The 115,343-nt window shown below is 44.1% G+C and carries 98 protein-coding genes, 2 tRNA genes and 6 pseudogenes (2 of these 106 running past the window's edge); 53 read left to right on the top strand and 53 right to left on the bottom strand.

The annotated features are described in order from the left end of the window. The 4 genes in view from AC3CH3_RS23700 to AC3CH3_RS23685 are tightly spaced (at most 15 nt apart) and all read right to left on the bottom strand, a layout consistent with a single transcriptional unit that may run on beyond the window. A protein-coding gene (locus tag AC3CH3_RS23700; RefSeq protein WP_488538600.1) for an extracellular solute-binding protein crosses the window boundary here: on the bottom strand, positions 1-208 show its 5' portion. The gene continues 890 nt to the left of window position 1, outside the view; the window shows 208 of its 1,098 coding nt (coding positions 1-208); the start codon lies at positions 206-208; its stop codon lies off the left edge, out of view. Between the two features lie 15 nt (positions 209-223). Beyond that, the gene (locus AC3CH3_RS23695; RefSeq protein WP_488538599.1) at positions 224-1,069 is read right to left on the bottom strand and encodes an ABC transporter permease; all 846 of its coding nucleotides are present in this window, start codon (positions 1,067-1,069) and stop codon (positions 224-226) included. Continuing rightward, on the bottom strand, positions 1,069-1,935 hold the full coding sequence (locus tag AC3CH3_RS23690; RefSeq protein ID WP_171307891.1) for an ABC transporter permease: 867 nt from the start codon (positions 1,933-1,935) through the stop codon (positions 1,069-1,071). Before AC3CH3_RS23690 ends, AC3CH3_RS23695 begins: the two co-directional genes overlap by 1 nt. After that, a complete protein-coding gene (locus AC3CH3_RS23685) occupies positions 1,932-3,002 on the bottom strand; it encodes an ABC transporter ATP-binding protein (protein WP_065205983.1) in 1,071 nt (356 codons plus the stop codon). The genes AC3CH3_RS23690 and AC3CH3_RS23685 overlap by 4 nt, the downstream gene beginning before the upstream one ends. A 240-nt stretch (positions 3,003-3,242) precedes the next feature. Between AC3CH3_RS23685 and AC3CH3_RS23680 the strand changes: the two genes are divergently transcribed. The 4 genes from AC3CH3_RS23680 (at position 3,243) to AC3CH3_RS23665 (ending at position 6,733) form a co-directional block, all read left to right on the top strand. Then, positions 3,243-4,070, top strand: a complete 828-nt coding sequence (locus tag AC3CH3_RS23680; protein ID WP_065205984.1) for a glycerophosphodiester phosphodiesterase — start codon at positions 3,243-3,245, stop codon at positions 4,068-4,070. A gap of 80 nt (positions 4,071-4,150) precedes the next feature. Then, positions 4,151-5,275: an ROK family transcriptional regulator gene (locus tag AC3CH3_RS23675; protein ID WP_065205985.1), complete on the top strand. Its 1,125-nt coding sequence runs from the start codon at positions 4,151-4,153 to the stop codon at positions 5,273-5,275. A 21-nt stretch (positions 5,276-5,296) separates the two neighbouring features. Then, positions 5,297-5,971 (top strand): DUF1868 domain-containing protein, encoded by a 675-nt coding sequence (locus tag AC3CH3_RS23670; protein ID WP_488538598.1) that lies wholly within the window; start codon positions 5,297-5,299, stop codon positions 5,969-5,971. A 213-nt stretch (positions 5,972-6,184) separates the two neighbouring features. Further along, the gene (locus tag AC3CH3_RS23665; RefSeq protein WP_488538597.1) at positions 6,185-6,733 is read left to right on the top strand and encodes an RNA-binding S4 domain-containing protein; all 549 of its coding nucleotides are present in this window, start codon (positions 6,185-6,187) and stop codon (positions 6,731-6,733) included. Between the two features lie 111 nt (positions 6,734-6,844). On the opposite strand, the pseudogene AC3CH3_RS23660 reads toward AC3CH3_RS23665, so the two are convergent. After that, a pseudogene (locus AC3CH3_RS23660) lies at positions 6,845-7,738 on the bottom strand (LysR family transcriptional regulator). Between the two features lie 106 nt (positions 7,739-7,844). Here AC3CH3_RS23660 and AC3CH3_RS23655 point away from each other — a divergent pair. Beyond that, positions 7,845-8,807: a nitrilase family protein gene (locus AC3CH3_RS23655; RefSeq protein WP_019820613.1), complete on the top strand. Its 963-nt coding sequence runs from the start codon at positions 7,845-7,847 to the stop codon at positions 8,805-8,807. Positions 8,808-8,972: 165 nt separating this feature from the next. On the opposite strand, the gene AC3CH3_RS23650 is transcribed toward AC3CH3_RS23655, so the two are convergent. From AC3CH3_RS23650 to AC3CH3_RS23610, 9 genes are read right to left on the bottom strand one after another with little or no spacing between them, the layout of a single operon-like run. Next, positions 8,973-9,416, bottom strand: a complete 444-nt coding sequence (locus AC3CH3_RS23650; RefSeq protein WP_017074015.1) for a F0F1 ATP synthase subunit epsilon — start codon at positions 9,414-9,416, stop codon at positions 8,973-8,975. 15 nt (positions 9,417-9,431) lie between these two features. Beyond that, complete coding sequence (gene atpD / locus AC3CH3_RS23645; RefSeq protein WP_004730394.1) at positions 9,432-10,817, bottom strand: F0F1 ATP synthase subunit beta; 1,386 nt, start codon at positions 10,815-10,817, stop codon at positions 9,432-9,434. A gap of 42 nt (positions 10,818-10,859) precedes the next feature. Next, positions 10,860-11,729: a F0F1 ATP synthase subunit gamma gene (gene atpG, locus AC3CH3_RS23640; RefSeq protein ID WP_010429139.1), complete on the bottom strand. Its 870-nt coding sequence runs from the start codon at positions 11,727-11,729 to the stop codon at positions 10,860-10,862. Between the two features lie 47 nt (positions 11,730-11,776). Then, on the bottom strand, positions 11,777-13,318 hold the full coding sequence (gene atpA, locus AC3CH3_RS23635; protein ID WP_010429141.1) for a F0F1 ATP synthase subunit alpha: 1,542 nt from the start codon (positions 13,316-13,318) through the stop codon (positions 11,777-11,779). A gap of 9 nt (positions 13,319-13,327) precedes the next feature. Then, positions 13,328-13,879: a F0F1 ATP synthase subunit delta gene (locus AC3CH3_RS23630; protein WP_010429143.1), complete on the bottom strand. Its 552-nt coding sequence runs from the start codon at positions 13,877-13,879 to the stop codon at positions 13,328-13,330. A gap of 11 nt (positions 13,880-13,890) precedes the next feature. Next, entirely contained in the window at positions 13,891-14,361 is a 471-nt protein-coding gene (locus AC3CH3_RS23625) for a F0F1 ATP synthase subunit B (RefSeq protein WP_004730401.1), read from the bottom strand. A gap of 54 nt (positions 14,362-14,415) precedes the next feature. Continuing rightward, complete coding sequence (gene atpE / locus AC3CH3_RS23620; protein ID WP_004730405.1) at positions 14,416-14,652, bottom strand: F0F1 ATP synthase subunit C; 237 nt, start codon at positions 14,650-14,652, stop codon at positions 14,416-14,418. A 46-nt stretch (positions 14,653-14,698) separates the two neighbouring features. Then, complete coding sequence (atpB, locus tag AC3CH3_RS23615) at positions 14,699-15,469, bottom strand: F0F1 ATP synthase subunit A (protein WP_371965911.1); 771 nt, start codon at positions 15,467-15,469, stop codon at positions 14,699-14,701. 1 nt (position 15,470) lies between these two features. Further along, complete coding sequence (locus tag AC3CH3_RS23610; protein ID WP_488538596.1) at positions 15,471-15,872, bottom strand: ATP synthase subunit I; 402 nt, start codon at positions 15,870-15,872, stop codon at positions 15,471-15,473. Between the two features lie 425 nt (positions 15,873-16,297). Here AC3CH3_RS23610 and AC3CH3_RS23605 point away from each other — a divergent pair, with 425 nt between their 5' ends. The 5 genes and pseudogenes from AC3CH3_RS23605 (at position 16,298) to AC3CH3_RS23585 (ending at position 22,666) form a co-directional block, all read left to right on the top strand. After that, positions 16,298-17,218, top strand: a complete 921-nt coding sequence (locus AC3CH3_RS23605) for an IS5 family transposase (protein WP_488538008.1) — start codon at positions 16,298-16,300, stop codon at positions 17,216-17,218. Between the two features lie 52 nt (positions 17,219-17,270). Next, positions 17,271-17,396 (top strand): annotated as a pseudogene (locus AC3CH3_RS23600) (CatB-related O-acetyltransferase); the annotation flags it as partial. A 152-nt stretch (positions 17,397-17,548) separates the two neighbouring features. Further along, positions 17,549-19,195, top strand: a complete 1,647-nt coding sequence (locus AC3CH3_RS23595; RefSeq protein ID WP_488538595.1) for an ABC transporter transmembrane domain-containing protein — start codon at positions 17,549-17,551, stop codon at positions 19,193-19,195. Beyond that, the gene (locus AC3CH3_RS23590; protein ID WP_488538594.1) at positions 19,192-21,360 is read left to right on the top strand and encodes a peptidase domain-containing ABC transporter; all 2,169 of its coding nucleotides are present in this window, start codon (positions 19,192-19,194) and stop codon (positions 21,358-21,360) included. The genes AC3CH3_RS23595 and AC3CH3_RS23590 overlap by 4 nt, the downstream gene beginning before the upstream one ends. Continuing rightward, complete coding sequence (locus tag AC3CH3_RS23585) at positions 21,353-22,666, top strand: HlyD family type I secretion periplasmic adaptor subunit (RefSeq protein WP_050633022.1); 1,314 nt, start codon at positions 21,353-21,355, stop codon at positions 22,664-22,666. Before AC3CH3_RS23590 ends, AC3CH3_RS23585 begins: the two co-directional genes overlap by 8 nt. A 96-nt stretch (positions 22,667-22,762) precedes the next feature. Here the strand turns inward: AC3CH3_RS23585 and AC3CH3_RS23580 are convergent, their stop codons facing one another. Beyond that, positions 22,763-32,263, bottom strand: a complete 9,501-nt coding sequence (locus AC3CH3_RS23580) for a VCBS domain-containing protein (protein ID WP_488538593.1) — start codon at positions 32,261-32,263, stop codon at positions 22,763-22,765. A gap of 253 nt (positions 32,264-32,516) precedes the next feature. Here AC3CH3_RS23580 and AC3CH3_RS23575 point away from each other — a divergent pair, with 253 nt between their 5' ends. From AC3CH3_RS23575 to AC3CH3_RS23550, 6 genes are all read left to right on the top strand, one after another. Then, positions 32,517-32,981: a hypothetical protein gene (locus AC3CH3_RS23575; RefSeq protein ID WP_019825877.1), complete on the top strand. Its 465-nt coding sequence runs from the start codon at positions 32,517-32,519 to the stop codon at positions 32,979-32,981. A gap of 99 nt (positions 32,982-33,080) precedes the next feature. After that, positions 33,081-34,520 (top strand): TolC family protein, encoded by a 1,440-nt coding sequence (locus tag AC3CH3_RS23570; RefSeq protein WP_488539095.1) that lies wholly within the window; start codon positions 33,081-33,083, stop codon positions 34,518-34,520. A gap of 11 nt (positions 34,521-34,531) precedes the next feature. Next, positions 34,532-36,271, top strand: coding sequence for an efflux RND transporter periplasmic adaptor subunit (locus tag AC3CH3_RS23565; RefSeq protein ID WP_488538592.1), 1,740 nt, complete (start codon positions 34,532-34,534; stop codon positions 36,269-36,271). Next, positions 36,268-39,411 (top strand): efflux RND transporter permease subunit, encoded by a 3,144-nt coding sequence (locus AC3CH3_RS23560; protein WP_488538591.1) that lies wholly within the window; start codon positions 36,268-36,270, stop codon positions 39,409-39,411. The genes AC3CH3_RS23565 and AC3CH3_RS23560 overlap by 4 nt, the downstream gene beginning before the upstream one ends. A 106-nt stretch (positions 39,412-39,517) precedes the next feature. Beyond that, a complete protein-coding gene (copI, locus tag AC3CH3_RS23555; RefSeq protein ID WP_019825869.1) occupies positions 39,518-40,087 on the top strand; it encodes a copper-resistant cuproprotein CopI in 570 nt (189 codons plus the stop codon). Between the two features lie 135 nt (positions 40,088-40,222). Beyond that, positions 40,223-40,708 (top strand): hypothetical protein, encoded by a 486-nt coding sequence (locus AC3CH3_RS23550; protein ID WP_019825867.1) that lies wholly within the window; start codon positions 40,223-40,225, stop codon positions 40,706-40,708. 161 nt (positions 40,709-40,869) lie between these two features. Here AC3CH3_RS23550 and AC3CH3_RS23545 read toward each other — a convergent pair whose 3' ends face one another. Further along, positions 40,870-41,127, bottom strand: coding sequence for a hypothetical protein (locus AC3CH3_RS23545; RefSeq protein ID WP_019825866.1), 258 nt, complete (start codon positions 41,125-41,127; stop codon positions 40,870-40,872). Between the two features lie 299 nt (positions 41,128-41,426). Here AC3CH3_RS23545 and AC3CH3_RS23540 point away from each other — a divergent pair, with 299 nt between their 5' ends. Continuing rightward, entirely contained in the window at positions 41,427-43,712 is a 2,286-nt protein-coding gene (locus AC3CH3_RS23540; protein WP_488539094.1) for a glycoside hydrolase family 9 protein, read from the top strand. Positions 43,713-43,891: 179 nt separating this feature from the next. On the opposite strand, the gene AC3CH3_RS23535 is transcribed toward AC3CH3_RS23540, so the two are convergent. Together AC3CH3_RS23535 and AC3CH3_RS23530 are read right to left on the bottom strand one after the other, a co-directional pair. Continuing rightward, positions 43,892-43,966: transfer RNA gene (locus AC3CH3_RS23535), tRNA-Gly, on the bottom strand. A gap of 38 nt (positions 43,967-44,004) precedes the next feature. Further along, positions 44,005-44,079: transfer RNA gene (locus AC3CH3_RS23530), tRNA-Gly, on the bottom strand. 525 nt (positions 44,080-44,604) lie between these two features. Here AC3CH3_RS23530 and AC3CH3_RS23525 point away from each other — a divergent pair. The 4 genes and pseudogenes from AC3CH3_RS23525 (at position 44,605) to AC3CH3_RS23510 (ending at position 47,385) form a co-directional block, all read left to right on the top strand. Beyond that, positions 44,605-45,767: pseudogene (locus AC3CH3_RS23525) on the top strand (threonine/serine exporter family protein). 175 nt (positions 45,768-45,942) lie between these two features. Then, positions 45,943-46,281, top strand: coding sequence for a zinc ribbon domain-containing protein YjdM (locus tag AC3CH3_RS23520; RefSeq protein ID WP_004731484.1), 339 nt, complete (start codon positions 45,943-45,945; stop codon positions 46,279-46,281). A gap of 72 nt (positions 46,282-46,353) precedes the next feature. Beyond that, a pseudogene (locus AC3CH3_RS23515) lies at positions 46,354-46,847 on the top strand (GNAT family N-acetyltransferase). A 106-nt stretch (positions 46,848-46,953) separates the two neighbouring features. After that, entirely contained in the window at positions 46,954-47,385 is a 432-nt protein-coding gene (locus AC3CH3_RS23510) for a GNAT family N-acetyltransferase (protein WP_019825312.1), read from the top strand. Positions 47,386-47,439: 54 nt separating this feature from the next. Here the strand turns inward: AC3CH3_RS23510 and AC3CH3_RS23505 are convergent, their stop codons facing one another. The 6 genes from AC3CH3_RS23505 to AC3CH3_RS23480 form a co-directional block, all read right to left on the bottom strand. Next, positions 47,440-48,384 carry an ADP-ribosylglycohydrolase family protein gene (locus tag AC3CH3_RS23505; RefSeq protein ID WP_019825310.1) on the bottom strand — a complete coding sequence of 315 codons (945 nt, stop codon included), beginning with the start codon at positions 48,382-48,384 and terminating at the stop codon, positions 47,440-47,442. A 192-nt stretch (positions 48,385-48,576) separates the two neighbouring features. Further along, complete coding sequence (locus tag AC3CH3_RS23500) at positions 48,577-49,503, bottom strand: amino acid ABC transporter permease (protein ID WP_019825309.1); 927 nt, start codon at positions 49,501-49,503, stop codon at positions 48,577-48,579. A 132-nt stretch (positions 49,504-49,635) separates the two neighbouring features. After that, entirely contained in the window at positions 49,636-50,445 is an 810-nt protein-coding gene (locus AC3CH3_RS23495; protein ID WP_012600468.1) for a transporter substrate-binding domain-containing protein, read from the bottom strand. Positions 50,446-50,457: 12 nt separating this feature from the next. Continuing rightward, positions 50,458-51,255: an amino acid ABC transporter permease gene (locus AC3CH3_RS23490; RefSeq protein ID WP_488538590.1), complete on the bottom strand. Its 798-nt coding sequence runs from the start codon at positions 51,253-51,255 to the stop codon at positions 50,458-50,460. Next, positions 51,255-52,001 (bottom strand): amino acid ABC transporter ATP-binding protein, encoded by a 747-nt coding sequence (locus AC3CH3_RS23485; RefSeq protein ID WP_017108097.1) that lies wholly within the window; start codon positions 51,999-52,001, stop codon positions 51,255-51,257. Before AC3CH3_RS23485 ends, AC3CH3_RS23490 begins: the two co-directional genes overlap by 1 nt. 235 nt (positions 52,002-52,236) lie before the next feature. Continuing rightward, complete coding sequence (locus tag AC3CH3_RS23480) at positions 52,237-53,385, bottom strand: iron-containing alcohol dehydrogenase (protein WP_017109485.1); 1,149 nt, start codon at positions 53,383-53,385, stop codon at positions 52,237-52,239. Between the two features lie 193 nt (positions 53,386-53,578). On the opposite strand from AC3CH3_RS23480, the gene AC3CH3_RS23475 reads away from it, so the two are divergent. The 7 genes from AC3CH3_RS23475 (at position 53,579) to AC3CH3_RS23445 (ending at position 59,134) form a co-directional block, all read left to right on the top strand. Beyond that, positions 53,579-54,463, top strand: a complete 885-nt coding sequence (locus AC3CH3_RS23475) for an AraC family transcriptional regulator (protein WP_488538589.1) — start codon at positions 53,579-53,581, stop codon at positions 54,461-54,463. 205 nt (positions 54,464-54,668) lie between these two features. Next, a complete protein-coding gene (locus AC3CH3_RS23470) occupies positions 54,669-55,277 on the top strand; it encodes a hypothetical protein (RefSeq protein ID WP_488538588.1) in 609 nt (202 codons plus the stop codon). 607 nt (positions 55,278-55,884) lie between these two features. Then, positions 55,885-57,123: a RidA family protein gene (locus AC3CH3_RS23465; protein ID WP_488538587.1), complete on the top strand. Its 1,239-nt coding sequence runs from the start codon at positions 55,885-55,887 to the stop codon at positions 57,121-57,123. Between the two features lie 244 nt (positions 57,124-57,367). Next, positions 57,368-57,724 carry a hypothetical protein gene (locus AC3CH3_RS23460; RefSeq protein ID WP_488538586.1) on the top strand — a complete coding sequence of 119 codons (357 nt, stop codon included), beginning with the start codon at positions 57,368-57,370 and terminating at the stop codon, positions 57,722-57,724. A 93-nt stretch (positions 57,725-57,817) separates the two neighbouring features. Beyond that, on the top strand, positions 57,818-57,967 hold the full coding sequence (locus tag AC3CH3_RS23455) for a hypothetical protein (protein ID WP_162929982.1): 150 nt from the start codon (positions 57,818-57,820) through the stop codon (positions 57,965-57,967). Between the two features lie 113 nt (positions 57,968-58,080). Continuing rightward, positions 58,081-58,545 carry an acyltransferase gene (locus AC3CH3_RS23450; protein WP_102291305.1) on the top strand — a complete coding sequence of 155 codons (465 nt, stop codon included), beginning with the start codon at positions 58,081-58,083 and terminating at the stop codon, positions 58,543-58,545. A 70-nt stretch (positions 58,546-58,615) separates the two neighbouring features. Next, entirely contained in the window at positions 58,616-59,134 is a 519-nt protein-coding gene (locus AC3CH3_RS23445) for a GNAT family N-acetyltransferase (protein ID WP_488538585.1), read from the top strand. Between the two features lie 116 nt (positions 59,135-59,250). On the opposite strand, the gene AC3CH3_RS23440 is transcribed toward AC3CH3_RS23445, so the two are convergent. Beyond that, entirely contained in the window at positions 59,251-59,697 is a 447-nt protein-coding gene (locus tag AC3CH3_RS23440) for a DUF417 family protein (protein WP_019821991.1), read from the bottom strand. Between the two features lie 281 nt (positions 59,698-59,978). Between AC3CH3_RS23440 and AC3CH3_RS23435 the strand changes: the two genes are divergently transcribed. Next, positions 59,979-60,341 (top strand): RidA family protein, encoded by a 363-nt coding sequence (locus tag AC3CH3_RS23435; protein WP_017062654.1) that lies wholly within the window; start codon positions 59,979-59,981, stop codon positions 60,339-60,341. Positions 60,342-60,469: 128 nt separating this feature from the next. Here the strand turns inward: AC3CH3_RS23435 and AC3CH3_RS23430 are convergent, their stop codons facing one another. Further along, positions 60,470-62,056 (bottom strand): BCCT family transporter, encoded by a 1,587-nt coding sequence (locus AC3CH3_RS23430; RefSeq protein WP_488538584.1) that lies wholly within the window; start codon positions 62,054-62,056, stop codon positions 60,470-60,472. Between the two features lie 451 nt (positions 62,057-62,507). On the opposite strand from AC3CH3_RS23430, the gene AC3CH3_RS23425 reads away from it, so the two are divergent. Together AC3CH3_RS23425 and AC3CH3_RS23420 are read left to right on the top strand one after the other, a co-directional pair. Beyond that, entirely contained in the window at positions 62,508-65,675 is a 3,168-nt protein-coding gene (locus tag AC3CH3_RS23425; RefSeq protein ID WP_488538583.1) for a chitinase C-terminal domain-containing protein, read from the top strand. Between the two features lie 295 nt (positions 65,676-65,970). After that, positions 65,971-67,434, top strand: coding sequence for a sensor domain-containing diguanylate cyclase (locus tag AC3CH3_RS23420; RefSeq protein ID WP_488538582.1), 1,464 nt, complete (start codon positions 65,971-65,973; stop codon positions 67,432-67,434). Positions 67,435-67,569: 135 nt separating this feature from the next. Here AC3CH3_RS23420 and AC3CH3_RS23415 read toward each other — a convergent pair whose 3' ends face one another. Then, positions 67,570-67,824, bottom strand: coding sequence for a YgjV family protein (locus AC3CH3_RS23415; protein WP_019821983.1), 255 nt, complete (start codon positions 67,822-67,824; stop codon positions 67,570-67,572). Between the two features lie 268 nt (positions 67,825-68,092). Here AC3CH3_RS23415 and AC3CH3_RS23410 point away from each other — a divergent pair, with 268 nt between their 5' ends. The 3 genes from AC3CH3_RS23410 to AC3CH3_RS23400 all read left to right on the top strand — a co-directional run bounded on the left by AC3CH3_RS23410 (position 68,093) and on the right by AC3CH3_RS23400 (position 70,512). Continuing rightward, positions 68,093-68,680, top strand: coding sequence for a DUF4136 domain-containing protein (locus AC3CH3_RS23410; RefSeq protein ID WP_019821982.1), 588 nt, complete (start codon positions 68,093-68,095; stop codon positions 68,678-68,680). Between the two features lie 178 nt (positions 68,681-68,858). Further along, positions 68,859-70,043 carry a serine hydrolase gene (locus AC3CH3_RS23405; RefSeq protein WP_488538581.1) on the top strand — a complete coding sequence of 395 codons (1,185 nt, stop codon included), beginning with the start codon at positions 68,859-68,861 and terminating at the stop codon, positions 70,041-70,043. A gap of 175 nt (positions 70,044-70,218) precedes the next feature. Next, positions 70,219-70,512, top strand: a complete 294-nt coding sequence (locus tag AC3CH3_RS23400; RefSeq protein WP_076651137.1) for a YkgJ family cysteine cluster protein — start codon at positions 70,219-70,221, stop codon at positions 70,510-70,512. A gap of 133 nt (positions 70,513-70,645) precedes the next feature. Here AC3CH3_RS23400 and AC3CH3_RS23395 read toward each other — a convergent pair whose 3' ends face one another. The 6 genes from AC3CH3_RS23395 to AC3CH3_RS23370 form a co-directional block, all read right to left on the bottom strand. Continuing rightward, positions 70,646-72,328: an RluA family pseudouridine synthase gene (locus AC3CH3_RS23395; RefSeq protein ID WP_488538580.1), complete on the bottom strand. Its 1,683-nt coding sequence runs from the start codon at positions 72,326-72,328 to the stop codon at positions 70,646-70,648. A 151-nt stretch (positions 72,329-72,479) separates the two neighbouring features. Beyond that, positions 72,480-73,100 carry a glutathione S-transferase family protein gene (locus tag AC3CH3_RS23390; protein ID WP_488538579.1) on the bottom strand — a complete coding sequence of 207 codons (621 nt, stop codon included), beginning with the start codon at positions 73,098-73,100 and terminating at the stop codon, positions 72,480-72,482. Positions 73,101-73,124: 24 nt separating this feature from the next. Next, on the bottom strand, positions 73,125-74,156 hold the full coding sequence (locus AC3CH3_RS23385; protein WP_488538578.1) for an NADP-dependent oxidoreductase: 1,032 nt from the start codon (positions 74,154-74,156) through the stop codon (positions 73,125-73,127). 171 nt (positions 74,157-74,327) lie between these two features. After that, the gene (locus AC3CH3_RS23380) at positions 74,328-74,921 is read right to left on the bottom strand and encodes a TetR/AcrR family transcriptional regulator (protein ID WP_488538577.1); all 594 of its coding nucleotides are present in this window, start codon (positions 74,919-74,921) and stop codon (positions 74,328-74,330) included. Between the two features lie 172 nt (positions 74,922-75,093). Beyond that, the gene (bamJ, locus tag AC3CH3_RS23375; protein ID WP_488538576.1) at positions 75,094-75,567 is read right to left on the bottom strand and encodes a BamJ family beta-barrel-assembly machinery protein; all 474 of its coding nucleotides are present in this window, start codon (positions 75,565-75,567) and stop codon (positions 75,094-75,096) included. Between the two features lie 75 nt (positions 75,568-75,642). Next, entirely contained in the window at positions 75,643-76,269 is a 627-nt protein-coding gene (locus tag AC3CH3_RS23370; RefSeq protein WP_488538575.1) for a thioredoxin domain-containing protein, read from the bottom strand. 269 nt (positions 76,270-76,538) lie between these two features. Here AC3CH3_RS23370 and AC3CH3_RS23365 point away from each other — a divergent pair, with 269 nt between their 5' ends. Beyond that, positions 76,539-77,174, top strand: coding sequence for an OmpA family protein (locus tag AC3CH3_RS23365; protein ID WP_488538574.1), 636 nt, complete (start codon positions 76,539-76,541; stop codon positions 77,172-77,174). Positions 77,175-77,283: 109 nt separating this feature from the next. Here the strand turns inward: AC3CH3_RS23365 and AC3CH3_RS23360 are convergent, their stop codons facing one another. Together AC3CH3_RS23360 and norR are read right to left on the bottom strand one after the other, a co-directional pair. Then, a complete protein-coding gene (locus tag AC3CH3_RS23360; RefSeq protein WP_029405427.1) occupies positions 77,284-77,643 on the bottom strand; it encodes a glutaredoxin family protein in 360 nt (119 codons plus the stop codon). A gap of 89 nt (positions 77,644-77,732) precedes the next feature. Further along, a complete protein-coding gene (gene norR, locus AC3CH3_RS23355; RefSeq protein ID WP_488538573.1) occupies positions 77,733-79,325 on the bottom strand; it encodes a nitric oxide reductase transcriptional regulator NorR in 1,593 nt (530 codons plus the stop codon). A gap of 368 nt (positions 79,326-79,693) precedes the next feature. Here norR and hmpA point away from each other — a divergent pair, with 368 nt between their 5' ends. Further along, complete coding sequence (hmpA, locus tag AC3CH3_RS23350; RefSeq protein ID WP_488538572.1) at positions 79,694-80,890, top strand: NO-inducible flavohemoprotein; 1,197 nt, start codon at positions 79,694-79,696, stop codon at positions 80,888-80,890. A gap of 160 nt (positions 80,891-81,050) precedes the next feature. Here the strand turns inward: hmpA and AC3CH3_RS23345 are convergent, their stop codons facing one another. Both AC3CH3_RS23345 and clcA read right to left on the bottom strand, forming a co-directional pair. Further along, positions 81,051-82,031 (bottom strand): TDT family transporter, encoded by a 981-nt coding sequence (locus AC3CH3_RS23345; RefSeq protein WP_181949899.1) that lies wholly within the window; start codon positions 82,029-82,031, stop codon positions 81,051-81,053. 206 nt (positions 82,032-82,237) lie between these two features. Further along, positions 82,238-83,644, bottom strand: coding sequence for a H(+)/Cl(-) exchange transporter ClcA (gene clcA / locus AC3CH3_RS23340; protein ID WP_488538571.1), 1,407 nt, complete (start codon positions 83,642-83,644; stop codon positions 82,238-82,240). A gap of 610 nt (positions 83,645-84,254) precedes the next feature. On the opposite strand from clcA, the gene AC3CH3_RS23335 reads away from it, so the two are divergent. The 3 genes from AC3CH3_RS23335 to AC3CH3_RS23325 all read left to right on the top strand — a co-directional run bounded on the left by AC3CH3_RS23335 (position 84,255) and on the right by AC3CH3_RS23325 (position 87,464). Then, positions 84,255-85,238 carry a CobW family GTP-binding protein gene (locus tag AC3CH3_RS23335; protein ID WP_488538570.1) on the top strand — a complete coding sequence of 328 codons (984 nt, stop codon included), beginning with the start codon at positions 84,255-84,257 and terminating at the stop codon, positions 85,236-85,238. A gap of 182 nt (positions 85,239-85,420) precedes the next feature. After that, complete coding sequence (locus AC3CH3_RS23330; protein ID WP_019821956.1) at positions 85,421-86,707, top strand: DEAD/DEAH box helicase; 1,287 nt, start codon at positions 85,421-85,423, stop codon at positions 86,705-86,707. 136 nt (positions 86,708-86,843) lie between these two features. Next, the gene (locus tag AC3CH3_RS23325; RefSeq protein WP_019821954.1) at positions 86,844-87,464 is read left to right on the top strand and encodes a LysE family translocator; all 621 of its coding nucleotides are present in this window, start codon (positions 86,844-86,846) and stop codon (positions 87,462-87,464) included. A 271-nt stretch (positions 87,465-87,735) separates the two neighbouring features. Here AC3CH3_RS23325 and AC3CH3_RS23320 read toward each other — a convergent pair whose 3' ends face one another. Continuing rightward, positions 87,736-89,772 carry a PhoX family protein gene (locus AC3CH3_RS23320; RefSeq protein ID WP_488538569.1) on the bottom strand — a complete coding sequence of 679 codons (2,037 nt, stop codon included), beginning with the start codon at positions 89,770-89,772 and terminating at the stop codon, positions 87,736-87,738. Positions 89,773-90,026: 254 nt separating this feature from the next. Between AC3CH3_RS23320 and AC3CH3_RS23315 the strand changes: the two genes are divergently transcribed. The 6 genes from AC3CH3_RS23315 (at position 90,027) to AC3CH3_RS23290 (ending at position 94,394) form a co-directional block, all read left to right on the top strand. Then, positions 90,027-90,368: a YggL 50S ribosome-binding family protein gene (locus AC3CH3_RS23315; RefSeq protein WP_048606344.1), complete on the top strand. Its 342-nt coding sequence runs from the start codon at positions 90,027-90,029 to the stop codon at positions 90,366-90,368. 266 nt (positions 90,369-90,634) lie between these two features. Beyond that, on the top strand, positions 90,635-90,775 hold the full coding sequence (locus AC3CH3_RS23310) for a hypothetical protein (RefSeq protein WP_164091087.1): 141 nt from the start codon (positions 90,635-90,637) through the stop codon (positions 90,773-90,775). Further along, positions 90,768-91,451 carry a spondin domain-containing protein gene (locus tag AC3CH3_RS23305; RefSeq protein ID WP_488538568.1) on the top strand — a complete coding sequence of 228 codons (684 nt, stop codon included), beginning with the start codon at positions 90,768-90,770 and terminating at the stop codon, positions 91,449-91,451. The genes AC3CH3_RS23310 and AC3CH3_RS23305 overlap by 8 nt, the downstream gene beginning before the upstream one ends. Before the next feature lie 9 nt (positions 91,452-91,460). Beyond that, positions 91,461-92,141 (top strand): spondin domain-containing protein, encoded by a 681-nt coding sequence (locus AC3CH3_RS23300; protein ID WP_019821946.1) that lies wholly within the window; start codon positions 91,461-91,463, stop codon positions 92,139-92,141. Between the two features lie 81 nt (positions 92,142-92,222). Continuing rightward, positions 92,223-92,954: a response regulator transcription factor gene (locus tag AC3CH3_RS23295; RefSeq protein WP_061038192.1), complete on the top strand. Its 732-nt coding sequence runs from the start codon at positions 92,223-92,225 to the stop codon at positions 92,952-92,954. 66 nt (positions 92,955-93,020) lie between these two features. Next, complete coding sequence (locus AC3CH3_RS23290; protein ID WP_019821942.1) at positions 93,021-94,394, top strand: sensor histidine kinase; 1,374 nt, start codon at positions 93,021-93,023, stop codon at positions 94,392-94,394. Positions 94,395-94,443: 49 nt separating this feature from the next. Here AC3CH3_RS23290 and AC3CH3_RS23285 read toward each other — a convergent pair whose 3' ends face one another. Both AC3CH3_RS23285 and AC3CH3_RS23280 read right to left on the bottom strand, forming a co-directional pair. After that, positions 94,444-94,908 (bottom strand): hypothetical protein, encoded by a 465-nt coding sequence (locus AC3CH3_RS23285; RefSeq protein WP_017062624.1) that lies wholly within the window; start codon positions 94,906-94,908, stop codon positions 94,444-94,446. Positions 94,909-95,066: 158 nt separating this feature from the next. Continuing rightward, positions 95,067-95,996, bottom strand: coding sequence for a DMT family transporter (locus AC3CH3_RS23280; RefSeq protein ID WP_488539093.1), 930 nt, complete (start codon positions 95,994-95,996; stop codon positions 95,067-95,069). Positions 95,997-96,145: 149 nt separating this feature from the next. On the opposite strand from AC3CH3_RS23280, the gene AC3CH3_RS23275 reads away from it, so the two are divergent. Beyond that, positions 96,146-96,604 carry an Lrp/AsnC family transcriptional regulator gene (locus AC3CH3_RS23275; RefSeq protein WP_488538567.1) on the top strand — a complete coding sequence of 153 codons (459 nt, stop codon included), beginning with the start codon at positions 96,146-96,148 and terminating at the stop codon, positions 96,602-96,604. A gap of 169 nt (positions 96,605-96,773) precedes the next feature. On the opposite strand, the gene AC3CH3_RS23270 is transcribed toward AC3CH3_RS23275, so the two are convergent. Beyond that, the gene (locus tag AC3CH3_RS23270) at positions 96,774-97,016 is read right to left on the bottom strand and encodes a hypothetical protein (RefSeq protein WP_017062621.1); all 243 of its coding nucleotides are present in this window, start codon (positions 97,014-97,016) and stop codon (positions 96,774-96,776) included. 269 nt (positions 97,017-97,285) lie between these two features. After that, the gene (locus AC3CH3_RS23265) at positions 97,286-97,861 is read right to left on the bottom strand and encodes a hypothetical protein (protein WP_488538566.1); all 576 of its coding nucleotides are present in this window, start codon (positions 97,859-97,861) and stop codon (positions 97,286-97,288) included. 96 nt (positions 97,862-97,957) lie between these two features. Between AC3CH3_RS23265 and AC3CH3_RS23260 the strand changes: the two genes are divergently transcribed. The 5 genes from AC3CH3_RS23260 (at position 97,958) to phaC (ending at position 103,529) form a co-directional block, all read left to right on the top strand. Further along, on the top strand, positions 97,958-98,641 hold the full coding sequence (locus AC3CH3_RS23260) for an SH3 domain-containing protein (RefSeq protein ID WP_488538565.1): 684 nt from the start codon (positions 97,958-97,960) through the stop codon (positions 98,639-98,641). 529 nt (positions 98,642-99,170) lie between these two features. Next, on the top strand, positions 99,171-99,911 hold the full coding sequence (locus tag AC3CH3_RS23255; protein WP_019824425.1) for an SDR family oxidoreductase: 741 nt from the start codon (positions 99,171-99,173) through the stop codon (positions 99,909-99,911). A 26-nt stretch (positions 99,912-99,937) separates the two neighbouring features. Continuing rightward, on the top strand, positions 99,938-101,149 hold the full coding sequence (locus AC3CH3_RS23250; RefSeq protein ID WP_488539092.1) for an acetyl-CoA C-acetyltransferase: 1,212 nt from the start codon (positions 99,938-99,940) through the stop codon (positions 101,147-101,149). A 130-nt stretch (positions 101,150-101,279) separates the two neighbouring features. Next, positions 101,280-101,627 carry a phasin family protein gene (locus AC3CH3_RS23245; protein ID WP_048613546.1) on the top strand — a complete coding sequence of 116 codons (348 nt, stop codon included), beginning with the start codon at positions 101,280-101,282 and terminating at the stop codon, positions 101,625-101,627. A gap of 75 nt (positions 101,628-101,702) precedes the next feature. Then, the gene (phaC, locus tag AC3CH3_RS23240; RefSeq protein WP_488538564.1) at positions 101,703-103,529 is read left to right on the top strand and encodes a class I poly(R)-hydroxyalkanoic acid synthase; all 1,827 of its coding nucleotides are present in this window, start codon (positions 101,703-101,705) and stop codon (positions 103,527-103,529) included. 127 nt (positions 103,530-103,656) lie between these two features. Here the strand turns inward: phaC and AC3CH3_RS23235 are convergent, their stop codons facing one another. From AC3CH3_RS23235 to napF, 6 genes are all read right to left on the bottom strand, one after another. Further along, entirely contained in the window at positions 103,657-103,794 is a 138-nt protein-coding gene (locus AC3CH3_RS23235; protein WP_010430103.1) for a TIGR02808 family protein, read from the bottom strand. A gap of 11 nt (positions 103,795-103,805) precedes the next feature. Then, positions 103,806-104,387, bottom strand: coding sequence for a NapC/NirT family cytochrome c (locus tag AC3CH3_RS23230; protein ID WP_009845456.1), 582 nt, complete (start codon positions 104,385-104,387; stop codon positions 103,806-103,808). 29 nt (positions 104,388-104,416) lie between these two features. Then, positions 104,417-104,878, bottom strand: a complete 462-nt coding sequence (locus tag AC3CH3_RS23225) for a nitrate reductase cytochrome c-type subunit (RefSeq protein ID WP_488538563.1) — start codon at positions 104,876-104,878, stop codon at positions 104,417-104,419. Positions 104,879-105,003: 125 nt separating this feature from the next. Then, positions 105,004-107,493 (bottom strand): periplasmic nitrate reductase subunit alpha, encoded by a 2,490-nt coding sequence (napA, locus tag AC3CH3_RS23220; protein ID WP_048613540.1) that lies wholly within the window; start codon positions 107,491-107,493, stop codon positions 105,004-105,006. Then, positions 107,490-107,795 carry a chaperone NapD gene (locus AC3CH3_RS23215; RefSeq protein WP_019824440.1) on the bottom strand — a complete coding sequence of 102 codons (306 nt, stop codon included), beginning with the start codon at positions 107,793-107,795 and terminating at the stop codon, positions 107,490-107,492. The genes napA and AC3CH3_RS23215 overlap by 4 nt, the downstream gene beginning before the upstream one ends. A 23-nt stretch (positions 107,796-107,818) precedes the next feature. Further along, entirely contained in the window at positions 107,819-108,298 is a 480-nt protein-coding gene (napF, locus tag AC3CH3_RS23210; RefSeq protein ID WP_019824442.1) for a ferredoxin-type protein NapF, read from the bottom strand. 253 nt (positions 108,299-108,551) lie between these two features. On the opposite strand from napF, the gene narQ reads away from it, so the two are divergent. Continuing rightward, positions 108,552-110,282 carry a nitrate/nitrite two-component system sensor histidine kinase NarQ gene (gene narQ, locus AC3CH3_RS23205; RefSeq protein ID WP_488538562.1) on the top strand — a complete coding sequence of 577 codons (1,731 nt, stop codon included), beginning with the start codon at positions 108,552-108,554 and terminating at the stop codon, positions 110,280-110,282. Then, positions 110,269-110,901 (top strand): response regulator, encoded by a 633-nt coding sequence (locus AC3CH3_RS23200; RefSeq protein WP_017062609.1) that lies wholly within the window; start codon positions 110,269-110,271, stop codon positions 110,899-110,901. The genes narQ and AC3CH3_RS23200 overlap by 14 nt, the downstream gene beginning before the upstream one ends. Positions 110,902-111,092: 191 nt before the next feature. Here AC3CH3_RS23200 and dcuC read toward each other — a convergent pair whose 3' ends face one another. The 5 genes and pseudogenes from dcuC to AC3CH3_RS23175 all read right to left on the bottom strand — a co-directional run. Continuing rightward, the gene (gene dcuC / locus AC3CH3_RS23195) at positions 111,093-112,460 is read right to left on the bottom strand and encodes an anaerobic C4-dicarboxylate transporter DcuC (RefSeq protein ID WP_009845449.1); all 1,368 of its coding nucleotides are present in this window, start codon (positions 112,458-112,460) and stop codon (positions 111,093-111,095) included. A 461-nt stretch (positions 112,461-112,921) separates the two neighbouring features. Next, positions 112,922-113,293 (bottom strand): annotated as a pseudogene (locus tag AC3CH3_RS23190) (hypothetical protein); the annotation flags it as partial. Continuing rightward, a pseudogene (locus AC3CH3_RS23185) lies at positions 113,294-113,929 on the bottom strand (hypothetical protein); the annotation flags it as partial. 278 nt (positions 113,930-114,207) lie between these two features. Further along, entirely contained in the window at positions 114,208-114,498 is a 291-nt protein-coding gene (locus AC3CH3_RS23180; RefSeq protein ID WP_488538561.1) for a putative quinol monooxygenase, read from the bottom strand. Between the two features lie 203 nt (positions 114,499-114,701). Next, positions 114,702-115,343, bottom strand: partial view of an endonuclease/exonuclease/phosphatase family protein gene (locus tag AC3CH3_RS23175; RefSeq protein WP_488538560.1) — the 3' end only. It continues 729 nt past the right edge of the window; 642 of the gene's 1,371 nt are visible here — the last part of the coding sequence; the start codon falls outside the window, past its right edge; the stop codon is at positions 114,702-114,704.

Below are 115,343 nucleotides of genomic sequence, written 5' to 3'. Positions count from 1 at the left end.
CTGGGATACGAACTTTAATGCCAGTCTCTTCTTCAAAGCTTTTGACGAACTTTCTCCAACCTGGTTGTAGGTACCATACAGAGAAAGTCACCGAGCCTTCTTCTTTTGCCTTAGATTCAATTTCATCCCACGTCATTGTATTTACATCGTATGCAAAACTAGAAAATGCTGTGGTGCTAAGTAGTGCTGCTAGTAGAGTTTTTTTCATTGTATCCTCACGAAATTAAGCTTTACCCGTCGATTGAGACAAGTAATTTCCTTTCAATAAACGTTCAATTAGTAACATTAGTAGTACATTTGGAATGACTAGAATCAGTGATACAACGGCAGCATCAGGTCTGATAAATGAGTAACCCAAAAATGAATATAAGATGGTTGGAACGGTAATAAAGTCAGGTGCGCCCAGTACGTAAGACATGTTGAACTCTTCAATACTGATCACCAAGCAAAAGATGGATGATGCAAGCAGGCTTGGTTTAAGCATAGGCAAGAATGCGTGCTTAAAGGTACCAAACTTACCCGCGCCCATATCAGCACAAGCATCGATCAAATCTTGTGGGATGGCCTTAAATCCGGCAGACAAAATACGAATTGCGTAAGGCAGGGCCAATACTGTGTGTGCAATGACAATGTTGACGTATGGGGCGGTTAATCCAAGCTCTAACAGCATTGAACTAAAAAATACCGCCAAAATCATTGATGGCATAACCATAGGGAGCAGGGAGACCATCTCGGCCAGTTTTTTACCACGAAATTCCATGCGTCCAAACGCGTACGCGGTCGGCATCGCAAGAGTGATGGTTAAAATAGCAACGGCAGGAGCAACAGAGTAACTGTTACGTAGGGCTTCTGGTAGAGAAGTGGTTTCCCATACTTCTATCCAGCGTCCGAACGACAACACTTGCGGTAGTAGGTCGGGATAACTCCAAGGGTGGTTAGGATCAACCAATGACCAAATGATCGCCATTGCGAAAGGGACACCAAGCCAAACTAGATTCACAAGAACGAAGAAACTAACAGAAATCAACATGACCCATTGGGTGTTAGTTAGGTTACGAAGGCGCTTCATTATGATTTCTCCATATCTACAACAACGCTTTTACGTGTAACAAATGGCTGAGTAAGTAAAGTCAGAACAACGGCAGACAAGCCGGCAAGCAGCATGATAACCATGGCAATGACAGCGGAGTTTTCCCATTCGTAATATTGAGTTGCTGTGATGTTCATCAGCATCGCTAAAGAGTAACTGCTACGTGAGCCAGCGACAGATGCAAATGAGAAATCGCCCAGTGCACCAATGAAAATCAGAATAGAAGAAGCCTGTAACGCAGGGATAGTTAACGGAAGAATAACCTGACTGAATCTTGCCCAACGCGTCGCGCCTAAATCTAAAGCTGCATCCATTAAGTCTCCACGAATGCTAGCAATGGCACCGCTGATTAGAATCAAAGCGAAAGGTAAGTTTTTCCAAATTTGTAGGACGACAATGCTCCAACCAAATTTATCGTTGGAAAGACGCAAAGGCTTATCAATGATACCAAGTGCTAATAGAGATTCATTAAAAATCCCGTGGTAAGCGATGACGTTCATCATTAGGAAAGCGGCCACTAGCCCTGGTACAAACATAGGAGCACGCAATACTCCAATGATGGCCGGTTTACCTGGAATGGGCTTTTGTAACCAAAGCGCAATTGGGTAGGCTAGTGTGACGGCTCCAATAGTACCGAGTAACGAGGTACGCAAAGAATACGCGACAGAACGCCATAAAATTGGATCGCTAAGAGTTGTCTGCCAGTATTCGAGTGTTCCGTTGGTTTCTCCCATGACACTAAAGAGTCCAAAGCTTTGCGCGATGACTACGTACAAAGCACTTCCCATGAGTAAGGCGATAGTGCCAACCCCAGGAATGAGCAGTAAATAGGGTTTTATGTTCATCCATTCACTCCCTCTAAGAAGCGCATGCCAAATTCAGGCAGTTTTACATGAATGATTTCACCTTGTTCAGCAGAGACTCTTCCGCCTAATTGAAGGCGAATTTTTTGTTTTGTGTCTGTGCCAACAAAGCCGAATACATCTAAGTTATTGCCTTGGAAAGCCGATGATTCAACCGTGACCTCAAAGCTGTTAGCTTCGCCTTGTTTACAAAGTTGAGCGTCTTCAGGGCGCCAACATACGAAGATTTCTTGCGTTTGTGGTTGTTCGTCAGATTCAACGAGAAATTCACCCATGTTACAACTGACACGGTATTGGTTCGCTTGTTGAGTTGGCTCGACATACGCTTGGTGGATATTAGCGGCGCCAATAAAGTCGGCTACAAAACGGCTAACTGGGCGGTAATAAATATCTTCTGGTGTGCCGATTTGTTCAATGTTACCGCCATTTAGCACCACAATTCTGTCACTCATTGCCAAGGCTTCAGCTTGATCATGAGTAACATATATAGAGGTTAATTGGTGCTGACGTTGCAGCTCTTTGATTTCAAAACGAACGCCTTCACGCATTTTCGCATCGAGGTTTGATAAAGGCTCATCGAATAAAATGATGTCAGGACGAGTCACCATTGCACGGGCTAGGGCTACACGTTGTTGTTGACCGCCAGAAAGTTGTGATGGCAATTTGTCTTTGTGATCAACTAAACCAACCTGAGACAAAATTTCCGCTAAACGACGTTTTTGTTCATTTTTATCGATTTTCTGTTGAACCATACCAAAGCAAATATTGTGAGAAACACTTAAATGCGGGAATAAAGCATACGACTGAAAACACATCGCTGTTTCACGCTTTTCTGGTGGAATTTGGTTTACCACGCGCTCGTTCATCAGAATTTCACCTGATGTAGGCGTTTGAAATCCCCCGATCATTTTCAGCAATGTTGTTTTGCCACAACCACTTGGCCCAAGCAGAGTGACAAACTCGCCTTGTTCTACAGAGAATGAGATCTCTTTTGATGCGTAAAAATCACCATAAGTTTTCGTGACAGAACGAAGTTCCAAAATCGCCATAATTAACCTTTTTTAAAAAGTTTAAATTTCCAGATAGATTATTTGTAGTTTATTTCAGTTTTATTATCGATCGAGTTTTTTCGCGTAAAAATCATTCATTGATCACGAAAAGTTTAATAAACAATTGTTTTAAAGGGTTTTTTATTTTCGGATTTTGTAGGCGCTTCTTCATTGACAGTAAGCGTAATATTTCGCTATTCTAGATTAAACTTTTTTAGGTAGTTTAATTGATGGTGTTTTATGTTCAGTTTTGATGTGGCAAAAAAAGGACAGGTTCTAGTAAATAGCCATCGAGGCGATTGCATTCGTTGCCCTGAAAATACCATGCCTGCTTTTATTAGCGCTGTTGAGAGAAATACCCGCTGTATTGAAATTGATATCGCGATGACAGCCGATGAAGAGCTGGTGGTGATTCATGATCCAAGCGTTAACCGTACTTCTGATGGGAGCGGTTATGTTGAGCAAATGACGTTTGCAGAATTAGAAGCGTTGGATTTCGGTGGTTGGTTCCATTCGTCATTTGAAAAGACTTCAATTCCTAAGTTTAGTGAAGTACTTGAGTGGGCAATTGAACATGGTGTTGGGCTGATTGTTGAAGCGAAACAAAGGCGCAATCACCATCGCTTTGCAGAAAAGCTTACGGTATTAATTGAACAAACTCCGAATGCACTAGATCACATCCAATTGTTGGGATTTGATCATACGTTAGTTAACCTTGTGAAAGAGTGTGTACCAAGCATTCAGCTACAAGTGGTGACGCTTGCTCGCTACCAAAATCAATTAAATGCCGTATTGGAATCGAATGCTTCTGCTGTGTGTGTGGAATACCCTTATACAACGCGAAGTGTACTCGAAGGTTATAAAAGCTCAGGTTTAACCACACGTCTGTATTTGCCAAACAAAGACAAAAATATGAAACCAACTCAATGGTTTAATCAATATTATGGCTACGACGTACATAGTGAAATTATTCAATGGTTGAGCGAAGGCCTCATTGATATGATTAGCCACGACGATATTGATATGTTGAAAGAGCTAGTACATGAAGCCGGTATGGAAGCGATTTAAATCCGACTTTGTTATTGATGAACCCATCATGCGACACCGCCTAATAAATTGATTGAACCATAAATAGAGAACAACTGAACATGTTAACTCCGATAAAACCATTACAACTAGAATTGACTCCAGGACAGAAGAAATTACTGGCGGTTTGTCGACAGCATAGCTCGGTATCGCGCGCAAAAATTGTTGAAAAAACAGGTTTGCGTAGTGGCTCTGTGACCAGTATTTCTAAAGAGTTACTGGCAATGAACATGATTAAAGAAGGACCAAGAGAAAAAGTCGGTCGTGGCCAGCCCATCATTCCGTTGCAGTTGAACCCATACGCAGCATTTTCATTTGGTATCGCTTTCCATATTCACCGAATTGAAGTCGCTTTGGCAAACTTCTGCGGTGAAGTGATTGATACTGAAACCATCGATTACGCCGAAGATGCGCCAATTATAGATGTACTTAAGAACATTAAGGCTCAAATAGACGTATTGGTTGATAAACATAAAATCCAAAATGCACGCATATTGGGGATTGGTGTTTCTATGCCTGGGCCTTCTGAAGGTGATGGTAAGTCGATTCGTACTATTATTCAGATGGGACATTGGCGAGGGGTCGATTTAGCAAGCATCTTTGGTGACGTATTTGAATGGCCAGTCTGGATCGATAATGACTGTAATGTTGCTGTTGTAGGTGAGTTTTATTCTGGTCAGTGGCCAGAAGTAAAAAATATGGTGCTGTTTGAGTTAGGTCATGGTGTGGGGGGCGGTGCGATCATCAACCGCAAACTTTACCGAGGCAGTCGGCATAATGCGGGTGAAATCGGCACATACTTCAACCTGCTTGGCGAAGAAAATAAGCCTACTATTCGTGGCTTATTGGATCAACTGGCGGCATCAGGACTGGAAGTGGATGGCCCTGAAGATATTCCGGGGTTAGATAACCCTGTGGTATCAAAATGGGTGCGTTTTGCCGCAGCACAGCTTAAGCCCATGTTAGTTGTCACTTTAGGTTGGTTCGACCCAGATTGTATAGTGATTGGTGGTTCTTGCCCTCAACATATCAGCCAAGCCATTATTGATGAAGTCGCATTAGATAAGGTTTGGGAAGAAGCTGAACGCTCATATGCAATGGCTCAATTCTCTCCTTCAAAAATTGGATCGTCGCTAAATACCTATGGAGCATGCATGTTCCCAGTATTTCGCACGCTAGGTATTTAATAAAAACATCGGATAATTGTTATGAAATATGCACCAAGTGTGGGTGTGAAGTTCCATGAAGATGGAAGCGTAAGAACATTCCCTGGCAATACTTTTATTTGTCACCTTGATCAATCGTTGCCTTTGATTGACGAATTATGTTGGGCGCAAGACCAACTTAAATCAATGAATTGTGGTGACAAATTTTCTTTCTTGCCTATTTCAAGTATGCACATGACGGTATTTGAAGGGGTTTGCGATCAAATTCGCGAAGCGCATAAGTGGACATCGAAACTAGACCTAGCTGCTGATCTTTCGGAAACAACCGACTTGTTCGCGACTGAAGCAAGCCAAGTCGGTGCGCAAGGCGGTTTTGAAATGATGTATGACTACGTTTACAACTGCCCGATTGGCGGTACTGCGATTCGTATTAAACCGGCTAACGAGCACTCTACTCAAGCACTTAAGCAGTGTCGTGAAGCGTTAAAAACAGCCACCGGTATCAATATGCCTGATTTCGATGACTATCACTTTCATATTACCTTGAGCTATCGCGTTATAGAGTTGGAAGAACAAGATAAGATTGAATTACAACAAACTGCGAAGCGTATTGGTGAGCGTCTAGCTCAATCGTTTGGCTCTTTGACGCATGGCCCTGTGGAATTTTGTACCTTCCAAGATATGTTTAAATTTACTCCTGTTATCAGTCTATCTTAGTTTTAGGTTTATATGATCCCTAAGATCATTATCTGATTTGAGCTCATACGCTGTCGATATTGCGCATGAGCTTTTTTGTTTTTGAGTGTAATTGGTGGGCTGAAAGCAATTACAATATAAGACTGTATACATTAATCGGGCATGGTCATTTACTTGTTTTAAGATTACACTGCGCCCAATATTTCAGAAGTACATATTTAGGTAGAGGTCACCATGGACCAAGAACATTACGAAGACGCTGATTACGAAGGCCAAGAGCTTGGCGAAGAAGGCGAAGAGATTGAGATTGAAGCAATTGGTATTGATGTTTCATCACAGCCAATCGAACTCTACAAAGTGTTTAAAATTGCTAACTTAGTGAGTGGTGGCGGTGAAGCTAAACACATCATCTCTGAAGGCTACGTAGCGGTAAATGGTGAATTAGAAACTCGTAAACGTCGTAAAATGTACGATGGCGACTTCTTTGAATTCAACCAAGAGTACTATGTAGTGGTGTGTGATCAGCCAGTACAAGAAGAATCAGAAAAAACGAAAAAGAAAGAAGCGCCTAAAAAAGATCACAAGGCGAAGAAAGGTCAGTCTAAAAAGGATTCTAAGAAGAAAGAATCTAAGAAAAGCAAAGCAGAAATGCTAAGCGCAACGGCTGAACCAAAGAAAGAGAAAAAAGAGAAGAAGAAAGAAAACAAACCGAAAAAGAAAGTGGATGCGCCAAAGGCAACACGTGATGATAAAAGCGGCCGTAATTCTATCGAATTCTTCTAAAGTTATTACTTTGAAACGTAAGCACAGTTAGACCCAGGTTTTACGTTAAACAGATATCAAAAGGCTCACTATTTAGTGAGCCTTTTTTGTAGATGTAATTTAGGTCCTGGCCTAATTTTCTTTTTGATCAGCCACAAACTCTACAAACCTATCCCTGAGTGGGTTTTCACTCTCTCCATTCCAGATCAACCCGACTGGCCAAGTGGCGTATTCACCTTCTAACGCAATGAATTCCACATCGGTATTACTAATGAACTGCGCACTGCTGGGTACAATGGTGAAACCGATATTGGCAGAAACCAAGGCAAGCAGGGTGAGAATATCATCGGCTTCTTGCGTCTTTGATAAGTCGATTTTATTGGCAAGACAATATTGTTGAATCTGTTTGTTTAGCCCAGGACCTCGATGTTGGGCGAGCTTTAGATAAGGCCAATTCGATAGTTCAGATATTGCCTGACTTGGGTTAGAACTCAACTCGGGAGCTTGCTTGAGAAGATCTTTGTGTATCGCGACCACAAGCGACTCATTGAAAAGCGTTAGGCTTTCTAAATTCGATGATTCTGGTATCCGATTGAAGCTGATATCGAGTTCGTGGCTCAATAGCTCGTCTGTTTGCTGCTTGGAGGGCGTGTCATTCAAGGTGATGTGAACATCTGGCTGCTGTTGTTTATAAGCCGCAATCAACTTGGGTGCTTCATGGTATGTAGACACACCAAAGCCGATGTTTAAATGCCCTTGAGTTCCATTCACTACCGAGCCTGAAAGCTGCTCAAATGCTTGCATTGAATGAACTAAGCGTTGGGCTTCCGGTAGTAAGGTTTTGCCTGCATGTGTCAGCACTGCGCCGTTCCTGCCGCGAGAGAACAGACTCGCTCCAAGATTGGATTCCAATCGCTGAATCTTCTTGGTGAGTGCCGATTGAGTAATTTAAAGCTGCTCTGATGCCAAACGGTAGTTGCCCGATTTAGCCAACTGACAAAATGCCTTCAGTAAATCAAATTCCATTCCAAATGCTCATTGAACTGAGAATATCTTTCATTATATGGAATTGAATTGATTTTTTATACTGAGTTCATACCAAATCAGATAAAGCGGAATTTGAGGACGAATCATGAAAAGAGACATCAAAGTAGCATCGGTTCAGTTTAACCATCATGCAGGCGACAAACCGTATAACTTGTCGGTGATTGAGCAATACGTTCAACAGGCAGCGAACAATGGTGTGGAGATTATCAGCTTCCCAGAAATGTGTATCACAGGGTATTGGCATGTGTCTGAATTATCACGAGGAGAGATAGAAGCTCTCGCAGAACCAGTCCCGAATGGCGAATCGACTCAAATATTAATTTCGCTAGCTACGCAATTTGGCATCAGTGTTGGCGCTGGTTTGATAGAGCAGGGTTGCGATGGCGAGCTATACAACACCTATGTATTTGCCATGCCCAATGGTGAGGTACAGAAGCACCGCAAACTGCACACCTTCGTTAGCCCATACATGAGCAGCGGTGACCAATATACTGTGTTCGATACACCTCATGGATGCAAAGTCGGTATCTTGATTTGCTGGGATAACAACTTGGTTGAGAACGTACGAATTACTGCGTTGAAAGGGGCTGATATATTGATTGCACCGCACCAGACGGGTGGTTGTCAATCACGCAGCCCGAACGCGATGAAACGAATTGACCCAGAGCTATGGTTCAACCGAGATGAAAACCCAGAGGCGATTCGCGCAGAAATGCAGGGTAAGAATGGCCGTGAATGGTTAATGCGTTGGTTGCCTGCAAGAGCACACGATAACGGTATGTTTGTGGTGTTCAGCAATGGCGTTGGTGTGGATATGGATGAAGTCAGAACTGGCAATGCGATGATCTTAAGCCCTTATGGTGAAATCATCACAGAGACGGACAGCGTTGATAACGACATGGTAATTGCAGAGCTAAAAGCCGAAGAGTTGGAGATGTGTACCGGAAGGCGTTGGATTCGCGGTCGTAAGCCGGAGTTATATCATTCGCTGACGCAGCCGTTAGGTCATGAACTGGACCCACACCAAGCGCGTTTTGCAGAGAAATAATGTTGTAAGCGCTGCTGAAAAAGGATGTATTGGGAACGGTCAAAAGGGTGGGGAAATTGAAAGAGAAGTGAGGGTTATTGATGTAGTCTACCCACTTAAACTGTTTTTAAGTGGGTAGACTATCTTACACACTAAGCATCTAGCACCAGCATCTAAGCTCTATTGTCAGTGACGAGTGCGAGAAGATGTCAATTCTGATGCGCGAAGCTGAGCAACGGCTTTTGCTAGCTCAAGCTGAGCTTGTGCAAAGTTGATGTCGACATTGCCTTTATTGATATTTTCTAGAGCTGCATATTTCGCTTCTTCTGCGCGAGCGCGGTCAATGTCTTTACCGTGCAAGGCCGTATCGGCTAACACCGTGACCACATCCGGTTGAACTTCAAGCATGCCACCAGAGACATACAACACTTGCCCCTCTGATTTAGGATCTGTGACAAACACTGTCACGCCCGGCTTTATTTTACTGAGAAGCGGGGAGTGACCTGGGCGGATCCCCAGCTCACCGTCAGCGCCAGAAACGGCTAGGGCATAGGCTGGCCCTGAAAACAGCGTACCTTCCGCACTTACGATATTAAGTTGAAATGTATTGTCTGTAACTCCGATAGCCATGATGCACCTACCTTTTTAGAGTGATTTTGCTTTGTTAAGCACTTCGTCGATAGAGCCACAGTACAAGAACGCTTGCTCTGGAATATCGTCGTATTCGCCGCCTAGCAGGCCTTTAAAGCCTCTTAGTGTTTCGCTTAGCGGTACAAATACACCTTTCTGACCAGTAAATACTTCGGCTACGTGGTAAGGCTGAGTTAAGAAACGTTCAATCTTACGAGCGCGAGATACCGTCTGCTTATCTTCAGTCGATAGCTCGTCCATACCAAGAATCGCGATGATGTCTTTTAGCTCTTTGTAGCGTTGTAGCGTGGTTTGTACTTTTTGTGCAATGTCGTAGTGCTCTTGGCCAACCACAAGTGGGTCCAACTGGCGAGAGGTTGAATCCAATGGATCAATCGCAGGGTAGAGGCCCAATGCCGCGATGTTACGAGACAGTACAACGGTCGCATCTAAGTGAGCAAAGGTTGTTGCTGGCGATGGGTCAGTCAAGTCATCCGCAGGTACGTATACCGCTTGAATAGACGTGATCGAACCTTGTCTGGTTGATGTGATACGTTCTTGAAGCACACCCATCTCTTCAGCCAGCGTTGGTTGGTAACCTACTGCTGATGGCATACGACCTAGCAGTGCGGATACTTCTGTGCCCGCAAGTGTGTAACGGTAGATGTTATCAATGAACAACAGTACGTCACGACCTTCGTCACGGAAACGCTCAGCCATAGTAAGACCAGTCAGCGCAACACGTAGACGGTTTCCTGGTGGCTCGTTCATTTGGCCGTAAACCATGGCAACTTTGTCTAGTACGCCAGCTTCTTTCATCTCGTAGTAGAAATCGTTACCTTCACGAGTACGTTCACCAACACCGGTAAATACAGAGAGACCTGAGTGGGCTTTAGCGATGTTGTTGATAAGCTCCATCATGTTGACGGTTTTACCAACGCCAGCACCACCGAACAGACCGATTTTACCACCCTTAGCGAACGGACAGATAAGGTCGATAACCTTAACGCCTGTTTCTAGAAGTTCAGTGCTGTTGGCTTGTTCTTCATAAGAAGGCGCTTCACGGTGAATTTCGTAGCTTTCTTTCTGGCCGATTTCACCACATTCATCAATTGGCTGACCAAGCACGTTCATGATACGGCCTAAGGTTTCTTCGCCCACAGGAACGGTGATCGGAGAACCTGTGTTTTCAACCGTGAGGCCACGGCGCAAGCCATCTGACGTACCCATTGCAATACAACGAACGATACTGCCGCCCAACTGTTGTTGAACTTCTAATACGAGCGAGCTTGCTTCTTCGCTCGTCACTTTCAATGCATCATAAACGCGTGGGCTGTTGCCGCCGCTGAACTCGACGTCTACCACCGCGCCGATAACTTTAACTATTTTTCCAACACTCATCTCTAAATCCTCAAATTCTATTCTGGCCCACTCTTTCTGCCCTTAGACAGCTTGAGCACCTGAGACTATTTCACTCAGTTCTTGGGTAATGGCAGCCTGTCGCGCTTTGTTGTAAACCAACTGCAAATCATCGATGAGTTGGCCTGCGTTATCGGTCGCCGCTTTCATGGCTACCATTCGGGCTGCTTGTTCACAGGCAATGCTCTCTACGATGCCTTGATAAACTTGTGATTCAATGTATCGATGTAACAGCTCAGAGAGGATGTCTCTTGGTGCTTGCTCATAGATATAGTCCCAACGACGCGTTTTTTTCGTACCGCCATCGGCCTCAGACTCTGAGGGGTGGGGTAGCAACTGCAAAGTCGTTGGCTCTTGAACCATGGTGTTGATGAACTGGTTATAAACGAGATACAAACTGTCGATTTTTTCGTCGTCGTAATGCCCTAGCATCGCGTTAACCGTACCTAAGATGTCTTCTAATTTAGGTGCGTCACCAAGACCTGACGTTTGCGCGATAACATTGCCGCTGCGTTGGAAAAATGAGATAGCTTTTGAACCAATTAAGGTGGTCTCTACCTCAACACCTTTGGTACGCCACTGTTCCATTTCTTCTAGCACTTTCTTGAACAAGTTCGAGTTCAAGCCACCACATAAGCCCCGATCGGACGAAATAATGATGTAAGCAACACGTTTTGGTTTACGCTGTTGAAGATAGGGGTGCTGGTATTCCAGCGACCCTGATGCGACATGAGAGATAACTTTGCGCATGTTCTCGGCATATGGACGTGTTAGCGTCATATTGTCTTGAACTTTACGCATCTTACTTGCCGCAACCATCTCCATTGCACTGGTGATTTTCTGAGTGTTACTAACACTGCCTATCTTGGTGCGAATTTCTTTAGTATTTGCCATTATCTGCTCCTAATTTGTTTTGATTTCCAGCCAACAAACCGGAGCGTTTACCAAGCTTTCAACGCTACAAAGTCACCGAGAAGTTTTGCAAGTGCACTGTCGATCTCGTCGTTGTAGTCACCGTTGGCGTTGATGGTGTCGAACAACTCTGGGTTTTGACCTTTTGCGTAAGCAATTAACTCTTCTTCAAAACGCGCAACTTTGTGCAACTCTACGTCAGCCAAATAGCCTTTTTCTGCAGCGTAGATAACCGTTGCTTGCTCAGCGACAGACATTGGAGAGTATTGTTTTTGCTTCATCAGTTCGGTTACACGCTCACCATGATCAAGTTGCTTGCGCGTCATGTCGTCTAGGTCAGAAGAGAACTGAGCAAATGCGGCTAACTCACGGTATTGAGCTAACGATGTACGAATACCACCAGACAGTTTCTTGATGATCTTGCACTGTGCTGCACCACCCACACGAGATACCGAGATACCTGGGTCAACAGCAGGACGTAGACCTGAGTTGAATAGTTGGGTTTGTAGGAAAACCTGACCGTCGGTGATTGAGATTACGTTGGTTGGTACAAACGCAGATACGTCACCCGCTTGAGTTTCAATGATAGGAAGCGCGGTTAATGAACCTGTTTTGCCTTTCACTTCACCATTTGTGAACTTCTCTACATACTCTGCATTCACTCTTGCTGCGCGTTCTAGTAGGCGTGAGTGGAGGTAGAATACATCGCCAGGGAAGGCTTCACGACCCGGTGGGCGTTTAAGTAGCAATGAGATTTGACGGTAAGCGACGGCTTGTTTTGATAGGTCATCATAGATGATCAGTGCATCTTCACCGCGGTCACGGAAGTATTCGCCCATGGTACAACCCGCATAAGGTGCTAGGTATTGAAGCGCGGCAGACTCTGAAGCTGATGCCACAACAACAATGGTGTTTTTAAGTGCATCGTGGTCTTCGAGTTTACGAACCACGTTAGCGATGGTTGACGCTTTTTGGCCAATCGCAACATAAACACATTTAATGCCAGAGTCTTTCTGGTTGATGATCGCATCGATAGCGAGCGCTGTTTTACCAGTCTGACGGTCACCGATGATAAGCTCACGTTGACCACGACCGATAGGCACCATGGTGTCTACTGCTTTGTAGCCGGTTTGAATTGGCTGATCGACGGACTTACGCTCGATTACGCCGGGCGCAATTACTTCTACAGGGTCGAGTCGGTCACAACTCACTGGGCCTTTGCCATCGATTGGCTCACCTAATGTGTTCACGACACGGCCAAGAAGCCCATTACCTACGGGTACTTCCAAGATACGACCTGTCCCTTTCACTTTCATACCTTCAGATAGGCCAGTGTAGGGACCCATAACCACGGCACCGACTGAATGCGTGTCAAGGTTAAGAGCAAGAGCGTATTTGCCACCAGGAAGCTCGATCATCTCACCCTGCATGACATCCGCAAGGCCGTTAATGGTAATGATGCCGTCACGAACCGAGACGATAGTGCCTTCGTTGCGAGCTTCGGTGCTCACATTAAATTTCGAGATGCGATCTTTAATCAGGTCGCTGATTTCATTTGAATTTAATTGCATTATTGTTACCTATCTCGCGTGAAGTTGATGAGCTAATCGGTTAATTGATGTGTTCAAAGAACCATCGATGACGGTTTCACCCGCCTTGATGACGATCCCGCCAACCAGCGAGTCATCAATAACCTGTTCCATTTCAACCTGACGCTCTAATTTCTTCTCAAGTGCAGCAGTGAGTGATGTCACTTGATCTTGTGTAAGCAATTCTGAACTGGTGACAGTGACAGGGATTACACGTTCATGTTCGTCCTTTAGGTCGCTGAACAAGTTAAACAAGTCTCTGATCACTGCAAGACGGCCATTCTCAGCCAAGACTTTAATGAGATTAATGACGTGGTCATCAACGAGTCCTTGGCATACGTGAATGATAAGATTGACCAATTCTTCAGATTGCTCTGTGTGAACACCTTCTGCTGATGAAATCTGCTTAGCGATCGTTTCTTCTTCCGCTACCGTCACAAGAATGGACAGCATTGAGTGCCACTCTTGTAACTTGTTTTCACCTAAAGCAAAGTCGAACGATGCTTTAGCGTAGGGATGAGCAATATTGGTGTAATCTGACATATTGCCTCCGTTTAGAGTTCGCTTATCATTTGATCAACTAACGCTCGGTTCGTTTCAGAATCTAGGTTCTTGCTAATCAATTTCTGTGCACTTTGAATAACCGCATCTGCCATATCCGCCTGAAGTTCACGGCGTAACTTTTGACGTTCGCCTTCTAGCTCAGCTCTACCTTGTTCTAAGATGCGTGCCTTTTCTTGCTCACCTTCTTGGTGAGCTAAAGTGATGATTTCGTTGCGGCGTTTCTTGCCTTGCTCAATCAGTTCGGTCACATTCTTTTTCGCATCTGCGACGAGTTGTGCGCCATTTGATTTTGCTAGTTCTAGCTCTTTCGCTGCATTCTCTGAGTGGCGTAAACCATCAGCGATTTCTTTTTGGCGCTCGTCTAACATCGCGGTGAGAGGGGGCCATACATATTTCATGCATAGCCAAACAAAAATCACGAATGAGATTGCTTGACCAAACATGCTGGCATTTAAATTCATACCTTCCTCACTAAATCTTGATTATTTACAAATCGATCTTTTCAAAGCTTTTAATTAAGCAACGGCAAAGATGATGTATAGACCGATACCAACACCGATCATCGGTACAGCATCCACAAGGCCCATCATGATGAAGAATTGAGTACGGAGCATTGGAGTAAGATCCGGTTGACGAGCAACACCTTCAAGGTATTTACCTGCTAAGTTACCAATACCAGATGCCGCACCCGCTGCACCTAAACCGATCAGTAATGCACCTGCTACATATAAAACTGCGCTTACGATATCCATTTGTATCTCCGATAAATAATTTGTTAGTTAATTTTTTAGTTATTAATTAATGGTGTTTTTCTGTTGCCATTGCTAAATAAACAACGGTCAGTACCATAAATATAAATGCTTGTAAGAATACGATTAATATGTGGAATAACGCCCATGGAACACTCAGTGCCCATTGCATCCACCATGGCATTAATGCAATAAGGATGAATATCATCTCGCCTGCATACATGTTTCCGAATAATCGTAAGCCTAGTGATATTGGTTTTGAAATTAATGTAATTAATTCAAGAACAAAGTTAACAGGATATAAAAGAGGGTTATCAAATGGCTGAGTAGTAAGCTCTTTGATAAAGCCTTTCAAACCTTTATTTTTTAACGTATAGGTTAACAGTAAAATAAACACACCGAGTGCCATCGACATTGGGATATTTACATCCGCTGTCGGTAGGTCTCTAAAGTGTTCAAGGCCGATTACTCGAGTTAACCCTGGTATTAAATCAATAGGTAATAAATCAACCGCATTCATTAACAACACCCAAACAAAAGTGGTTAATGCCAGTGGCCCTATTAATTTATCCTCCGCTTGAAAAATTTCTTTGACGAGATTGTTAACAAAATCAAAGATAAGCTCGATAAAACATTGAAAACGACCAGGTACACCGCTAGTGCCTCGCGTGACGACATATCTAAACGCGCCTATAAACAGTAAACCTGTGATCCAAGATACCAACATTGAGTCAATGTTGAATGCCCAGAAACCATCCCCTGTAGTTAAGAAGGTTAAGTGATGCTCTATATACTCATGAGCGGTAGTGACTTGATCCATACTACACGTACTCCGATCTATTAGAGGCGGTAATAAATGGTGTTAAGAAATATCCAACCATAGTTAAAATGTACGCATATAATATTACTGGGTTATCCAATTTAAAAAACTGGAATGCCAAGATAAACATTAAGAACGTATAGGTTATTTTCACGACACGACTCATTTGCATTAAGTCACGTAAACTATAATTAGGATTCTTGTGCACCTTTAGGCTTGCATATATAAAACCAAACAGCGGTGGTAACATCGCGATTACGACACCCAAAGCTGAAGACTCCATATCTACTTTATTACCAAAAAACACTTCATATAAAACTACACCGACGGCTAATACTATTTGGCAGAGAACAACTCTTTTAGCAGCAACAAGGATGTCGCTACTTATCCCATTAAGCCTCATAATAAAACCCTATATTTAACAGTGTAAGTTAATATAAAACACAGTTTGAATATGTTTTGTTACTAGCACTTACTTGTTAATAGCAATTTGACTTGTTAATAAACCTTTACTTGTTAACAAAGAAATAATCTTTCTGGCTTTATATCTCCTGACGAAATTAAACGAAATAAACTGACTCGCTATCGTTTCGACAAAATATAAACTACACCTAAAATTATGTGATCAAAACGACAAATATCGACATCAATAATTCCATTTTTGAAATGAGTGTTTTTCATTTATGAAAGTAATAGTTGAATAACTTTATTCATGAAAATTTTAAATGCTTTATTTTCAGCGGAAACGGGGCTTTGTTGCGTAATTCAATGGAACTAAATCAAGAGCCTACGATCTGATCAGCTACGTTCACTCCTTCTCGTAGCTCTATGCCTAAACCTCGTTACAAAACAACCAACTGGAAGCAATACAACCAATCACTTATTAACCGTGGCTCTCTGACCTTTTGGATTGATGAAGAGGCAATAAACGGGTGGGCGCAAAGCAAACAGAGTAAGCGCGGGAGGCCACGTCGGTTCAGCGATTTAGCTATCACGACAGCGCTCATGGTGAAACGAGTTTTTTCTATGCCACTGAGAGCTCTGCAAGGGTTTATCGACTCAATATTTAGGCTTGCCCATGTTCCATTAAGTTGTCCGCATTACACCTGCATCAGTCGTAGAGCAAAGCAAGTTGAGGTCTCATTTAAGACTAAAGCGAGAGGAGCAATACAGCACCTGGCCATTGATGCAACTGGCCTAAAGGTTTATGGCGAAGGTGAATGGAAAGTCAAAAAACACGGGACAGATGGCAAGCGTAGAGTTTGGCGAAAGCTGCATATTGCCGTTGATACAAGCACTCATGAAATTATCGCAGCCGAGCTAAGTTTATCGACGGTTACAGATGGAGAAGTCCTCCCGAACTTACTGAAACAAACACGCCGAAGTATCCTTGAGGTGTCTGGTGATGGAGCTTACGACACGAGATTGTGTCATGCTGCTATTAAGATTAAGGGAGCCATTGCGCTTATTCCCCCAAGAGAAGGGGCAGCCTTCTGGGAGCGTGGTCATCCTCGAAACCTCGCCGTGGTTTGCCAGAAGTTATACGGCTCAAATAAGTATTGGAAAGAGCGGTATGGGTACCACAGACGTTCACTATCAGAAACAGCGATGTATCGAGTTAAACAGTTACTAGGAGGACGATTGAGCTTAAGACATTACAATGCGCAGGTGGGTGAGACTTACGCGATGATAAAAGCGTTGAACAAGCTTACTGGGTTAGGTATGCCTGAAACTTGTCGTATTGACTAAGAAACACACGAAATGGGGTAGCTCTATCTATAAATTTAATTACGCAACAAAGCCGCTCATTTCATTCAAAATATACGAGTGGCCCTCAGATAAATTTGAAGCACTGAAACCGTATTTATGTAACTCGGATTTCTCAAAGCTAAAGCAGGCGATAGCGGATTACGACAATGGTTTGTAAGGAGCGTTTATAAGGTACAGATATAGCCACAGATTTGTGTAAAAAGATCTGTGTCATATTTATATTGAAAAACACGTTAAATCAGTTCGTTACCTTGCAATACCCAATATGGTGTACCAATCTTATTTCATAAGCATGGATAAGGATTGTGTATGCCCGCAAGTTCAATGAAAAACAAAGGGGTGGTGGGGAAAGTCCTACTGCCTTCTTTGCTCATAAATCTTCTTTCTCTCGCCGTTCCGCTAACGGTTTTACAAATTTACGATCGTATCTTACCTAATCAGAGTTATGGGACTGCCACTCTGTTATTAGCGGGTGCGACGTTGGCTGTTGCTATGGAAGCACTCATACGTTTTGTGCGTACTTGGCTTTTGTCTGCTGCGGCCAGTAATACCGAGAAAGCAACCTATCAAACCTTGGTGGAAAGGGTGACTAATGCTTCATCAAGTCATCTTCGTCATTTAGGTGTTGGCGGTGTGGAAGAGGGGCTGGGTTCAGTATCAAAAGTTAAAGATTGGTATTCCGGCGGTGTGATTGCAGGCTTTATTGATTTACCTTTTGCATTGATCTTCTTGGGCTTAGTGGCTTACATCGGCGGTGAGCTGGTGGCGATACCTTTGGCAGTTTGGCTTATTACTCTCGGAATCGTTTGGTTATCTTCTATTCGCGTTAAAAGCTTAAGTGAAGAAGCCTCTCAAGATGAGCAGGAGCGAAAAGCGTTCTTGATTTTGCTGAGCCAAACCATTCAGGGAATCAAACGTCAGGCCGTTGAGTCTCGAATCTTCAACCAGTTTAAATCCCTCAATAATGTTCGCTCTCAGTCTAAAGCGAGAGAAGAAGAACAGAACGCCTTCGCCCAAGAATGTATTCAACTTGCCGCATTAGCGACGTCAGTTTTACTGGTGATTACGGGGAGCTTGTGGGTGTTGGATGGGCAGTTAACTACTGGTGGATTAGCGGCATGTTCTATCTTGTCGGGCAGAGCCGTCGCACCTTTAAGTGCTTTGGTGGGAGTTCGAATTAAGCTTAATTCAATACACAGTGCTAATCAGGCAATAGAAAAGTTGAGTGACTTATCACTATCTGAGCCTTCAGATTCTGAGCAACCTAAGCTCCCTTTATCTGACTTTGAGACGTTGGAAATTAAGCAAGCGACCGTTGAAAGATACGGTGAACTCGCTCATGCTGATGTCACACTGAGTAAAGGTGAGTTGGTATTGTTAGAGAGTGAAGATCGCCACACCAACAGTCATTTATTGTCGTCGATTGCAGGTATTGATGATCTGAAAACCGGTGAGTGCTTCATTAACGGAGCTGCCGTTTCTATCGCATCCGTAACCAATATTGCGGCCTACTGCGGCGTTAAAGGGCAGTTGGTGTCAGGTACTATTCTCGACAACTTGTGCGGGTTTGATCCTGAGAGAACACATAGCGCCAGTGACTATGCTAAGCGTTTGGGTTTGACCAAGGAAATCACTCGATTACCCGATGGACTAGAGACACAAATTGGCCATACGAGTGCGTCTTTGCTGAGTATGGGCAACGTGAAAATGCTCAATATCGCGACTCAACTGGCAAGTGACAAGCCCATTATCATGTTAGAAAGGCCAGACTCTTCGCTTGATTTAGATGCCCTTGGAAACTTAGCTAAGGTTCTGGAAGAAGAAGTGGCGGCAGGACGGACGATACTGATGGTGAGCTATCATGCAAAACTTCGCGAACTAGTGAGTCGAACAATTACAGTAGAAAACGGTTCAATTGCCGAAGACAGTACTAATCAGCAGGAGGTCATTGCATGAATCGTTTAGATGCTAATCGCCATGGCGAAACAGACGGTCAACATGAGCCGATGAACCGACTGGAAACTGAAAGCCTTTCTGTGCTCAAGGAGTTGGAAGTTAATGCGAATATCCAATTGTTCGCTCGCCAATGGGTTGATGAGAACGGCATTGAATCAATTGATGATATGTTTGCCCTGTTTGATAGGCTTGCATTGCCATATCGCTTGGTTGCCAACTTAGATGAAGTAGGCGATCACAAATTAGTTCTACTGGTTCTCGGTGAAAATGAATTGGTTTCTGGTCACTTGGAGTCAAAACAGTTTGTTGCCGTTGATGGCAATGAAGACGTTTCAGACATTCCTCAGTTTTGCATCGTTATCGATGGGCCACCATTAGAGAAGGCATCTCCTGACTGGGTTGGCGAAAGGTTACATGCGTTTCGCCCTATCATCCCTAAATTGCTGTTGGTCAGTTTTATCACCAACTTGTTTGCACTTGCTGTTCCATTCATCACGATGTCGATTTATGACCATGTGATTGGCGGTGATGCAGGGCATGAGCTGCAAGGTATCGCCATTGGCGCGGCGTTGTTGTTTGTAATGATGGGGTGGTTGAGAACATTACGTAGCCGAGTGTTTGCTTCAGTTTCGAACCGAGTAAGTCGTGAAATCTCTCAATCCCTTGTGCAGCGTCTGCTTCGAAATAGCTATGCTCAAAACCAGCAAACGGCTTCGTCTAGTCAGCAAAACCAAGTGATGCTGTCAGAGCGTATTTCAGGTGTGCTATCTGGGCCATTAGGAAATGCGTTATTTGATCTTCCCTTCATTCTAATCTTCGTACTTGCGATTGGTGTGTTAGGCGGGTGGTTAGTGCTGGTTCCAATCGTTTCTTTGGTTCTGTATTACTTATTGGCTAAGCGTACGATACGCTCTAGCAGCAAGCGTTCAATGCAATCGACGGTAGCAGGTACGAATCGTCAAAATATGACCAATGAATTGTCATCCAAGCTTGCCTTTATTCGCAGTGCCGGATTCTCAGAGCACTGGATTCAACGCTTCAAAAAAGCCAACCTTCTCGCGTCTACAGTGACCTTTAATCAATCGGTTCTCCAGAGTCGTTACACCTCGATTTACTATTTCATTGGTGTAGGTTCGACACTCGCGGTGATGGGGTTAGGCATTGGACTTATCTTTGAACAAGTGATGACCCCCGGTGGTTTGATTGCTTCAATGATGTTGATATCTAAAGTGACGGGTCCCGCTCAGGTGTTGGCAAACAGTGCGATGCGTTTTAACAGCTTTAATCAATCCAAATTGCAGGTAAATCGTATTTTGTCTCAGCCATCTGAGCGCGAGTTCAGTTACCAACATCACCCGTTGCCTGTGGTAGCGCCTAATTTGAAATTAGACCAAGTGACCCTGCGTTATCCTAAACAGAGTCGTCCCGCTTTGAGTGGCGTGAGTTTTGATATCGAATCCGGAGAAATTGTGGCGATTACTGGCCCTTCAGGCAGTGGTAAATCGACATTAATTGAAGTGTTGTCTGGTTTACAGCCTATTCAAAACGGCATGGTAGAGCTTGAAGGCGTAAACCTTGTTCAATACGATCCGCAGCTATATCGTCACTGGTGTTTCATTCGAGCCGCTTATCCTGACTTGCTTACGCTGAGTATTCGAGAGTGGCTAAACGACGGGCATAAGGTCGAAGATCAGAAAATGATCTCTGCAATTGAAATGGTCGGCGGAAAGCGCTGGTTCAAGACATTATCTGGTGGGCTAGATACCTCCATCAGTAGTATTCAACCGGATAGCCTTTTTGACATGTTGTCTGGCAGTGTTGCGCAGATCCTCATCGATGCAAAAGCGCTAGTCTATGATTACCCAATGTTCTTGATGGATAACCCTGTACCTGATGCTCATCCAAACGCTAAGCGCATATTTGGTGAGTTTGTGCAGTCGAAAAAAGGAAAAGCAACGGTGATCTACACCTCTCACGATCCTGACTTAATCAAACTTGCCGATAAAGTGGTGGTGTTAAATGAAGGTGCCGTGGTTTACGCCGGTCCATTAGAGGCTGAACAGCCTTTAGAGCCTCAAGCTTCTCAAGTTCAAGAGCAGTCAGCTCAACAAGATGCAGCCAAAAAAGAACAATCAGAGTCTAAGCAAGGAGTCGCGAATGGCTAAACAACCTATCGAGAAGGGCAAGCGCTACGGTGAACTTGTTGAATCACAAAATACGGCTCGTACATTGGCATTAGCCACATGGTCAGTTGCTTTGTGTGTAATCGCTTTTGCCACTTGGTCTGTAGTCACCCAAGTGGATGAAATTGCCAAAGCCAAAGGCGCTGTGATTCCAGAAGGCGAGAAACAAGTACTTCAAAGTGCGATTGGCGGTAAGTTAAAGCAAATTCTCGTTAAAGAAGGTCAGCTGGTCGAGAAAGGTCAGCCTCTTGTTGAGTTTGATGCGACCTTCCAACGTACCGCTCTTGAAGAGTTAAAGTCTCAACAAGTGACGCTTCTAGCCAGTGTGGAGCGTATGAATGCGCTGCTTGAACAACGCGAGCCAAACCTTGCTGAGTTCGAGGTCGATTACCCAGAGATCGTTAGCCAACAAAAAGCGCAGCTGAACGCACAAAAAGCCCTCTATTTTCAAAAGCGTGTGGTACTTGAGAAAGAGAGCGAGCAGATTGCGGAGCAACTTCGTAGCGTAGATAAGTCATTACCTAGCTATGAGAAAGAGTTGAATGCGACCAAGCAAGAGTTGAACATACTGGAGAAGGGTTATAAAGCGGGTAACATTTCACGCTTACGTGTGCTTGAAATGCGACAAAAACTGGCCAGTATCGAACAGAAAATCGAAGAAGCTCGTGGTAAGAAAGCGGTGTTAATCAAGCAAGCAGACAGCACAGAGCAAAAAATTGAACAGCTTTTAGCAGAGGCGAAGGCCAAGGTCAGCGATGATCGTTCTAAAGCCGTATCTGACTTATCAGCACTGAATGCCAGAGTTCGTTCAAGCCAAGCTAAATTGACGAACACTATGTTAGTGTCACCGCTACAAGGCTTGGTGCAAAGCCTGCCAAGCACGCAAAACGGTGGTGTTATTCAGCCAGGTGGCACTGTGGTTGAAATCGTTCCTGTTGGTGGGAAAGCCGACTTTAAAGCTCGTTTATCGCCAAGAGATATTGGTTTTGTGAGTGTAGGGCAGCCTACTCGAATTAAGATTGATGCGTTTGATTACAGCCGCTTTGGGGCACTTAAAGGGGCGGTAGAGAGTATTTCACCGACCACCAGTCAAAGCGAGCGTGGCGAAATCTATTATGAAGTCGTAGTGTCGGTTGATACGCCATACTTCCGCGATAACCCAGAGAGCTTTTCTATTTTGCCAGGTATGACGGGTGAGGTAGACATCACAACCGGTGAAAAATCTGTGTTCCAGTATTTATGGAAACCGATCTACACCAATGTCAGTGTCGCATTTGGTGAAAGGTAATCGTTATAAAGAGTCGCTGAGAGTAAACGAATAACCACAGCAAATAATAAAAAGGGAGCACATTATGTGCTCCCTTCTGTTTGGTCTCGTTATCGGTTAACTATTAGGATCAATGTCCGGTAGCCCATCTACGTCGTTGTGATGATGGTGTTCGTCATCTTGGTTATGGTTATTGGCTGCATCATGATGTTCAAGTGCATCCGACATATCCAAATGTGCTTGATCGTAACCTACGGCATGTTGCTGGTCGACTTGTGCAAGCACGATGTCCATGTCTGCAGGTTGATCGTGCCCGGTGGTAGGTGATGCATTCGGCTGAATACCTAGGGCATCCAAATAAGCCGCAGCACCATGGTGGTCAGTTTTCTGGTCTGACTCCTGGTGAGCATGCTCATGCTGAGATAAATCTAGAGAAGTGTATTCACTTACAGTAAACGTGAAATCCTCGTGAGAGGCGAGCTCGGGCTCGTCATGCTGAACTGGCGGTGGTGGAGGTGGAGCAGGGTGAGATGCGTGGACAATTGGTGTTATCGTCATATCAACGACCTCTGTCCCAACCGTAAGTTTGCCACTATGCCCTGGCCCATGACTGAGTATCTGGATATTCACATGGGCGACAACTTCATCTTGATTTGTCCCTTGCAATGCCACTTCAAATTTATCTTCATGTTGACCTATACCAGAAGCGCTGCCATGAGGGCCCGTGTGAACTTGGGCTTGCTCTTGATAATGTAAATGACCAGTCTGAGGGTCAATAGTTAATGTCCCGTATTGGCCATGATGACTAGTGACGTACTGTCCGTTAGGTAAATGGATTCGCCAACCGCTTTGTGCTGTTGGTACCGGAGTTAACGATGGTAATAGTGGTGGAACCCCAAGCGTGCCAGATACTTGGTGGCTTCCCGATGGTGGTCTGACAATGATAGGTTCAGGAATAGCGCTTGCAGCGAAACCTTGGCTACCTGCGGTATTGCCGTGTTCGTCAGTCATTGTTGCTTGTACATTAGAACCGGGATGAACTTCAATTTGTATTCCATGCTGAAGAGTGTGAGCATCTAATACATGATCCTGACCGTTAACGACAAGATGCTCACCGATTTTGGCATCACTAGGAGGCGTAACGGTTGCTGTGATCGTGTTTGCCTGTCCTCGGGCGATTTCAGCTTTACTGTATAAGTTGTCTGCCCCTGCGTTTTCAAAAGTAATCGTAGGAACGCTAACCTGTGTATCGACTTGGTAAGTAACATCTGCAGTGGCATGAGCGCTATTACCTGCGGTATCTGTTACCGCTACTGATGCCTCTATTTTTTGGTCAGCATCGGCGATGAGTTCACTGCCAGGTACGGCAATTGAATAGTGTCCTTTTGCATCGACCACGCCAGTATGCTGTGTCCCATTTACATCTAAAGTCACAATGTCGCCTGTATTAAAATCGCCAGAAACGGAACCGGTGATGTCAATGGAGCTGTTGGATTCTTGAGCATTAATCACATTGTCGGCGGTAATCGGGTCTGTTTGAATACCGACGTGTACTTGCGTATCTATATGGACAGACAGAGGCGAAGAAGTTGCAGACATCACTGACGAAGGAGCGACTGCTTTAGCGGATAGATTATGATCGCCATTCGATAAGCTGCTTACCGCCACACTATACTGCCCCGAGCCATCAGAGACCGCATGCCCAATAGGTTTGGAGCCATCATAGATGGTGACTTGTGAGTAAGGAATGTCCGTGTGTCCGGTGATTGTCGGCGTACTGTCTTTAGTGAGGTTATCGGTATCAGAGGTGCCAGTATCACTCGATGCCGCTAAATCGACAGTGACTGCATTGTTTGGTGGAGTGTTTGTCCCAATCGGCAAACTTGGTTGTGTGGTCGTGACCAGTGGATTAGAAGGCACAGAGGTTGAAATCGTCGGTGATTGCCCTGGCACAACTGAAACATGACCGTTGGGATCAAAAGTGATGAACTTCGACGACTCCCCACCGTGATTGTCAGCTACTTTTACTTCAAACACATCGGTACCGTGGTATGTGTGCGTCGCCGCGTTATAACTCATTCCAGCAACCGAACCATTGGCTGTATATATATACGCGCCCGAATCTGGATCGACCGATAGTGTACCGAATTGACCGGTTGAATTGACGACAGAGAAGGTATGAGTGTCGTTCACGTCAACATCAGTTTCGGTCAGTGTTCCTGTTGTTGGAGTTGTTTGGGTTACCGATAAAACGGGGTCATCGTTTGTACCATGAATGGTTATTTGAATCACTTTCGAGGTACCATCAATAGTATTCACCGTCACCGTCTCTTGAATTGTGTCATGCTCTCCTAGAGAATTTACGGCCGGATTTGTAGAATCAAGATGAAACGTCCAGTAGCCATTTTGATCAATTGAGAGATCGCCCAAATTATGCGTACTCGCGATATGACTCTGTGCCCAAAACCCACTCTGTCCATAGTCTTTATCATCAGCATTTAGTGTTCCAGAGACAGAGGTTTGAGAGTCTTCGTAAACAGCCCCTGTACTTTGCCCCGTGATTATTGGGGCATCCTGGGTTCCAGTAATGGTCACTTTTATCACATGCGCTGTACCGTCAGCACTATGCACAGTAAATACATCGGGTGTTGTTTCTCCCTGATGCAAAGATTGAACACGAGGATCAAGTGAATACGTCCAATGACCAGATGCATCTATGGTATAGGTACCAAGTTGGGTTGAACCTGATGTCGCAGTAAAATGACCCTCTCCACTATCCGGATCAGTAACGGTGAGGTTTCCCGATGTTTGTAAATGCTTGTCTTCAGTTACCTGTCCCGAGTCTTGGCCTGAAATGATCGCCCCATCATCATTTCCTTGTACCAACACTTCAATATGTTTGGTTGCGGTTGAGCCGTCAGTAGATATCGCTGTGATATCAAAGCCTTCTGCCTTGGTCTCACCTTGTTGTAGCGCATTGGCCTTGAAGTGGTCTAGGTCATAATGCCATTGCCCATTGCTATCCACATGAAGGGTACCGTAAGTTCCAACAGAGTTACCTGCAGTAAAGGTGACGGAATCTTTACTATCGGAATCGTGCGCAAGTAGGGTGCCTGAAATAGACGTAACCTTGTCCTCAATAGCCGTTCCCAGTGCAGCCGTTAATGCGTCAGGCGTATCAATAATCACATGATCATCTGTGCCTAAGATTTTGGCTGTCAGCGGGATTCGTGTTCCATCTGCGGTGATCAAAGTGATCGTATCAGTCAGAGAATCGCCATGGCTCAGTGATTGAACTTCAGCGTGACTATTATCTGCACTGTAGCTCCACTTGTCGTGGCCATCGGTTGAATGAGTGAAGTTGAAGGTACCGTGTGCGCCTGCGAGGTTCATCGCGAAGTTTGCTGGTACCGTATGCTTAACGCCGTTGACCTCTATTTGAGTAACTTTTGCTTCTGATGGCGAGTCAATATCCTGAATATCGAGGTTTTTCCAACCTGACCATAACTCGTTGGTGCTTGTTCCCGATTTGAGATGATCTTCAGTTACAAAGTTGGAGGCGAGTGTCGGTTGCAGGGTGGCAGCATCATTGCTCGATAATAGCGTGGTAGACGCGCCAGTATGAGTAACACCACCATGAGCATCGGTTACGTCATAGCTAAAATGAACGTGTCCGTTATAGTCTTTGGTTGGAGTAAAGGTGTAGGTGCCATCTTTGTTGTCAACAACAGAACCATGATCAACTAACAGATTTGTTATGGAAAGTTTACCTACGTCATTTGCATCTACGTCGATAGTATTGACAAGAAGCTCTTGAACCGTCAGCGTTACTTGTGTGTCTTCTTTACCACTATTAAGTTGTACTTCACTACTGCAATAAGGCCTATCGTTGTCACCATGTATCGTGATAACAATATCATGTGTAGTACCGTCTTTACTTTGTATCGTTATCGTATCAGTGAGAGTCTCATTTGCACCAAGTTGATCAATCGTCGATCCTACTTTTGTTGTCAATCCACCATTTACATCAGCAGTGCCAGTTGCAACACCATAAAACCATTTTCCATCAGTATTAAGAATCAAATGGCCATATTTTCCATGATAGGTATAACCAATACCTTTAGAATCAAAACTATTCTCACCGGTATCTGGATCGATGATTGTTAGTTGTCCCTCAACATGAATCATACTATTAGTTAAATGCGCTATGCCTGGTTGGGCAAAGTCTGGCGACATATCAGGGTTTTTGTTTTCATAGACATCGCCAGTATCGACACCTGATATAACGGCTTTATCTCCAACCGCATCAATATGAAGTATATTGGTAGCCTCTAACGAATCTTCATGTCCATCATTTACAGTAAATTTGAATTGAACATCACCGTTAAAATTTGGAGTGGGGATGAACTGAAGCTTAGCGATATCGGAGGCTGCAATGCTCTGACCAGCAGTGATGTCGTGTCCATCGAGTACAAACTTACCTTGAGTCGCTGGTGGCAGGTCAGTGATCGCGATTGAGTTCAGCGTATCGCCTGTATCTATGTCGGTGAATCCGAACTGACTCGACTGCATTTGATAGTGTGTATCTTCAGTGCCATGTGCAAGTGTTGTCGCAGTGATGGTCGGTCGATCATTGGTGCCTGTAACCGTTATTGTTATATCGTGGGCAGTATGGTCTGCAGAATAAACACGATATACAACCTTTTCTACTTCACCTTCAGCTAATGATTGCAAGCGACTGTTGGCTACTGCGTACCCCCAAGCACCATTTGGTGTTATGCGCAAAAATCCACCAAAGGGGTCGTGTATCGCCTGTTCTCCTAACAATCGGTTTACCTGAAAATGGTCTTGCCCTGCATCAGGATCAGTTACCCTCAACAAACCCGATGCAGCGACAGGATGTAATGAACTGTGACCAACATTATGATCTTCAATAATCGTTCCGGTATTATCGCCAGAAATTACAGCAGAATCACGGGTAGGAGCGAGAGTTATTGAGGCTGATGTAGAGACACTTCCACCATGTGCATCCTGCACATCATAGGTAAAAGAGACTTTCCCATTGTAATCTTGGCTCGGGTGAAAGGTGAAGGTTCCGTCGTGATTATCGGTGATATTGCCATGATCAGCGATAAGATTTGCTACAGAGAGCTTCCCTACATCATTGTGGTCGATGTCTGTAGCGTTGGCGAGTAAATCAGAAGCGTGTAGAACGACATCTGTATCTTCAGTTCCTGCAGGAAGAGTTGTTACCGCAGAAACCTTAGGGTCATCATTTGTACCGTGGATTGTGATCTGAATTTCATGACTTGTTCCATCGACACTGTGGATCGTCACCTTATCGACAAGAGTCTCTGTTGACCCAAGATTTTGAATTTCTGGTTTACGATTATCAATTGTATAAGTATAAGCACCATCTTGTTGTAAAAGTACCCACCCACCCATTTTTGTATCATAGCCAATTCCGTGATAGGTGTGCCCTCTTTGAATATCAAATTGAGCTTCACCTTGGTCGGGGTCTACAATATCTAATTTGTCATCAAAATGAAGATTATATTGTGTATCGATATAACCACGATCTTCTGTCACATTTCCGTGATCAACTCCAGTAATAGTCGCAGCATCACCAGTTGCTTGTAAATGTAAATTCGCGCCTGTTGCAGTAACGCCACCATGCGCGTCTTTCACATCGTAGGTGAAGTGGACGCTGCCGTTGTAATTGTGGCTTGGAGTGAAGGTGAAGGTTCCATCGTGATTGTCTTGAATCGAGCCATGGTCAGCATGCAAATTAGCGATAGTGAGCTTACCTGCATCGTTGGCGTCTACGTCAACAGTATTCGCGATTAGCTCGGTTGCTGTGATGGTTTGAGCTAGGTCTTCCTTGCCTGAATTGAGCTGTACTTCAGATGCGCAGTAAGGTTGGTCGTTGCTACCGTGAATCGTAATGACAATATCGTGCGATGTACCATCTTTAGAATATACGGTAATCGTGTCAGTCAGAGTTTGATTTTCACCAAGCTGGTCGATGGCTGTTCCTCGGGTGCTTGTTAGACCACCAGTGCTACGAATCTGCCCCGTATCAGCGTGATAAAACCAAGTTCCATCTTTGCGAAGAAGTAGGTCTCCATATTGACCTGAGTAATTAAAGCCAAGTCCGTGTGTATCAAACTCCGCCTCTCCTGTATCTGTGTCTGAAATAGAAAGCTTGCCACTGGCTCTAATGGTACTTCGTACTAAGTGAGCCATACCCGGTTGAGCATAATCTGGGGACATATCCTGTCCAGCATTACCTTCGGTTACATCACCCGTGTCGACACCACCGATAACGGCAGAATTATTAACTCCTGTAATCGTAATTGAGAGGTTTTGAGTGCTGCTCGCATTATGTTCGTCTGTGACTGTTACTGGAACAGTCAATGTCTTCATGACACCTGATGCTAACGACTGATAGCTAGAGTGAGCAGGGTTGAAGCTATAACTGCCATCCGGATTAACCACCAAGCCATCAATCTGCGGTGCGCTGTAAGTCAAGGCCGCACCGGTATCAATATCTTGGCCAACCATTTGTCCACTTAGAACGCTTCCACCTTCAGTCACTGAGAGGGACTGTGCATTGATGGTAGGGGCATCGTTGGTACCATGAACCGTTAGTTCTATCGTGTGTGTTGTACCATCTGCTGAGCGTATAACGGCTGAATCGTGTTTAACTTCCCCTTGCGCTAAGTTCTGTATGTTGCGGTTGTCGAGCGTATAGGTGTAATGACCATCGCGCATGAGCAGTATGTGCCCACCGAGCTTGGTGTCGTAGCCAATACCTTGATAGGTTTGCTGACCAATATTTGGATCAAATTGAGCTTCTCCCGCATCAGGGTCTTGGATGTTTAATCTGCCGTCGTAATGCAGTTGATAGTGGGTATCTATATAGCCACGATCTTCAGTTACTCCCCGTAAGCCTGCATTGGTTTGTGCGTCGGTAATAATCGCGTTATCTGGAGTTGCGGTAAGATCAAACTTAGCTTGAGTGCTGACGCTACCACCATGGCCGTCAACCACATCATAGGTGAGTCGAATCTCACCATTGAAATCTATATCTGGCGTGAAGGTATAAGTGCCATCTTTATTATCAGTCAGGCTACCGTGTGTCGCTTGCAGATTTGTCACGTGCAATACATCGCTACTATCCAGATCGCTTGCATGTGTTAGCAAGTCAGAAGCCTTGATGGTTACGGGTTGATCCTCTTTACCCGCAGGAAGCTGAGTCCACGCACTGACAATTGGTTTGTCGTTGCTACCTTGCACATCGATAACGACTTTATGAGGGACTGTCGCTCCTGTTGAATCGGTAGCGGTGATCCAGAATGATTCAGACTGATGTTCACCAGCCGCGAGTTTATCCGCGGCACCGCCGGTTGAATTGTCTAGCTGATAGTGCCAATGACCATGCTGATCAATCGACAGCGTTCCCCATTGACCTTGGGGTTGATTGATTGCCCACGTAACGGTGTCGGACTTATCTATATCAGTCGCGATTAAGCTCCCGGTCGCATCGGGGTTTCCTGCCGTACTCAAGCCCTGTTCGATCACTGCGCCACTTGAGGTACCTGAGATAGTAGGGCGGTCATTGGTACCATTAATTGTAACTGTGATTTGATGTGGCGTGCCGTCTGCCGAATGCACGGTAATCGTATCAGTGGCCGTCGCGCCTTTGCCCAAGGCTTGCACGGTTGGGTTGGTGTTATCGAGATCGTAAGTCCAAGCCCCATTATCTTTAAGGTGGAGCGTGCCTAAAGCACCAGCAACATCAGTATTGGAGAAGTGCGCTTCACCGGTATCGACATCAGTAATCGTCAATGCACCGGACGTTTGAAGTTGAGTTTCTTCCGTTACTGCGCCGGAACTTGTGCCACCAATGACGGCTCTGTCGTTGGTGCCATTGATAATGATAGTAATTTGATGTGGTGTACCGTCGGCAGAGTGGATGGTCATGATGTCTGTTGTTGACGAGCCTTTGCCCAAGGCTTGTACTGCTGGATTGGTGTTATCCAGATCGTAAGTCCATGCACCATTGTCTTTGAGGTGGAGTGTGCCTAGGGTACCTGCAACATCGGTATTGGAGAAATGCGCTTCTTTTGCATCGATATCACTGATGCTTAATTTTCCTGAAACCGTGAGCTTATGATCTTCAATAACTTGATCTAAGTGGGGACTTTTTCCAACAACGAAGAATGAATTTGGTGAACCTCCTGTGTTATTGGTGATCACAGCCGAATCATTGGTACCATTAATAGTAATAGTGACTTGATGTGCAGTTCCGTCAGCGGAATGAACCGTGATAATGTCTGTTGCAGTAGCGCCTTTGCCCAAGGCTTGCACGGTAGGATTGGTGTTATCGAGGTCGTAAGTCCACGCACCATCTTTGTCGATGGTTAATGTCCCCAAATGACCATTAATTTGAGACGCTTGAAAATGGTCTTCTCCAAGATCTGGATCTGTTACTGAAAGCTGGCCCTGTACTTGTGTTGTTAGATCTTCTATAACCGAGCCTGCGTCCATACCGGTGATAACCGCATTGTCATCGTTACCACCAATGGTCATATCAATGGTTTGTGGCGTACCATCTTTAGTGTGGATTGTGAAGTTTTCATGCAGTGATGTCGCCCCAGTTAACGCTTGAACGTTAGAAAGCGAGTTGTTTACCTGATATTGCCAGTGTCCATTCGCGTCTATGGTTAATGAGCCATATTTACCTGAGATAACTTCTGGTGTTACTGAACTTTCATTTTGGTCAGGGTCAACGACGTCAATTTTACCATTCGCATGGAGTAAACCTTGTGAATCGATATTGTGATCTTCGGTAACGACCCCAGTTAAATCACCAGAAATACTTGGCAAATCTTGTTTACCCGTTACCGGTATCTGAACAACGATGCTCGCACCATTAGATAGGTGTAACGCAAAGTGATCAGTACCTTGTTGGTGTTGATTCAGCAAGATGTATTGAGGTGAGTTGGGGTTTAGAACGAACGTGTATTGGCCGTTTACATCGACATGAAGCTCTCCGTACGTCCCCTTGATCACTTCTGGAGTAAAAGTGACGGGTGTAGTTGGTGTAGGAGGCGTGTTTGAATGAGTTGGCTGACCGTTACCTCCTGCTGAAATGGTTGGCATGGAGACTGAAGGTATGTAATGAACCTGCGGGTGTGAAAGCGTTGATAGGTGGTGAGAAGGAACTAAATGCGTGTTTGCCCCGTGAGGGATCTGACTTTCATTGGTATTCGGGCTTTCTTGGTTCTCATTTGTTTGAGTGTTTGGATGAGCAGCTTCTAAGGGAGTTGCACCTACGTGTTTATCGACGATGGTTTCATCTGCAACACTATTTGTCGTTGTTAAATCGTTGTCATGGGCAGTATGACCTGACTCCTCGGTAGCTTCAGCATGCTTTGCCAATGATGGTAAGATCATCATGAGAGATTGGAAGAGTGGGATGTTAACCCTCAGGTGTGAATGCAGTCTGAGCTTTTTCTTTTTTGTTGTTTCTTTTGGCTTTAGCTCGCTGCTTTTTTCATTCTCTATTTTTGTATTTTTCTTATGTGTTTCGACGTTGTTGTTTTTAGCCATTTTCTCATCCGTGAATCTTGGTTGCATTCTCTTAAGTAAAATACACATATAGAGGTTTCGCGAGGTAATCAGATAATTTTTAAAGAAAATTTCCTTAAATCAAACGACTCTCTCACTTTAGTGTAAGGCGTGTTGAATAATCCTTGGTCAATTAGTTAAAAATTTCGTCGATTAGTTAAAGATAATGCTCAACTAGCTTGACCTTACCCTAAGGGGAACGTTTATAGTTGCGTTGTAAATTCAAAGGTAAGCTATGACAAACACATTCCGAAAAACTTGGATTATTGTTTTCAGCATCATTGCGATGTTGATGTCTAGCTATGCCTCAAGCTCTTCAGCCATGATGACTGAAGTAATGATGATGGAAATGGGGTCGAGCAAGTCGGCTTGTTACCACAGCGATACTTCGGTTAATGATTCAATGGCAGGGTGTCATGTGATGAGTGAAGAAGTACACGCTGAAGACTCTAACATGAGTGCCCATGCTTTGATGGCTCAATTCGATATGTCTTCAATGAGCGAAGACGGCAGTCCGATGATGGGTAACCATTGTTCGAGTTCCGATTGCTGTGCCTCAATGTGTTCTGCAAGTCCCTATCCAATTCAGGCTGTTCAAGCCGTTGATCAACTTTCCTTTTCATTAGCTCGTTTTCAATCGGTCACGATTGGCCAGAAAGTCGCACGCGCTCAATCTTTGCTACGCCCACCTTCCGCATAAATCTATATCTAAAAATACAGCTCTATCAGTTAGATAAATCTGATAAGCCATTCTTTTTTATGCGCTAATTAGCGCTAGATATGGACATTCATTGTGAATATGAAACCAACAACCTCTGTGTTTGTCATGAACACGAGCTTAGTGGTTGCTGCTTTGCCTGTGGCCTTGTTTTCAAGTGCTACGCTCGCGGCTACCACAGCGTCAGCTTCAAATGCTCAACACATTTCAGCACATGACCAAGCAAGCTCGACGCAGCAACTCAATACACTGATTGAGATTGCTTTAAGCGAAGATGGAAATCGCAAACAGTACTTTGCTCAGTCTCAAGCGATGCGAGAAACGGGCATTGCTAGCTCGACCTTAATGGACCCGAAATTGAAAGTTGGATTTGGCGGTTTGCCTGTCGATAGCTTTCAATTCGACGAAGACCCGATGACCAATATATCGGTAGGGTTGATGCAGCAGTTTGAGCGTGGCGATACGCTTAACCTCCAACAGAAAAAGGCAGGCCAACAGGCAGATGCGTTAGCTTTGCAGGTGCAAGCAAGAGAATTGACGGTTGCGAATAGCATGACGCAGCTTTGGCTTGAGTTAGGTTATCAGCAAAAGGCTGAGTTGGTGATTCGTCAAAATCGTCGTTTGTTGGTTGAGCTTGAAAACTATGTACAAACCAATTACTCGATTGGTAAAAGTGAAGCGCAAGATCTGCTTAATGCTCAGCTTCAAGTGAGCAAGCTTGATGAGAAACTTCAGGCAAACCAGCAAGTTCGGCGCCGCTTAATCTCCCAGCTTTCTGAGTGGTTGGGATCTGATTGGTTAGGCTCTCAGGTTCTTGACTCTCAGGGCACACTGAATGCAACTAACCAAATCGATTGGTCGTTGTTGGAAAGCAAATTAGCGACCAATATCGACTCAACTAAGCACTACCAGCTACTGACTGACCATCCTTTGGTTAAGATCTCCGATGTCAGTATTTCCTCTAATCAAACTCAGGTTGAGTTAGCTGAGCAAGCTTATACCCCGCAGTTTGGGGTGGAAGTGATGTATGCACACCGTCAAGCCAATAACATGGCGGGTGAACCAGCTTCTGATCTGGTGAGTGCTTATCTGACAGTCGACATCCCGCTGTTTACAGGGAACCGACAAGATAAAAACTTATCGGCTGCTCAGTATCAAGTTGGTGCGGCTAAATCTCAAAAAGACACCTTACTTTCTCAAATGAACGCGCAAGTGAACGCATTGCTGGTGGACAGATCAAATCTGATCCAGCGATTAGATCGCTATCAAACGTCCTTGCTTCCTCAGACCGCAGCACGAATCAGCGCGGTTGAGAGGGGCTATCAAAACAATACCGCCCAGTTTAACGATGTCATTTTAGCAACGACCGATGAGCTGGCGCTTAAGTTAGAGCAACAACGTTTGATCACCGATCTCAACATCGTTAACAGCAAACTGGCGGCGTTAGTCAGTGGCTTTGAATACCAAGTAAACCAACCACAACTCAATTCAAGCGCAACTAAACACACAACCAATCAATAAGGGAATAGACAATGAGTTCAGTAAAAGTAGCAACAATCGCTTTATTGGTCGGTGGTGCATTGGGTTTTGGTGTGAACCATTTTCTAATTAATCCAGCACACGACATGTCAGCAATGGCAACGAGTACAGGCGCAGATGTCAGTAAACAGGCCAAGGATGAACCTCTGTATTGGGTGGCTCCGATGGACCCAAATTATCAGCGAGACAAGCCGGGTCAGTCACCTATGGGGATGGATTTAATCCCTGTTTACGCGGATGACTCAAGTGGTGTTAAAGATGAGCCCGGTACCGTGTTCATTGATTCGTCGGTAGAAAATAATCTGGGTGTCAAAACAGCGAAAGTTAAGTTCGAAGCGCTGTCTCCTCGGATTGAAACCGTGGGTTATGTGGCGTTCGATGAAAGTACATTGTGGCAAACCAACGTAAGAGCAGCTGGTTGGGTTGAGAAGCTCTACATCAACGCTGTGGGTGAGAAGGTAAACAAAGGTGATGTGCTTTTCACACTCTATTCTCCAGAGCTTGTTAAAGCACAAGAAGAGTTGATCAGTGCTTATAAAACGGGTCGTAAAGGTTTGATCAAAGGCTCGACTGAACGCTTAATTACCTTGGGTGTTGATAAGACGCAAATCCGCGCTATTACGCGCAAAGGCAAAGCCTCACAAACCATTGAAGTCAAAGCGCCAGCTGATGGTGTCATCGCAAGCCTGAATATCCGAGAAGGTGGTTATCTTTCACCTGCACAAGCGGTGATCAGTGCTGGCCCATTAGGCGAAGTATGGGTTGATGCAGAGGTGTTTGAGCGCCAAGCGCGTTGGATCTCGTCAGGCAGCAATGCGGTGATGACGCTAGATGCCATTCCCGGCAAAGAGTGGTTGGGTAATGTCGATTACGTGTACCCAATCCTTGACCCAAAAACTCGAACCTTGCGCGTTCGTTTGAAGTTCTCCAACCCAAATGGCGAGCTTAAGCCAAATATGTTTGCCAATATTGCGCTGAAACCCATTAGTGATGAAGCGGTTCTTACTATCCCAAGATCTTCGGTGATTCACTCCGGTGGTATGACTCGAGTGGTGATGTCAGAAGGTTCTGGCAAGTATCGCTCTGCTCGTATTGAGGTTGGTCGTGAAGCTGGCGAAAAAATAGAGGTGCTTCAAGGGCTAGAGCAAGGTGAGAGTATTGTCACTTCTGCGCACTTCATGTTGGATTCTGAATCGAGCCAATCAGCGGATCTGTCACGCATCAATGGTGTTGAGGAAGAAGATGAAACCGTGTGGGCAAATGGCGAAATTTCCGATGTTATGCAAGGCAGTCGCATGGTGACAATTAACCATCAGCCTGTTCCTGAATGGGATTGGCCGGGTATGGTGATGAATTTCACCTTTGCGGAAGGCTTAGACATGAGTGACGTGAAACGTGGTAAGGCGATTGATTTTGAGATGAGAAAGACAGAGTCAGGGCAGTACGAGGTTGTTGATTACAAGGTCAACAAACACAAGATCGCCGGCGAAGTTTGGGTAACGGGTGACATCACCATGTTGATGGCAGATTTTGGCATGATCACTGTAAAACATCAGCCAGTCCCTGAGTGGAATTGGAAAGCGGGTGAAATGAATTTCCAAGCCAGTGATGACCTTGATTTATCTGAGTTTGCCGAGGGTCAAACCATTCGGTTTCTAGTGGCGAAGCAAGGTTCTGATTATGTGCTCAAATCTCTCGAACCGACGAATAGCACGGGTGAGGGCGAACTATGATCAATGCAATTATTCGCTGGTCTATTAGCAACCGTTTCTTAGTGCTGGTTGCCACTGTCGCCATCGTATTTGGCGGTTTATACAGCGTTAAAAATACACCTGTCGATGCCATTCCTGATTTGTCAGATGTTCAGGTAATCATCAAAACCAGTTATCCGGGTCAAGCCCCACAGGTGGTCGAGGATCAGGTGACCTATCCATTGACCACCGCCATGTTAGCTGTACCGGGTGCTGAAACAGTTCGTGGCTACTCGTTCTTTGGTGATTCCTATGTATATATCATCTTCAATGACGATACCGATATGTATTGGGCGCGTTCACGAGTGTTGGAGTACTTAAGCCAAGTCGCACCTAACTTGCCATCGAATGCCAAGCCAACACTAGGGCCGGATGCAACCGGTGTGGGCTGGGTTTACAGCTATGTACTGCAAGATAAAACCGGTAAGCACGACTTAGCAGAGCTTCGTAGCCTGCAAGACTGGTTCTTGAAGTATGAACTGCAAACCGTTGAGGGTGTGTCTGAAGTCGCGACTGTCGGTGGCATGGTGAAGCAGTATCAAGTACAGATTGATCCTGCCAAATTACGTGCTTATGACCTAACGCTTCAGCAAGTCAACAAGGCAATCCAAGATGGTAATCAAGAAACCGGTGCGTCTGTTGTCGAGATTGCGGAAGCCGAGCACATGGTTCGTACAACCGGTTACCTCACAAGCATCGAAGATATTCAATCTCTGCCGCTAAAAGTGACGGACAAAGGTACTCCGCTGCTATTGGGTGATATTGCTGACATTAACCTTGGCCCGCAGATGCGCCGTGGTATCTCTGAACTCAACGGAGAGGGTGAAGCTGTCGGTGGTGTTATTGTGATGCGCTTTGGTGAAAATGCCAGTGAAGTGATCGACTCGGTGAAATCCAAGCTCACTGAACTGCAAGCTGGTTTACCTGATGGTGTCGAGATTGTCGCGACTTATGACCGTTCAACCTTGATTGATTCTGCGGTTGAAAACCTATGGAAGAAGCTGGCAGAAGAGTTCTTCGTGGTTGCGATTGTGTGTGCGCTGTTCCTCTTCCATATTCGTTCATCACTGGTTATCGCGCTGAGTTTACCTGTTGGTATTTTAGGTGCATTCATTGTGATGCATTGGCAGGGCATTAACGCCAATATCATGTCTCTCGGTGGTATCGCGATTGCGATTGGTGCCATGGTCGATGGTGCCATAGTGATGATCGAGAACGTTCATAAACACATTGAACGGACTCCGCTCACTGATAAAAACCGTTGGCAAGTGATTGGTAAGGCAGCAGAAGAAGTTGGTGCACCGCTGTTCTTCTCGCTCATCATCATTACCTTGAGCTTTGTGCCTGTGTTCGCGTTAGAAGGCCAAGAGGGCAAGATGTTCTCGCCACTTGCGTTTACCAAGACGTATGCGATGGCCGCAGCAGCCGGTTTGGCAATCACGCTTGTGCCTGTGTTAATGGGTTATTTCATTCGCGGTAACGTGCTACCTGAACATAAAAACCCAGTAAACCGTAGCCTAGTGGCGATGTACAAACCGCTTCTAAACCTCAGCCTAAAATATCCAAAGGTGATGATTGTTATCGCACTTGGCTTAATGGCGTCTGCTTATTACCCAACCAGTAAGCTTGGTAGCGAGTTCATTCCTCCTTTGGACGAAGGGGATTTGATGTACATGCCAACTACGTATCCGGGCATCTCAATAGGTAAGGCTCGTGAGTTGTTGCAACAAACCAACAAGCTCATCAAAACCATCCCAGAAGTCGAAACCACGTGGGGCAAAATTGGTCGAGCAGAGACTGCAACCGATCCTGCACCGTTAACCATGATTGAAACCGTAATTCAGCTTAAACCACGAGACGAGTGGCGTGACGGCGTCACTACAGAGTCTCTGCGTAAAGAGTTCGATGATCTGATTCAGTTCCCTGGTTTGACCAATGCGTGGGTTATGCCAATCAAAACCCGTATTGATATGTTAGCGACTGGTATCAAAACCCCAATTGGGATCAAAATCGCTGGCCCGGAGCTTAGCGTTATTGAAGATATTGGTTCGCAACTTGAACCCATCCTCAACAAGGTTAGTGGCACTGCTTCGGTATATGCCGAACGTGTTGCGGGTGGTCGTTATGTGACGATAGACATTAAACGACGCTCTGCTGCGCGATATGGCTTGAGCATTAAAGAAGTGCAACAGGTTATCTCGACTGCGATCGGAGGAATGAACGTGGGTGAAACCGTAGAAGGGCTAGAACGTTACCCAATCAACGTTCGTTACCCACAAAGCTATCGTGATTCTGTCGTTAAGTTGCAGAACCTGCCGTTAGTGACACCAAACGGTGCGCGTATCGCTCTCTCGGATGTCGCGGATATTCGTTACGAAGACGGGCCTCCAATGATTAAGACGGAGAACGCTCGTCCTAATGGCTGGGTGTTTGTTGATATCGAAGGGCGTGATCTTGGTTCTTACGTGGCAGAGGCGCAAAAGATAGTCACCGATCAAATCGTCTTGCCTGCTGGCTATTCACTGGCATGGTCTGGTCAATATGAATACATGGAGCGTGCGAAGGAGCGTTTGAGTGTCGTTGTGCCAATCACCATCGCCATCATTATGTTGTTGCTCTACCTAAGCTTCCGCCGTGTCGGTGAGGTGATGATGATCATGCTGACATTGCCACTCGCTATGGTTGGTGGCCTATGGCTGATGCATCTCCTCAATTACAACTTCTCCATTGCGGTAGGTGTGGGCTTTATCGCGCTTGCCGGGGTAGCTGTCGAGATAGGTGTGATCATGTTGGTCTACCTAAACCAAGCATGGCACTACAAAAAGCTCGATGCAGAGCAGAAACAACAAACACTTCAACAAGCTGATCTCACAGATGCTATTCGTGAAGGGGCAGGGCTGCGTGTACGCCCTGTGATGATGACGGTTCTCACTGTGATCATTGGTCTCATTCCAATTATGTATGGCGAGGGAACGGGGTCTGAAGTGATGCAGCGAATTGCCGCGCCGATGATAGGCGGAATGGCATCTGCATTGTTGCTTACTCTACTGGTGTTGCCTGCAATCTTTAAGCTCTGGAAACAGCGTGAGATTACCCACAGCCAAAACGAGACAAACAAATAACGTACTGATTATTAGCCCTTACTTACCAAAACAGAGTGAGTAAGGGCGTACCACATGAACATGTGAAACTAACAAATAAATAACTGAATTAATCTAAGGAACGATCATGAAAAAGACACTTATTGCGATTGCACTGACGTTAACTACTGCAACGGCTTTTGCTGAAATGGACCATTCAAATATGGACCACTCAAATATGGATCACTCGATGATGAAGAGTGGAGAGATGGATCATTCCCAAATGGACCACAGCATGATGGAGGATGGAAAGATGGACCATTCAATGATGAATATGGAAGGCATGTCTGAAGTCGGTATGCCTGCGACAGGCGCAAAGCCGGATAAGGTGGTTCATGTTTTACTAAGTGACGATATGAAAATCACATTTAAGAACAAGGTTGAAATTGAGCCGAACGACGTGGTGCAGTTCGTTGTGATGAACACAGGCAAGATTGATCATGAATTCTCGATTGGTTCTGCATCAGAGCAATTAGAGCACCGTGAAATGATGAAAAACATGGGTAATCACGCTCATGACTCAGGCAGTACAGTGACGGTAAAGCCCGGTAAAGCGAAGCAATTGCTATGGCATTTTCATGGCGACAACAACGTAGAGTTTGCGTGCAATATCCCAGGTCATGCTGAAGCGGGTATGCTGAAAAAAATTGAGTTGTAGTATCGATTAATAAAGCGCACCAGACTTATATTGATTAGTTTGGTGCGTTTTCTTGTTTTTCTCGTATTAGACGATTAAGTTTAATAGGTAAATAGAAAAAATTTTTAGTTAGAACAAGTAAGTAGGAGTTTAAGGATGAACAAAACAGTACTCGTCGTTGCCGTATCAAGTGCTTTACTATCATGGTCTAATTACAGCATTGCTGCTAAACCTGAGTGGGCTGGTAAAGGTAAGCCCAATTTAGAAGAAGTCAAAACGTTCGCTGAGGCAAAAAAAGTTGAAGGCGAAATTAACGATCGTGAGAAGCAGCTTGATTCAATGATCGAAGAGAAAAAGAAGAAAGCCAAAAAAAGTAAGAATAAAAAAGATAAGCAGAAGCTAGATAAAGAGCTCGACGATTTGGAAGACGAGAAAGAAGCCCTCGAAGAGAGTAAAGAGAAGCTCAAGGATAAGAAAGAAAAGCTTAAAGATGATATGGATAATGACGAAGAAAAGTCGGGATTAGAAAAGCAGAAAGAAAAGAAAGCGGAACAAGAGCGTAAAGAAGAAGGAAAAGGGTCAGAAAAAGGCCAACAGCAGCGTGAAGAAAACAGCAAAAAGTGGTGGAACTTTTGGGAGTAATGCGAGGGCCTTACATCACCTATTCATTTCAACCAATCAGAACAGCTTTGTGTGACCGCTAAGTCATTGATTAAATGCTGTGACCAGTTAAAGATAAGTCTCAACCTGTCCAGGAATACATGAACTAACTTGTATTGGCTGAGGCTTATCTGTAGCTAGAATCACTGTAGCAAGATAGAAGTTTCAAGCAGATGATGAGCTTCGCCACTGAGGTGTGGTAGCTCTGACATGATCTTCTTAAGCTTGTCGTCGATCGATTCCACTTCATTCAAAGAACGAAACGCAAGCACGGCCTGTTCTGGTTCGCGGCTCACATAACCTTTCAACGTATTAAGCTGAATTTTGTTCGCATTTTCGACTTTTGACAGTGCGATATTGATTGCTTCTATGTTTATTGTTAACTCATTGCTTTTAAACATTTTTAATTATTTTTGGTTGTTGCTAATGCGCGCACATTAACACAACTGCTTTTTTGGATATTGACCAAGATTATTAAACCCGCACTTTTATGAAATCTGAGTTTAATTGAGAAGCACTAGCACAATATTGTTTTGGCTATCCATGCAATTGATTCATGAGCTTGTTCCTTAGTGTTAAACATCACAAGAAATCATAATATTTATTTTTACGAGTCTATTTTTTGCGAATGTTAACGCTCTATTATTGAATCTATTTCGCTAGTTTTCTTGGAGATATGAAACATCTTTAAGGAATAATGATGCAAAAAGGAACGTTATCTCTCGCGGTTGTCATGATTTTATCTTCTGGAGCAACTTATGCAGAAGAGCAGATTAGGAATAGTCACTTTAAAGGCAATATGGATGGTTGGTGGAATGCTGGCGCCAACATAGCAACAGAAAGTAATGAAGCGTGTATTGATATAAAAAACCCAGGAAAGAATTCTTGGGATGTCATTTTAGGCCACAGTGGTATTGGTTTAGAGCAAGGTCAAAAATATCAGGTATCGTTCGATGCATATGCGAATATTGATACTGAGATGAAAGCCTTGATCCAACATGAAGGGCCTCCCTATACGCACTATTTTCTAACCGAAGTAGGAGTGTCCGAAGACAAGCAAAACTATACGTTTGATTTTTTACAAGAGCTTGATAGTGATGCCGATACAGAGTTCCAGTTTCAGCTAGGCGCTCAGAAGGAAGGTATCATCTGTGTAGACAATGTTTCTGTCGTAGGCAAACCATTTGTAAAAGTGGCGACTAAGATGCCTATTCGAGCCAATCAAGTTGGCTTCTTACCGAAATCCGATAAATATATCTTTGTTGAAAACACCTCGACGACACCTTTGAAATGGACATTAGTCTCTCAATCAGGGATCAGCCTTGATCTCGGTAAAACAGAAGTATTCGGCTTGAATAAAGCGTCGGGTGAGCACATTCACCGAGTAAACCTTTCAAAATATACAGACACGATGAAAGGTTTAACGGTCAAGGTCGGCGATGATGTCAGCTATCCATTCGATATTCGAAACGATGTTTTTAGTAAGCTGAAGCTCGATGCGTTGTCTTACTTCTATCAAAATCGCAGCGGCATTGAAATAAAGCCAGAGTTCGTTCAACGTGAGGATCTTGCGAGGCCCGGTGGCCATATGTCTGATACGGCAACATGTTTTGATAAAGTTGATAGTTGGGGAAATAAATGGCCTGGCTGCGACCTGAGTATTGATGCGACCAGTGGTTGGTACGATGCAGGCGATCATGGTAAATACACGGTGAACAGTGGCATCTCAACATGGACGCTTCTGAACTTATACGAGCGAGGGAAGTTCTTAGAGAACAAATCACTTCCTTTTTCAGAGAGTAAAGTAAAAATCCCTGAAGCAACCAATGGCGTTAACCCGCTGTTGTCTGAAGCTCGCTGGAACATAGAGTTCATGTTAGCGATGCAAGTTGACTCTGACACGCCTATCGCTGTTCCTGTTGGTAATCAGTCTGCCAGTAAACAGTTAAAACTTACCGAGATTAACGCGAGAGGGCTGGCATTCCACAAGATCGCGGATGAGTCTTGGACTGGTATGCCATTACCGCCACACAAAGATACTCAGAAACGCTATGTTGGTTATCCGACGACAGCGGCCTCATTGAATTTGGCCGCCATTGGTGCTCAGTGCGCACGTATTTGGAAAGATATCGACAGTGATTTCTCGCAGTTATGTTTGGATTCAGCGACCAAAGCGTGGAACGCAGCAAATCAACATCAAGATATCTATGCTTACGACAACTTCACCGGTTCTGGGCCGTATGATGATATCGAATTGAGTGATGAACGATACTGGGCTGCGGCCGAGCTCTTTATCACAACCAATGATGAGGCTTACAAAAAAGTATTGATTGATTCTCCACACTATCTTGAAGTGCCGAAGGGGAACATCAGTGCGGATGGTGATATGTATTGGCAGTATATTGCGCCTGCGGGCACCGTGAGTTTAGCCGTGGTACCTAACTCATTAGACAGCCAGGTTATTGAACAAGCACGTAAGAACATCATTAAAACGGCAGAATCTTACACCAAGCAAGTTGCCAATGAAGGCTATAACATTCCTTATACCGTAGAAGAGTATTCGTGGGGCTCAAACTCCAACCTTGTAAACCGAAGTATCTTTTTGATTTACGCTCACGATTTTTCCAATGATGTTCGATACATCAAAGCGGCCGCAAGTGCGATGGATTATATCCTCGGAGGTAACCCGATGAATATCTCTTATGTTACTGGTTATGGAACGAAACCTGCTGAGAATCCTCATCATCGATTCTGGGCTTACGCTGCTGATGAAAGTTCACCAAAACCAGCGCCGGGTGCGTTAATTGGAGGCCCAAATTCGGTAAGTTTTAGTGATCCTATTGCCGCTGTGATGAAAGGCAAGTGTGTTGGACAAACGTGTTACAGCGATAATATTGGCGCTTGGACGTTAAACGAGATAACCATCAACTGGAATGCGCCGCTAGTATGGGTTACTTCTGCTTTAGATGAAGGGCAGCTTGATTGAGGTAATCAATTAAATTAAGAATATTCAAAGAGTAATATCATTTGGTATTGCTCTTTTTTTAATACAAAAAATCACACAATGAAGTGCGCAGTTCTAATTGTTTTAGGTTTTGAAGCTAAGAGGAGATGGTGAATCTAAAGGGATATTGTAACTAAAGAGATTTGAAACTAAACAGAAGTTGGAGCGTGCAGCGGGAATCGAACCCGCATCATCAGCTTGGAAGGCTGAGGTAATAGCCATTATACGATGCACGCACACTGTCTTAAGAGTAAGACTGAGCCATCAAGAAGACTGGAGCGTACAGCGGGAATCGAACCCGCATCATCAGCTTGGAAGGCTGAGGTAATAGCCATTATACGATGTACGCACATCGTCTTAACGAGTTTGATAATGCCACATCTAACTGAAAACGAAACCTTTTTCTTTCATTTTTATTCTAAGTGCTCGCATAACCACCACTCCGCTAGTTTTTCAATCATATCTGGCGTTATGAGAGTGAATAAAATGTGACTAAAATCTCGTTAAAAGGAGGGCGAGAAATAATAGTAAATGTCATGCCGTTATTTTCGATAAATCCACCTTAAGTTATAAACCTGCTTTAGTGGTACTCAGTTGTCATAAATCTAATAAAAATTAAGGTATTTGGAGTGTTAACATAAACTGATTTTTATTCGTGTTTCGGCGTTCGTTAATAACAATCTGAATGCATAAATTTAACTTATTAGCCGGTCAAAACATTCAGTAAACTAATCCCAAATGAGTAGAGTTATAGAGACTTCTAAGCCTTTGCAGAAAAAAGTAACGAGTTCAGTTGATAATTCACGCAAAAGCCTCGTCATTCCGTCTGTCGTTTGGTACATTTGCCGCACATTTTGTCTCCCCTAAAATACCCATGCCTTCTCAGTTCCGAATTAACAAAATTGTTGAAATTGGTGATACTCTTCACCGCAGTGGTTGCGCTCCGTATAAGCTTGAAAAATATACACAATATTATGCTAAAAAGCATGGTGTGGATGTGATGATCCAAGCAACGCCAACCGCGATTAATTATCAGTTTCCAGACGATAACAACGCTGTGATTCTAAAGCGTCTAAAGCCTGCTTCAATTAACCTGAGTTTGTTGGCCAATACGATCATTCGTATTAACCAACCGAGCAGTGAGCCTGTACCAGAGCCTGTCGGTTACTCTAAATTTGTGACTGCACTAGCCAATATGGGGATTCCGCCTGCGTATTTGATGCTGGTGGGCAGTACGTTGGAAGCGGTGGGCTTTTCTGCGTTATTGGGTTTGATGGTTTGGGTCTGTCAGCAAGTTCTTCATTCACGTCGCGCTATCGCGGTTGAGTTCATTTCGGCATTGTTAACGGGTATCTTCGTGGCGTTTTTGGCGAGTACAGGCTTGCCGATTCCGGTGTGGGCGTTGTGTATTGCGTCAATCGTTTTGTTCGTCCCCGGATTATCCATAGCTAACGCATTAGAATGTTTGGCGTTTAATGATCTCGTCTCTGGTACCAGTTTATTAGGGCAGAGTGCCTTAACGCTGATCAAGCTGTTTGTTGGGATTATCATGGGTCTCAACATCGGTGAAGCGATATGGGGACAAGCGGTTTCCATCGACTATACCAATGCGGTACCGATGTGGATGCACATATCCGGCTTGGTGTTGATCTCAGTATCTATCGGTGTGATGTTCAATGCGCGCCCTAAAGACATTTTACTTGGCTTGCCAGTTGCGGTTCTTGGCATGTGGGGCCGTTCTACCTCGGTTTTGATAGTGGTTGGGTTGTGGGTACTTGGGTAACCACGGTTCTTATTACTTTGTACGGAACTTGGATTGCCAAGAAGATGGAACTCACGGGCTCAATCTACATCGTGCAGGGGATCATCATTTTGGTTCCGGGTAGCCGAGTATTAGTGAGTGCGAGCCAATCGGTGTTTGAACAATCTATCTTGCCGATCCCGAGTATCGGTTTATCGGCGCTGTTTATGTTCTCTGCAATCGTGGCAGGGCAAATCACCGCTTACTCGATTTACTCACCAAAAGTCGAACGTTAAATTCCGCTTCTCAAATTTTTAAACAAACACAGCTTAGCGGCTGTGTTTGTTCGTTTTAGGTACGGATCTTTTTTAAGACAATTAACTCTTCGTAAAACTTGTTAGATTTATGCTCGCTAAGCCTAACAAGAGCCATTAAAATGGAACAAATTCTATTTAAATGAAGTATTAATGTATGTCTTTACCTCCTTGTCCGCAATGCCAATCTGAATATGTCTACCCAGACCAAAACAATCTAATCTGCCCTGAGTGTGCCTACGAATGGAACCCAGAAGAAGAGCGTTTAGAAAGAGAAGCCGCGCGTGTTAAGGACGTGAATGGCGTTGTATTGGAAAGTGGAGATAAAGTAACTTTCATTAAAGATCTAAAAATTAAAGGAAGTTCTAGCGTATTGAAAATCGGCACTAAAGCCGTGATTCGACGTATCAACGAAGGTAAAGACCACCAGCTAGATTGCAAGTTGGATGGTGGCGGTGAAATGCTGGTTACAGCGAAGTACGTTAAGAAGCAATAGTCGATAATGGGTCAAAATAGCGAGTTGCTCCTGAACTAAATAGCGTAGGAGCCGTCGGAGAATCAACATCATATGGACATTGTTAAAGCTGCTCTTTCGCATTCAACAGCCTTTCATCACTATGTGAGCGCCTGTGCTGAAGATGGGTTAGATATTTACACGGGCATTTCCGATGGCAGTGATGCCTATTTAAAAAGGCGAATCGCTTATTCAAAAGGTGAGGGTTTGCCTGAAGGGTGGACGCCTGCTTCTACTTATTTTTGTTTCGAGTCTGGCTGTATTCTTGGAGTGGTAAGAGTTCGTCATGGTACCAGTCCTTACATTCACGATGTCATAGGACATATCGGATATGAGACGCTGCCGCAAGCCAGAGGGCGTGGTATCGCAAGTCATATGTTGTCTTGGGTTCACGACACGTATTGACCGAAAGCGCTATCATTACCTGTGAGAGGGGCAATATTGCTTCGCAAAAAGTGATTGAGAAGTGCGGTGGACAGTTCTTAAATACCTTTTACTCAGAGCAAGATAAATACGAAGTTCTACGCTATCAACTAAACCCTAAATGAACACTGAAGCATGGCACCTTCCAATTTTCACTTGCTTGTCGTGAGCGAGCTTTTTGGAAATGAACCCGCTGTTGTTTCTTATTCATTGATTATTGTTGGAGATGTTTTGAAGTATTCGACAAGACCCGCTCAGTCATCAGATTATGAATTTCTGTTCGAGCTAAAAAAGGCGGCTGAATTTGAGCCAATCAAAGCTGTTTTTGGCTGGGATGATCAGATTCAACGAGATATACACGCCGAAGAGTGGGCAGAAGAACGGCCTGAAATCATTGAATATCAAGGCAAAGCGATTGGCAGTGTGTTGTTACAAGACAAAGACGACCACTTTTATTTTTGTCGATTCTTCCTACTGCCTGAATATCATGGTAAAGGTATTGGTAGCCAAGTTTTAACGGATTACTTAACTCAAGCAGCCAAACTCAATAAGCCTGTGGCGTTGTGTTATTTACAAGGTAATCGAGTTGGGGAGTTGTATTTAAGGTTTGGCTTCGAAATCACCTCGCAAAACGACCAGTTTGTCTATATGTGGCGTCAGTAAGCCCAAGCGTTAGTTATAACCTCAACGGCACAATGTGCCGTTGTGTTGTCATCGTCACTCAATAGGCAAAGACAATACACCGGCATTGAGTTCGACTTGTTTTAGCCATTCGGTTGGAATTTCGCCATCTTCTTCGTAGAAACACGCCGCTAATACCGCGCCAATCACAATTGCACGCCCGCAGCTGTCACCGCCACATAAGATATTGTCTCGAATACCTTGTTTAAAGCTCTGGGCCCCCGCAATGATGCGAATCAGCAAGGGAAATGCGGCACTCAGTTCACAATGCAATCCGAACTTCTTCGCGGCATCTGTTATTGAAAGTTCGGGATCAGCCAAAGCCATGTCGATTTGGTCGTGTACAAACTTGCTACAGGTTTGTCGCACCATTTCTACTGATTGTAATGGTGAATTGCCTTGAATTGCCGCTTGAACCAATAGGGTGATGGCTTGCGCCCACTCCACTGCTTTGTCGTTATTGTTAGTGACTCGCACCGCACTCTCTACCATGGCTGGCAAAGTGTGAGAGGTGTAAGTACACGCCACCAATGGGATGATCTTTGAGACTGCGGGAAGTTGCGTATCGTCTGCGCCACAGGCAGTAATCGGGGCGTCCTCTAGTTCTAATTGATGGATGTTCAGCAAGCTCATGCGCGTCGCTTTATCAATGTAGCCTTGCCAACTGCCGCCAAAATCAAACCAGAAGCGGAAATGTTGAATATAGTTCGCTTCATCGTATTTTTGGTTTTCGACTAAGCTGTCGACCATCGCCAGTAACTGAGCACCATATTGCGATTGCTCACCTGCGGTTTTACCTTGGTGCGCAAAGTAGCCTTTGTCTTGATAATCGAACCGATTCGGTGAGCGAAATTCAGGCTCAAAACCAGCCACGTGTAAGATCCTCTCTTGGTCATACAGCCAGTGCAGCCCCATTGAAGCTGCGTCTCCAACCAATGCGCCAACAACGGCGTAAAAAGCTCTTTCTTTATGATTGTCCATGTTGAGCAATGTCCTTGAGATGAATCAACGTAGTTCGGTACGTTAAGTATAGTGATTAGGCGAGTATTTTGCTGTGTTTCTAAGAAGAAATATGAAGGGATAAATCCTGATTGGTCAACAGCTTAAACCAATCAGGTGAAATTGATAAGGGCGATGAATAGTCTGGTGAATTCGTATTTTTGATTGGTAGTGTTATTGATGGTTGAGATAGGCACTAGAGCGCTGCTCAATCACTTTGAAAAGACGTGAAAGCGCAAAGCACAAAGTAAAATATACGAAGCCTACAATCAGCCAAATCTCAAAGATCAAACCTGAAGAGTTTGCCATCTCAGTACCAACAAACGTCATCTCTTGGATAGAAATCAAAGACACAATCGACGTATCTTTAACCAAGGAGATTGCTTGGCCAGCCAATGGCGGGGTGATGGCAGTTAATACCTGTGGACCGACCACAAATCGATACTTAGACAATGCAGACAGACCGAGTGAATCGGCCGCTTCCCATTGGCCTTTAGGAATACCTTCTAAGCCAGCTCTAATCACTTCAGCAATATAAGCAGAAGAGAGCAAGCCAATACAGATAACACCAGACGCTAAGTTTTCCCAAAGGTTAGCTGGGCCGAATAGGAAATCTTGAACAGCATTAATCTCGCCGTTGTGCTCACGTAAAATGCTTTCTAAACCAAGCAATGGGATCAGTTGGTTAGAAACAAAGAAGTAAAAGATAAAGACAAACACCAGCGGCGGAATATTACGAACCAATTGAATGAAAATCAGTGCCGGTGTTTTGAAAAAAGCGATCTTTGAGTGTCTTGCCACACCTAACAATGTGCCAAAAGAGAGTGCTAACACCATACTCCATAAACTTAAGCGCAGCGTTGCGATCAAGCCTTGGAAAAAATAGGGAATACTGCCTTGAGAAGGTGGAATAAAAATTAGTGTAAACGCATCTTCCCAGCGCCACTGGTAATTAATACCAACAGCCGAACGATAATAAAGCCAGCCTGCAAACACACAAATGACGGCGAGTAACACGCCATCCAAAAGAGTAAGGCGTTGATACCAAGGCTTCATATGAAAGTTGGGCTTAGGTGTTGTTAATGCGCTAGTACTACTCACGTCATTCCTGTTTAAACAATAATAATTAGTAGGCTGTTTTGTTGAGTTTTAGATCATCAATAAAGCGTCAAGTTGCCGATGAAAAGGCAGTGCAGACAATGCACTGCCTCGATTCACTAGCAAAAGTTCTGATTACTGACCTTGAGCAATCTGGTCTTGCCAATCTAGAGTAGAGAACCAGTACTCGTAACGCTCTTTTAACCAACCATCTTCAGTACGTGCTTTGATCCATTCGTTGAAGAACTCTGCCTTGTCAGTTTCACCTAGGCGAACTGCAAATGCTTCGTTACCTTTTGATAGACGCTCTTCAAATGGAATAAATAGCGTGTCTGCGTTTTTGATCGTTTCGTGTTCTGGTTTCGGGCTAGACGCGATAACCGCGTGTGCGTTGCCGTTCAACACTTCTTGGAATGCTTGAGCATCGTCATCGAACTGTAGAACTTTCGCTTTAGGGAAGGTTTCACGAGCGACTTGAACCGTGAATGCTCCACGACGTGCTGCAATTTTTACGCGGCGAGAATCAAAATCAGAGATCTGGGTAAAACCTTCCGCTAGCTCTTTATTAGCCGCCAGTTGAACGCCAGAGTGCGAGTAAGGTTCAGTGAATAATACGCTTTTAGCACGAGCTTCAGTGATAGACATACCGCCGATGATCACATCGAATTTTTTCGATAATAGAGAAGGGATAATACCGTCCCATGCCGTAGGTACAAATTCGACTTTCCAACCAGAATCTTCGGCAAGGCGTTTCGCCACGTCGATTTCAAAGCCAACGAGATCGCCTTGTTTGTTACGCATCGCCCAAGGAACAAATGTCGACATCCCAACGCGCAGTGAGCCACGTTCGTTGATTTTATCGAGGTTAGGCGTTTCAGAAGCAAGTGCAGGCAAACTTACTGCAAGCGCAAGTAGGGCTGTAATCGCGGTTTTAAATAGCTTCATGCTGATAAATCCTTATTGTGTTCGCCAGTTAGCCCCGAGCTTATGCTCAAGCCAAGCAGCAACGGCAGAAAGTGAAAGTGTAAGAGCAAGATAAATGATCGCCACAGAGAACCAAATCTCGAATGGCATCGCGGTTTCAGAAACGATGTTTCTGGCTTCGGTTGTTAGGTCAAAGATAGCCATGACACTCACAATCGAAGAGTTTTTGATAAGAGAGATCACTTCATTAGTCAAAGGTGGCAAGGTGCGTTGCACCACCTGAGGAAGAATCACATCCCAATAAGTATAGGTCTTTGATAAGCCCAAAGATTGAGCTGCTTCAAATTGTCCTCTCGCAATACCATTTAAACCAGCACGGAAGATTTCGGCGGTGTAAGCACCTTGGAAAAGTGCTAAGGCTAAAACGGCAGTGCTAAAACGATCGAGCCCTAATACGGGGCCAAACACAAAATAGAGCAAATAGATTTGTACTAATAACGGCGTGTTACGAATCAACTCAACATAGCTGGTGGCTAACGTGCGTCCAATCACAGAATTTGAGTTTCTCAATAGCGCTGTCGTTAAACCAATGATCAACGTAGCGATCAAAGAAATCAAAGAGATATTGATAGTAACCAACAGCCCTTCAACTAACTCTGCAGGCCACCATTCGCCATCTTCATAGAAAGCAATATAGTCCGGCACGCGCTCCCATTGCCAGCTGTATCCCATGGTTTGTGCACCAGAATCGAGAATCCAAACAACAGCAGCCACCAGTACAACAATTTGTACTAGAGCGGAAAGGGCGGGTTTAATAATTCGAAGCAACATCAATAAGTCAGGATCTGATTTAGGAACGCTTGAGTACGTTCATGTTGAGGGTTTTCAAAGAGCGCTTGTGGGGTATTCGATTCCACAATTTGTCCTTCATCCATGAAGATAACGCGGTCGGCCACTTGTTTTGCAAAGCCCATTTCGTGGGTCACACACACCATGGTGATACCTTCGCTCGCCAGTTCAACCATCACGTCGAGCACTTCGTTGATCATCTCCGGATCAAGCGCTGAAGTTGGTTCATCAAAAAGCAGCAATTCAGGCTTCATGCACAGTGAACGTGCGATAGCCACTCGTTGTTGTTGGCCACCAGAAAGTTGTACAGGGTATTTGTTGGCTTGTTCTGCTATGTGTACGCGCTCGAGATAGTGCATTGCAATCTTCTCGGCTTCTTGTTTGCTTTTTTTAAGCGTACGAATCGGCGACAGAGTTAGGTTCTCAAGCACAGTAAGATGGGGGAATAAATGAAAGTGCTGAAACACCATTCCGACTTGACCTGGAGTGCTGAACTTGCTTGGAAGCACTTGCTCTAGCACAGAAAGCTCGCCACTTTCGAAGGGTTCTAGCTGATTGATACAGCGGATTAAAGTTGATTTCCCCGAACCTGACGGCCCGCAAATCACCACTATTTCTCCCTGCTCAATATTTAAATCGATATCCTTTAGGGCATGAAAATCACCATACCACTTGTTAAGTGACTTAAACTTAACCATTTCCTTGAGATTGTTCAAATCGTTGTTCATACCTAGTAAAGAGACAGGTTTACCTTACCAATATAGAAATCTGAATGCACATAAAATTAAGGACTTATGAGAATTTAATAGCATCTTGTAGGGCAAATTAAAAAGCAGCGCCTGATTTGGACGCTGCTTGAGGATATACGCAAGGGCAAAGAATTTGGTTCAGTTTCACGGAATAAATTCTTAGATTATAGTGATTTTCTTTAGAACCTTGTTTTCCTTGCTCTTATTTTGACCGCTATTGAATCGCAGACTCTAGAATCTCGCGTGTTTTCTGAGGCGTTATTGCTTTGTTCTCGCCAAGCTCTAGGTAACCGTGTGATTCAAGTTGCGCGACAACACTATCAATCGCAGTTGCTTTGTTTGTTTCGTAACCGTCGAACATCGTTGGAACGTCTAGGCTGTGGTAGAACGCTTCGATTGCAGCAATAGTGCGCTCTGCTAAATCGGCACCCGCTTCTAGGCCAAATACGTTACGACCCATTTGCTCTAGCTTGCCACGCTTCGCTTCGATTTGATTACGAAGTAGTGAAGGTTGAACAATCGCAAGAGAACGTGCGTGGTCTACGTGCCATAGTGCTGTGAACTCGTGGCCAATCATGTGTGTTGCCCAATCTTGAGGAACGCCAGTACCAATCAGGCCGTTAAGCGCTTGGTTTGCCGTCCACATTAGGTTTGCACGCCATGCGTCGTTGTCACGCTCGTCGTATTGCTTACCCAGTACAAGCAAGTTTTTAAGCAGTGTTTCTGCGTAACCGTCTTGAACCATCGCGTCTGTTGGCATTGTTATGTATTGCTCACACACGTGAACCCATGCGTCAACTAAGCCGTTGATCAATTGACGCTCTGGAAGAGACTTCATTACGTCTGGATCCATAACCGCGAACTTAGGTTGTACTGCTGGGTTCATGAACGCCAGTTTCTCTTGAGTCTCTTTACGCGTGATTACAGCACCCATGTTAGATTCAGAACCTGTCGCAGGAAGTGTCAGTACCGCACCAATTGGTGTCGCTTCTGTTACTTGGTGTTTACCCGCTAGGATATCCCAACCGTCGCCGTCGTATTTAGCCGCCGCAGCAACGTACTTAGAACCGTCGATTACTGAACCACCGCCAACAGCGATAATGAACTCTACGTTTTCTTCTTTAACAAGAGCGACGGCTTTATCTAGCGTCTCTTTCGTTGGGTTAGCTTCAACACCCGCGAACTCAATCCAAGCGTGATCCTTCAGAGAAGCGACAACTTGGTCGTAAACACCGTTGCTTTTGATTGAACCGCCACCGTAAATGACTAGTACTTTCTTCGAAGTATCAACCGCTTGGCTGATAGCGTTGATTTGGCCTTGGCCGAAGTGGATAACGGTAGGGTTAACATAAGTAAATTGCATTAGAGATTCCTTGTGTAAAGCTAAATTTGTTATTTTGGTTTATTGCTCAATTTCTATATTTGCATATTAGTACAGTCATTCGGGGTAATGAAGGGCTGTTTCTCCAAATAAATTGCCTATTTCTACAAAGTTGATATTCTTCCTCTGCTTTAGCTTACATACTCTTAGCACTTGGAATGGAAAGTCGCCACTTATGAAAGAACTCGCGCAGTTATTACAGTCTTACGTTGAACACAAAGGTTGGGATGATCTTGAAGGGATCAGAGAAACAGAAATTGACGGCGTGTGGTTATATAGAAGCAGCGGCGGCAATCAGCGTCAGCCTTTTACTTACCAATCTGGCATCATAATGCTGGGGCAAGGTAAAAAGAATATCTATATTGGCGAACGCCCAGTCACTTACGCAGCTGGTGATTACCTTGTAGTCGGTGTGCCAATGCCGTTGGAGTGTGAGGCTTTGCCTGTTAATGGTGAACCATTGCTTGGTTTGTCGATAAGCATCGATTCTCAGCGCTTGCATAGCTTAGTCAAAAAGCTCGAAGACCAAGGCTTTCTTGAGAGCTACTGCAATAAGCACAAACAGAACTCTAGCGGCTTAGAATCCACGCCGATGGAAGAGCAAATGCTAGAAAGTTTTACTCGACTGGTGAAAATGCTGCATTGCGACATCGAAGCCAACATATTGGGTGATGCCATGGTCAGCGAAATTGTCTACCGCGCCCTAACCGGTTCAGAAGGGCGAGTGCTGTTTGATTTGGCCCATCATGACGGCCATTACGCACGTGTCGCTAAAGCACTATCTAAAGTGCATGAAGAGTATGACCAAACTATTACTGTTCAATCGCTTGCCGACGAAGCCAACATGAGTGTGTCTGCCTTCCACAATGCGTTTCGTAATGTCACCTTTGAATCACCGCTTCAATATTTGAAGAAGGTTAGGCTTAACAAAGCCAAAGAACTGATTCAACTAGAAGGCTTACGAATCAGCGATGCTGCTCGCCGAGTCGGCTACTCCAGTCCATCCCAATTCAGCCGAGAATTTAAGCGCCACTTCAATACTACCCCAAGAGCTGTTTAGCCTTTACTCAACATCTATGTTCCGAAACATGCGGTACTTTTTATTTTGTAGAGGAACTATTTACTCTGTTGTGTATCAAAGGAAAACCTAAGCTAAATCATTGTTATCTAGTGACCGAACAGAATACTATCAGTGTGTTTTACAGGCTCGGCAGAGAGGCCTCTGCGTTTAAATACTAAGTTTTTGTCTAATTATCGGAGGGGTTTTGGATATTTGTTTTTCAATTAGCGATGTGAATTGGACGCTGACGAAGGATTTGGTATCAATAATCGGTACCTTTGGAGCGTTGAGCATCGCTGTACTAGGGCTTTTTACTTGGAAAAGGCAGCTTCGTGGAACAAGTGAATATGAAGTTGCAAAGAGCGCAATCTTAAAAACCTACCAATTACAGCAAGCAATTCAGGCCGTAAGGCATCCTATGTTACATCTTAAAAAAGAAGAAGTAGAAGCAGGAAATCAACTCCAAGAAGAACAGAGGATATACAGTGAAAGGTTAAGTGTTGTTTCAGATGTATGGTCTGAGCTGCAAGCTGTTAGATTAGAAAGCAAAGTAATTTGGTCTAATGAAGCTTACGTTGCCTTTGAAGGTATTCAAAATTGTGTAGGTAAAATTAATGCCGATATATGGTTACATTTTTGGCTGAAAGGTGCGTATGCTGGTCCAGGTGCTACTGTTGATAATTCACCTGAGAGAGTTGCAAAAAACAATGAGGATGTTTATTACAGATCTGAAAATGATCCGTTTAGTATCCAGATTACTGAGGCAGTAAACAGCATAGAAATTTTCTTTGGAAAGAAAGTCAGAACAAGATAAGCATAATGGCGTCGCTCATTCATTTTTGACGCCATCTTAATTCCAGAAAGCACCACTTCTTACTATCACAATCACCTTTCTCACGCAGTTACCCTAAACCTCACACTTGTTTAATTACATGAGTAAATGTATCTAACCATGGTCTTTGTCAGATTATTGGCATTTTAGTATCGAACATATTTTTAACGTATTTGTATAAAATAGACTCTTTAAAATAATTAGTTAAATAGCTTAAGAGTTTATGCACGGGTATAGGGGAGAAACTCACTAACCTAGCTATTAACGGAGGTTTAGTGTGAACAACCTATCAAATATTATCTAAATTTTAGGAATTACTCATCGTATTCTAAGAGAGAGTATTCAGGATTATTGAATAGACTTAAAATTAAAGATAATTTAGCAGTTGATAAAGCCTACTATGACGGATAATTAGTCGTTCGATGACTAATTATTCTGTAACTTGCTGATTTGTAGTCAACTTATAGTCTGACGGGTATCACGTTTACCCTAAAATAATTCACTTAATATGGCGCTACTTTAATCATTCTTTCCAATACGATTATTAAATATAAATACGTATTCCTATATTATTAAAAGGATAATACCGATGAATAGCGATATCATTAAAATTTCAAGAAATACTGAAAATGCACCAATTAATTCTGTATCTACACAAACGGTCGCTTTTTCTCATTATAATAACTTTTCAGCTCAATTACCTATTGACCCTAAAACAGGTGAAGTCGTAATCGGTAATATTAAAGACCAAGCAGCACAATGCTTAAATAATATTAAAGTCATTGTTGAAAGCATCGACCATGTTATGGATGATGTGGTGAAGATTAATGTTTTCGTTAAGAATATTTCTGATATCGATGCTATCGATGAAGTTTACAAAAGCTTCTTTAACAACAGCCTGCCTACACGTACCGTTGTGGGTGTAGCTGCGCTGCCAAACAGCGACGCGCTAGTGCAAATGGATGCTCTGATTTCTAACGGCGAAGGCACTAAACCACAAGCACCTTGCGCACTAGTTAAGGTATCAAGAAATACAGATAACGCGCCTCAAAGTGTTGTTTCTACTCAGACAGCGGCTTTTTCTCACTACAACAACCTTTCAGCTCAATTGCCTATCGATGTAAATACAGGTGAGTTGGTTTCAGGTGGTATTACAGAACAAACGACACAATGTTTAGCAAACATTAAGACGATTCTAGAGAGTATCGGTCATGTCATGAATGACGTGGTTAAAACCACTATCTACCTTAAAAATGTTGAAGATGCTGAAAAGGTAAATGAAGTTTGCGCTAAGTTCTTCCCAAGTTATGTACCAGCGCGAACGGTTGTTAATGCCGCTGAACTACCAATGGGCGCTTTAATTCAAATTGATACATCCGTTTCACATGGCGACGGTACACCGCCGCAATTACCGGAAGACACTCGCTTGTTGGTTATTGAAGCTCATAATACTGTCGATGCCCCTTTCATGGCTTATTCGCACACCGTTGCTTTCTCTCACTACAATCATATTTCTGGTCAGCTACCTTTAGACCCGAAAACTAATGAAGTGGTTGCTGGTGGTGTAAAAGAGCAAGCGGAACAATGTTTACAAAATATTAAGGCGATAATTGAAAGTGTTGACCACAGCATGGACGATACTGTGAAAATTAATATTCAGCTTAAAGATGTTTCAGATATTGAGGCGGTGAACGAGATTTACACCACATTCTTTAACGCTGACTTACCAGCAAGAACGGTGGTTGGGGTTTCAGAGATCCCTATGAATGCTCTAATTCAAATTGATGCCGTCGTTTCTAACTGCGAAGGTACGCCGCCACAAGACTAAACGTCATTTAACCTTTCTCGATAACAGCGATCAGATCTCGGTTTAAACTCCTAAATATGGAGTGGCACATCAACCGTAGATCTGATCAGTTAACGTCATCCTAGACGTTAATCAATCATCAAGCCTCGCTACACAACTCGTTCAAAGCGAATTAATTAAGCTTATTCTCAACATATGGTGCTTATTAAGTCGAAGTGTTTTAATATGAAAAACAGACGCTTAACGTAATAAAGAAAACCAGTTTATGCAATTTCGAATTATTTTACTGCTGTGCCTTGCCCTAATAGGGTGTTCGTCCAACCAAGAACTGATACCCGACCCAAAAAACATCACGCTATTCTATGGCGATACATCGATCTCGGCAGGTGTTTTAGAGGATAAAACATTTAGTTCAGTGCTCGCGGATAGGGTTGAAAGCGTGACTTTTTCAGGGGCAATACGTAAGCAAGATCCTGGCTACTTCGTCGATATACTCGTGATTCGAGAAAAGAAAGAGCCGCGCTCGACTCGACAATTAAATACTTCGCTTGTTATGAAGCCCGGAGAGTTAGTGGATGTTGGCGGCGTGAATAACGATGTATTCAGAGTTATTATTGAGTAGCAAGACAAACATGCCGATTAATTTGAATTTTCACTTTACCTCAACCTAACTTCAAGTCTTAAGCTTCTTTTACTCATTGAAAAGGAGCTTATTATGCAAAATAACTATGTAAAAGAACTTGCTGTCAAAACTTACCAAGAAGACCTTCAAAAAGAGTACGTAAAATCTAAAGCTCGCCCATTTCATGCCCCAAGTTTTATCGGAGGCATACTGTTGTCAGTCGTGTTGGTTGGCTTGTTTTAACTTATGTAGAATCTTTGATCCACTGCCAACTCTCAATACATCTATTTGATGCACTTTAATGCATAAGGCACAATCGCTTAGGTTGAATTATGACGCCAATGTCGAGAGGAAGTATGGCAAGTCCTAGAGTTTTAAAGGCGCAGATTACTGATATTACGTGTGGCGAAAATGTCACTATCATCGAACCAAGCAACGTTTATGGTTGTGAGCTTAAAGATGATGTGTTCGTTGGCCCTTTTGTTGAGATTCAAAAGAACTCGGTTATCGGTGACAGAAGTAAGATTCAGTCTCATACCTTTATTTGTGAGTATGTAATTATCGGAAGTGACTGCTTCGTAGGCCACGGCGTGATGTTCGCGAATGACTTGTTTAAAGATGGCAAGCCAGATCCAAACCCAGACAGTTGGGGGCGAACTGTTATCGCTGATAACGTTACTATTGGTTCGAATGCGACAGTGTTGTCTGTCAGCATTTGCGAAGGGGTGGTAATCGGCGCGGGCAGTGTGGTGACCAAAGACATCACTGAGAAAGGTATCTATGCAGGCAACCCTGCTAAGAAGTTAAGAGATCTACCTTAAATTCAGAATAGAAACCGCACTATATGAATCATAAGGTGCGGCTTTTTAGTTAAGCGTTAGAGTATTAATCATGGATGTATTTTTGCATTTGCTTCATTCAAATGATGTTAGTGCTTTATTGGAATTTGAAGTCGAAAATAGAGAGTGGTTTGAGCAATTTGTCCCAGCTCGGGAAGACAGTTTCTATTCAAATGCGGGCGTTGCTGAGCAAGTCACGAGTTTTCTAACAGAGTATGGCAATGGCGAGATGATTCCTATGTTGATCAAAGACGCTAATGGCACTATTTGTGGGAGAATCAACGTTCGTGATATCGACCAGAACACTGAAAGTGGAGAACTAGGTTATCGAGTTGGTCATTCCTTTGCTTCAAAAGGCATTGCGTCTAACGCAGTAAAGCAGTTTCTACTCTATTTGAAGGAACAGACCAACCTTAAATATGTTGATGCCTATGCGTTAGTGGGCAATATCGGTTCCAACAAAACCTTATCCAATACCGGTTTTGAATTGGTCGAGTATGTTGAGAGCTACGCGGTGTTTAAAGGAGAACATCAAGATGCCAATTATTATCGTAAGGTGTTAGCTGACTAGGTGACTATCAGTGCCTTATACATTAGAAGCTGGTAGCGTCCTTCTAGCCAGCTTCGAGTCTTTTTATTTCAAGGTTTAAGGTTACTTCTAGGTTTTGGCCATTTCTAGATTTACAGTTACTTCTGAGGTTTATTACGTTCGATTACGCTAATTGCGATCGCTAAAAACAGGATATCTTTCACTAGGAAGAAGTTAGTGACTAAGATGCCATCCGATACTTTCCAAGCGTTTGGCGTTGTAATTAGAAAGCTCAGTGTCACAACAAAGATAGCCGATGCAGCAATGCCTGAATAGAAAGCAATTGTCGGTTTCTTAAATCCAACGATCAGTCCAATCGCAACAATGATCTCCGCGCCACCCACCATGTTAGACACAGCTTGGACTGAGAACAGGTTGTAAAGCCAGTTCATTGCAGGATGATTTGCGATTAGCGGTTCAATGAGCATCGCTTCAGTTGGTGTGAACTTGTAAATACCAATCCAAGCTAACACCAATGCTACGCCAACCACTCCAAGGTTATACCCCACATTACTCTGTTTTAAATCATAGGTTTGAACATGCATAAAAGTACTCCATTTAATAAAATCCTTGAATATGACCGCAAGAGTTCAGATTAAATTTCGCATTGAGAATAATAATTAATATATTTATCTAGAGATTTGACACGTGGCGACTTATTGTCTCGATAGGGGCTTAAAGGCTAGTGATGTTGAGAACCAAAGCAATGGGGAAGCGATAGTGCTGTTCAAAAGGTACCGCGAGTTTTCCAATTTTTGTTTTCAATATTCGCGATTTGGATTAGATTACGCTGATGTTCACCCTAATTATAAGAAGAGTATAACCAGTGAAAATTCATAGAATTAACCCGACCAAACGTTGGTCTGATGTAACTGTTTTTAACGGTATTGCAAGCTTTGTGGAAGTGGCAGAGACGGATACAACAGCAGGAATTAAGAGTCAGGTTCAGCAAATCTTCGAACAAGCCGAAGAAATGATGAGTTTGGTAGACAGTGATAAATCTCGCGTATTGTCAGTGACTATTTATCTCACGGATTTCGCTAACTTTGATGCACTCAATGAAGTTTGGGAAGCGTGGTTCCCTGAAGGCTGCGCGCCAAGCCGTGCATGCGTGAAAGCAGAACTTGCTAATCCTGAGCTATTGGTTGAGATGTCGTTTATGGTTGCTGCGGGTGAAAAGTTTCAATAAGCCGAACTATCGGTAGAAATAAGCTTCGTTAATACAAGTAACGAACAGATAAAACAAAGCCACTCAGGTGAATCACTTGAGTGGCTTTTTCGTTTTACACGCTAACCGAGACTAAATCGGATTAGGTATTAAGCGATGCCTTGATCTCTTGCCATCTGTTTTGCGATCTTTGGTGCGTGCCATAAACACGGTAGCAAGATGAAGGATACAGGAACGGCTGTGATCACAATGAACGACTGTAGAGCAGAGATGCCGCCAGAACCCATTGAGATAAGCGCGATAGCTACTGCACCCATGATGATACCCCAGAAGGTACGTACCGCTGCGTTCGGCTCTGTTGTGCCTGTCATTACTACGCTGATTGTGTAGGTCATTGAATCACCTGTCGTCACGATGAACGTGGTCGTCAGGATTAAGAACAGAATCGCAATCAAAGTAGGGAACGGCAGTTGCGCGGTAATTGCTAGAAGAACAGCTGGAAGGTTAAAGCCTTCAAACGCACTAGAAATCACGCCTGGGTTCTCTAATTCAAACGCTAAACCACTACCACCAACGATGCTGAACCAGAAACAAGTTACAAGCGGTGCAACGATGCTGATAGATACGATCATTTGTCGAATGGTACGGCCACGTGAGATACGAGCAATGAAGATCGCCATCATCGGACCATAGCCCAAGAACCAACCCCAGAAGAATACCGTCCAGCAACCTAGCCACGCTGTATCTTGGCGGTAAAGCGCCATAGGGATGAAGTTATCGACCATTTCGCCCATACCTTGCAGGTAGCCATCAATGATGAAGCTCGTTGGGCCGACTAGTAGGATGTAGCCGATTAGACACACAGACAAGATGATGTTGTAACGGCTAACCAGTTGGATTCCTTTGTTCACGCCACTTAATGCAGACAATGTGTACATAGCGATAGCAAAGATAATAACGACACTTTGAGTTGCAAAGCTGTCTGAAATACCAAACAGTTCGCTCAATGCGTAGCTGATTTGTAGACCAAGGAAACCGATAGGGCCGATAGTACCTGCGGCTACAGCAACAATGCTGCATGCGTCTACTACGTTACCCACCCAGCTGTTGATTGCCTTGTCGCCAAGTAGAGGGTAAAGCAGAGTGCGAGGCTTAAGAGGAAGGCCTTTTTCGTAATGCAGATGCATTAACACGATAGAAGACAAGCCACCTAAGATTGCCCATGCAAGGAAACCCCAATGCATGAAAGATTGTGATAGAGCGTTAAACGCCATCGCTTGTGGATCAGCGTTGCCATAAAGTGGCGGAGCCGAAACAAAGTGAGCAATAGGCTCTGCAGCTGCCCAGAACACACCGCCGCCAGCTAGCAGCGTACATAGGACGATAGACATCCATTTGAAGGTGGTCATTTCAGGTAGGGCAAGCGTTCCTAAGCGAACGTGGCCGGTGCGACCTAGTGCAAGCACTAAACCGATAATGAAGTTGAGAAGTAGTAGGACTTGCCAGAAAGCACCGAACCACTTAGTTGAGTAACTGAAGCCAATGTTAACAAGTTCGGACAACACGGAGGTGTTGGTAAAAGCGAGGATGACAAAGAGGGTTAAAAAACTGCCACTAAGCCAAAAGACTGGGTTTCCGAGTTCCAGTTTTTCACCCAGAGATTGAGCTTTATTGAAATCGATAGAAGTAGATTCTGCGTTGATGTTTTCGTTGGCGACTTGCGTCAAGTTGGACATTATTTCTTCGCTATATTTGGCTCTTTCAAGCCTATGTATTTCTCCCACATTTGCATAGAAATGTGAGGTTCGTCAAAAAAGCCGCCGATACTAACACATTTGTTATCAAAAAGTGGGCGAATTCCCAAAAGAATCCCAAATCGCCTTTAAATCACTACTTTTTGGCTAGTTTTGATACGGATTTTTTTCTCGAATCCAAATCACATTTCCGATTTTTGAGATATTATTTTTTAGCTTTCCGAAATAAATTAATATTAGTTGTTGGTGCAAAATAAGTGTCGACTCATTGCATGCTATAAACAAATTAATGCGAGTCATTTTATAAATACTGAATATTTTAGGTGTTTAATTGGCGCTGTTACCTACAGTTGTTTTGCGAAGAGATTTAAGTGGTGAAGAAAGTGCCACTTAAATTAAACATATTGAAACAACAACTTAAGGGATAGCTAACATGCACCTAAACCAAGGAAGAGTGGCCAAGAAGGTTTTTACACTCAGTACTCTCACCGCGTCATGCTTGATGGCGTTCAACAGTTATGCGGCTGTTGATTGTTCAACGTTAGAAACGTGGGACTCTGCCACGGTGTACACCGGTGGTGATCAGGTTTCACATGACGGCAGCGCGTACTCAGCAAATTACTGGAATCAAAACAACAATCCGAGCCAATTTGAAGGTGACTATGCACAGTGGAAAAAACTGGATGTGTGTAGTGGCAATGGAGGCGGTGGTACACCAAATGAAGCACCAACGGCTTCGTTAACAACGCCAACGGCATCCGATGTGATTGTTGAGGGTGACAACGTCGTATTAAGTGCAACAGCACTGGACGCTGATGGCAGTGTTGCTTCAGTAGAATTCTTTGTTGATGGTTCTTCGGTCGCGGTTGTGACAGCGGCACCATTTGAAGCGGCTTGGGCTGCAACGTCTGGTAACCATCAGATTTCAGTTGTTGCAACGGACAATGAAGGCGCAGTAAGTGTTACAAGTGCGGTTTCTGTTTCTGTTGATTCAGCACAACCAGGTAATGAAGCACCGACAGTTTCAGTTGCGCTCTCAGCAGCCGCGGTCGATGTTGGTGGTGTGGTAACGCTTACTGCAACAGCAGCAGACAGTGATGGCACTGTCGATAAGGTTGATTTCTACGTAGCAGGTGCCCTTGTGGGTACAGCAGCGACAAGCCCATACACATTAGACTACACAACGACTCAAGCCGGTTCTTTAGCGGTTTACGCGAAAGCAACCGACAACCAAGGCGCAATGGCTGATTCAGCGCTGGCTTCTTTGACGGTTAACGGAGCTCCAACGGTGAGCACTTGTCGTCCTGATGGCCTGTATCAAACTCAAGGTGTCGATGTACCTTACTGTACGATTTACGATGATGAAGGTCGTGAGAAGATGGGTGCAGATCACCCACGTCGTGTGATTGGTTACTTCACAAGTTGGCGTGCAGGGGACGACCCACAAGCTGCTTACTTAGTAAATGATATTCCTTGGGAGCAACTTACACACATTAACTACGCTTTCGTGAGCATTGGCTCAGATGGCAAAGTAAATGTGGGTGATGTAAACGATCCTGAAAACGCAGCGGTTGGTAAAGAGTGGCCGGGCGTTGAAGTTGATCCTACCTTAGGCTTCAAAGGTCACTTTGGTGCGTTAGCGACAGCGAAGAAAAAACACGGTGTTAAAACGCTAATCTCTATTGGTGGTTGGGCTGAAACCGGTGGTCATTTTGCGACAGACGGCAGCCGAGTGGCTGATGGCGGTTTCTACACGATGACAACCAACGCCGATGGTTCTATTAACCATCAAGGTATCGAAACGTTCGCAACTTCAGCGGTTGAGATGCTGCGTAAGTACCAGTTCGATGGTCTAGATATCGATTACGAATACCCAACTTCAATGGCGGGCGCAGGTAATCCATACGATAAAGACTTTATGGAACCACGTCGTCAGTACTTATGGGCTTCGTACCAAGTGTTGATGAAAGTGTTGCGTGAGAAGCTTGATGCGGCGTCTGCGCAAGATGGTAATCACTACATGTTAACTATCGCAGCTCCTTCTTCTGGTTACCTACTGCGCGGTATGGAAACATTCGACGTAACCAAATATCTCGATTACGTAAACATCATGTCTTATGACCTTCACGGTGCGTGGAACGATCACGTTGGCCATAACGCTGCATTGTTTGATACAGGTAAAGATTCAGAGTTAGCACAGTGGAACGTTTACGGCACTGCGGCTTACGGTGGTATCGGTTATCTGAACACGGATTGGGCTTACCATTACTTCCGTGGTTCTATGCCAGCAGGTCGTATTAATATCGGTGTGCCTTACTACACACGTGGTTGGCAAGGTGTAACGGGTGGCGAAAATGGTCTTTGGGGCCGAGCTGCGCTACCAAATCAATCTGAATGTGCGGCGGGTACAGGCGAAGGCGAGAAGAACAACTGTGGTCATGGCGCAATTGGTATCGACAACATGTGGCACGATACCGATCCGAAAGGTAACGAAATGGGCGCGGGCTCCAACCCAATGTGGCACGCGAAGAACCTAGAGAAAGGTATTTGGGGTTCTTATGCGGAGGCTTACAAGCTTGATCCTGTCAACGATCCATCTGATGTTTTAGCAGGCACTTACACGCGTAACTATGACAGCGTGGCGGTTGCTCCTTGGTTGTGGAATGCAGAGAAGGGCGTATTCCTTTCAACGGAAGATAAACAGTCTATTGATGTGAAAGCAGACTACGTTATCGACAAAGAGATCGGCGGCATCATGTTCTGGGAACTAGCAGGGGATTATAACTGTTATGTACTCGATGCAAGTGGCAACCGAACGTCTATCGATACGACCGAACAAGCGTGTAATAGCGGTAACGGTGAGTTCCATATGGGTAATACAATGACGAAAGCTATCTACGATAAGTTTAAGTCTGCGACTCCATACGGAAACAAAGTGGCGACTGGCGCTATCCCGACAGAAGCGTTAGATATTACGGTTTCAGTTGGTGGCTTCAAAGTCGGTGACCAAAACTACCCAATCAATCCTAAGATCACGTTTACAAACAACACCGGTCAAGCACTTCCGGGTGGTACCGAGTTCCAGTTCGATATTCCTGTGTCTGCGCCTGATAATGCAAAAGATCAATCGGGTGGTGGTTTGTCTGTGATTGCTTCGGGTCATACTCGTGCGGATAACATCGGTGGACTAGATGGAACCATGCACCGAGTAGCGTTTACTTTGCCGACATGGGAAGAGCTTCCTGCTGGCGGTGTGTATGAGCTAGATATGGTGTATTACTTGCCAATTTCTGGCCCTGCTAACTACGCGGTAAATGTCGGTGGTGTTGATTACGCGTTTAGCTTCGAGCAACCAGATCTACCATTAGGTGATATCAGTTCAGGTGGCGGTAACCCTGGCGATGGCGGCACTAATCCAGGTACATGTGATACAGCGGGTTTAGCGGTTTACCCAGACTTACCTCAGAAAGATTGGGCGGGTAATCCAAGCCATGCAAACACAGGCGACCAAGTGGTTCATAACGGTAGTGTTTACCAAGCAAACTGGTGGACAAGTTCTGAACCGGGTAGCGATGGTAGCTGGACTCAAGTTTGTTCTTAATTTAATGCTAAGCAATCTATTTATAGATAATAGAGCGTAGTAATAGGTAATAAATGCGAATGCTTTTAAGTCTATCTATCAGGACTTTAATATAAATTAAGTCATCAATTTAGACGTAAAATTAAAACGCCGAACTGAATCCAGTTCGGCGTTTTTGTTATAAGTCACAGATTACGTATAGAAACCCTTAAAAATATCGACACTCGTTCAGTAAAAAATAAAAACATGATATAAAACAGTCTGTATATAAGAGAAGTCACAGCGTTACCTGAAATTATAAATCTACGGGGTAATCTTGAAAGTCAGACGTAAATACATTCTTAATTTTTCAATTGCGCTCGCCGTCGTGTCGATGATTCTTTCTGCATTTCAATTTAATCGAACTGAAAGGTCATTGTTGGAATCTAACCAACTGTTTTTTAGTACGATTGTGAACGCGAGTTACGATATTGTCGACACCACAGTTAATGAGGCGATAAAGACATATCTCAAAGGAATTACGGATACCGTTGCGTCTCACGTATGGCATACCAAGCCAGAACAAGAAGTTGAGCAGGTAAGCCAAATTGCCCGTGAATTACACATTGGACAATCGGGTTATATCTATTTAATGTCTCCACAAGGTGTCCACCTCTATCATCCATTCTTGCAAGGTCAGAAGCGCGGACATCTTACTCATATCCAAAAACAGCTCACTATTGACTCTGGCATGATCGAGTACTTTCACGCGAATCCTCATGAAATAAGCCGCAGAGCCAAAGTCGCTTATTCGATGAGGCTCCCGAGTGGCAACACTTTGGTTGCGACGACCTATAAAGAAGAACTGATGTATTTGGTCGATCTTGAAGGTTTAAAAGACAAGCTTAGAAAGTACGCGTTTGGTGATAGCGGATATGTGTACATTGTCGATCTGCAAGGTAACTTAGTGCTTCATCCAGATTATGAACATAAATCATTGAAATCCTTAATAGGTTACTCGTCTGAACTGCTTATTGATCGAATCGCCACCAAACCCGAAGGGCACTTCAGTTACTCGATTTCCAGTGACAGTGGCACGACAAATAAAAACATCTTCTACAAGTTTTACCCTTATCTGAATTGGGTCATTTCTGCAGGTATCTTAGAACAAGAGCTTAATCGAAATCACAGCCTCCTGTTTATTAGTTTGATGGCTTTGGTTGTAAGTTTACTGAGCATTATTATCGTGTTGGTGCTTTACCTGCGGCATCGCCATCTCAAAGTTTTGGATGTTGCGAATCTTGATTACCTAACAGGGCTGCCTAGCAGACGGAGCTTTATCGAGCACCTAAAACTGAAGATTACTCAAAGTTCACCTTATCCGATAACGAATGTTGGTATCATCTTGCTTGATATTGACTATTTCAAGCGGGTGAATGATCAATATGGTCACGCTCAAGGCGATCGGGTTATCTGTGCGGTCGCAAAATCACTCCAGAGATTTGCTAACCGCCGTCGTTTGATTGCACGATATGGTGGTGAAGAGTTTATTTTGGTGACGTTTGATTGTGATGAACATGAATTATTTGAACTATCAGAGGCGTTACGGCTATATGTTGAGCAACTTCAAGGCTTGGTGTCTCCGGTGACAATCAGCGCTGGTTGTTGCCATGCTCCGGCACTGACTGATATTGAAACCGCTATCGACAAAGCCGATAAAGCGCTTTATCAAGCCAAAGAGAGTGGCCGCAATAACACTCAAGCGTATCGAGAGAGCGAATATCGCGTTGCTTACATGTGATAGGTTGAAACCCTCGATGCACGTAAAGATTTGATGCACACAAATCGTGATTTTGAAGCTGACAGATACAAAAAAGCCCAAATAGATTGCTCTATTTGGGCTTCTTCAGAATTATTTGAAATGCTAATCGCTAATTTAAGCTTTCGCTGCTTTCATCGCTTCCGTTTTTTTTTCCTTTTGCATTTTTGCAAGGAAGTAGATGTTTACACAAGCGATGAAACCGTTGGTCGCGACAACTGGCCATGCGTCAATCATAACGCCGTATGCTGTAAAGAGTGTACAGCCAACAAAGTTAAGGACACGCAGACGAACGATATCTTTCATTGTTAATGAAATTGCGACCATAATAGACGCAGCGTAACCTAAAATTTCAACCATATTGAATTCCATTGTTTGACCCTCTTAAATTTGCCGATACTTTGTCGGTACCAATTCTTCTCTTCATGAGATGATTGAGGAAGCTCCGTGCCTCGAATGGTCTGGTTTTGTTTAACGGGATGAACTATACCAACTCTGTTTTTGTGATTAAACCCCCAAAACAGACAGAAGTGAAGGTTAGCGATTACGCAAACGTTTAATGACCTTTCTATTAACATAATTACTATTTATGTTGGAGGTTGAATTGATAGTTATTCTTATATGGGTAAGGGGTCCACGAATGATAAAACGATCCATTTGTGCAACAAAAAGCATAAGAAAAGTAGCGCAGCTAGCTTTGATAGCGATTGGACTGACAGCATGTACCACTCAAGAATTGCCGCCAACGCACAATTATGGTGTGGTCACCAGTGGTGATTTTGAGTTCATGAAACACGGAGTGATGACGTACTCGTGGCACCCTGAATCAGAGCAGGTTTACCTTTCTCAAAAATACGATGAAACTGTGGTTACCGATTTAGTGCGTGAGTCGATTCAAGAGCAACTCTCTAATAAAGGTTACCAGTTAAAACAGGATGGTGTCGGCGATGTTGTTGTCGGTTTTGGGTTGGCGGAAGAATCGGAACTGAACGATGAGTCGATCTTCGATACGATTAAGTTATCTACTGGTGTGCCATTTTACGATGGTGAAGGTAAAGTAGCCGAGAAAGGCTCTTTGTACATTGCGTTTTTCGTGCCTAACTCTGAGGTCGTACAATGGCAAGCATTAGCACAGTCTGGCATCCAAACTGATCTAGAGCCAAGCGAAAGAAAACAGCGCGCTACTGGCTTTGTTGAAATGTTATTTAGACGCATTCCTGAGCGATAGAGTTAGGTGTTGGACACATTCGTTGAGTCAATATTAGTTGTTGAAAATATGGTCAGATCGCAGATTAAACTTTTTTATTTGTAACGAACGGTACAAATACGTAAAGCAACGTAAAGTTCGCGCTTCTTTTGCTAGCATTTGTCTATACTGCTCAAAACGTTAACTTAGGTTTGATTCAATGAAACTGTTTTCCAAATACTCTCTCCCTCTATTAAGTATATTCATTGTAAGTAACGCAGCGATGGTAAGTAATGCAGCTATCGCAGCACCTTCTATAGTACCAAGCCCACCTAGCCTAGGCGCAAAAGGGTATGTGTTAATTGATTTTAATTCTGGTGATGTGCTGGTAGAAAAAAATGCACACACTAAGTTAAACCCAGCAAGCCTAACTAAGCTGATGACTAGCTATGTTGCTGGCCAAGAGATGAAGCGAGGCAACATCTCTGCGGACGACCAAGTTCGTATCAGTGAAAACGCGTGGGCGAAGAACTTCCCGGACTCTTCAAAGATGTTCATTGAAGTTAATACTGATGTGGCGATGATGGACCTGTATCGTGGTTTGATCATTCAATCGGGTAACGATGCCAGTGTTGCGATTGCCGAGCACGTAGCCGGTTCACAAGATGCTTTCGTTGATTTGATGAACTCTTGGGCGACTTCTCTGAAATTGGAAAATACCCATTTCGCTAACGCACACGGTCTAGATGCCGAAGACCTCTATTCGACTCCTTATGATATCGCGCTTCTTGGTCGAGCGATTATTAAAGATCTTCCAGATGTGTATGGCTTATACAGCGAACGCTCTTTTAGCTACAACGGTATCACACAGCACAACCGTAATGGCTTGCTTCGTGATAGAAGCTTAACCGTTGATGGCATGAAGACAGGCTACACATCTGGGGCTGGCTACAGCTTAGCGAGCTCAGCGACACAGGGTGAAATGAGACTTATCGCGGTGGTTATGGGCGCATCGAGCGTTAAGAGCCGTGAGTCAGACAGCAAACAGTTGTTGAGCTACGGTTTCCGCTTCTTCGATACGCTAAACCCGCATCAAGGCGGTGATCAAGTGGCTGAAGAGAAGGTGTGGTTTGGTGAGCAAGACACATTGAAACTCGGTGTGGCAGAAGACACGTTCATTACGCTACCTAAGTCAGATAGCAAGAAGTTGACTGCATCCATCGAGCTTAACTCTGAACTTAAAGCGCCAATTGCAGAAGGCCAAACGCTTGGTGTAGTTCATTACACCGTTGATGGTGAAGATGTTCAAACCCAACCTTTGATCGCGCTGGAAGCTGTTGAGCAGGGCGGTTTGTTCAAACGTTTAATGGACTACGTTAAGCTGTTTTTCGCGAGTCTATTCTAAATAGAGCTTGTGGCAATTCGCTACAATGAATAACATAAATATGATGGGCGTTGTGGGTGAATCACAGCGCCCATTGTTAGTTCTATATCAATGAAAACAGCGCACCGCACCATCTTTATTAGCCGTAGCGGACGGTTTCGATTACTATACGCAAAATTTAGTAGTGTAGTCACTTATGACGATTGAGATAAAGAACGTAACTGAGCCTGAAGTAACCTGTGCCAATTGTCAGGCATGCTGTTGTCGTTTAGAGGTTATGATCATCACAGATACGGGCGTACCTGAAGAGCATATCGCTTACGATGAATGGGGCGGTGAAACCATGAAGCGTCTAGATGACGGTTGGTGTTCCGCGGTAGATAGAGAAACATTGATGTGTACTATCTACGAAAACCGACCATGGATCTGTCGTGAGTTCGAAATGGGCTCTTTTGAGTGTGTCGACCAGCGAAAAGAGGTGATGGGTTAGGCTGCGGTTTCAGCTCCTTTACCCATGTTTTAAATCAACATACGATTCTTTTTAATCAGGGCTTTATATCTCGATCTGATATAAAGCCCTGATTCGTTTCTATCGGTTTAGCGTTGTGTGAGTACGAGTCCATTTAGAACTCAGAAGGGACTTCAAACTCCATCCATTCTCCAGTTGTTGGGTGAATCAACTTTAGGTAGCCAGCGTGCAGGTGTAAGCGATCGCGTTTGTATCCGTATAAGTCGTCACCACGAATCGGAACACCAAGCCCTAATGGATGAGCACAGTGCACTCGCAACTGGTGGGTTCGCCCTGTTTTAGGGTACAAGTGAACCTTGGTTTTCCCATTATGAGTGCCAACCGCTTGCCAATGGGTTTCTGCGTTTCGGCCGTGTTCATGGCAAACCAGTTGTCTTGGTCTGTCTGTTATGTCGCCGCGCAAGGGCAGGCTAATATCGCCAGATTTGCCGTCGATTTCACCATCTAACAGAGCTGTATATCGTTTCTCTACGGTTCTATCTATGAATTGCTTCTGGATGTGTTTATTAGACTCTGCGGTCAGTGCCAAAATCAATAATCCAGACGTCGACATGTCTAATCTATGGATGATCAAAGGCCCTGTCGCATTCGGGTAACGCGCTTTAATGCGTGTATAAACCGAGTCTTCGATAAACTTACCGGGAACCGACAAGAACTCTTCAGGCTTATTTACTACTACGATTTCTTCGTCTTCATAAACAATATCAAAAGACTTACCTACAGCAGGGTTCACGATAAGCGGGTTATCTTCTAGTTCAATACCACTCAGCTGGTGGTCGAGGACCTCAAAGCTTTTGCTCTGACAAACAGGGTAGAGGTTTGCGTGTTGTCGAATGATATCTGTAGGCGGCAATCCCCACCAAAACTCAGCCAAAGCTAAAGGTTTAAAACCGTGCTCAAAGGCAAAATTAAGCAGCTTGGGTAGGCAGCAGTCACCTGAACCCTCTAGTGCGTCTTTGCCATCTAATAATTCACGCAGGCTCTTTGGCTCTGCTGCTTGGTTGATAAAGCGATAATGAGACAAACGTTGCGTTTCTAACTCAGCTGAAACTGTTTGGTAGTCTTGCTTGCGGCTTTTGAGATCGCTTTCTATGGCATCAACTTGTGACTGATGTTCTGCGATCTTCTGTTTCCACTCAATTCGAAGTGCTTTTAAGTCTCGCTTCTCTTGGCTGCTTTGGTTGCCCAATTGTTTGAGCAAATTCGCCGCCGATTCTAGATTCCCCGATGCCTTTTCTTGGTTTGCTTGCTCTCTGAGTTCATTTCGCTGAGCTTTGTTCTCGGCCATTGCTAACTGAAAGGCTTCGATAGCTTGTGCTGATTCGATTTTTAACCCTTCAAGCACGGCTAATAATGCGTCTAGGTTGTGTGACTGTTGTAGCTTTTCAATGTCATCCGCTAGTTGCAACTGGCGAGCAAGGTTTGCACTATTTTGAGATTGAAACTGTTCTGAATCGAAGGCTGGTGGAACAAAGTGAATGTTGTTTAACTGAGAGACCAAAGCCGGATCTAGCTGCAAACCTGAAAACGCAGAAAGGTAGCCCAACTCTTGAGTTTGAGGATGTTGAACCAGAAGAACGGCATAGAGGTTACCTTGCGATGTTTCATTCACACCACAGTCCAGCTGTGACTGTTGAAGCTGCTGCATCGCTAATTCGCACACTGGATGCGGAGTATAGTAATACGGGAATGTAAAACGCTCTGGCAGAGCCAACGCTTGATTCGCTGTTTGGTTTAACGTGCGCAGTGGTGTGTATTGAGCAAGGTTTGCTGACATGAAGATCAAACTCTATGGGTATTCTGGTAGAGCTCGATATTGTTGTCGAAATGAAGGCAAATGAGAAGCCAAAGCGGAAGATAAATCAGCTTTGGCTTCATTTAGATTGTTATGTTCATGCTATGGGAGCATTGAATGGAACAAATCTTGATTAGTTAGAGTGTTCTAACTCTAGTTGCTCCGCTTTTTGGTAAGCAGGGTGACTTGCTAAAAGATCACCGTACTTAGCAATATTAGGGTAGAGCGCAGTAGCGCCAAAGTTACCCACGATTTCTACGATGAATGACATCATGAAATCGGCACCAGTGAGTGTTTCACCTACAAGATAAGTTTTGCCTTCAAGTGCTTCGTTAACGAAGGTTAAGATCTTTTGATTTTCGTCGTCGGCATAACCACCAAGGAAGTTTGTCTTGCAGCCGTCTTTCATCACAAAAATCTTAAGCAGCATTGGCAAAATACCTGAGCTTTCAGCAAAGTGTAGCCATTGTGAATATTCAACATACTCAGCTGTACCACGTTCCGGTGCAAATTTGCCTTCGCCAAACTTGTCGATGAGGTACTCAGTAATTGCGCCAGATTCACTGATCACGATGCCATCGTCTTCAATGACTGGAGATTTACCAAGAGGGTGAACAGACTTCAGTTCTGGTGGTGCTAAAAACGTGACACTGTCTCGTTGGTAAGGTTTGATTTGATAGTCGACACCAAGCTCTTCCAGTAGCCAGATGATACGCTTCGAACGCGATTTGTTCAGGTGATGTAAAGTAATCATAATTCTGCCTATTCTATCCTTGAGCTATTTTGGTTCGTTAGTTTTGATAACAAGTTTGCCGAAGTTCTGACCTTCTAAAAGACCCATGAATGCTTGTGGTGCTTCATCTAGTCCTTCAATTAGGTGCTCACGGTAGTGCATTTTTCCTTGAGACAGCCATTCGGTCATTTGAGTTGCAAATTCGTTGTAACGGTGTGCGTAGTCATCAAAGATGATGAAGCCTTGCATCTTAATGCGCTTAACGAGAAGAGTACCCATTAGGCTAGACATGCGATCTGGGCCTTCAGGAAGCGATGTTGCGTTGTATTGAGAGATAAGGCCGCAAACAGGAACACGAGCGCCTGTGTTTAGAAGAGGCATTACTGCATCGAATACTTTGCCGCCAACGTTTTCAAAGTAAACGTCGATGCCGTTGTCACACGCTTTCGCCAGTTGTTCTGCAAAGTCGTCTGCCTTGTGGTCGATACATTCATCAAAACCAAGAACCTCTTTTGCGTACTGGCATTTTTCTTGACCGCCAGCCACGCCAATGACACGACAGCCTTTCAGTTTACCGATTTGTCCAACAGTTGCGCCTACAGGGCCTGTCGCTGCCGCCACAACTAACGTGTCGCCTCCTTTCGGTTGGCCGATATCCAATAAACCCATGTAAGCGGTAAAGCCTGGCATACCCATGATGCCTAGTGCATAAGAAGGGTGGCTTGGCTCTTTACCTAATTTGATAAGACCTTCGCCGTTAGAAACACCATAATCTTGCCAACCTGTGTACGCCAATACCCATTCGCCAACTTCGAAATCAGCGTTGTTTGACGCTTCAACCTGACACACGGTTGCACCAACCATCACATCATCAATAGCAACTGGGTCTGCGTAAGATTTCGCATCGCTCATTCGACCACGCATGTAAGGATCAAGAGATAGGTAAACCGAGCGAAGTAACATCTCGCCGTCATTAATTGTTGGTGCAGTCACTGTCTCTAAGCGGAAGTTATCTTGAGTCGGTGCGCCAACTGGGCGAGAAGCCAATACGATGCGGCGATTGTCTTGTTGAGTCATTGGATGTCCTTAATTTTATATTATGTTCATTTAGAATTAGACCAGTCGTCTAGTCTTGTTGTCTAAAAATCCCGCCGTCATCAAACTGATAAGAGGGCGGGTGATTTCTTTTAAGTTAAAGCAAGTTAAAGCAAGGTGAAGCAAAAAAGAGCGAATAAGGCGCGGTGCGCGTTAGTGACTTTCACCTTTTAAAATTTGTTCGGTAAGGCTTAATGCCGATTCCAAGCTCTGTGAACTCTGGCTTAACTTACTCAATAAGCTGGCGCCTAACCACATTGAGTATAGATTCTGAGCGACTTCTTGGCTGTCTTCAACCTTTATAGATCCATCTTCGATACCGCCGACAATGCACTGCTCGATGGTATTCGTCACTTTCTCAGCACCCTTTAGTAGCGCTTGGCGCATAGGATCAGAAAGATCAGAAACTTCCGCGCTGAGTTTAACGACCAAGCATTTATGAGCATTACAGGTACCGTTTTCGGTCTTCGCCCATAGCGAGAAATAGTTCAAGATTCGCTGATAATGATTACCTTCACCGTGTACTAAAATTGCTTCAATCTTAGTGATGTAGTTTTCAAAATAGTGCTGAATCAACGCCTCGCCAAATTGCTCTTTAGATTTAAAGTAGTGGTAAAACGATCCTTTCGGCACGTCCGCTTCTTTAAGCAATTGCGATAAGCCAACGCCGTTAAAGCCGTTGTTTACTATTAGTTGATAGCCAACATCTAAAACATGCAGGCGTGTGTCATTCGTTTTTTCGTTCATGGGCGGTACTATAGGTTAAATTAGACCAGTCGTCTAGTGGTTGGTTTTCGAGGTTATATTTGGTCGTTGTTAAAGTAGCTAAGTAGCTCAATATCTAAAGAGGCTTCAAATGTTCAGATATAAAAAAGCCCCAACATAGCGCGTATGTTGGGGCTTAAATCAGTTACTTCGATTATTTGATAGAGATTAACTCAACATCAAAAATCAGAGTTGATGACGGTGGGATAGGGCCTGAACCGCCTTTACCGTAAGCCAATTGGCTCGGGATAAACAGGCGAACTTTTTGGCCTTCAACCATGTAAGTCAAACCTTCTTGCCAGCCTTTGATTACTTGCTTAAGAGCAAATGAGATTGGCTCGCCGCGCTCAACAGAGCTATCGAAAACAGTGCCGTCAATCAAAGTGCCGTGGTAGTGAACCGTTACTTTGCTGTTCTTTGTTGGGTGCTCTGTACCAGTACCTTCTTCAAGAACTAGGTACTGCAGGCCGCTTTCAGTCGTTACAACACCTTCTTTAGCGCCGTTCTCGATAAGGAACTGTTGACCTTGTTCGAAGTTTTCTGCACCAGACTTATGATTCGTCCAAGTACGGTAAATCATGAAACCCGCCAAAAGAAAGACAATGATCGGGATGACAAATTTAGACATAGTAAAACCTATTTATATTGAGTGCTGAATTTCGTAGTTAATACAAAATGTGTTAATCAGTGGGAAAAGCCGTGATTATGGTTGAGTCAAAAGGTAGTTGATCGTTTTCGCGATACCAGCAACGTCTTGGTGGCCGGCTGTCAGTACTTGGTATTTACCGTTGATGATAAATGTTGGTACTGAGTTGATCTGACCTTTTACTGAAACTTCTTCTGCTTTTTTAACGTAGTCGAAAAGAGCGACTTGCTGTTCTTTGTTCAGCTGGTATGGGCTAACCAAACCACGAGAAGTAAACGCTGTCTCTAGTGCTTGTTGGCGCTGCTCAGGTGTTGCATCTGCACCCATTTGAACCGCACCAAATAGGTCGTCCATGAATGCGTGGTCAGGCGTCGCATCAAGCTGCATCACTGCTGTGTAGTAGATCATTGCGCTGATTTGAGCGCTTTCGTTGAACGTCACGTGCATCTTGCCAATAGTTTGGTCTGTTAGAGATTCAATCTCTGGAATGGCACTTTCCATTTGACGGCAGTGACCACAGTTAAGAGAGAAGATTTCAGTGATCGGAGACAAATTAAATTCTGTTAGAGCAGTTGGAAGCGCTTCGTATTGAACGCCTTTTTGTGGCTCGTCTGTTTCACTACAACCCGCGATAATAAGTACGGCAGCAAGTGCTGCGATGAATTTAGTAAATGGTTTAAACATAATGTTTGCTCTAGCGTTGAGAAGTCGTGAGATTCTAACTATTTAGTACGAATTGGAAAACAATTATAAGGTAAATAAATGCAAACAGTTCGAACTAGCGAGTTAAGACAGTCTAGTTGACGGTTAACTGTGATCAATAGCACTTTTTTTGATGCAGGCTCTTTTGTCGAAAGTTTTCGTCTAAAGTTTTTCCCTCGGTGCCGATATAGACATTAGTGAATGGTTTATCTGCATGAGTGGTTGGTGAAGTAATGAGATATTTAGCAATAATGTTAAGCATAGCTTTGGCAGGGTGTGAAACGACATTACCAACGGGTATGTTGGGTGATGATATGCTAGAAACTGCGCCGCAAACCGATTACGACTTGATGTATCCTGAATGGGGTGTGGTTCAAACGACTCATGTAGCAAGCAATCGTGGGTACTCAATTCAGAGCAGCACTCATCAACAAAGAACCATCACGACCAACTACGGACGTGGCGTTTCGACTAACGACCCACTGGAAGTCTTTTTAAGACAAAACCGTATCGATTTTGAAGTGTTGCCGGGTAACCATGTGATGGTAAAGCTTGAGCAGCACGTGAACTTTAAAACAGGTTCAGCATTCCCTGAGCCAGCTTATAATCAATGGCTAGATACGCTAGGCAGCTACCTTGCTCAGCGCCAAGATATTGATGTGGTGATTGAAGGGCACACCGATAACACGGGCACAGATCGAATCAATGATCCGCTTTCAGAGCAGCGCGCAAAAGAAGTGAAGGCTCGATTAGAGAGTAACTATGTGTCGAGTCGTTCCATCTATACTCGTGGATTTGGCGAATACGTACCAGCTTGCACCAACGCTTCTGCGCAAGGCAAGGCGTGTAACCGCCGTGTGGAATTGATGCTGATTGTTGCGAAGTAGTGGTTTGAACTTTCGCGCCTAATTTGAAGCGATTAACGCCAAATAACAGACATAAAAAATCCCTCATATTCGAGGGAATTTTTGTATCTAGATTTTGTTGCTTTATTGCTTATGCAAACTGCTTTTCTAAGTAAGTCACGATATCTGAAGATTCGTACATCCACTCAGTTTTGCCGTCTTTTTCGATACGTAGACAAGGCACTTTCACACGACCGCCGCCAGCTTCAAGCTCAGCACGGTGTTGCTCGTTGTTTTTTGCATCACGGAGTTCAAATTGAACCGACTGACGTTTCATCGCGCGGCGCACTTTCACACAAAATGGGCACGCTTCGAATTGGTATAACGTGTGCGCTTTTGCTTGCTCATTCACTTTGCTTTGTTCTTCTTGAGAACGCTTTACACCACGTGGGCTGAAAACAAAATTCAATAACAAGATGACACGACCTAAGAACCAACGGATAAACTTCATAACTCTCTCTACATATTTAAAATTAGCGTTACAATTTGCAGCATTATATACACAAGTTTTGTCAGATGCTCGCAACAAACCGCTAATATCTATTTTGTCCGTTCGATCGTGTGAGACTTAGCCACATTTAGCCCTAAACGCTTCGACAGTCGAGTCAGGTTTGCTCGGTCGGTTTTCAGAACTCGTCCTGCTTGTGCCCAGTTAAAGTTGGCATCTTCCAACACCTCAGTAATGATACTGCGTTGAAAATCGTCCGTTGCACCACGTAGCCCGGCAGAAAGGTCGATCGTTGGTGTTGATAATGGTGTGTTTTTCACCTGTGTCGTCGCAATAGGCTGATCTTGGTCGAGTGGACCACAATCTTCCTTGGTGATTGTCACCAAGTTTTTATTGGTGCTGCGCGCTAACGCTTTCAATGCTGAACGACTGATCACGTGCTCAAGTTCACGCACGTTACCCGGCCAACCATAACGGTTTAGGAAAGAAAGAACGTCGGAGCGGAACTTAACTTGGTTGATACCAAGCTTACGACGCGCTTGTTCTAGGAAGAAACCAGCTAATAAGCTGATGTCGTCACCACGCTCTTTCAATGCAGGTACCGCGATAGGGTACACACTCAGTCGGTGATACAAGTCGGCTCTGAATCGACCGTCTTCAACTTCTTGCTTTAAGTCTCGGTTGGTTGCAGCCAGAACACGAACATCAATGGTTTGGATGTTGTCTTGGCCTACCGGTTGGATTTCGTTGTTTTGTAGAGCACGCAGGAGCTTACTTTGAGCAGCCAAAGGCAACTCACCAATCTCATCAAGGAACAGTGTGCCACCATCGGCCAAAGCAAATTTACCTAAGCGGTTTTTGTCTGCGCCAGTGAACGCGCCACGAACGTGACCAAACAGTTCACTCTCTACTAAGTTTTCAGGAATTGCAGCACAGTTTACGTAGACGAGTGGGTTACGCTTGCGTTGAGATTGATGGTGCAGGGTACGAGCCACAAGCTCTTTACCAACCCCGGTGTCACCATGAATCAAGATATTAAACTCAGACGGCGCGACAACAGCAATGTCGTTCTTAAGCGCGGCCATGGTGTCACTGTTACCAATCAACTCGCCGCCGTCACGTTCCCACGCTTCGACGTTCAACTCTTCGAGTAATTGCTTTGACTGTTTTGCTTGATGTTCAAGTTGCGAGAAGGTCAGTGCCATCTGCATCGTTGAGGCTGCAATAGCCGCTAGCACTTCAAGGTTACGCGCCGGAATATTCGCGAAGACATCAGGTTTCAAGCTGTCTAGAGTCAGAATGCCTAAGAGCTTATCGCCAAATAGCAAAGGCAAGCCCATACAAGCATGCATTGGTAAATCGCCATCATGGTCAATAAGCAAACCATCGAAAGGATCGGGTAAGGAGCTGTCAGCATCGAAACGAACAGGAGAGCGAGACGCACAGATCTCTTCAAAACGTGGGTGTTCTGAAATGATAAAGCGACGACCGAATGTATCTCGGCTGAGCCCTTGCATTGCGATAGGTACTAGCGTGTCGCCTTGAAGGCTTAAAAGCGCGACACAATCACACGTTATGGTTTTGCGAATGGCATCGATCAGGCGATTGAAACGATCTTGATCGTTGACACCACTTGCGAGGCCAATGGTCATTTCCATGAGGGTAGATGCGGAGATATCTTGCATAAAAAACTCTAACTGTGTGTGTTTATAAACATAATAGAGTCTTATTGACTTAAAAAAAAGGTCTTTATGACATTTTTATAAGATGAGTTTTGAGAAGAAAACCAGTAGTGACGGGGATTAATAAAGTTGGCACTGATTGTGCAAAAGATACAGCGAAGCCCAATTATAGCGCTGATTAAACAGACTATTCTTGATCTCAATCAATCAGGTGGCATTAATCAGGTTTCGCGATTTTTTGAAATGAAAACGAGTCAAAATAACTCAGTTTCTAAAAATAACTAAGGTTTCAGAAAATCGATAAGTCATTCTTAATTTTTAGTAGTCAAAATGACATATAGGTCATAAGGCTCAGTGTTCGGAGTAAATTCATGCTTAACAATGCACATATCGAAATCATCAAATCTACTATCCCTCTACTTGAGAGCGCAGGCCCAGCTTTAACTCAGCATTTTTATCAACGTATGTTCACGCATAACCCTGAGTTGAAAGATATCTTCAATATGACTCACCAAAGAACAGGTCGCCAAGGCGTAGCACTGTTTGAAGCTATCGCGGCATATGCAAAGAACATTGAAAATCTAGCAGCGTTAACAACAGCCGTTGAACGTATTGCTCAGAAACACACAAGCTTTAACATTCAACCAGAGCACTACCAAATTATTGGTTTGCACCTGATTGAGACATTGCGTGAACTCGCTGCTGACGCCTTTACTCCAGAAGTGGAAGAAGCATGGACAGCCGCTTACCTATTCTTGGCACAAGTATTCATCGATCGTGAAGCTGAACTTTACCTACAGCGTAAGCAAGCTGTTGGTGGTTGGGAAGCAGCGCGTGAGTTTGTGATTGCAGACAAGATCGAAGAGTCAGCGCTAGTAACTAGCTTTATCCTTAAGCCAAAAGACGGCGGTGAAGTTCTGGATTACACACCAGGTCAATACATTGGTATCGAAGTAAAACCGGAAGGCTCTCAATACAGTGAGATTCGTCAATACTCACTGTCTGATAAGCCAAACGGCAAGCAATACCGTATTTCTGTTAAACGTGAAGGACAAGGCCAAGAGACACAAGGCGTTGTATCTAACCACCTACACGATACGGTTGCTGTTGGTGATGAAGTTAGCCTATACGCACCAGCGGGTGACTTCATGTATCAAGAGCGCAGCAAGCCAGTAACGCTTATCTCTGCTGGTGTTGGTGTAACGCCAATGCAGTCTATGCTTGAGTTCCTAAACACGGAAGATAAAAACGAGCCAGTACTTTACCTTCACGCTTGTGAGAACGTAGGCCAACACTCTTTCACGACTCGTGTTAAAGATATTGTTGCCGACAAAGGTTGGGAAGCAAAAACTTGGTACATGAACAAAGACGAATCTGCATGTGAAAACACGCATCAAGGCCAAATGGATCTAGCGTCTATCTCTGATACTAAAGGCTTTGAAGAGAGCGATTTCTACATCTGTGGTCCTGTTGGTTTCATGAAGAACATCGTGGAACAACTAGGCGCACTTAACGTTGATCGTTCACGCGTTCACTACGAAGTATTCGGCCCTCACGCTAACTTCTAATAGTTCTCGAGAGTTCTATTAACACTCGCCTGATCTATTAAAAGCCTTGCCTATTCAAAAGGTCTCACATTGTGAGGCCTTTTTTGGTTTGGTTGGTTTTGTCTGACATCATCGACTACTGCAGAACACGATGGTTCAGCTAAGATCTTTTCGCTTCTATCTAAGAACGTTTAACCTTCTTAGACATGTAATCGGAATCAAAAAACTCAGGCCAGTACATTTTTACGTAACCGCCTGCAACCCAAATTACTAGGATGGTCGCGATGGTTAGCTCAAAGAAACCAAACTTGTGTAGCCAATACCATTGTGGGTATTCCGCGCCGAAAAATGTGGTTAGACGATGCATGGCAATAGCGCTGATCACGGATGGGAAGGTGACGGCAGCAATTGAAGGTTGGAACTTCAAACGCATTAGGCGGATGTAACACAAGTAAATCAATAGTGTCATGGTGATGGCAATGCCAGACAATGCGCCTGTTAGAATCGGGTCTGGGTTGTCGAAGTTAACCAAGTAAGCGGCTAAAGATAAGTTAACCGGAGCTGCCATGATAGCAAGTGTTGGTCTTGCTCGGCGAGGAAGATTGCCTTCGAACACCAAGCGGTACAACACCACTGGCAACATAAGGAAATAGATACCAATACAAGTGACCGCAAGTGTTTCTGAAAATACTGTGTGCCCGAACTGTGTGCCAGCTAAGGAACTGCTGATCAAACCGACCGGATACAGAAACCAACTCGGTACAATGTTCGACATTTTGAAGTTGATGATCTGAAAACTGAAGAACAACACCATCATGGTAAAGTGAAGCAATAGCGCGCAGAACCAAACTGGGTAGGCGATAGCTGGCGATATCTCGGCTAAATAGTCGCACAGAATCAGTAAAGCCATGCTCATTGGTGCCATCAAGCTTCCACTTAACGGGTGGCGAATATCATTAAGGAAGGTATTAAAGTTCGTTAAATAGCGCAGTAAAACAGGCAGCAATAATAGCGCGCCGAATGCAGCGAGGTAGGGACGAATTATCTCACCAATGCCCGGGATATATAATGCCCAAGCTTGTCCTAACCCAATAACGCCAAGTGCTAAAGACGCCTGAGATGGCGGCACATTTTTTACTTGGGTTAACCTTCTCCAGTTCAACGACTTACTCCGACTTAGTTAATTAAAGACTTTTAGATTATTTGCTTTAGTTAGAGTGTGTAGGTCTTTCATCAATAGATTTTGAGGGCACTCAACTAATTTTGAGTGGATGATACCAAGTTTAACGTTTGCTTTTTTGATTTTGATACGGAATCGGGAGATTAAGCACGTTGAATGTGTGCTTTTTTTTCATGAGTCATTTGTAATTAACGTACTTCCTCTTTCTGAGGGAGATCTTGTTGTCTTAGTTTTTCGTTTTTCAGCGTACGGTTAAGCAGTTGACTGTAAATTGGCTGCCCACCTAACATTTGAGCAATGATTACCGCACCTAAGCAGGTGATGATCAACGGCAGGATCAAGTAGTAGTTATTGGTCATTTCTATAACCAACAGAATACCAGTGATAGGCGCTCGAACGGTGGCGGCGAATAATGCTCCCATGCCAGCAATGGCAAACATACCCGGTTCAATATTCAGTTCAGGAAAGAATGCCGCTGCGATAAGCCCAAACGCGTAACCAAAGAGTGTTCCTAGCGCAAGCATTGGTGCAAAGATACCGCCTGGCGCACCAGAGCCGAAACAAAGCAGGGTTGTGAGGACTCGGCCTAAGAAAATCAACAACAACACATTGGCGCTGTAGCTGCCATTCGTGATGTTCGGGATGATACCAATACCACCACCAGTTAATTCAGGTATATAAAGTAGCAACAAGCCAAAACAACCACCAAGTAGGGTACCTGTCATCAAGTAGCGTTTACGGTCATTTTTGTGTATTGCCACAAACAGGTCTTGCGAAAGTGTAATCAGCTTATTGAAAATCACACCAAACAGGCCGAACAACACACCTAACAACAAGAATAACCACAGAGCATCCAGTTCAGGCGGTTGGTATTGAGGCATAGTGATAACGGCAGATTGTCCGTTGATTGATCGAAAAACGATGTTAGCTGAAACCGCTGAGATGATGACGGCTTTAATTGATATGAGAGAGTAGCGAAACTGTGGTCTCATCTCCTCGACTACAAACATGATGCCAGCCAGTGGTGCATTGAATGCGGCGGCTAAACCACCTGCGGCACCCGAAGCTAATAATGAGTGGCGAGTGTCGTCATCTTTGACTCGAAAGATATCGGTGACCATGCGACCAATACTGCCGCCCATTTGAACGGTTGGTCCTTCTCGACCTAAAACCATACCAGAACCTAATGCGCCCATGCCGCCAAAGAATTTCACAGGAAGTACTCGCCACCAACGAACAGGTCGCATCCCGTCCATCGCGCCTTCTATTTCAGGGATACCTGAGCCCGCAGCTTCTGGAGCGAAACGGTGAACGAGGAAATAGCCAATGAAAGCGAATGCAGCACTAATAAGGAAAGCTGCAAGCCAAAGTGGTAAATAGCTACCGATTTCATCTTTCAGCCAATCGGTACGAGTTTCTGTGATGAAATGAACCGCAACCTCGAAATAGGTGCCCACCACGCCAGCAAGGATACCGACAATGCAAGAAAGGAAAAGTACTGAAGCGGGTGTTTTGTCTCTAGAGAGAAATTGGTTGATAGCATCCCTTGGCATTTTTGCTAAAAGGGATTGCTTAATTCTCTCTCTATTGGTCATTTAAGTTTGGTTCCTGAGTTGATGCGGGGAGGGTCTTAGTAAATTATACGCCTCCTCTGCATATCCTATAGCAGCAAAGATGCAAAGTTGAATTTCATTTATGAAAGAAGTGTATTACATAAATGGAATGTATGGACAATATAGTGGAATCGCCGTCACAGTTTTGATCGATTCTCAGGTAGCAACTTGTATTACGCCAAAAATGAACCATAGTTAAATCGTAAAGCAACATAACGAACCGCAAGGAGAAGTGAGGTTTTACACACAATTTGGATGGATTCAGAAACAAAGTTTTTAGTTCCTCGTTAAATGTTCAGGTCGATATTTAAGGCTTCCTGATTCGCGAACTCACGATTGAGTAACGAGGGTGAGGCGTACTGACAAGTACGCCTTTAGTCCGTCTGGAGCATCCAAAATTCTGCTTTTCACTTCAATTATCTATTTATCTGCTCAAAGTCTTTACACTTCGTTAAGCACTGTATCTCTGTAAATCAGCCTAACCCTCTATTTAGTTAACCCATTCTTCTGCTCGCCAATCTGAGTATAAACAAGCGATTGGGGTCAACTTTTTGGTAATTGAGTATATACTCCCTTAAAAAGGAGAACTGATATGACTAAAAAAGTTCCTACAAACATCATTACGGGTTTTCTGGGTGTTGGTAAAACGACAGCCATTTTGAATCTGCTTAAAAACAAACCTGAGAATGAAAACTGGGCTGTTCTGGTTAATGAGTTCGGGGAAATCGGTATTGACGGTGCATTGATGACAGAGCAAGGCGCTTTAATTAAAGAAGTGCCGGGTGGCTGCATGTGTTGTACTGCGGGCGTGCCGATGTCGGTAGGTATTAATGCCTTACTTCGCCAAAAACCAGACCGTTTATTGATTGAGCCGACAGGGCTTGGTCACCCTAAACAAGTGATTGCGACACTGACTTCCGATCAGTACACGCCTTATGTTGATTTAAAAGCGACGCTTGGTTTGGTTGACCCACGAAATCTGTCTAATGAAAAGTACACCTCGAATCAGAATTTTAATGATCAACTAAATAGTGCAGATGTGATTCTTGGTACTAAGGTTGACCTTGTTCATTCTGAAGACATCGATGTGTTTAACGATTGGGTGACGGATCAAACGCCAGCAAAAGTCTTCCACAAGCTAATCCATGACGGTGAAGTGCCATTGGAAGTGTTAGACATTGAAAGAGTATACGGCAGTGCTTCCTCTCATATTGAAGCACATCATCACGATCACGCTGAACAAGAGCCTCAATTCCAACTTCCTCCCGGTGAAGCCTTCATCCGTAAAGAGAATAAAGGGCAGGGCTATTTCAGTTGTGGTTGGCTATTTGGTGCAGAGCATAAGTTCGACTTCGATGCGCTATTCTCAATGTTGTCGGATCTAACGGCTGAACGTGTAAAAGCCGTCGTGAACACCGACCAAGGTTGCTACGCATTCAATGTGGCGAATCAAGTCGTGTCTGTGAACGAAATTACGCTTGATGGCTTTGAGTCTCGTCTGGAAGTGATCGACTCGCAGTTAATGTCTTGGGACGATCTCGAGCAGATTCTACTCAAGCTGTGTGGCATCAAATAGCGCCATTTTTACTGTTTGAACTGATGATCTCGGTGTTTACTTCGTTGAAGGTGGGGTAAACACCAGATTAAATGAGAAAGTTTGCGTTATATCACGATAAATGTGAGATAAATCACTCTAATTACTTTATAGTGCTCGGCTGAAATAAGAATGTAGGCTGTCTGCTTAAGGAACCCGTAACAATGTCATTTTCCTCTCAAGGTTTTGCTCCTGAATTAGTCAAAGCGTTGACTGAGTGTGGTTATGAAAAACTCACTCCAATTCAACAAAAAGCGATTCCAATGGCTCGTAAAGGCCATGATATTTTTGCTACTGCTCAAACCGGTACGGGTAAAACAGCGGCATTTTCATTGCCTGTTATCCAACACCTTTTGAACAGCGGTAAAAAGGCGTCTAGAGGAACGGCTCGCGGCCTTATTCTTGCTCCAACTCGTGAGCTTGCTGCGCAGATCGCTCAAAACATTAAAGACTACGTTAAATACACGGATCTAAGCGTTTCTGCGGTTTACGGTGGTAACAAGATGTCTTCACAAGTTCGTCAACTAGAACTGGGTGTCGATATTCTGGTTGCAACGCCTGGCCGTTTAGAAGAGCACTTAGAAGCGGGTAACGTGTCTATTGCTAACCTAGAATTCTTAGTATTTGATGAAGCTGACCGTATCCTTGATATGGGCTTTATCAATGCCGTTCGCAAGATCATGTTGGATGTTGAGACCTCTCCACAAATCATGATGTTCTCTGCAACGACTTCAACTCAGTTAAACCAATTGTCTGTTGATATTCTACGTAAACCAAAACGTATCAGTGTTGAGCGTGAAAACTCAACGGCTGCAACTGTTGGTCACGTGGTTTACCCAGTGGATCAAGAACGTAAAACTGAACTGCTTTCTGAGCTTATTGGCCGTAAAAACTGGCGCCAAGTGCTTGTGTTCGTGAACTACAAAGAAACAGCGAACGATGTCGTTAAAGAGCTTAAGCTAGACGGTATTAAAGCGGTACTTTGTCACGGTGATAAAGCGCAAAGCGCTCGTCGTCGTGCTTTAGACGATTTTAAAGAAGGCAGAGCGCGTGTAATGGTAGCAACAGACGTTGCGGCTCGTGGTCTTGATATCGAAGACTTACCACACGTAATTAACTACGACATGCCTTTCCTAGCGGAAGATTACGTTCACCGTATTGGCCGTACAGGTCGTGCTGGTAAACAAGGTCACGCAATCTCTTTCGTTAATCGCGAAGAAGAGCTGACTGTTGTTCAAGTTGAAAAATTGATTCAACAGCGTATTCGCCGTGTTGAACAACCGGGTTATGAACCGAAGAAACGTGATGCTTACATTGAGAAGCTGAACACTAAATCGGCTTACAAAAACCGTCAGGGCCGTAAGAACAACGCGAACGAAGAGCCACAAGATCAAGCAAGTGCTGAACGTCGTTTGACTATGATGAAGCGAATTAAAAACCGTCGTAAGTAAAATTACGGTTGGTACTCAAAAAGAGCCACTGTATTGTGGCTCTTTTTCGTTGTGTCGCTAAATACAAGGTCGCTCCTTACAAAGACAACTCAACAAGCTGAACACTCAAATAAAAATAATTCGATAAGGTAATAATATGGATAGCGCGCTACTTTGGGCTTTTATTCCCACGTTTTTCTTTGTATCAATCACGCCCGGTATGTGTATGACTTTGGCTTTGACGCTAGGAATGAGTGTTGGATACAAGCGCACATTATGGATGATGATCGGTGAATTGGCTGGTGTCGCTGTGGTTTCTATTGCCGCGGTATTGGGTATCGCATCTATCATGCTGAACTACCCATGGCTGTTTACAGGCTTCAAGTTTGTGGGTGCAGGGTACTTGTTCTACTTGGGTGTTCAGATGTGGCGTTCAAGAGGAAAACTGGCGATCAGTACTGATAATCAAACAACCAAAGTCAGCAATGATTGGGACTTGGTTGTTCAAGGCTTTGTTACTGCGATTGCAAACCCGAAAGGCTGGGCGTTTATGATTTCTCTGCTGCCTCCATTTATCAACAGCAGTAAAGATTTAGCACCTCAGTTGATGATTCTGGTTTCTATTATCTTAGCTTCTGAATTTGTTTGCATGACTCTGTACGCGACAGGTGGAAAGAGCTTAAAACATATGCTGGGCAAAGCCGATAACGTTAAGTTAATGAACCGCATTGCGGGCACCTTGATGATGGGCGTAGGTGTGTGGTTGTTCGTGAGTTAACTGTGATTAACGGTATTGAGATTAACGAGAACGGGTAGAGAGATCCCCGACTCAGTCGTTCCTTCTTCTCGAGGGTGACGCGTACTTGGGATGATGACTACTTAGGATTACGGTGAGTTTTGAAAATTCGGATTCTTACTTAAACCGAAGAATGAAAAGAATATAAAAAGAGCGATAGGGCATTTAGCCTTATTGCTCTTTTTGATTTTACTTATCTAGCGAACAGAAACTAGATAGCAGTAAGATTGCTGATCTTAGCTAGATTTGCGTACTAAACCGCGATTTCACCGCCGTCTTCACGGCGAATCACAACAGTTGCTGCTCGAGGGCGAACGGACATTCCTGACGGAGTCTCTTCTGCTGCGTTGTCGCTGTATGGCCAATTACCGGGGTGTTGAATGTTTACAAACAGTGACTTGTAATCAGGACTAATCGTAAAGCCAGTTACCTCACATCCATTTGGACCGACAAAGAAACGCTTCAGTTGTGCTTGGTTATCAGCACCAATTACTGCACTGTTACCGTTGTCGTCTGTTAGTTTAGATGGAACCACTGCTAACATTTGGTCGTTGGTATAACTCGTCACTTCATCTGCGCCGTTATCCGTCTGAATCCATAATATGCCACGAGCATCGAATGCTAAGCCATCTGGGCTCGCGAACTGGTTCATATCAGTAAGGCCAGAACGGTTTGTGTCTGCATCGCTGTTGGCAGGCGAACCGAATACGAAAATATCCCAAGTGAAGTCTGTTGCAGCTTCACCTTCATCCCAACGGATAACATGGCCAAACTTGTTGTTCAAACGTGGATTTGCTGCGTTCGTTTCACTGGTACGTGCAGTGTTATTGGTAAGTGTTAAATATACAGAACCGGTGTATGGATCTACTGAACACCACTCTGGGCGATCCATTGGTGTTGCACCCACAAGGTCGGCTGCTCCAGCTGTATTTAAGATGATTTCAGCCAAAGAGTTGAAATTGTCTGCCAGAACTCCACCCGATAACGTTACGCTATCCAGTGTCAATGGTAGCCACGTGCCAGAGTTGTCTTCGTTGAAGCGCGCCACGTAAAGTGTGCCTTCATCCATGTATTTATCACCTGTTGCTAGTCGGTTTGATGGGCTACCATCTGCTGGATCCCAAGCGACAGCGGATTCGAATTTGTACAGGTACTCAAAACGAGAGTCGTGGCCTGAGTAGAAGACAACTGGCTGACCCTCTTCTAGCTTGCCAAAAGTGCAGCCTTCGTGACGGAAACGACCAAGCGCAGTACGTTTTTTCGCTCGAGCGTTCTCTGTGTAAGGGTCTATCTCAACAATATAGCCGTGGCCGTTTGCTTCGTTACGGTAATCATCTATTGAGCTTGTACCTGTAGGCTCTATGTTAAAGCGAGTGAATTCATCCAAGCGCTCTTCTGCATTGCCAGCCAATGTATCCCACAAGTAACGAGTGCTGGTATCGTCGATACCAATGCGGTCTTGTTCTTCAGTTCGAACGCCTGCATTAACAAAATAGCCGGGCCAGTTCTCTTCACATGTTAGATAAGTGCCCCAAGGGGTGAAACCATTACCACAGTTGTTTAATGTACCACGCGCTTGGCTGCCATCAGGGGAGAAACGAGTTACAGTAAGCGCGGTATGTGCGACTGGGCCAGACAAGTCCATTACAGTCGCGCCAGTGTAGCGGCGGTTGAGTGGATCGGTATCGACCAATTTCCACATGTTGTCTTCCAGTTGAATTCGGACAACTGACACGCCATGGGCATTAATTTCTTTACGTACTTCTTCAACAACAGTGCGGACGCCATCTTGTATGGTTTGGCCGCTAGGGTGCAAAGCATTCGTATCAATATATTCATGGTTAATACACAACAAGCCGTCTACGTTGCTGTCATTTAACGGGAAAAAGTGCATCCCGTCGTGGTGCATACCCAAGGAATTCAATTGCTCTTCGCTTGTGTTACTGCCGTCATCCTTCCATGCACTACCTTGTGCGTTGAGCGGTGTGCCCCATGGGACTAAAACTTGTGCTATGTAACCTTGAGGAACCGAAACAGCATCGGTTAGTGAGCCCGGAATTGAATCAAAATTTAGTACCGCACTAGAGACACCTGAACCATTACCTATTGAAGTATCAGGACTAGAAGAATTACATCCTGAAAGTCCAAATGCTCCGAACGCCGTCATTGCACTGATGCCGAGACCACCTTTCAAAACGTTTCTTCTTGATAGGTTAGCGTCGAGTACTTCTTCGAATGGTTTGTTTTTACTCTTATTGAAACGAGTGCTATCAAATGTTTCCTTGCTCATCTGTACTGCTTCCTATTGGCTGTAATTATTATGGGTTATTTTTAACTAGCTCGGTTATTAATCGATTGGTTAATAACTTGGGTCAATGTGTGAGTCATCCTGAAGCAGTTAAGTGACGTATTTTCATAAATTAGATTAAGCTTTTGTTTCTGTAGCACGATTTTTGCGATTAAGCGTGATGAGCAATACAAAACTCTTGGGAAATGAAGAGGAACTGTGTATAAGTGCTTTATTAAACGTAGAGAGAGCCTGTTATGAAATTAGATAAAATCGAAAACAAAAATCGCCGCCTTCGTAAGAAGTTATACCTAGGTGAATTCGCGATTCTGGGTTTTGAAGTAAGCTGCAAGACATCGATTGCTGATTTTGACCAATATGATGTGTTCATTGATGAGTTCATCGACTTCATCGACAGCATCGGTCTGTGTTTTGGTGGCGGCGGCCTTGAGCTGTTTGAAGGTTTCTTATGCTCAATTGAGCGCTACCGTTCAGTTACAGAAGCAGAACAACTGCAAGTTGCACAATGGCTTGAAGCTCGTGCTGAAGTAAGCAAAGTGGAAGTTAGCGAATTGATTGACGCAAACTACGCGTTCTAAATTGATTCTGTGTTGTTAGCTTAATTTGAAGGCCAAATACGGCTTAGGAAAGAGCAACAACAGGACGCCAGAATAAAGGCCGAATCGGTAAGTCGATTCGGCTTTTTTGCGTTTAATTCGCTCCACTTCTATTTATTACCTTCTTTTGTCCTCCTTCCTACGCAAATGATGAATTGATAGTTTTCGTTTAAATATAAGTACCTTATCGCTACTTTTATTTGCAGTAAGAAGTTTGGATAAACTTGTGAGAGTTTTATGAGAATTCAATGAAGTTGCTGATAGATTTGATCGCCATTCTTAGAGTCAACAACACCACAGTTCGTTCTGGCAAAGGTAACGGTATATCGCTGTTATTCGTTTTGTCGGCAACGATAGGACTCGATAAAGGATGGAATCAAAATGAATAAACGTACTCAAATCAGCTTAATGATCAGCTCGGCTATGTTGGCCTTTGGAGCGGCTCAAGTTCAGGCTGCTGAGCTTGAAGTCACTGTCACTAATGCAACGAAAGGGATCTACTTTACGCCTATCTTAGCGGCGGCTCATGACTCAAGCTTGTTCATGTTTAGAACGGGTGAAACGGCTTCTGCGGAACTAGAATCCATGGCCGAAGGTGGCGATATTTCAGGTTTATCTGGTGTCATTGCTAACGCAGGAGGCGTGGTGGTTGAGAATCCAGCGGCCGGAATCCTCAACCCGGGCGTCGCAACTACGTTTGATATCAGTACTGGTGATCTAGAGTACCTATCATTGGGTGCCATGCTACTGCCGACCAATGACGGCTTTGTTGGTCTAGATAGCTGGAAAATCCCAACTCAAGCGGGCACCTACAAAGTGACTCTAAATGGTTATGATGCGGGTACAGAGGCCAATGATGAGCTGGCGGGCAGCATGCCGAACCCTCCATTCATTACCTTTGGCGCTGGTGGTACAGGTGTAGAAACGGCAGTATCAAACGCTAAGGTTCATATTCATCCGGGTAACATTGGTGATAGTGATGCGGCGGGCGGCATCAGTGACCTCGATAGCAGCAGCCATCGTTGGTTAAACCCTGTTGCAACTATCACCATTGTTGTGAAGTAAGGGGGATGTATGAAAGCTAGAATTCTATTTATTGCTGCATCAGTAGCTGTGTTAGCAGGTTGTCCGGACGATGACGACGATTACTATCGCTATGATGTGAGTGTAACTAACCTCACTCCAAACCAGCCGATGTCGCCACTCGCGGTATTGACTCACAATAATAGCTTCAATCTGTTTGAAATCGGGCAAAGTGCCTCGGTCGATCTTGAATACTTGGCGGAAGGGGGCAGTAATGCACAATTGCTTGCGCTCAGTGACAGTGACGCCAATGTTTATCAAGGCATCTCAGGCAATGGACTGATTCTTTCAGGTGAGCAAGACACAGTCTCTATTCGTGTCGACCCAAATCAAGAAGGGTATATCTCCGTCGCTTCAATGTTGGTGAACACCAATGATGCGTTTGTCGGCGAATCCGGTTTATCGCTCAAGTCCTTGGCGGTGGGTGATACCTTTACCATGAACATGAATGTGTGGGATTCGGGAACTGAGCTGAACGATGAGCTTGCTGCAACGATTCCAGGACCAGCAGGCGGTGGTGAAGGGTTTAATACCACACGAGACGACACCGATGTGGTGAGTTTCCACTCTGGCGTAATTAGCCAAGATGACGGCCTTACGACTTCTACTTTAAGTGCCAATCATCGTTTCCTTAACCCCGGTGCAAGAATCACCATTACTCGAACTGAGTAACAGGGTCAAAGTACGATGAAAGAATTCCTGCTCTGTTCCGGTCAATTGAAAGGTGGGCAGACTCAGAATAGAGCAGGGATCATGAATAGTGCTGCGGTAAATTTGATGGCAAACATATTGTTGGTTGAAGACGATGATGACTTGGCTGAACTGGTGCAGATGCATCTTAAGTTCCAAGGGCATGACGTAATCAGAACCAATGTGATTGAAAAGGCTCAGGCGCTCTATAAAGATGGTCATTTCGATTTGATCGTACTGGATCGTGGCTTACCAGACGGTGACGGACTCGATTTCTGTCGAATGTTGCGTCAGCAAGAGGATTGGACGCCAGTACTCATGCTAACCGCAAGAGACGCAGAGTTAGATAAGGTGTCAGGCTTAGAAGCCGGTGTTGATGACTACATAACGAAACCTTTCAGCGTTCTTGAATTTCAAGCAAGAGTGAGGAACGTACTTCGCCGTTTAAGTCATGTCGAATCAGCCACTCAAGAGGTTGTGACAACAGAATCAATTATGAATTTTGGCGGGCTCACTATTCAACCTGAACGCCATCAGGTGTCACTCAATAATCAAGACGTACCGCTGACCGCTACCGAGTTTACCTTACTTCATTTCTTAGCAAACCGCCCGGGACGTGTGTATAGCAAAGACGAGCTGCTCGATCATGTTTGGAATACTCATCACTCTGGCTATCACCATACCGTGTGTAGCACAGTCAACCGTCTAAGAACCAAGCTTGCGATGCCGAATAGTGATGATGATTTCATTAAAACCGTTTGGGGTGTTGGTTATAAGTTTGAGTCAAAAGCTTAGGTCTATGTGTCGCGTCCGAAGTTTACTAAAAAGCCAGTAACACCTAAGAGTCATCGAGGAGAGAACATGAGTTTCAAATCGCGTTTAGTTTTGTTCACCAGTTTGTGGTTTCTGCTCGTGAGTGTGGTGATTGCTTACACCTATCATTGGCAAAAAGAGACTATAGAACAAAGAACTAAGCAGAGCCTACACAAAGAGCTCGCCGTTCATATGCGCGACGATAATCCTCTGATGATTGGTACCGACTACAACCCTAAAGCGCTCAAATCCATATTCCACACCTTGATGTTGATAGGGCCAGATTTCGATATCTATTTCCTCGACAGTCAGGGCAAAATTACGACTCATGCTGCGCCGGAAGGCACTGTGTTAGCCAACCAGATAGACTTAGCGCCCATTCAACAGTTTTTAAAGGACGAGCCTTATCCCATTCTGGGGGAAGATCCGATCAATCCCGGGGCTCGTAAGGTGTTTTCTGTGGCAGCGATTGAAGAGCTAGGTTCGACCGTTGGCTATCTTTACGTTTTGATTGGCAGTAATCGTCACACTGTGATTGCCAATTCGCAGGTCGACACGCCATACATCGCGCTCGCGGGGCTCATGCTGATCTCTATCTTAGGTTTTGCGGTTGGGGCTTATCTGTTGGTCAAACGTAGCCTGTTAAACCCAATAGAAGCAGTAACTAACAAGTTGCAACAGCAAGCAGACCAAGATTTTCGATTGGATCCGAACTTCATTCATCAAGTACCAGAATTGGTGCCGATTGCACGCTCGTATCAGTTGATGGCGAAGCACATTCAACAGCAATTTTTGCAACTTGAATATCAGTCATCACACCGAAGACAAAGCTTATTACAGCTCAGTCATGATTTGAAAACGCCATTGTCGAGTGTGTTGGGTTATTTGGAAACGTGGAAGATTCAAAACCCGCAATCAGACCCGTTAATTGACGTTGCTTACCGTAATGGCAACAAGTTGTCTGAACAACTCCATTCGCTGCTAGATAGCGCCAAGAATGATAATCCAGTTCCCACCTATCGATACGCATCGATAGATTTGAATGGGTTGCTTAGCGAGTGCTTAGAAACGATTCAGAGTCAGTACCGCCATAAAGATGTCGAACTTAAGGTTGATATACCTGATGGAGTAAAAGCAGCTGGTGACAGTGATTTGCTTGAGAGATTGATTTTGAACCTGTTAGATAATGCATTGAGGCATAGTCCAAGTGGCACCGCGGTGTCGTTAGATGTTGGTTTTAAAGCGGATCCAAAACGGGTGAAGGTGGTGATTCATAATGAGGTTGAACAGGAAGCGCCGAATGGTTCGTTAGGTATCGGCACTAAAATCGCGCAGTCGATACTGATGTTACATCACAGCGTGCTAGAAACAACAAAGGCAGAGAACTCCTTTCAGCAAAGCTTTTACTTGCCTTCGCTATAGCTCTGTCTGCCTTCGGTTTAGCTTGATGTGTTCTTACGTAGAACTAACGCTAAGCGTCTTTACTGTCTTCGTTGCCTTCGTTCACTTTCGCGTAGAAGTGAAGCAGCTCAGTTAATTCTTTAACCCAGCCAAACGCATCTTTAGGTGCGTTTTTTAAGATCTTCTCAACTTTCTCACAGTGCACTTCGATTGCGATTGCTTCTTCAAGGTTGAAAGAGATCGAGTAGAAGTGCCAAAGCAGTAGGCGAGTCATACGCTCGATGTTCTGTTGCGAGTTATCTGACTCTGAGAAGGCTAGGTTCACTTCACCAAGCGCGATAGCGGTCATTCGAAGCATTGCGTCAAATTTCGCTGATTGCATGCGTTCTTCGCTGGTGACTTCTTCTTGCTCGAACGTAAATAATTCCGTCATTGCATCTTCAGGAACAAGGCGATGAATCATTCTTAAACTAAATTCTTCTAGTTCATGGCGAGGCATGGTAATTAAGCAATTTAAGGTGTAGTCGCGTTGCATGGTGTTCTCTTGGATCTGCAAAAAGGTCGGACAGTTTAATGGAGAAGCGAGTTTAGAAAAAGCAGATTTTAGATAAGCCTACGTTTGTAGGCTTATCTGTGTACTACAAGTCCTAAAATCGATGCTTAGGGGAACTGTATTTAGGTTTGAACGCAGTATCAGGCTTTGCTGTGGCTTGGCGGTTGGTACTGCATGGACTGATCGTTTCTCATGAATATGTTGCTCGCGACCAAACTGCCGATGCAAATAGAACCAAGGGCGAGCCAAGTCATCGCATCTGGAATCTCGTTAAAGAGCGGGATCGCCAACAAGGTTGCTACAGCGGGTGTTGCACTGCCAAAAGCGGCAGAGCGTTCAGCCCCTAAGGTATTAACCGCATAAAGGTAAGTGAACGCCGCGATTAAACCCGCCCCAACGCCTTGCACTGCTGAATGAACGGCAAGCTCCGTGAAGGGCCAATTATCGATTGGTGTGTCCATTAGGTGGCTTGGGAGGGTTTCAGTCAGGATTAGGACGAGTAACAGTAAAGTAGAACAGAGAGAAATAAAACCGGCACTGACTAACGCATTAAGATTAGCAACACGGGCTGAGATGGTGAACATCGCCCACATTAAGCTTCCGCATAAAAACAACAAATGACCTTTGGTGTATTCAAAGTTGAAGCTGCTTAAGCTACTCCCTAAAAACAACAGTATGCCGAGCAAAACCAAGCATAAACCGATAACACGGTGTCGGCTGAGTGGCTGCTTAAAAAAGAGTACCGCAATTCCTGTGACAAACAGAGGGAGCGTGCCCGGAACAAGAGCACTGCCATGTGATACTGGAACAAACTGCATCGCCGTTCCTGCAACAAGCAAATAAGGCAACCCGCTACCCACAAACATACCCGTTAGATATCGTTTAGGGACGACGGCAATCGCGATGCGTGCTTTCCACACCAAAGGTAATAACACCAAAGCCGGTATGAGAAATCTTGTGAGAGCGATATCGGCAGGTGTTAAATCTGAATTTGCACCGCCTTTAAGAGACAGGAAAAAGCTCGCCCAAATGAGTAGGGTGACAGTAATAGATAAGTAGCCAAGATTCATAATATTGAAGGAGAGTGGGTGATGACTCATTATGGAATAGTTGTTGTGCCACAGGTTGGCAATTTTTGGCCTAACTTGAACTATCGTTGATGATTTCTGCTAAAATTCACCAAATAATTAACGGATTTAACTAATGTTTGGCATTTGCTATGGATAGAATTAATAGACATCTTCTCGAACTGCTACAAAAAGATGGCAGGTTAACCACGGCTGAACTTGCTGATGAAGTTGGGTTATCACCTTCGCCTTGTGCAAGACGAGTCAAAAGGCTAGAAGAAAAGGGCATTATTGACGGTTATCGTGTGAGCTTGTCACGAGAACAAGTCGGCATCGCAATGAGTGTGTTTGTTGAAGTGAGCCTAAACAACCACCAAGAAGTGTCGATTGATAAGTTTGAAGCGGCCATTGTAGAGATGGAGGAGGTGATCAGTTGCCACGTCGTATCTGGGGCTTATGACTATTTGCTAGAAGTGGTTAGCCCGAACTTGATGGCCTACGAGGCATTTACAAGAAAACTTCAAAGGCTCTCTAACGTGAAAGACATTCATACTCACCTTGCGATTAGACAAGTAAAAGGCAATGCACCACTGCCAATTTATACCGATTAAGCCAAACTCTGAGCAATAACACGAAGGCAGAATGAGCTGAAAACGAAATGGTTTGACCTTGAAGTAGAAGCTCGGTCAATATCAAAACTCATTGATAAATTGTCAGGCTTTAGGCAATAAAAAACGGAGCACCTCGTGAAAGGTACTCCGTATATGATAGGTGCAAAACTTAGTGATACTTAAAGTTAGAGATTGAACAATCCCCAGTTTGTGCATTAATTCTGAATGAAAAAGCATGTGAATGATAATCCACGCCGTCATTCCAAATTGTCTCTCCAAATATCTTACATAGCTCTAGCTCACTTACTGAACCGAACTCTTCCATGTGTTTAGCTACAGATAAAAGTTTACCTCTTATCTCTGCAGTCCATTCCGTGTTACTCAAGCAGTTGAAAGCCATAGTCTTTTGCATATTACCTAGCCAAAATGTTTCTTGTTATTAAGTTATATGAAGATTCATGATAACAATTTTCTGGCGTTTGTAAATCTATTTTGTGATGAATATCTCACATACTCGCTTGCATTGGTCGGAAATTGAACTTCATTGTTGATAGATAGCACATTACTTTTACAACCTATTGATAAAGCTTTGATTAACGAGTTCTTAGAATATTATGAATGGGATTGAGCATATTTATCGGAAAAGTCCAGTCGAACGAGTGAGAGAATCTAATGGTGATTTCAGTTTGACGCATCGTTTACTGGTTGGTTTATGTGGCGCGCTTCATCAATCATCGTCGCTTCTCTGCGGTATTTTGAAGACAGCTGACGGAATTTTTCACTGAGTGTATGGAGATCTCGGGAGAGTGATTGTGAGCTTTGTACGTGCACCTTTGCGCTTTCTGCCTGGCGCGGGAGTTTTGCTTTGGTGCAGTGTTTGGCGACGGCTTTCCATGAATACGCTAGAGATTGAGCGCCTTCAAGTTCTGTAGACACAACATATGCCTGTTGTAACAAAACCTCAGAGACGTCATACGCGGTATTCATATGACTATTGAGCTGCACATTAAACCTTTCTTCGTACTTTGCCCAAAGATCAATGATCTGCTTTTCATTAAAGTGTTTAGATAATAATGTTTGTGATTCATAGGTTGAGAGAACTTGGTTGAACTCTTTGGTGTACTGATTATAGCGACCTTCAAAAGAGAGCTGACGATCCAGCAGCATTTGCCAGTTTTCACGGTCACAATGATTCGCTAGAGCGACATTGGCACTCAAAGTTACGCTTACAATGATAACCTTCCCCCAAAAACTCATGACTTTCCTCTACTTACCGTGCGCTCTATTGAGAGTATAGATGAGCAGCTGCATGAGTTGATGTACACTTGAGACATACCTATAACGGAACAGCTGGTGGATTTGATGAAAAAAGCGCTGATCGCTTTACTTGTGTTGTTGATATTGGGCGGAGGGGGAGGAGCGGCATACTACTTCTTGGTCATGAATAAAGACCCAATCCCACAAGAGAAAACGGAAGAGCCGGCGTTAGAAGCTACCGAGCAATCTGAATCTGACCTCGTACCCATCATGGATCTTCAGCCTGAACCAGAGCAGACGGAATTTTACGTTTTGGAGAGAAAACTAGAAGTGGTCGAGCAACCTGAAATTGATGGCTTGATAACAGATTATCTCTATAAAGGGGAAAAGGTTGAGGTACTCGAGAAGCAGGGCGAATGGGCTCGTATCTCAGACTATATTGTCCTTAAAGATGGCGGCCCACAGACGGCGGAATGGGTCTCTATGTCAGGCTTATCGAATGATGAAGTCATTATTTCGGAAAAAGAAAGCAAAGAGATATTGGATTCCTATTTGGTTAAGTCTGATGATCTCAAGATCCATCAAGAAAAATTCCGTAATTCGGTGGCTAAACTGATCTCTGAAGGGGAGTGTGCCCCAAGTGATTTTGAAGAATTGGGCGGATGGGTGAAATCTGTTAAGTACAGCAATCGAGATGTTTATTTTATTTATTGTGGTGGGTTATCCCTTGAAAACAAAATTTATTTTGATGTAAATACAAATGAAATATTTACGAAGTAAGATCCCACGCTCTATTTAATAATGCTATTTACTAAAGCCCACTCATAGGTTGAGTGGGCTTTTTTGTCTATTCATAATGTTCATCCTCCCCATTTAGAACGTTAATTATATCGAAGGTTATATAGAATAATTAGGAACTATTTATTAATGGCTAATAAGAGTTTTGTTATTATTCTCGTGATCAATCATTTCAAGTTCCCACATTGCATTCTTCTTGAAACAAGCTGAGATATATAGGTTTATCTCATATTAACAAAGACTTACCATCTTGATGATAAAAGTGAAATTAAATAAACCTTATTAATATCAGAGTCTTGCGTTAATTTACATGTGCGTAACATTTCATTAATTTTGGGATGTAAGTCTAATTTTTAATCATAATACGAAAATATTTTATATTTGTAATAATACTTTTTGATTTTGAGTTGTAGGGTTTAATTAAAGCAAAACGTAAAGTTTAATTATCAACTAAGACATTATCTTATTAACATCATTGTTATTTAATTGCTTGTAAGGGATGGAACCATTAATGAAAAAGCTTGCTTTAATTACAGGGTCAAAAGGCGGTATCGGCTCAGCTATTTCCTCTAAATTAGTTGCAGACGGCTATCGTGTTATCGCGACTTATTTTACTGGAAATTACCAATGTGCCTTGGATTGGTTTAACGAAAAACAATTCACCGAAGATCAAGTGAGATTGTTTGAATTAGATGTTACCAATACTGCGGAATGTGCGCTGAGCTTAAGCAAGTTGTTAGAAGAAGAAGGCACGGTGGATGTACTAGTCAATAACGCAGGTATTACACGTGATAGCGTCTTTAAAAAGATGGATGCCGAAGCGTGGAAAGACGTGATTGAAACAAACCTAAACAGTCTGTTCAACGTGACTCAACCTTTGTTCGCTCCTATGTGTGAGAAAGGTAACTGCCGTGTAATCAACATCTCTTCCGTCAATGGTCTTAAAGGTCAATTTGGACAAACTAACTACTCAGCAGCGAAAGCTGGAATGATTGGTTTCTCTAAAGCTTTGGCTGCGGAAGGCGCTCGTAGCGGCGTAACCGTGAACGTGATTGCCCCTGGCTACACAGCAACTCCTATGGTTGAGCAAATGAAGCCTGAAGTACTGGATTCAATCAAGAACCAAATTCCGATGAAACGCTTAGCAACACCTGTTGAAATTGCAGCCGCAGTGGGCTTTTTAGCGAGTGAATCTGGCGCGTACATTACAGGCGAGACATTGTCTGTGAATGGCGGCTTGTACATGCACTAATTGGCAAAACTGAAGGGATTGGAATGATGGAAAAAGTATTTATTGTTGCGGCTAAGCGCACGCCTATTGGTGCATTTACCGGGTCGCTAAAAAACGTATCTGCGGGCGAACTGGCTGGCGTTGCGATCAAAGGCGCACTTGAGTCTGTCGATCTTTCGTTAGATGCGATTGATGAAGTAATCGTCGGCAACGTGATTTCGGCAGGTCAAGGCATGGGGGTTGCTCGTCAGGCTTCCATCTATGCAGGGCTTCCTGAAGAAACACCAGCATACGGTGTGAACATGATTTGCGGAAGCGGCATGAAATCAGTGATGGACGCAGCGGCGCACATCAAAGCACAAGATGCTGAAGTGGTTATTGCTGCTGGCGTTGAAGTGATGTCCCAAATTCCTTTTGTGGTACCAGCGAGCGTTCGTAATGGTCACAAAATGGGTGACATCTCAATGAAAGACTTACTGGTTGGTGATGGCTTAACCGATGCGTTTAATCATTACCACATGGGCATGACCGCTGAGAATATCGCGAACACGCTGAATATTTCGCGCCTAGCTCAAGATAACTATGCCTTAGAAAGCCAACAAAAAGCCGTTGCTGCGATTGAGGCGGGTAAGTTTAACGAGCAAATCGTGCCTGTAGAAGTTAAGCAGCGCAGACAAACCGTCACTTTTGATACCGATGAGTATCCGAAGTCAGACGCGACATTCGAAGGTCTGCAAAAGCTCCGTCCAGCTTTTGACCGTGAAGGGTCTGTCACGGCGGGTAATGCTTCGGGCATCAATGATGGTTCGAGTGCAATTATCTTAGCCTCAGAGAGTGCAGTAGCGAAATACGGACTGACACCACTGGTAGAGCTAACGAGCTACGCACAGTCTGGATTAGATCCAAAGATCATGGGTTTAGGCCCAGTAGAAGCCGTTTCTAAAACGCTTGATAAGGCAAATCTCACTCTAGAAGAAGTAGATTTGTTTGAATTGAATGAAGCGTTTGCAGCACAAGCTCTTGGCGTAATGTACCAATTGTCAGAGCAGCATGACTTACCGCTTGATGAGTTCAAGCCAAAGGTCAATGTGAACGGTGGTGCAATCGCACTTGGCCATCCTTTAGGTGCGTCAGGCAATCGAATTATTGTTTCACTCATCCATGAAATGCTTGAACAGAAAACGACTTATGGCGTTGCTTCACTCTGTGTGGGTGGAGGAATGGGAACCGCTGTTTTGCTAAAAGGTATTGAAGGTTAGAGCCTGATATATCGGTAGCAAGCTTAAATATCGGATCAGCTTTTCAAAGCATCGTGAGTTAATCGATGGGCGTTGGCTGAAACGATAGTGACACAAATTTATTAAACTATGTATTCATCAGGAGTTACTTATGTACACGGATATTTTCAAAACAATTACTGACCAAACTGAAAAGCAATTTGAACCGTACTTAAAGTTCAACAAGTTGGTTGCAAAGAACGTCCAAACGATGACTGAACTGCAAATGAATGCAATGCAGACTTACACGGACATGGGTCTTGCACAAATGAAAGCAGTGACTGAAATCAAAGACGTGACTAGCCTAACGGCGTTCAACAGCCAGCAACTAGCAGCGCTAACTCAACTGTCTCAACAGATGATGAGTGATAGCTCAAAAATGCAAGCTGCTGCAAAAGAGTTCAAAGAAGATGTTGAAACACTAACAACTGAAAACTTGAAAACAGTTACACCTGCATAAATTTAATCGCCATCGAGTTAGCGCAGTGTTTACTGTGAGGCTCGGTGGCGATTTTCCGATTATTGGAGTCATGTTATGTTTCAACACTTCTTTTCGGACTACCTTGTTAAACTTCAACAAACGAACCAGCAATGGTGGGAAAGCTTTGAACAAAACAAGGAAGCCGCGCAATCTCCCTTAAACCAAGCGATGCAAGAATTGAACTTTGATGATGCATCAAAAATCTTCGAGCAAGCCGCCAACCAACCTGCCGTTCTGCTTCAGTTACAATCTCAATGGTGGGAACAGCAACTTAAGATCTGGCAGAATGCCGCGCTGATGGGCAACACCGAGAGTGTTATCTCAGAAGACCGCAGCGACAAGCGCTTTATTGATGAAGCGTGGAAAAACGACCCGTTCTACAGCTTTATCAAACAATCCTATTTGTTGTTCAGTAAAAGCTATATCGACACCATCAACTCGATCGAAGGTATTGACGAAAAAACCAAAGAGCGAGTGGCGTTCTTTTCTCGTCAGGCAATCAATGCACTTTCTCCAAGTAACTTTATTGCAACGAATCCAGAGTTGATGAAACTGACGCTTGAGCGAAATGGTGAAAACCTTCTCGATGGGTTAGAGCAGTTACAAGCAGACGTTGAAGCGAGTGCTGATATCCTCAAGATCCGCATGACCAACAATAACGCCTTCCGATTGGGTGTGGATGTTGCGAACACCGAAGGTGATGTTGTCTTTCAAAACGAGCTGTTTGAGCTGATTCAGTATCATCCAAAGACACCGCAGGTTAACGCGACGCCTTTGTTGATCGTTCCGCCGTTCATCAATAAGTACTACATTCTTGACCTTCGTGAGAAGAACTCGATGGTGCGCTGGTTGCTTGAGCAAGGACATAGCGTATTCATGATGTCTTGGCGCAACCCAGGTGAAGCGCAGAAAGACACTGAATTTGGTGACTATGTCACGGAAGGCGTGGTTAAAGCTGTTGCTGCGATTGAAGACATCACAGGTAAAGAGCAAATCAACGCGGCGGGTTACTGTATTGGCGGCACGGTGTTGGCGTCGACGGTGGCTTACTACGCTGCGAAACGCATGAAGAAACGTATTAAAACAGCGACGTTCTTTACCACCTTGTTGGATTTCTCGCAGCCGGGTGAGGTGGGCGCGTATATCAATGAGACAATCATCAACGCGATTGAGAAGCAGAACGATGGCAAGGGCTATATGGATGGTCGCTCGTTGAGTGTGACGTTCAGTTTGCTTCGTGAAAACAGTCTGTACTGGAACTACTACATTGATAACTACCTCAAAGGCAGCAGCCCGATGGAGTTTGATCTTCTGTACTGGAACAGTGACAGCACAAACGTGGCGGCCAAGTGTCATAACTTCTTGCTGCGAGAGCTTTATCTTGAAAACAAACTGGTTCAAGACAAAGGCGTGAAAGTGGGCGGTGTTTGGATTGATCTCAATAAGATAAAAATACCAAGCTACTTCATTTCAGCCAAAGAAGATCATATCGCTCTGTGGCAGGGCACTTACCGTGGTGCGTTGAATACCGGTGGGAATAAGACGTTCGTGCTTGGCGAGTCTGGTCATATTGCGGGTATTGTTAATCATCCAGACAAGAACAAGTACGGGTTCTGGCTGAAGGACAACCTAGACGACTCGGCGGACGAATGGCTAACTAATGCGACTCATAATGAGGGGTCTTGGTGGACACACTGGAATCAGTGGCTACAAGGTTTTGAAACTGACGAAAAAATCGAACCTTTCAATCAAGGCTCAGAGCTTAACCCTGTGATAGGCAAAGCGCCAGGCAACTATGTAAAACAGGTGCTGCCGATTGTCGATCAAGAGCAGGTTGATAAAGAGACCGCAGAGAAAGAAGCGCCAGAAAACGAAGCTTAGGGTGTTAAGTCACATTCAATTATAAAGATACACAACGTCAGATAATAAAAAAGCCACTGAAATCAGTGGCTTTTTCGTATCAACTCATATCAGAATTATCTGGTAGAAGTTGATGTAATCTCGATTGTTAATCGATTTCTTTGTCTTTACCCATAGATAAAATCCAAAGAGATACGGCTGCAACACCTGCGAAGCCGCCAAGAATGATAACTGGCATAGCGCTGTAACCTAGGATGTGCCAAATTACGCTTTCTAAAGTACTCATTCAATCGCTCCTTATTGCCAGCCTTCAACGCCGTGCATGTCTGGTAGTTTGTGTGCAATACCTTTGTGACAGTCTACACACGTTTTTTCACCAGAAGCTAGCGCAGTAGAGTGTTGTTTCGCACTACGAGGGCTCTGCTCTGAGAAGTCCATGTAATCGAACTGGTGACAGTTACGACACTCAAGTGAATCGTTCTTTTTCAATCGAGCCCATTCGCGTTCCGCTAGGTGAGCACGTCGTGCTTTGAACTTTTCTTCAGTATTGATGGTTTTCGCAATAAAGTGTGCGTATAGCTCTTTAGATGCTTGAACCTTACGAACAATTTTATCGGTCCATTCATGAGGTACGTGACAGTCTGAACAGATAGCACGAACACCAGAACGGTTAGAGTAGTGAATTGTCTCTTGGATTTCAGCAACGATAGGTGCGTGACAGCCAGAACAGAATTCTTCCGTGTTGGTTGCCTCCATACCCGTGTTGAATGCACCCCAGAACAAAAGACCACCCGAGAAACCCAAGAACAAAACAACGCCTACGGCTGCTTTACTTGGTGTCGCGAGTCTTTTCCAAAACGCTTTAAGTAATTTTATCATATATAGCCTCTCTTACAGTCCGGCTACGATTAACGCAGTGAATCTACAGGTTTGAACTCGTTCTCAACTAGTGGCTTAGCATTAGCTTGAGGTACGTGACACTGTAGACAGAAGTAACGACGAGGTGATACGTCTGCAAGTACCGCATCTTCACGGTTCATGTAGTGAGTTACACTCACTTTAGTAGCACCCATTTCTTTTGCGTTTTTCCAACTGTGGCAAGAAAGACACTTGTTAGCGTTAAGAGAAACTTCATAGCTACGAATAGTATGAGGCACTAGAGGTGGTTGGTATACGTAGTCACTCTCAAGTACTTGGTCACGAGGGAACTTTTTGAAGTCATCTGCTGCGCGAGTTGCTTCAAGTTCACTTGCACCACGTAGAGATTCTACGCCACCAATGCCGCCTGGGTTACCCAGTTCAGCTTCAGCTTGAACTGCACCAGCTAGCAAAAGACCAGCTGATAGTAGGGCAGTAATCAGTTTTTTCATGGTTAATTTCTCCGCCTAAAGGCTAATTCTTTGAGTGGACTACTTCTTTCAAAAAGTAACGAAAAAAGCAGTCGCAATATTAAAAACGTCAGATCTACGAGCTAAGTGGTAAGAACATATTGTCCTTAAGCGACCTTAGTGATCTTAACTGGACACTTCTTGTAATCCGTCTGTTTAGACAGAGGATCCGTTGCATCCAAGATCAACTTGTTGATCAGAATTCTTGCATCAAAGAATGGTACGAATACCAAGCCTTGTGGTGGACGGTTACGACCTCGAGTTTCAACACGAACGCGTACTTCGCCACGTTTGTTTTCGATAAGAACTTCATCACCACGACGAAGACCGCGAGCTTTAGCATCAGCAGGGTGGATGTAACAAAGTGCATCCGGTACTGCTTTGTAAAGTTCTGGTACACGACGAGTCATAGTACCTGTGTGCCAGTGCTCAAGAACACGGCCTGTGCATAGCCACATATCATATTCATCGCTTGGTACTTCAGGTGGCGCTTCGTATGGTGCATTGATGATCAGTGCTTTACCATCTGGCTTGCCGTAGAAGTCCCAATCAGAGCCTTTCTTAGCATATGGATCTGAACCTTCTTTAAAGCGCCATAGTGTTTCTTTACCGTCAACAACAGGCCAACGTAGACCACGAACTTGGTGGTAGCGATCGTATGGTGCTAAATCGTGACCGTGGCCGCGACCAAAGGCTGCGTATTCTTCGAATAGACCTTTTTGAACGTAGAAACCTTGAGCTTGTGCATCGTCGTTAAGCTCTTGAGCTTCAGACAGTGGGAATGCATCAACGTTGCCGTTTTTGTAAAGCACGTCGTACATGGTTTTGCCACGGTACTCAGGCATTTTCGCAACCAGTTCTTCACCCCAAACTTCTTCAATAGTGAAGCGCTTAGAGAACTCCATGATTTGCCATAGGTCAGACTTAGCTTCACCTACGGTTTTCACTTGTTGGTACCATGCTTGTGTACGACGCTCTGCGTTACCGTAAGCACCTTCTTTTTCGATCCACATTGCTGTTGGAAGGATAAGGTCTGCTGCTTGTGCAGTAGCGGTAGGGTATGGGTCTGAAACAACAATGAAGTTATCTGGGTTACGGTAACCTGGCAGACGTTCAGTGTTGATGTTTGGACCCGCTTGCATGTTGTTGTTACACATTACCCAGTAAGCGTTGATCTTACCGTCTTTAAGCATACGGTCTTGAACAACGGCGTGAGCACCTGGCTTGCCATTTAGAGTGCCTTCTGGAAGTTTCCAGATGTCTTCTGCAATCTTACGGTGTTTAGGGTTAGCAACCACCATATCTGCCGGTAGACGGTGAGAGAACGTACCAACTTCACGAGCTGTACCACACGCAGATGGTTGGCCAGTTAGTGAGAATGGGCTGTTACCTGGAGTAGAAATCTTACCTGTTAGCAGGTGGATGTTGTACACAAGGCTGTTCATCCATACACCACGAGTATGTTGGTTCATACCCATAGTCCAAAGTGACATTACTTTGATGTTTGGATCGGCGTATTGCTTAGCCAGCTTGATAAGGTCTTCTTGAGATACACCTGACATTTCAGACGCTTTCTCAACTGTGTATTCAGCAACAGACGCTTTGTAGTCTTCGAAAGAGATCGCAGTCATTTCACCTGAGTTAGGGTTTGCTGCTGCTTTCTGTAGTGGATCATCGTCACGCAGGCCGTAACCGATGTCTGTCGTTGCTTGCTTGAAGTTTGTGTGTTTGTTCACGAAGTCCCAGTTAACTGCATCGTTTTGGATGATGTAGTTAGCAATGAAGTTAGCAATTGCTAGATCTGATTGAGGTTCGAAGATGTAACCTGTGTCTGCAAGCTCGAAAGAACGGTGGTAGTAAGTAGACAGTACGTTTACTTTAACGTGTGGGTGGCTTAGACGACGGTCTGTAATACGAGTCCATAGTACTGGGTGCATTTCTGCCATGTTTGACCCCCATAGTACGAATGCGTCTGCGTGTTCAAAGTCATCGTAACAACCCATTGGCTCATCGATACCGAAGGTACGCATGAATGCACCTACCGCAGAAGCCATACAGTGACGAGCGTTTGGATCGATGTTGTTTGAACGGAAACCCGCTTTCATCATCTTAACGGCTGCGTAACCTTCCATTACTGTCCACTGACCAGAACCGAACATACCAACGCCTGTTGGACCGTTCTTCTTAAGAGATGCTTTCCATTTCTCAGCCATCACGTCGAACGCTTTGTCCCAAGATACGGGTGCGAAATCACCATCTTTATGGAACTCGCCATCTTTCATACGAAGAAGAGGTTGTTCTAGACGGTCTTTGCCGTACATGATTTTTGAAAGGAAGTAGCCTTTGATACAGTTAAGGCCTTTGTTTACCGGTGCTTCTGGGTCACCTTGAGTCGCAACCACTTTGCCGTTTTGAGTACCTACTAGTACCGAACAGCCCGTACCACAAAAACGACAAGGCGCTTTATCCCACGTGATTTTTGTTTGATCAGAGCTAGCAATCAGGTTGGTTGCTGTTGCCGGTAGTGTTACACCTGCAACGGCTGCCGCTGATGCAGCTGCGTTTGCTTTCACAAACGCACGTCTTGTCATTTTCATACTTCACCCTCAAGTTGAGAATTGTTGCTTCCAGTTTCTAAATCCGTTTCGTCCAGTCCAGTTTCGATTTGGTGATAAACCAAAGCTGTCCCTAAAACGTTCGTAATATTATTAATTTCTTCGATGGTATCCGTTACAAAACCTTGGTTTTCTGTTTCTAGGACCACTATGATTTTGCCTTCAGGGCTACTGCCGTAAATCTCTGCATTATCGAACTGCTCGATTTGTGCTTTGATCTCGTCTAGATGTTCTGGGCTCACATGCACGACTAAACTTGATATATGCACTTCATTTAGTGCCATAAATTGCTCTCGTTATTTTTGTTTTATGCATTACTCACAAGAATAGCTGAAGTAGGGCAAACTGCTACGCAGGCGCCACAACCGCTACACTCATCTAACTTGATTTTTGGTAGAGCAACACTGCCTGCTCTAAGTTGAAATTGAATGGCCATAGGTTCACACATGTCACCACAGCTTCGGCATTCAACATTTTGCTGCGCTAAACACTTATCAGAGATATGTGCTTTTGCTTGCCAAGGCTCTCCTTGCTTTGGCTTAAAAATGGGTTCGGGACATACATCTGCACATTGATAGCAGAACGTACACTCATCAATAGAGAAATCGACAGTGGGAAAGCCACCATCGCCTACAATGATTATCTTAGTCTCACAACTTTCGATGCATTTACCGCAGCAAGTACAGTCATCCGTAAAGCTTTCTAGATTGTTAATCCAAGGCAAACGAATCTGGCTTGAGTCAACTTTTCGTCTTGAAAAAAGACGGCGTTTTGATAGATCTACCACTAGATACCTATAGATGTTACTAAGATGTTGTAATTTTAGGTCATTATTCTATTAATATCTTGTAATGAGTCCTCACAAGTAGTGTAGTTTTAGAAACAATTGTATAAATACCCCCTAAGGGCTAATTGGGGGTATGTATTGTCTTAGATCAATAAATTACGGAGCGAGTGATCACATATTGAATGGAGCTATGATTTTTGATGTGTGACAATACGATATCGCTGGCGAGTCATTTATCAATAGGAAGGCACTTTTGCTTATAAAACCGGTTTCATCTGTAACAAGTACGATAGCAAAATCTTTGCTCTCTATACTGCTGTTGTCGGTTGCTACGACTGGCTTTGCCATCTTTACTTTAGCTTCAAGTTTGAATGATGCGGAAGCGGTTAACGTGGCCGGTTCAATGCGAATGCAAAGCTACCGTTTAGCCCATGATATTCAAATAGAATCCGTCGATTACGAATCCCATATTCGTGAATTCGAAAGTTCTCTTTACTCGCCATCGATGACCAATTTGGTCAGTTGGAATGTTCCGACAGACATCACAGAAGATTACTATTTAATTATCGGCCGTTGGCATGAACTGAAACAGGTCTTGAATAGCGAAGAGCGCGACCACTATCTCGTGTTGGTTGAAAACTTCGTGGCTGAAATCGATGGCTTCGTTTATAAGCTCCAAGAGTTCTCTGAAGACAAGTTAATAAAGTTAGCGTGGGCTGGTGGTATCGGCCTTGGTGGAATTCTGGTCATATCTCTTTTTGTTGTTCACTTTGTACGTAAACAAGTTGTTAAGCCACTCCATGCGCTCGTTGGAGCCAGTCAGCGGATCAAAAACAGTGACTTTGAGGTGGAATTAAAAGTCACCAACAATAATGAACTTGGAATTCTGACTAAGACGTTTAACTCGATGGCCAAAGATTTGGGCGTGCTCTATCGAAACCTTGAGTCTGTTGTGGATGCTAAGACAGTCGAGTTGCAAAACGCCAACCAATCTTTGCAGGCGCTTTACCACTCCTCACAAGAGCTCACGGTTACGCGGATTGCACCTGAAAACTTCCGAGCGATTCTGCAGCACCTAGTCAGTTTAGAAGGGATAGAGTCGTTAAGGCTTGAGATAGCAGATAATTCGGGTCGTTCATTGATTATGGACGAAGGGTATGATTCGAACTTGGATTATGAAAAATTTGAAATGAAGTTGGATGATAACGAGCTCATCTTGGGCTATTTATATTGTTCATATCATCATGGTCATTCAACCAAGACGCTGATTGAGAGCTTTATCCAACTGTTATCACGAGCGATCTATTATAATCGAGCGCAGAAAAAAGCAGAGCAGCTTATTATAATGGAAGAGCGTGCAACGATTGCACGTGAGCTGCATGATTCACTTGCTCAGTCACTTTCGTATCTGAAAATTCAAGTGACCTTATTGAAGCGCGTGATTGGCAAATTGCCAGAGCAACAGCATCGAGAGCAATCTGAACAAATAGCGTCTGAAATCGGCAACGGTTTAGCTGATGCCTATACTCAATTACGAGAGTTGCTCACAACCTTTAGGTTGACGATAAAAGAGGGTAACTTTGGAGACGCTTTGAGCACCATGCTTGAAGAGCTCAGTGAAAGAACAGATGCAAAGATTAACCTAACCAACAATCTTTCATCCATAGAACTTGATGCACATAGTCAGGTTCACTTGCTTCAATTGATTCGTGAAGCAACAATTAACGCAATAAAACACGCCAATGCCGACTTGATAGATGTATGCTGTATCGATGAGGACGGTGAAGTATTAGTCGTGATTAAAGATAATGGAGATGGCTTTGACTCAAGTAGTTCTAAGATGAACCACTACGGGATGAGCATTATGCAGGAGCGTGCGGCAAGACTGAATGGCGACTTAACGATTGAAGCGGCTCAAGGTGAAGGCTGTACAGTCATATTGAAATATAAAAGTTTGAAGGAAGTTAAAGTTGACGATTTGTAAAGTAATGCTGGTTGATGATCATCCATTGATGCGCAGAGGTATAAGCCAATTACTGAGCTTTGAAGATGAATTCGAAGTGATTGCAGAAGCAAGTAACGGTACTGAAGCAGTCGCTCTTGCCCATGAAGAAGAACCTGACTTGATCCTTTTGGATCTTAATATGAAAGGCATGTCTGGACTTGATACGCTGAAAGCACTTCGTACTGATGGCTCAAGCGCTAACATCGTTATTCTAACGGTTTCTGACAGCCCTGCAGACATTGAAGCGATTGTAAAAGCGGGCGCTGATGGCTACTTGTTGAAAGACACAGAACCCGATGAGTTAATTGAACTGCTAAAGCAAGCACACAGCGGTGACAAGGCTTACAGCAGTGTGGTTGCTCGTTACTTAAATGACGCTGGTAGCCGCAATGATATCTTCGAACAACTGACTGAACGCGAAATGCAAATCCTTCAAGAAGTCGCGAAAGGTTACCGTAACAAGCAGATCGCTGATCACCTGTTTATTTCTGAATCGACAGTTAAGGTACATATGAAAAGCTTGCTGAAAAAACTGCAAGTGCCTTCTCGCACCGCTGCAACGGTTCTGTATCTAGAACGCTATGGTGAAATGAAGTAGGGCTTGTTCCTTTGAGATAACACTATTTCAAGCCTGACTGTTTATACATATCTCGATAGTTTTAACGACGTTGAGAAAGTGATATTAAAAAAGGCGCTGAACTTATTAAGTTCAGCGCCTTTTTGTTTACGCATTTTATATCAGTATTGGTGTTAGTTTGTTCTCGTTCTTTGAGATTAGAAACTTAAGGCTTACGCCGCCATTGGAACCAATACAAGCGTACCGAAGATAACCGTAATAAGACCACAAATTACGGGTACAGAAGTACGTTTTACGACTTCAAATGGGCTGATTTTACCCATACCAGATGTCGCAACAATTACACCAGATACAGGTGAAATAGTACGGCCTAGGTTCGATGCTTGAAGCATTGGGATGATTAGGAACGCTGGGTTCAAGCCCATTTTCGCCGCTAATGATGGAGCTAGTTCTACGAATGCATAGAATGGCGCGTTACCAGAACCTGTCGCGATAGCAGCAGCCACCGTTAGACCCGTGAGGATAAGCATCAATGCAATGCCGCCTGCGCCTGCAGATTCAGCAAGACCGATTAGGTTATCAATTGCACCGATAGACATTAGACCTTGAGCAAATACGCCCGCCGCAACCAACAGCATTACCACACCTTTGAACGCGTCAGCCATGCCTTGGTAGCAAGAGTCTAGATCTTCTAGTGTTTTCTCGCCGTCAAACTTCTTAACAACGTAATCGATAACTGCGCCCACGAAGATAGAACCGACCACAATAGTGTAGATATCAAGTGACAGCCCTGGAATCGTACGACCGTTGAATAGGAAAACGCCGATGATAGGTAGGAATGGAAGTGCAGCGTAGAAAGCCGGCGCCGTTGTTTCGATTTCAGAAACGTCTACTTTTTCCATTGGTGTGTTTTCTTTCTTATCTAGGTATTTGTTCCAGAAGAAAGCCGCACCCGCCATCACGATGATCGCACAGATAGAAACAGGCAGTACCGTTTGCACAGCAAACACATCAAGAGACATGCCTGATTTTTCTGCCGCGATAACCACATCACCAGAGGTTGGCGAAAGAATGATGGCTGCAGGTGATGCACAAACTGCAACTGCCGCTGGGCGAGAAATACCCATTGCCGTCATCATTGGGAATAGGGTTGCCATCAACAGCACACCAAGGCCTGTTGCAGAACTTACTGCTAAAGACATTAGACACGCCACGATGTAAGCCGCAACAAGAAGTACATAGGGAGACTTGATAGCTGCAAGTGGTTTAGAAAATTGCTTTACTACCACGTTGTTCGCGCCGATGTGAGTCATGTATGAAGCGAAACCACATAACAGCATGATTTGCATGCCTAGGCCGCCCCCGCGGTATTGAAGCATGTACTTAACGAATTCTAGTGAGTCGGTAACCATGTTACCTGTTGAAGCTACCTTAGCTGGTAAAACTGTGTGACCAATAAGGCCAGTAATAAGAAGTAGGGCAAGGCCAGCAGTTAATAATACACCCGCTGCTTTATAGCCTTTCACAATAAAGTAACCAACAGCGATAGTAATCACTAATCCGATCAAGAGCTCTAACATAGAAATCTCCACAAAGTTTAAAAAATATAAGAAAGTGTTTCAGAATATGACAATGAATGTACAGAAAACTGCACTGTGGCACGAGGCATAGTTGAGGTTGATATGATCTAAGACAAACATTTTTTTCGATGTTAATTGTGGTTATAAATCGTGATTAACTACTGTTGTTTAGATGTTAATAAACAAACTTTGTAGCTCGTTAGAATATAACTTGGATCACCTTTGATTGTTCTAGTTGCATATGGGGTGTTGTTTTATAAATCGCGAGTGTTTTTTGTACTTTGGAAGGGAACTTGTAACGAAGTGGGTGTTTATCGGAGTAAAGAGGTGAGAATCTTAGCTTTGAAGCTTACTTACATTTATAGATTACTTATGTTTAACGCCTACTTACTTCCCATAAGTAAGCGCTAAAACACAAACTGGTATTAAAATATAATTAGGGTTAAAAATAGCGAGTGGGTTTAGTTCATATCAACGTCAGGAATGTCATTTGAATACGTTGACAGCTCAGAGCAGACTACCTTCTTACAAAAATGAATCATCCCATAGCGAGTAATGAGTAAAAACTCTTCTCTATTCAATGGAATGTAAGGCATGGCGTCAGAAGATAGGGTAGACCCTTCACTTATCATCACCTTTTCGTAAAACGACAACTCGCGACTCGGGATGATTTGTTGGTGTTGGTTCTCATCCAGTGAGATGTCGTGTTGAGTGACAGAGTAAGAGCCCGAAGACGTAAAACCGACTTGTTTAGTCGATACATACAATAGGTCATAACTGTCATTCTTCTTAAACTCGATGTTAATAGCAAACTGATTATGAATCATATTATTAAGAATACAGCTGCAGACATACTCTCGATATAAGGCATTACTTTCAGAAAGAGACATCGTTTCAAGCTTCACTTCGCCTTGGCTCAATACCTTTTTTTCTTTAGGGATCACGTTGTGCTTATTAACCTGAATATTGATTTCTAGCAGGTGACCATTTTTATAGGTATTGAAGTTATGGTTAATCAGCTTAGTGTCGACTACCGCGGCGTTAATCGAGTTCTGCTGAGCTTTGGAAAGGGCAGAAAGCTTTGCTTCACTATCGTTGTTTAATATACCTTTCGATAATTGGTTGCCCTTGGCCCAATAGCTGTAGCTTTGAACCCAATGTACAAACTCTGTCTTGTATTGCTCGATGTCTTGTTCGGCGGCACGCTCGATATTATTGGTGAGGGTGTACAACTTCGACTTGTTGCCTAGCAGCATATCTAGCCATTTGGGTTTGTACTCGTCGAGCGCTTCCATGGCTTTGACTTTATGGTCGAAGCGAACCGTTGGCATTACAGGTGCCGGTTCCATTGCAATCGACTCCCAATTCACTTTTGGTGTAGGAATGGTATGGACGGATTGGATTAAGTGCAGGTGTTGATTGAACAAGGTCACTTCATTGACCGCGTCCTCAAGTTGTTTGGTATTCATCTACATTCCTGTCGACGGTTATTCTTGTCATTTGGCGCTCATTTTATGGTCAAAGCGCGCGAACAGTATTTAAATGAATGTGAATGATCTTTCGTGAGGTTGCTTGATATTGGTTTAGGAATATTTGGGCAGTGGAGAGTCTCGTTTCTGCTTGTTTAAGGAGTATAAATAGCGCGGAGAGAAAGGAATTTAATGAGCTCTAAAAAACCTAACACGTAAGAAAAACAAAACCCTGCGATCAGAGCAGGGTTTTTATTGAATCAGTACTGAGTGACTGGTTAAGCAATGTGCGTCATTTTATTAAGCACAAAGGTTTCAATACAACCTTCAGTCGCAGCCATGTAGTCAGCGATGAGTTGGCTCGCTAAGTGTTTCTCTAGATGAGCTTCAGACTCCCAGTTCTCATGAAAAACGAAGTGAGCAGGGTTACTGTTGTCTTGGTGCAGATCGTAGTTAAAACAGCCGTCTTCAACACGGGTTTTATCGATCAATTTAATCATCTCAGCTTTTACAAGCTCTGTTTTGTCTTCTTTAGAGACGATCGTTGCAATAATAGTCAGTTTGCTCATTTTCAATTCCTTCGCTTTAAACTCGATAAGTTCAAGTAATGTAAGTATAAATTCAGACTGAAGAAAGAGTTCTGAAATCCAATAACTATGGTTCTTAGCATCCACAATTCAAACTCGAGAGTATAGAGTTAAGGGCTATCGGTTACGCTTATTAAAAAGCCCTCATCGAAACAAGAGGGCTTCGTAGGTCTCAATTGAATGGGTTAGTGACTGAAATCAGCCTTTACCCAGATCATTCGGTGATCAGATGATACGTCTTTTCCGTTACCATAATCACCAATTCGTGAGTCATTGAATAGCTTGCGTCCTTCTTCATATGAAGCAGACCAATAAACACCAGATTCAACAATGTTTAATGAAGCGGACGGAAGTGCGTAATCTACAGCAAGTCCAAATGTCGAAGTGATACGGTTTGGCTGTGGGTGAGACGATGATTTATCTACCGCATGTTCAGCGGCACCATAACTTGTTGGATACAAGCTGCCATTGGTGACATCTTGGTTAACTAATGCATCATTGTGCAAGTCCTGCATTACAGCACTAATACCATCGCCATCTACTGGGTCTAGGTTTTGATCGCCCATCATTACAAAGTGTTTACCTTGCTCTAAGCCACCAGTTTTTCCTGAATCGTCATAGATGAATGACTTGTTTTGGATGTACTGGTGCCAGAAGTCTACTTCTGCTGCGTTTTGTTCAATGTTCTTACCTACATCGAAAGCGGGTGGAGTGGGGTGTGACATCAATAAGTGAACGGTTTCTGTACCATCTTTGGTAGGGATTAGGATTGGTGCATCAACGTGGTTCTTTGAAGATAAACGAACTTCTTCCCATTCAGCCGCTGT

The organism is Vibrio sp. QJM3NY_35 (genome assembly GCF_057785915.1).
The sequence above is the reverse complement of the archived record's forward strand: the minus strand, read 5'-3'. Positions and strand labels throughout refer to the sequence as shown.

Bases quoted from the DNA above. Each gene is read 5' to 3' on its own strand.
- AC3CH3_RS23230 (WP_009845456.1), bottom strand. From the start codon at position 104,387: ATGATAAAATTACTTAAAGCGTTTTGGAAAAGACTCGCGACACCAAGT.
- AC3CH3_RS23475 (WP_488538589.1), top strand. From the start codon at position 53,579: ATGAAAGAACTCGCGCAGTTATTACAGTCTTACGTTGAACACAAAGGT.
- atpD (WP_004730394.1), bottom strand. From the start codon at position 10,817: ATGAGTGTTGGAAAAATAGTTAAAGTTATCGGCGCGGTGGTAGACGTC.
- AC3CH3_RS23465 (WP_488538587.1), top strand. From the start codon at position 55,885: ATGAATAGCGATATCATTAAAATTTCAAGAAATACTGAAAATGCACCA.
- AC3CH3_RS23430 (WP_488538584.1), bottom strand. From the start codon at position 62,056: ATGTCCAACTTGACGCAAGTCGCCAACGAAAACATCAACGCAGAATCT.
- AC3CH3_RS23575 (WP_019825877.1), top strand. From the start codon at position 32,517: ATGACAAACACATTCCGAAAAACTTGGATTATTGTTTTCAGCATCATT.
- hmpA (WP_488538572.1), top strand. From the start codon at position 79,694: ATGCTTAACAATGCACATATCGAAATCATCAAATCTACTATCCCTCTA.
- AC3CH3_RS23335 (WP_488538570.1), top strand. From the start codon at position 84,255: ATGACTAAAAAAGTTCCTACAAACATCATTACGGGTTTTCTGGGTGTT.
- clcA (WP_488538571.1), bottom strand. From the start codon at position 83,644: ATGACCAATAGAGAGAGAATTAAGCAATCCCTTTTAGCAAAAATGCCA.
- AC3CH3_RS23215 (WP_019824440.1), bottom strand. From the start codon at position 107,795: ATGGCACTAAATGAAGTGCATATATCAAGTTTAGTCGTGCATGTGAGC.
- AC3CH3_RS23495 (WP_012600468.1), bottom strand. From the start codon at position 50,445: ATGAAGCTATTTAAAACCGCGATTACAGCCCTACTTGCGCTTGCAGTA.
- AC3CH3_RS23365 (WP_488538574.1), top strand. From the start codon at position 76,539: ATGTTAAGCATAGCTTTGGCAGGGTGTGAAACGACATTACCAACGGGT.
- AC3CH3_RS23395 (WP_488538580.1), bottom strand. From the start codon at position 72,328: ATGTCAGCAAACCTTGCTCAATACACACCACTGCGCACGTTAAACCAA.
- AC3CH3_RS23455 (WP_162929982.1), top strand. From the start codon at position 57,818: ATGCAAAATAACTATGTAAAAGAACTTGCTGTCAAAACTTACCAAGAA.
- AC3CH3_RS23550 (WP_019825867.1), top strand. From the start codon at position 40,223: ATGAACAAAACAGTACTCGTCGTTGCCGTATCAAGTGCTTTACTATCA.
- AC3CH3_RS23330 (WP_019821956.1), top strand. From the start codon at position 85,421: ATGTCATTTTCCTCTCAAGGTTTTGCTCCTGAATTAGTCAAAGCGTTG.
- AC3CH3_RS23520 (WP_004731484.1), top strand. From the start codon at position 45,943: ATGTCTTTACCTCCTTGTCCGCAATGCCAATCTGAATATGTCTACCCA.
- AC3CH3_RS23290 (WP_019821942.1), top strand. From the start codon at position 93,021: ATGAGTTTCAAATCGCGTTTAGTTTTGTTCACCAGTTTGTGGTTTCTG.
- AC3CH3_RS23595 (WP_488538595.1), top strand. From the start codon at position 17,549: ATGCCCGCAAGTTCAATGAAAAACAAAGGGGTGGTGGGGAAAGTCCTA.
- AC3CH3_RS23630 (WP_010429143.1), bottom strand. From the start codon at position 13,879: ATGTCAGATTACACCAATATTGCTCATCCCTACGCTAAAGCATCGTTC.
- AC3CH3_RS23360 (WP_029405427.1), bottom strand. From the start codon at position 77,643: ATGAAGTTTATCCGTTGGTTCTTAGGTCGTGTCATCTTGTTATTGAAT.
- AC3CH3_RS23655 (WP_019820613.1), top strand. From the start codon at position 7,845: ATGAAAAGAGACATCAAAGTAGCATCGGTTCAGTTTAACCATCATGCA.
- AC3CH3_RS23295 (WP_061038192.1), top strand. From the start codon at position 92,223: ATGAATAGTGCTGCGGTAAATTTGATGGCAAACATATTGTTGGTTGAA.
- AC3CH3_RS23490 (WP_488538590.1), bottom strand. From the start codon at position 51,255: ATGTTGCTTCGAATTATTAAACCCGCCCTTTCCGCTCTAGTACAAATT.
- norR (WP_488538573.1), bottom strand. From the start codon at position 79,325: ATGCAAGATATCTCCGCATCTACCCTCATGGAAATGACCATTGGCCTC.
- AC3CH3_RS23385 (WP_488538578.1), bottom strand. From the start codon at position 74,156: ATGACTCAACAAGACAATCGCCGCATCGTATTGGCTTCTCGCCCAGTT.
- AC3CH3_RS23680 (WP_065205984.1), top strand. From the start codon at position 3,243: ATGTTCAGTTTTGATGTGGCAAAAAAAGGACAGGTTCTAGTAAATAGC.
- AC3CH3_RS23280 (WP_488539093.1), bottom strand. From the start codon at position 95,996: ATGAATCTTGGCTACTTATCTATTACTGTCACCCTACTCATTTGGGCG.
- AC3CH3_RS23445 (WP_488538585.1), top strand. From the start codon at position 58,616: ATGGATGTATTTTTGCATTTGCTTCATTCAAATGATGTTAGTGCTTTA.
- napA (WP_048613540.1), bottom strand. From the start codon at position 107,493: ATGAAAATGACAAGACGTGCGTTTGTGAAAGCAAACGCAGCTGCATCA.
- AC3CH3_RS23590 (WP_488538594.1), top strand. From the start codon at position 19,192: ATGAATCGTTTAGATGCTAATCGCCATGGCGAAACAGACGGTCAACAT.
- AC3CH3_RS23180 (WP_488538561.1), bottom strand. From the start codon at position 114,498: ATGAGCAAACTGACTATTATTGCAACGATCGTCTCTAAAGAAGACAAA.
- AC3CH3_RS23400 (WP_076651137.1), top strand. From the start codon at position 70,219: ATGACGATTGAGATAAAGAACGTAACTGAGCCTGAAGTAACCTGTGCC.
- AC3CH3_RS23695 (WP_488538599.1), bottom strand. From the start codon at position 1,069: ATGAAGCGCCTTCGTAACCTAACTAACACCCAATGGGTCATGTTGATT.
- AC3CH3_RS23650 (WP_017074015.1), bottom strand. From the start codon at position 9,416: ATGGCTATCGGAGTTACAGACAATACATTTCAACTTAATATCGTAAGT.
- AC3CH3_RS23450 (WP_102291305.1), top strand. From the start codon at position 58,081: ATGGCAAGTCCTAGAGTTTTAAAGGCGCAGATTACTGATATTACGTGT.
- AC3CH3_RS23255 (WP_019824425.1), top strand. From the start codon at position 99,171: ATGAAAAAGCTTGCTTTAATTACAGGGTCAAAAGGCGGTATCGGCTCA.
- AC3CH3_RS23410 (WP_019821982.1), top strand. From the start codon at position 68,093: ATGATAAAACGATCCATTTGTGCAACAAAAAGCATAAGAAAAGTAGCG.
- AC3CH3_RS23425 (WP_488538583.1), top strand. From the start codon at position 62,508: ATGCACCTAAACCAAGGAAGAGTGGCCAAGAAGGTTTTTACACTCAGT.
- AC3CH3_RS23325 (WP_019821954.1), top strand. From the start codon at position 86,844: ATGGATAGCGCGCTACTTTGGGCTTTTATTCCCACGTTTTTCTTTGTA.
- AC3CH3_RS23690 (WP_171307891.1), bottom strand. From the start codon at position 1,935: ATGAACATAAAACCCTATTTACTGCTCATTCCTGGGGTTGGCACTATC.
- AC3CH3_RS23305 (WP_488538568.1), top strand. From the start codon at position 90,768: ATGAATAAACGTACTCAAATCAGCTTAATGATCAGCTCGGCTATGTTG.
- AC3CH3_RS23460 (WP_488538586.1), top strand. From the start codon at position 57,368: ATGCAATTTCGAATTATTTTACTGCTGTGCCTTGCCCTAATAGGGTGT.
- AC3CH3_RS23315 (WP_048606344.1), top strand. From the start codon at position 90,027: ATGAAATTAGATAAAATCGAAAACAAAAATCGCCGCCTTCGTAAGAAG.
- AC3CH3_RS23545 (WP_019825866.1), bottom strand. From the start codon at position 41,127: ATGTTTAAAAGCAATGAGTTAACAATAAACATAGAAGCAATCAATATC.
- AC3CH3_RS23665 (WP_488538597.1), top strand. From the start codon at position 6,185: ATGGACCAAGAACATTACGAAGACGCTGATTACGAAGGCCAAGAGCTT.
- AC3CH3_RS23275 (WP_488538567.1), top strand. From the start codon at position 96,146: ATGGATAGAATTAATAGACATCTTCTCGAACTGCTACAAAAAGATGGC.
- AC3CH3_RS23310 (WP_164091087.1), top strand. From the start codon at position 90,635: ATGAAGTTGCTGATAGATTTGATCGCCATTCTTAGAGTCAACAACACC.
- atpE (WP_004730405.1), bottom strand. From the start codon at position 14,652: ATGGATATCGTAAGCGCAGTTTTATATGTAGCAGGTGCATTACTGATC.
- AC3CH3_RS23245 (WP_048613546.1), top strand. From the start codon at position 101,280: ATGTACACGGATATTTTCAAAACAATTACTGACCAAACTGAAAAGCAA.
- AC3CH3_RS23390 (WP_488538579.1), bottom strand. From the start codon at position 73,100: ATGATTACTTTACATCACCTGAACAAATCGCGTTCGAAGCGTATCATC.
- AC3CH3_RS23225 (WP_488538563.1), bottom strand. From the start codon at position 104,878: ATGAAAAAACTGATTACTGCCCTACTATCAGCTGGTCTTTTGCTAGCT.
- atpA (WP_010429141.1), bottom strand. From the start codon at position 13,318: ATGCAATTAAATTCAAATGAAATCAGCGACCTGATTAAAGATCGCATC.
- dcuC (WP_009845449.1), bottom strand. From the start codon at position 112,460: ATGTTAGAGCTCTTGATCGGATTAGTGATTACTATCGCTGTTGGTTAC.
- bamJ (WP_488538576.1), bottom strand. From the start codon at position 75,567: ATGTCTAAATTTGTCATCCCGATCATTGTCTTTCTTTTGGCGGGTTTC.
- AC3CH3_RS23605 (WP_488538008.1), top strand. From the start codon at position 16,298: ATGCCTAAACCTCGTTACAAAACAACCAACTGGAAGCAATACAACCAA.
- AC3CH3_RS23580 (WP_488538593.1), bottom strand. From the start codon at position 32,263: ATGGCTAAAAACAACAACGTCGAAACACATAAGAAAAATACAAAAATA.
- AC3CH3_RS23235 (WP_010430103.1), bottom strand. From the start codon at position 103,794: ATGAGTACTTTAGAAAGCGTAATTTGGCACATCCTAGGTTACAGCGCT.
- AC3CH3_RS23560 (WP_488538591.1), top strand. From the start codon at position 36,268: ATGATCAATGCAATTATTCGCTGGTCTATTAGCAACCGTTTCTTAGTG.
- atpG (WP_010429139.1), bottom strand. From the start codon at position 11,729: ATGGCAAATACTAAAGAAATTCGCACCAAGATAGGCAGTGTTAGTAAC.
- phaC (WP_488538564.1), top strand. From the start codon at position 101,703: ATGTTTCAACACTTCTTTTCGGACTACCTTGTTAAACTTCAACAAACG.
- AC3CH3_RS23250 (WP_488539092.1), top strand. From the start codon at position 99,938: ATGGAAAAAGTATTTATTGTTGCGGCTAAGCGCACGCCTATTGGTGCA.
- AC3CH3_RS23370 (WP_488538575.1), bottom strand. From the start codon at position 76,269: ATGTTTAAACCATTTACTAAATTCATCGCAGCACTTGCTGCCGTACTT.
- AC3CH3_RS23610 (WP_488538596.1), bottom strand. From the start codon at position 15,872: ATGAGGCTTAATGGGATAAGTAGCGACATCCTTGTTGCTGCTAAAAGA.
- AC3CH3_RS23685 (WP_065205983.1), bottom strand. From the start codon at position 3,002: ATGGCGATTTTGGAACTTCGTTCTGTCACGAAAACTTATGGTGATTTT.
- AC3CH3_RS23570 (WP_488539095.1), top strand. From the start codon at position 33,081: ATGAAACCAACAACCTCTGTGTTTGTCATGAACACGAGCTTAGTGGTT.
- copI (WP_019825869.1), top strand. From the start codon at position 39,518: ATGAAAAAGACACTTATTGCGATTGCACTGACGTTAACTACTGCAACG.
- AC3CH3_RS23270 (WP_017062621.1), bottom strand. From the start codon at position 97,016: ATGCAAAAGACTATGGCTTTCAACTGCTTGAGTAACACGGAATGGACT.
- AC3CH3_RS23440 (WP_019821991.1), bottom strand. From the start codon at position 59,697: ATGCATGTTCAAACCTATGATTTAAAACAGAGTAATGTGGGGTATAAC.
- AC3CH3_RS23265 (WP_488538566.1), bottom strand. From the start codon at position 97,861: ATGAGTTTTTGGGGGAAGGTTATCATTGTAAGCGTAACTTTGAGTGCC.
- AC3CH3_RS23380 (WP_488538577.1), bottom strand. From the start codon at position 74,921: ATGAACGAAAAAACGAATGACACACGCCTGCATGTTTTAGATGTTGGC.
- AC3CH3_RS23320 (WP_488538569.1), bottom strand. From the start codon at position 89,772: ATGAGCAAGGAAACATTTGATAGCACTCGTTTCAATAAGAGTAAAAAC.
- atpB (WP_371965911.1), bottom strand. From the start codon at position 15,469: ATGGATCAAGTCACTACCGCTCATGAGTATATAGAGCATCACTTAACC.
- AC3CH3_RS23480 (WP_017109485.1), bottom strand. From the start codon at position 53,385: ATGCAATTTACTTATGTTAACCCTACCGTTATCCACTTCGGCCAAGGC.
- AC3CH3_RS23285 (WP_017062624.1), bottom strand. From the start codon at position 94,908: ATGCAACGCGACTACACCTTAAATTGCTTAATTACCATGCCTCGCCAT.
- AC3CH3_RS23675 (WP_065205985.1), top strand. From the start codon at position 4,151: ATGTTAACTCCGATAAAACCATTACAACTAGAATTGACTCCAGGACAG.
- AC3CH3_RS23405 (WP_488538581.1), top strand. From the start codon at position 68,859: ATGAAACTGTTTTCCAAATACTCTCTCCCTCTATTAAGTATATTCATT.
- AC3CH3_RS23625 (WP_004730401.1), bottom strand. From the start codon at position 14,361: ATGAATTTAAATGCCAGCATGTTTGGTCAAGCAATCTCATTCGTGATT.
- AC3CH3_RS23415 (WP_019821983.1), bottom strand. From the start codon at position 67,824: ATGGAATTCAATATGGTTGAAATTTTAGGTTACGCTGCGTCTATTATG.
- AC3CH3_RS23670 (WP_488538598.1), top strand. From the start codon at position 5,297: ATGAAATATGCACCAAGTGTGGGTGTGAAGTTCCATGAAGATGGAAGC.
- AC3CH3_RS23485 (WP_017108097.1), bottom strand. From the start codon at position 52,001: ATGAACAACGATTTGAACAATCTCAAGGAAATGGTTAAGTTTAAGTCA.
- AC3CH3_RS23505 (WP_019825310.1), bottom strand. From the start codon at position 48,384: ATGGACAATCATAAAGAAAGAGCTTTTTACGCCGTTGTTGGCGCATTG.
- AC3CH3_RS23565 (WP_488538592.1), top strand. From the start codon at position 34,532: ATGAGTTCAGTAAAAGTAGCAACAATCGCTTTATTGGTCGGTGGTGCA.
- AC3CH3_RS23300 (WP_019821946.1), top strand. From the start codon at position 91,461: ATGAAAGCTAGAATTCTATTTATTGCTGCATCAGTAGCTGTGTTAGCA.
- AC3CH3_RS23585 (WP_050633022.1), top strand. From the start codon at position 21,353: ATGGCTAAACAACCTATCGAGAAGGGCAAGCGCTACGGTGAACTTGTT.
- AC3CH3_RS23540 (WP_488539094.1), top strand. From the start codon at position 41,427: ATGCAAAAAGGAACGTTATCTCTCGCGGTTGTCATGATTTTATCTTCT.